At 69.2% G+C, this 108507-nt stretch carries 122 protein-coding genes and 3 tRNA genes (2 of these 125 cut by a window edge); 50 read left to right on the top strand and 75 right to left on the bottom strand.

The annotated features are described in order from the left end of the window. The 5 genes from B4V06_RS06930 to B4V06_RS06910 form a co-directional block, all read left to right on the top strand. Positions 1–524: the 3' portion of a class I SAM-dependent methyltransferase gene (locus tag B4V06_RS06930; RefSeq protein WP_498168589.1), read on the top strand. It extends 466 nt beyond the left edge of the window; only the last 524 of its 990 coding nucleotides appear in the window; the start codon falls outside the window, past its left edge; the stop codon is at positions 522–524. A 114-nt stretch (positions 525–638) separates the two neighbouring features. Then, positions 639–860: a hypothetical protein gene (locus B4V06_RS06925; protein ID WP_123114755.1), complete on the top strand. Its 222-nt coding sequence runs from the start codon at positions 639–641 to the stop codon at positions 858–860. Next, complete coding sequence (locus tag B4V06_RS06920) at positions 847–1236, top strand: peptide ABC transporter ATP-binding protein (RefSeq protein WP_123114754.1); 390 nt, start codon at positions 847–849, stop codon at positions 1234–1236. Before B4V06_RS06925 ends, B4V06_RS06920 begins: the two co-directional genes overlap by 14 nt. A gap of 614 nt (positions 1237–1850) precedes the next feature. Further along, positions 1851–1923 (top strand) — tRNA-Thr (locus B4V06_RS06915). Between the two features lie 432 nt (positions 1924–2355). Then, the gene (locus B4V06_RS06910) at positions 2356–3594 is read left to right on the top strand and encodes a hypothetical protein (protein WP_148041774.1); all 1239 of its coding nucleotides are present in this window, start codon (positions 2356–2358) and stop codon (positions 3592–3594) included. 281 nt (positions 3595–3875) lie between these two features. On the opposite strand, the gene B4V06_RS06905 is transcribed toward B4V06_RS06910, so the two are convergent. From B4V06_RS06905 to proS, 4 genes are all read right to left on the bottom strand, one after another. Continuing rightward, positions 3876–4079 carry a hypothetical protein gene (locus B4V06_RS06905; protein WP_123114753.1) on the bottom strand — a complete coding sequence of 68 codons (204 nt, stop codon included), beginning with the start codon at positions 4077–4079 and terminating at the stop codon, positions 3876–3878. 434 nt (positions 4080–4513) lie between these two features. Beyond that, positions 4514–5746, bottom strand: a complete 1233-nt coding sequence (locus B4V06_RS06900; protein WP_123114752.1) for a helix-turn-helix transcriptional regulator — start codon at positions 5744–5746, stop codon at positions 4514–4516. Positions 5747–5889: 143 nt separating this feature from the next. After that, complete coding sequence (locus B4V06_RS06895; RefSeq protein ID WP_498168585.1) at positions 5890–6993, bottom strand: DUF7096 domain-containing protein; 1104 nt, start codon at positions 6991–6993, stop codon at positions 5890–5892. Positions 6994–7118: 125 nt separating this feature from the next. Then, a complete protein-coding gene (gene proS / locus B4V06_RS06890; RefSeq protein WP_123114750.1) occupies positions 7119–8588 on the bottom strand; it encodes a proline--tRNA ligase in 1470 nt (489 codons plus the stop codon). Positions 8589–8788: 200 nt separating this feature from the next. Between proS and B4V06_RS06885 the strand changes: the two genes are divergently transcribed. Further along, positions 8789–9391, top strand: coding sequence for an NUDIX hydrolase (locus tag B4V06_RS06885; RefSeq protein WP_123114749.1), 603 nt, complete (start codon positions 8789–8791; stop codon positions 9389–9391). A gap of 53 nt (positions 9392–9444) precedes the next feature. Continuing rightward, positions 9445–9792 (top strand): DUF7522 family protein, encoded by a 348-nt coding sequence (locus tag B4V06_RS06880; RefSeq protein WP_123114748.1) that lies wholly within the window; start codon positions 9445–9447, stop codon positions 9790–9792. Positions 9793–9826: 34 nt separating this feature from the next. On the opposite strand, the gene B4V06_RS06875 is transcribed toward B4V06_RS06880, so the two are convergent. The 4 genes from B4V06_RS06875 to B4V06_RS06860 form a co-directional block, all read right to left on the bottom strand. Beyond that, complete coding sequence (locus B4V06_RS06875; protein WP_123114747.1) at positions 9827–10345, bottom strand: DUF371 domain-containing protein; 519 nt, start codon at positions 10343–10345, stop codon at positions 9827–9829. A 40-nt stretch (positions 10346–10385) separates the two neighbouring features. Continuing rightward, positions 10386–11216: an amidohydrolase family protein gene (locus B4V06_RS06870; RefSeq protein WP_123114746.1), complete on the bottom strand. Its 831-nt coding sequence runs from the start codon at positions 11214–11216 to the stop codon at positions 10386–10388. A gap of 94 nt (positions 11217–11310) precedes the next feature. Further along, complete coding sequence (locus tag B4V06_RS06865; RefSeq protein ID WP_498168580.1) at positions 11311–12498, bottom strand: redox-regulated ATPase YchF; 1188 nt, start codon at positions 12496–12498, stop codon at positions 11311–11313. A 92-nt stretch (positions 12499–12590) separates the two neighbouring features. Continuing rightward, on the bottom strand, positions 12591–13181 hold the full coding sequence (locus tag B4V06_RS06860) for a hypothetical protein (RefSeq protein ID WP_498168577.1): 591 nt from the start codon (positions 13179–13181) through the stop codon (positions 12591–12593). Positions 13182–13329: 148 nt separating this feature from the next. Between B4V06_RS06860 and B4V06_RS06855 the strand changes: the two genes are divergently transcribed. After that, positions 13330–13827, top strand: coding sequence for a halocyanin domain-containing protein (locus B4V06_RS06855; RefSeq protein ID WP_498168574.1), 498 nt, complete (start codon positions 13330–13332; stop codon positions 13825–13827). An 89-nt stretch (positions 13828–13916) separates the two neighbouring features. Here the strand turns inward: B4V06_RS06855 and B4V06_RS06850 are convergent, their stop codons facing one another. Then, positions 13917–14435: a hypothetical protein gene (locus B4V06_RS06850; protein WP_123114742.1), complete on the bottom strand. Its 519-nt coding sequence runs from the start codon at positions 14433–14435 to the stop codon at positions 13917–13919. Positions 14436–14598: 163 nt separating this feature from the next. Between B4V06_RS06850 and B4V06_RS06845 the strand changes: the two genes are divergently transcribed. Together B4V06_RS06845 and B4V06_RS06840 are read left to right on the top strand one after the other, a co-directional pair. Then, complete coding sequence (locus B4V06_RS06845; protein WP_123114741.1) at positions 14599–14874, top strand: cytochrome C oxidase subunit IV family protein; 276 nt, start codon at positions 14599–14601, stop codon at positions 14872–14874. Between the two features lie 104 nt (positions 14875–14978). Next, the gene (locus B4V06_RS06840; protein ID WP_123114740.1) at positions 14979–15728 is read left to right on the top strand and encodes a GNAT family N-acetyltransferase; all 750 of its coding nucleotides are present in this window, start codon (positions 14979–14981) and stop codon (positions 15726–15728) included. 26 nt (positions 15729–15754) lie between these two features. Here the strand turns inward: B4V06_RS06840 and B4V06_RS06835 are convergent, their stop codons facing one another. Then, positions 15755–16747, bottom strand: coding sequence for an NAD-dependent epimerase/dehydratase family protein (locus tag B4V06_RS06835; protein WP_498168569.1), 993 nt, complete (start codon positions 16745–16747; stop codon positions 15755–15757). Between the two features lie 85 nt (positions 16748–16832). Then, complete coding sequence (locus B4V06_RS06830; protein ID WP_176329310.1) at positions 16833–16973, bottom strand: hypothetical protein; 141 nt, start codon at positions 16971–16973, stop codon at positions 16833–16835. Between the two features lie 79 nt (positions 16974–17052). On the opposite strand from B4V06_RS06830, the gene B4V06_RS06825 reads away from it, so the two are divergent. Next, a complete protein-coding gene (locus tag B4V06_RS06825; protein WP_123114738.1) occupies positions 17053–17601 on the top strand; it encodes a zinc ribbon domain-containing protein in 549 nt (182 codons plus the stop codon). An 89-nt stretch (positions 17602–17690) separates the two neighbouring features. Here the strand turns inward: B4V06_RS06825 and B4V06_RS06820 are convergent, their stop codons facing one another. Both B4V06_RS06820 and coxB read right to left on the bottom strand, forming a co-directional pair. Beyond that, positions 17691–20189 (bottom strand): cbb3-type cytochrome c oxidase subunit I, encoded by a 2499-nt coding sequence (locus B4V06_RS06820; protein WP_123114737.1) that lies wholly within the window; start codon positions 20187–20189, stop codon positions 17691–17693. Then, on the bottom strand, positions 20186–20956 hold the full coding sequence (gene coxB / locus B4V06_RS06815) for a cytochrome c oxidase subunit II (protein ID WP_123114736.1): 771 nt from the start codon (positions 20954–20956) through the stop codon (positions 20186–20188). The genes B4V06_RS06820 and coxB overlap by 4 nt, the downstream gene beginning before the upstream one ends. Before the next feature lie 254 nt (positions 20957–21210). On the opposite strand from coxB, the gene B4V06_RS06810 reads away from it, so the two are divergent. Beyond that, entirely contained in the window at positions 21211–21666 is a 456-nt protein-coding gene (locus tag B4V06_RS06810; RefSeq protein ID WP_123114735.1) for a hypothetical protein, read from the top strand. A gap of 106 nt (positions 21667–21772) precedes the next feature. On the opposite strand, the gene B4V06_RS06805 is transcribed toward B4V06_RS06810, so the two are convergent. Further along, positions 21773–21973, bottom strand: coding sequence for a VNG_1110C family protein (locus B4V06_RS06805; RefSeq protein ID WP_123114734.1), 201 nt, complete (start codon positions 21971–21973; stop codon positions 21773–21775). Positions 21974–22133: 160 nt separating this feature from the next. Between B4V06_RS06805 and B4V06_RS06800 the strand changes: the two genes are divergently transcribed. After that, positions 22134–23243, top strand: coding sequence for an OBG GTPase family GTP-binding protein (locus B4V06_RS06800; RefSeq protein ID WP_123114733.1), 1110 nt, complete (start codon positions 22134–22136; stop codon positions 23241–23243). 29 nt (positions 23244–23272) lie between these two features. On the opposite strand, the gene B4V06_RS06795 is transcribed toward B4V06_RS06800, so the two are convergent. Continuing rightward, positions 23273–24421, bottom strand: a complete 1149-nt coding sequence (locus B4V06_RS06795) for an acyl-CoA dehydrogenase family protein (protein WP_123114732.1) — start codon at positions 24419–24421, stop codon at positions 23273–23275. Between the two features lie 145 nt (positions 24422–24566). On the opposite strand from B4V06_RS06795, the gene B4V06_RS06790 reads away from it, so the two are divergent. Next, positions 24567–25364 carry an RIO1 family regulatory kinase/ATPase domain-containing protein gene (locus B4V06_RS06790; protein ID WP_123114731.1) on the top strand — a complete coding sequence of 266 codons (798 nt, stop codon included), beginning with the start codon at positions 24567–24569 and terminating at the stop codon, positions 25362–25364. Positions 25365–25388: 24 nt separating this feature from the next. Here B4V06_RS06790 and B4V06_RS06785 read toward each other — a convergent pair whose 3' ends face one another. The 6 genes from B4V06_RS06785 to B4V06_RS06760 form a co-directional block, all read right to left on the bottom strand. Next, a complete protein-coding gene (locus B4V06_RS06785; RefSeq protein WP_498168561.1) occupies positions 25389–26330 on the bottom strand; it encodes a DMT family transporter in 942 nt (313 codons plus the stop codon). Between the two features lie 113 nt (positions 26331–26443). Next, complete coding sequence (locus B4V06_RS06780) at positions 26444–27226, bottom strand: ABC transporter ATP-binding protein (protein ID WP_498168558.1); 783 nt, start codon at positions 27224–27226, stop codon at positions 26444–26446. Beyond that, positions 27223–28011, bottom strand: coding sequence for an ABC transporter ATP-binding protein (locus B4V06_RS06775; RefSeq protein ID WP_498168556.1), 789 nt, complete (start codon positions 28009–28011; stop codon positions 27223–27225). The genes B4V06_RS06780 and B4V06_RS06775 overlap by 4 nt, the downstream gene beginning before the upstream one ends. Then, positions 28004–29185, bottom strand: a complete 1182-nt coding sequence (locus tag B4V06_RS06770; RefSeq protein WP_123114729.1) for a branched-chain amino acid ABC transporter permease — start codon at positions 29183–29185, stop codon at positions 28004–28006. Before B4V06_RS06770 ends, B4V06_RS06775 begins: the two co-directional genes overlap by 8 nt. Beyond that, positions 29182–30141, bottom strand: coding sequence for a branched-chain amino acid ABC transporter permease (locus B4V06_RS06765; RefSeq protein ID WP_123114728.1), 960 nt, complete (start codon positions 30139–30141; stop codon positions 29182–29184). Before B4V06_RS06765 ends, B4V06_RS06770 begins: the two co-directional genes overlap by 4 nt. 9 nt (positions 30142–30150) lie before the next feature. Further along, entirely contained in the window at positions 30151–31470 is a 1320-nt protein-coding gene (locus B4V06_RS06760) for an ABC transporter substrate-binding protein (protein WP_123114727.1), read from the bottom strand. 206 nt (positions 31471–31676) lie between these two features. Here B4V06_RS06760 and B4V06_RS06755 point away from each other — a divergent pair, with 206 nt between their 5' ends. After that, positions 31677–32543 carry a proline dehydrogenase family protein gene (locus B4V06_RS06755; protein WP_498168552.1) on the top strand — a complete coding sequence of 289 codons (867 nt, stop codon included), beginning with the start codon at positions 31677–31679 and terminating at the stop codon, positions 32541–32543. 13 nt (positions 32544–32556) lie between these two features. On the opposite strand, the gene B4V06_RS06750 is transcribed toward B4V06_RS06755, so the two are convergent. Next, positions 32557–33294 (bottom strand): helix-turn-helix domain-containing protein, encoded by a 738-nt coding sequence (locus B4V06_RS06750; RefSeq protein WP_498168550.1) that lies wholly within the window; start codon positions 33292–33294, stop codon positions 32557–32559. 89 nt (positions 33295–33383) lie between these two features. On the opposite strand from B4V06_RS06750, the gene B4V06_RS06745 reads away from it, so the two are divergent. Next, complete coding sequence (locus tag B4V06_RS06745; protein WP_123114724.1) at positions 33384–34904, top strand: aldehyde dehydrogenase family protein; 1521 nt, start codon at positions 33384–33386, stop codon at positions 34902–34904. Between the two features lie 40 nt (positions 34905–34944). Here the strand turns inward: B4V06_RS06745 and B4V06_RS06740 are convergent, their stop codons facing one another. The 12 genes from B4V06_RS06740 to B4V06_RS06685 form a co-directional block, all read right to left on the bottom strand. Further along, a complete protein-coding gene (locus B4V06_RS06740) occupies positions 34945–35856 on the bottom strand; it encodes a transcriptional regulator TbsP domain-containing protein (RefSeq protein ID WP_123114723.1) in 912 nt (303 codons plus the stop codon). 116 nt (positions 35857–35972) lie between these two features. After that, positions 35973–36290 (bottom strand): CGCGG family putative rSAM-modified RiPP protein, encoded by a 318-nt coding sequence (locus tag B4V06_RS06735; protein ID WP_123114722.1) that lies wholly within the window; start codon positions 36288–36290, stop codon positions 35973–35975. A 43-nt stretch (positions 36291–36333) separates the two neighbouring features. Then, positions 36334–37008 carry a helix-turn-helix domain-containing protein gene (locus tag B4V06_RS06730; protein ID WP_498168546.1) on the bottom strand — a complete coding sequence of 225 codons (675 nt, stop codon included), beginning with the start codon at positions 37006–37008 and terminating at the stop codon, positions 36334–36336. 86 nt (positions 37009–37094) lie between these two features. Further along, on the bottom strand, positions 37095–37580 hold the full coding sequence (locus B4V06_RS06725; RefSeq protein ID WP_123114720.1) for a halocyanin domain-containing protein: 486 nt from the start codon (positions 37578–37580) through the stop codon (positions 37095–37097). Between the two features lie 133 nt (positions 37581–37713). Continuing rightward, complete coding sequence (locus B4V06_RS06720; protein ID WP_123114719.1) at positions 37714–37986, bottom strand: DUF2249 domain-containing protein; 273 nt, start codon at positions 37984–37986, stop codon at positions 37714–37716. Between the two features lie 225 nt (positions 37987–38211). Beyond that, on the bottom strand, positions 38212–39180 hold the full coding sequence (locus tag B4V06_RS06715) for an ABC transporter permease (RefSeq protein WP_123114718.1): 969 nt from the start codon (positions 39178–39180) through the stop codon (positions 38212–38214). After that, positions 39177–39974, bottom strand: coding sequence for an ABC transporter ATP-binding protein (locus B4V06_RS06710; protein ID WP_498168541.1), 798 nt, complete (start codon positions 39972–39974; stop codon positions 39177–39179). The genes B4V06_RS06715 and B4V06_RS06710 overlap by 4 nt, the downstream gene beginning before the upstream one ends. Then, on the bottom strand, positions 39971–41485 hold the full coding sequence (nosD, locus tag B4V06_RS06705; protein ID WP_498168538.1) for a nitrous oxide reductase family maturation protein NosD: 1515 nt from the start codon (positions 41483–41485) through the stop codon (positions 39971–39973). Before nosD ends, B4V06_RS06710 begins: the two co-directional genes overlap by 4 nt. After that, the gene (locus B4V06_RS06700) at positions 41475–42248 is read right to left on the bottom strand and encodes a hypothetical protein (RefSeq protein ID WP_498168536.1); all 774 of its coding nucleotides are present in this window, start codon (positions 42246–42248) and stop codon (positions 41475–41477) included. Before B4V06_RS06700 ends, nosD begins: the two co-directional genes overlap by 11 nt. Before the next feature lie 4 nt (positions 42249–42252). Next, positions 42253–44166 carry a TAT-dependent nitrous-oxide reductase gene (gene nosZ / locus B4V06_RS06695; RefSeq protein WP_123114715.1) on the bottom strand — a complete coding sequence of 638 codons (1914 nt, stop codon included), beginning with the start codon at positions 44164–44166 and terminating at the stop codon, positions 42253–42255. Further along, on the bottom strand, positions 44163–44522 hold the full coding sequence (locus B4V06_RS06690; protein WP_123114714.1) for a BlaI/MecI/CopY family transcriptional regulator: 360 nt from the start codon (positions 44520–44522) through the stop codon (positions 44163–44165). The genes nosZ and B4V06_RS06690 overlap by 4 nt, the downstream gene beginning before the upstream one ends. A 91-nt stretch (positions 44523–44613) precedes the next feature. Further along, positions 44614–45432: a helix-turn-helix domain-containing protein gene (locus tag B4V06_RS06685; RefSeq protein WP_498168533.1), complete on the bottom strand. Its 819-nt coding sequence runs from the start codon at positions 45430–45432 to the stop codon at positions 44614–44616. Between the two features lie 168 nt (positions 45433–45600). Between B4V06_RS06685 and B4V06_RS06680 the strand changes: the two genes are divergently transcribed. Beyond that, positions 45601–46398 carry an aldo/keto reductase gene (locus tag B4V06_RS06680; protein WP_498168531.1) on the top strand — a complete coding sequence of 266 codons (798 nt, stop codon included), beginning with the start codon at positions 45601–45603 and terminating at the stop codon, positions 46396–46398. A gap of 54 nt (positions 46399–46452) precedes the next feature. Here the strand turns inward: B4V06_RS06680 and B4V06_RS06675 are convergent, their stop codons facing one another. Then, positions 46453–47469: a phosphotransferase family protein gene (locus B4V06_RS06675; RefSeq protein ID WP_498168529.1), complete on the bottom strand. Its 1017-nt coding sequence runs from the start codon at positions 47467–47469 to the stop codon at positions 46453–46455. A gap of 149 nt (positions 47470–47618) precedes the next feature. On the opposite strand from B4V06_RS06675, the gene B4V06_RS06670 reads away from it, so the two are divergent. After that, entirely contained in the window at positions 47619–49721 is a 2103-nt protein-coding gene (locus tag B4V06_RS06670; protein ID WP_498168661.1) for a hypothetical protein, read from the top strand. 71 nt (positions 49722–49792) lie between these two features. Beyond that, positions 49793–49942 carry a DUF7557 family protein gene (locus tag B4V06_RS06665; protein ID WP_176329312.1) on the top strand — a complete coding sequence of 50 codons (150 nt, stop codon included), beginning with the start codon at positions 49793–49795 and terminating at the stop codon, positions 49940–49942. A gap of 32 nt (positions 49943–49974) precedes the next feature. Here B4V06_RS06665 and B4V06_RS06660 read toward each other — a convergent pair whose 3' ends face one another. Continuing rightward, the gene (locus B4V06_RS06660; protein WP_123114709.1) at positions 49975–50430 is read right to left on the bottom strand and encodes a DUF5799 family protein; all 456 of its coding nucleotides are present in this window, start codon (positions 50428–50430) and stop codon (positions 49975–49977) included. A 146-nt stretch (positions 50431–50576) separates the two neighbouring features. Here B4V06_RS06660 and B4V06_RS06655 point away from each other — a divergent pair, with 146 nt between their 5' ends. Beyond that, the gene (locus B4V06_RS06655; RefSeq protein WP_498168526.1) at positions 50577–50987 is read left to right on the top strand and encodes a halocyanin domain-containing protein; all 411 of its coding nucleotides are present in this window, start codon (positions 50577–50579) and stop codon (positions 50985–50987) included. 29 nt (positions 50988–51016) lie between these two features. Here the strand turns inward: B4V06_RS06655 and B4V06_RS06650 are convergent, their stop codons facing one another. Further along, the gene (locus B4V06_RS06650) at positions 51017–52108 is read right to left on the bottom strand and encodes a mandelate racemase/muconate lactonizing enzyme family protein (protein WP_123114707.1); all 1092 of its coding nucleotides are present in this window, start codon (positions 52106–52108) and stop codon (positions 51017–51019) included. Positions 52109–52110: 2 nt separating this feature from the next. Continuing rightward, entirely contained in the window at positions 52111–53040 is a 930-nt protein-coding gene (locus tag B4V06_RS06645; RefSeq protein WP_123114706.1) for a 1,4-dihydroxy-2-naphthoate polyprenyltransferase, read from the bottom strand. 106 nt (positions 53041–53146) lie between these two features. Here B4V06_RS06645 and B4V06_RS06640 point away from each other — a divergent pair, with 106 nt between their 5' ends. Together B4V06_RS06640 and B4V06_RS06635 are read left to right on the top strand one after the other, a co-directional pair. Then, positions 53147–53689, top strand: a complete 543-nt coding sequence (locus tag B4V06_RS06640; RefSeq protein WP_123114705.1) for a carboxymuconolactone decarboxylase family protein — start codon at positions 53147–53149, stop codon at positions 53687–53689. Positions 53690–53764: 75 nt separating this feature from the next. Further along, positions 53765–54088, top strand: a complete 324-nt coding sequence (locus tag B4V06_RS06635) for a DUF7111 family protein (RefSeq protein WP_123114704.1) — start codon at positions 53765–53767, stop codon at positions 54086–54088. 347 nt (positions 54089–54435) lie between these two features. Here B4V06_RS06635 and B4V06_RS06630 read toward each other — a convergent pair whose 3' ends face one another. The 9 genes from B4V06_RS06630 to msrA all read right to left on the bottom strand — a co-directional run bounded on the left by B4V06_RS06630 (position 54436) and on the right by msrA (position 61564). Next, entirely contained in the window at positions 54436–54942 is a 507-nt protein-coding gene (locus B4V06_RS06630; RefSeq protein ID WP_498168520.1) for a DUF5797 family protein, read from the bottom strand. Between the two features lie 147 nt (positions 54943–55089). Beyond that, positions 55090–55827 carry a hypothetical protein gene (locus B4V06_RS06625; RefSeq protein WP_498168517.1) on the bottom strand — a complete coding sequence of 246 codons (738 nt, stop codon included), beginning with the start codon at positions 55825–55827 and terminating at the stop codon, positions 55090–55092. Between the two features lie 90 nt (positions 55828–55917). Next, positions 55918–57225 carry an Asp-tRNA(Asn)/Glu-tRNA(Gln) amidotransferase subunit GatA gene (gene gatA, locus B4V06_RS06620; RefSeq protein WP_498168514.1) on the bottom strand — a complete coding sequence of 436 codons (1308 nt, stop codon included), beginning with the start codon at positions 57223–57225 and terminating at the stop codon, positions 55918–55920. After that, a complete protein-coding gene (gatC, locus tag B4V06_RS06615; RefSeq protein ID WP_123114700.1) occupies positions 57226–57576 on the bottom strand; it encodes an Asp-tRNA(Asn)/Glu-tRNA(Gln) amidotransferase subunit GatC in 351 nt (116 codons plus the stop codon). A gap of 102 nt (positions 57577–57678) precedes the next feature. Continuing rightward, entirely contained in the window at positions 57679–58155 is a 477-nt protein-coding gene (locus B4V06_RS06610; protein ID WP_123114699.1) for a DUF5788 family protein, read from the bottom strand. A 93-nt stretch (positions 58156–58248) separates the two neighbouring features. Beyond that, positions 58249–58761, bottom strand: coding sequence for a universal stress protein (locus B4V06_RS06605; RefSeq protein WP_123114698.1), 513 nt, complete (start codon positions 58759–58761; stop codon positions 58249–58251). A gap of 157 nt (positions 58762–58918) precedes the next feature. Further along, positions 58919–60073: a pyridoxal phosphate-dependent aminotransferase gene (locus tag B4V06_RS06600; RefSeq protein WP_498168510.1), complete on the bottom strand. Its 1155-nt coding sequence runs from the start codon at positions 60071–60073 to the stop codon at positions 58919–58921. Positions 60074–60104: 31 nt separating this feature from the next. Next, complete coding sequence (gene ribH, locus B4V06_RS06595; RefSeq protein WP_498168508.1) at positions 60105–60509, bottom strand: 6,7-dimethyl-8-ribityllumazine synthase; 405 nt, start codon at positions 60507–60509, stop codon at positions 60105–60107. Between the two features lie 518 nt (positions 60510–61027). Beyond that, positions 61028–61564 (bottom strand): peptide-methionine (S)-S-oxide reductase MsrA, encoded by a 537-nt coding sequence (gene msrA, locus B4V06_RS06590; RefSeq protein WP_498168505.1) that lies wholly within the window; start codon positions 61562–61564, stop codon positions 61028–61030. A 448-nt stretch (positions 61565–62012) separates the two neighbouring features. Between msrA and B4V06_RS06585 the strand changes: the two genes are divergently transcribed. The 7 genes from B4V06_RS06585 to ftsY all read left to right on the top strand — a co-directional run bounded on the left by B4V06_RS06585 (position 62013) and on the right by ftsY (position 66337). Further along, positions 62013–63131, top strand: a complete 1119-nt coding sequence (locus B4V06_RS06585; RefSeq protein ID WP_498168503.1) for a M20 family metallopeptidase — start codon at positions 62013–62015, stop codon at positions 63129–63131. A gap of 93 nt (positions 63132–63224) precedes the next feature. Further along, the gene (locus tag B4V06_RS06580; protein ID WP_004050128.1) at positions 63225–63377 is read left to right on the top strand and encodes a 50S ribosomal protein L39e; all 153 of its coding nucleotides are present in this window, start codon (positions 63225–63227) and stop codon (positions 63375–63377) included. Beyond that, positions 63378–63656, top strand: coding sequence for a 50S ribosomal protein L31e (locus B4V06_RS06575; protein WP_123114693.1), 279 nt, complete (start codon positions 63378–63380; stop codon positions 63654–63656). Between the two features lies 1 nt (position 63657). Continuing rightward, the gene (locus B4V06_RS06570) at positions 63658–64323 is read left to right on the top strand and encodes a translation initiation factor IF-6 (RefSeq protein ID WP_123114692.1); all 666 of its coding nucleotides are present in this window, start codon (positions 63658–63660) and stop codon (positions 64321–64323) included. A 243-nt stretch (positions 64324–64566) separates the two neighbouring features. Then, positions 64567–64743: a 50S ribosomal protein L18Ae gene (gene rpl18a / locus B4V06_RS06565; RefSeq protein ID WP_094523821.1), complete on the top strand. Its 177-nt coding sequence runs from the start codon at positions 64567–64569 to the stop codon at positions 64741–64743. Next, positions 64743–65198: a prefoldin subunit alpha gene (gene pfdA / locus B4V06_RS06560; protein ID WP_498168659.1), complete on the top strand. Its 456-nt coding sequence runs from the start codon at positions 64743–64745 to the stop codon at positions 65196–65198. The genes rpl18a and pfdA overlap by 1 nt, the downstream gene beginning before the upstream one ends. An 8-nt stretch (positions 65199–65206) precedes the next feature. Continuing rightward, positions 65207–66337, top strand: coding sequence for a signal recognition particle-docking protein FtsY (gene ftsY, locus B4V06_RS06555; protein WP_123114690.1), 1131 nt, complete (start codon positions 65207–65209; stop codon positions 66335–66337). A gap of 36 nt (positions 66338–66373) precedes the next feature. Here the strand turns inward: ftsY and B4V06_RS06550 are convergent, their stop codons facing one another. Continuing rightward, positions 66374–67990, bottom strand: coding sequence for a long-chain-fatty-acid--CoA ligase (locus B4V06_RS06550; RefSeq protein ID WP_498168495.1), 1617 nt, complete (start codon positions 67988–67990; stop codon positions 66374–66376). A 130-nt stretch (positions 67991–68120) separates the two neighbouring features. Between B4V06_RS06550 and B4V06_RS06545 the strand changes: the two genes are divergently transcribed. From B4V06_RS06545 to B4V06_RS06530, 4 genes are all read left to right on the top strand, one after another. After that, on the top strand, positions 68121–68330 hold the full coding sequence (locus B4V06_RS06545) for a hypothetical protein (RefSeq protein WP_123114688.1): 210 nt from the start codon (positions 68121–68123) through the stop codon (positions 68328–68330). 131 nt (positions 68331–68461) lie between these two features. Beyond that, positions 68462–68536, top strand: a tRNA-Met gene (locus tag B4V06_RS06540). A gap of 118 nt (positions 68537–68654) precedes the next feature. Further along, entirely contained in the window at positions 68655–69266 is a 612-nt protein-coding gene (locus B4V06_RS06535; RefSeq protein WP_123114687.1) for a translation initiation factor IF-2 subunit beta, read from the top strand. Between the two features lie 81 nt (positions 69267–69347). Next, the gene (locus tag B4V06_RS06530) at positions 69348–70523 is read left to right on the top strand and encodes a M24 family metallopeptidase (protein WP_498168492.1); all 1176 of its coding nucleotides are present in this window, start codon (positions 69348–69350) and stop codon (positions 70521–70523) included. A 1-nt stretch (position 70524) separates the two neighbouring features. Here B4V06_RS06530 and B4V06_RS06525 read toward each other — a convergent pair whose 3' ends face one another. The 3 genes from B4V06_RS06525 to B4V06_RS06515 all read right to left on the bottom strand — a co-directional run bounded on the left by B4V06_RS06525 (position 70525) and on the right by B4V06_RS06515 (position 73907). Beyond that, positions 70525–70677 carry a hypothetical protein gene (locus B4V06_RS06525; protein ID WP_498168490.1) on the bottom strand — a complete coding sequence of 51 codons (153 nt, stop codon included), beginning with the start codon at positions 70675–70677 and terminating at the stop codon, positions 70525–70527. Positions 70678–70791: 114 nt separating this feature from the next. Next, the gene (locus B4V06_RS06520) at positions 70792–73161 is read right to left on the bottom strand and encodes an ATP-dependent DNA helicase (protein ID WP_498168487.1); all 2370 of its coding nucleotides are present in this window, start codon (positions 73159–73161) and stop codon (positions 70792–70794) included. An 89-nt stretch (positions 73162–73250) separates the two neighbouring features. Continuing rightward, positions 73251–73907 (bottom strand): HAD family hydrolase, encoded by a 657-nt coding sequence (locus B4V06_RS06515; protein WP_123114684.1) that lies wholly within the window; start codon positions 73905–73907, stop codon positions 73251–73253. A 94-nt stretch (positions 73908–74001) separates the two neighbouring features. On the opposite strand from B4V06_RS06515, the gene B4V06_RS06510 reads away from it, so the two are divergent. Next, positions 74002–74445, top strand: a complete 444-nt coding sequence (locus B4V06_RS06510; protein WP_123114683.1) for a TIGR00725 family protein — start codon at positions 74002–74004, stop codon at positions 74443–74445. Positions 74446–74473: 28 nt separating this feature from the next. On the opposite strand, the gene dph2 is transcribed toward B4V06_RS06510, so the two are convergent. Beyond that, complete coding sequence (gene dph2 / locus B4V06_RS06505) at positions 74474–75517, bottom strand: diphthamide biosynthesis enzyme Dph2 (RefSeq protein ID WP_123114682.1); 1044 nt, start codon at positions 75515–75517, stop codon at positions 74474–74476. A 165-nt stretch (positions 75518–75682) separates the two neighbouring features. On the opposite strand from dph2, the gene B4V06_RS06500 reads away from it, so the two are divergent. The 4 genes from B4V06_RS06500 to B4V06_RS06485 all read left to right on the top strand — a co-directional run bounded on the left by B4V06_RS06500 (position 75683) and on the right by B4V06_RS06485 (position 78268). Then, entirely contained in the window at positions 75683–76336 is a 654-nt protein-coding gene (locus tag B4V06_RS06500; protein WP_123114681.1) for an alpha/beta hydrolase, read from the top strand. 127 nt (positions 76337–76463) lie between these two features. Then, positions 76464–76838, top strand: coding sequence for a YlbF/YmcA family competence regulator (locus B4V06_RS06495; protein ID WP_123114680.1), 375 nt, complete (start codon positions 76464–76466; stop codon positions 76836–76838). A gap of 66 nt (positions 76839–76904) precedes the next feature. Beyond that, positions 76905–77573: a MinD/ParA family ATP-binding protein gene (locus tag B4V06_RS06490; RefSeq protein WP_498168482.1), complete on the top strand. Its 669-nt coding sequence runs from the start codon at positions 76905–76907 to the stop codon at positions 77571–77573. A gap of 74 nt (positions 77574–77647) precedes the next feature. Then, complete coding sequence (locus B4V06_RS06485) at positions 77648–78268, top strand: RAD55 family ATPase (protein ID WP_498168479.1); 621 nt, start codon at positions 77648–77650, stop codon at positions 78266–78268. Between the two features lie 24 nt (positions 78269–78292). On the opposite strand, the gene B4V06_RS06480 is transcribed toward B4V06_RS06485, so the two are convergent. Then, complete coding sequence (locus tag B4V06_RS06480) at positions 78293–78553, bottom strand: DUF8049 family protein (RefSeq protein WP_498168477.1); 261 nt, start codon at positions 78551–78553, stop codon at positions 78293–78295. Positions 78554–78672: 119 nt separating this feature from the next. Then, positions 78673–79608, bottom strand: coding sequence for an FKBP-type peptidyl-prolyl cis-trans isomerase (locus B4V06_RS06475; protein WP_123114677.1), 936 nt, complete (start codon positions 79606–79608; stop codon positions 78673–78675). Between the two features lie 115 nt (positions 79609–79723). Here B4V06_RS06475 and cyaB point away from each other — a divergent pair, with 115 nt between their 5' ends. Next, positions 79724–80335, top strand: coding sequence for a class IV adenylate cyclase (cyaB, locus tag B4V06_RS06470; protein WP_498168475.1), 612 nt, complete (start codon positions 79724–79726; stop codon positions 80333–80335). A 12-nt stretch (positions 80336–80347) separates the two neighbouring features. On the opposite strand, the gene B4V06_RS06465 is transcribed toward cyaB, so the two are convergent. Next, complete coding sequence (locus B4V06_RS06465) at positions 80348–80830, bottom strand: MaoC family dehydratase (protein WP_498168472.1); 483 nt, start codon at positions 80828–80830, stop codon at positions 80348–80350. A 123-nt stretch (positions 80831–80953) separates the two neighbouring features. Between B4V06_RS06465 and B4V06_RS06460 the strand changes: the two genes are divergently transcribed. Both B4V06_RS06460 and B4V06_RS06455 read left to right on the top strand, forming a co-directional pair. After that, positions 80954–81847, top strand: coding sequence for an HpcH/HpaI aldolase/citrate lyase family protein (locus B4V06_RS06460; protein ID WP_123114674.1), 894 nt, complete (start codon positions 80954–80956; stop codon positions 81845–81847). Positions 81848–81944: 97 nt separating this feature from the next. Continuing rightward, complete coding sequence (locus tag B4V06_RS06455) at positions 81945–83198, top strand: Glu/Leu/Phe/Val family dehydrogenase (protein ID WP_123114673.1); 1254 nt, start codon at positions 81945–81947, stop codon at positions 83196–83198. Positions 83199–83217: 19 nt separating this feature from the next. On the opposite strand, the gene B4V06_RS06450 is transcribed toward B4V06_RS06455, so the two are convergent. Continuing rightward, positions 83218–83934 carry a diphthine--ammonia ligase gene (locus B4V06_RS06450; protein WP_123114672.1) on the bottom strand — a complete coding sequence of 239 codons (717 nt, stop codon included), beginning with the start codon at positions 83932–83934 and terminating at the stop codon, positions 83218–83220. 181 nt (positions 83935–84115) lie between these two features. Between B4V06_RS06450 and B4V06_RS06445 the strand changes: the two genes are divergently transcribed. Beyond that, on the top strand, positions 84116–85357 hold the full coding sequence (locus tag B4V06_RS06445) for a trans-sulfuration enzyme family protein (RefSeq protein WP_123114671.1): 1242 nt from the start codon (positions 84116–84118) through the stop codon (positions 85355–85357). A gap of 26 nt (positions 85358–85383) precedes the next feature. Here the strand turns inward: B4V06_RS06445 and B4V06_RS06440 are convergent, their stop codons facing one another. The 4 genes from B4V06_RS06440 to B4V06_RS06425 form a co-directional block, all read right to left on the bottom strand. Next, positions 85384–85953 (bottom strand): DUF7110 family protein, encoded by a 570-nt coding sequence (locus tag B4V06_RS06440; RefSeq protein WP_123114670.1) that lies wholly within the window; start codon positions 85951–85953, stop codon positions 85384–85386. A 148-nt stretch (positions 85954–86101) separates the two neighbouring features. Continuing rightward, positions 86102–86446, bottom strand: coding sequence for a glutaredoxin family protein (locus tag B4V06_RS06435; protein ID WP_123114669.1), 345 nt, complete (start codon positions 86444–86446; stop codon positions 86102–86104). 111 nt (positions 86447–86557) lie between these two features. Further along, entirely contained in the window at positions 86558–87190 is a 633-nt protein-coding gene (gene gfcR / locus B4V06_RS06430) for a transcriptional regulator GfcR (RefSeq protein WP_123114668.1), read from the bottom strand. Further along, positions 87177–88247 (bottom strand): glucose 1-dehydrogenase, encoded by a 1071-nt coding sequence (locus tag B4V06_RS06425; RefSeq protein ID WP_498168465.1) that lies wholly within the window; start codon positions 88245–88247, stop codon positions 87177–87179. The genes gfcR and B4V06_RS06425 overlap by 14 nt, the downstream gene beginning before the upstream one ends. 106 nt (positions 88248–88353) lie before the next feature. Between B4V06_RS06425 and B4V06_RS06420 the strand changes: the two genes are divergently transcribed. Both B4V06_RS06420 and B4V06_RS06415 read left to right on the top strand, forming a co-directional pair. Further along, positions 88354–89172 carry an NRDE family protein gene (locus tag B4V06_RS06420; protein WP_498168462.1) on the top strand — a complete coding sequence of 273 codons (819 nt, stop codon included), beginning with the start codon at positions 88354–88356 and terminating at the stop codon, positions 89170–89172. Between the two features lie 73 nt (positions 89173–89245). Further along, positions 89246–89599: a helix-turn-helix transcriptional regulator gene (locus tag B4V06_RS06415; RefSeq protein ID WP_123114665.1), complete on the top strand. Its 354-nt coding sequence runs from the start codon at positions 89246–89248 to the stop codon at positions 89597–89599. Between the two features lie 56 nt (positions 89600–89655). On the opposite strand, the gene B4V06_RS06410 is transcribed toward B4V06_RS06415, so the two are convergent. From B4V06_RS06410 to coaBC, 11 genes are all read right to left on the bottom strand, one after another. After that, a complete protein-coding gene (locus B4V06_RS06410) occupies positions 89656–89898 on the bottom strand; it encodes a hypothetical protein (RefSeq protein WP_498168459.1) in 243 nt (80 codons plus the stop codon). A 128-nt stretch (positions 89899–90026) separates the two neighbouring features. After that, a complete protein-coding gene (locus B4V06_RS06405; RefSeq protein WP_498168456.1) occupies positions 90027–91817 on the bottom strand; it encodes a Na(+)/H(+) antiporter subunit D in 1791 nt (596 codons plus the stop codon). Beyond that, positions 91814–93982 carry a proton-conducting transporter transmembrane domain-containing protein gene (locus B4V06_RS06400; RefSeq protein ID WP_498168453.1) on the bottom strand — a complete coding sequence of 723 codons (2169 nt, stop codon included), beginning with the start codon at positions 93980–93982 and terminating at the stop codon, positions 91814–91816. The genes B4V06_RS06405 and B4V06_RS06400 overlap by 4 nt, the downstream gene beginning before the upstream one ends. After that, complete coding sequence (locus B4V06_RS06395; protein ID WP_498168450.1) at positions 93979–95631, bottom strand: proton-conducting transporter transmembrane domain-containing protein; 1653 nt, start codon at positions 95629–95631, stop codon at positions 93979–93981. Before B4V06_RS06395 ends, B4V06_RS06400 begins: the two co-directional genes overlap by 4 nt. Then, positions 95624–96124, bottom strand: a complete 501-nt coding sequence (locus tag B4V06_RS06390) for a cation:proton antiporter subunit C (protein ID WP_123114660.1) — start codon at positions 96122–96124, stop codon at positions 95624–95626. The genes B4V06_RS06395 and B4V06_RS06390 overlap by 8 nt, the downstream gene beginning before the upstream one ends. After that, positions 96121–96819: an MnhB domain-containing protein gene (locus B4V06_RS06385; RefSeq protein WP_123114659.1), complete on the bottom strand. Its 699-nt coding sequence runs from the start codon at positions 96817–96819 to the stop codon at positions 96121–96123. Before B4V06_RS06385 ends, B4V06_RS06390 begins: the two co-directional genes overlap by 4 nt. After that, on the bottom strand, positions 96816–97415 hold the full coding sequence (locus B4V06_RS06380) for a DUF4040 domain-containing protein (RefSeq protein ID WP_123114658.1): 600 nt from the start codon (positions 97413–97415) through the stop codon (positions 96816–96818). Before B4V06_RS06380 ends, B4V06_RS06385 begins: the two co-directional genes overlap by 4 nt. Further along, on the bottom strand, positions 97412–97747 hold the full coding sequence (gene mnhG, locus B4V06_RS06375) for a monovalent cation/H(+) antiporter subunit G (protein WP_217920705.1): 336 nt from the start codon (positions 97745–97747) through the stop codon (positions 97412–97414). Before mnhG ends, B4V06_RS06380 begins: the two co-directional genes overlap by 4 nt. Beyond that, positions 97747–98052 carry a cation:proton antiporter gene (locus B4V06_RS06370; RefSeq protein ID WP_123114657.1) on the bottom strand — a complete coding sequence of 102 codons (306 nt, stop codon included), beginning with the start codon at positions 98050–98052 and terminating at the stop codon, positions 97747–97749. The genes mnhG and B4V06_RS06370 overlap by 1 nt, the downstream gene beginning before the upstream one ends. Next, the gene (locus B4V06_RS06365; RefSeq protein ID WP_123114656.1) at positions 98049–99308 is read right to left on the bottom strand and encodes a monovalent cation/H+ antiporter subunit E; all 1260 of its coding nucleotides are present in this window, start codon (positions 99306–99308) and stop codon (positions 98049–98051) included. Before B4V06_RS06365 ends, B4V06_RS06370 begins: the two co-directional genes overlap by 4 nt. A gap of 149 nt (positions 99309–99457) precedes the next feature. Continuing rightward, a complete protein-coding gene (gene coaBC / locus B4V06_RS06360; protein WP_123114655.1) occupies positions 99458–100633 on the bottom strand; it encodes a bifunctional phosphopantothenoylcysteine decarboxylase/phosphopantothenate--cysteine ligase CoaBC in 1176 nt (391 codons plus the stop codon). A 535-nt stretch (positions 100634–101168) separates the two neighbouring features. Here coaBC and B4V06_RS06355 point away from each other — a divergent pair. Next, positions 101169–101840, top strand: a complete 672-nt coding sequence (locus tag B4V06_RS06355; RefSeq protein ID WP_123114654.1) for a metallophosphoesterase family protein — start codon at positions 101169–101171, stop codon at positions 101838–101840. 46 nt (positions 101841–101886) lie between these two features. On the opposite strand, the gene B4V06_RS06350 is transcribed toward B4V06_RS06355, so the two are convergent. After that, on the bottom strand, positions 101887–102204 hold the full coding sequence (locus B4V06_RS06350; protein WP_498168442.1) for a hypothetical protein: 318 nt from the start codon (positions 102202–102204) through the stop codon (positions 101887–101889). Between the two features lie 149 nt (positions 102205–102353). On the opposite strand from B4V06_RS06350, the gene B4V06_RS06345 reads away from it, so the two are divergent. Together B4V06_RS06345 and B4V06_RS06340 are read left to right on the top strand one after the other, a co-directional pair. After that, on the top strand, positions 102354–103433 hold the full coding sequence (locus B4V06_RS06345; RefSeq protein ID WP_123114652.1) for an NAD(P)/FAD-dependent oxidoreductase: 1080 nt from the start codon (positions 102354–102356) through the stop codon (positions 103431–103433). Between the two features lie 92 nt (positions 103434–103525). After that, positions 103526–104296 carry an SDR family NAD(P)-dependent oxidoreductase gene (locus tag B4V06_RS06340; RefSeq protein WP_498168439.1) on the top strand — a complete coding sequence of 257 codons (771 nt, stop codon included), beginning with the start codon at positions 103526–103528 and terminating at the stop codon, positions 104294–104296. A gap of 297 nt (positions 104297–104593) precedes the next feature. Here B4V06_RS06340 and B4V06_RS06335 read toward each other — a convergent pair. Next, positions 104594–104664: transfer RNA gene (locus B4V06_RS06335), tRNA-Gly, on the bottom strand. A 195-nt stretch (positions 104665–104859) separates the two neighbouring features. After that, positions 104860–105444: a hypothetical protein gene (locus B4V06_RS06330; RefSeq protein WP_123114650.1), complete on the bottom strand. Its 585-nt coding sequence runs from the start codon at positions 105442–105444 to the stop codon at positions 104860–104862. 102 nt (positions 105445–105546) lie between these two features. Between B4V06_RS06330 and B4V06_RS06325 the strand changes: the two genes are divergently transcribed. The 3 genes from B4V06_RS06325 (at position 105547) to B4V06_RS06315 (ending at position 107961) form a co-directional block, all read left to right on the top strand. Further along, on the top strand, positions 105547–106533 hold the full coding sequence (locus B4V06_RS06325) for a hypothetical protein (protein ID WP_255212538.1): 987 nt from the start codon (positions 105547–105549) through the stop codon (positions 106531–106533). 51 nt (positions 106534–106584) lie between these two features. Beyond that, positions 106585–107175: an SRPBCC family protein gene (locus B4V06_RS06320; RefSeq protein ID WP_123114648.1), complete on the top strand. Its 591-nt coding sequence runs from the start codon at positions 106585–106587 to the stop codon at positions 107173–107175. A 126-nt stretch (positions 107176–107301) separates the two neighbouring features. Beyond that, complete coding sequence (locus B4V06_RS06315; RefSeq protein ID WP_123114647.1) at positions 107302–107961, top strand: flavin reductase family protein; 660 nt, start codon at positions 107302–107304, stop codon at positions 107959–107961. A gap of 6 nt (positions 107962–107967) precedes the next feature. Here the strand turns inward: B4V06_RS06315 and B4V06_RS06310 are convergent, their stop codons facing one another. Continuing rightward, a protein-coding gene (locus B4V06_RS06310; RefSeq protein ID WP_123114646.1) for a hypothetical protein crosses the window boundary here: on the bottom strand, positions 107968–108507 show its 3' portion. The gene runs 27 nt beyond the window's last position; only the last 540 of its 567 coding nucleotides appear in the window; the start codon falls outside the window, past its right edge; it ends in the stop codon at positions 107968–107970.

The raw sequence follows: 108507 nt of genomic DNA, 5'->3' as shown, positions 1-108507 counted from the left end.
AGGTGTACTTCTCGCCGCGGCTCGCCACCGAGCGCCACCGCGTGGTTGAGCAGGCCGAGCCGGGCGAGGCCGCGATCGACATGTTCGCCGGCGTCGGCCCGTACGCGGTGCCGCTGGCGTCCCGCGGCGCCGACGTTGTCGCCTGCGACCTCAACGAGCGCGCCGTCGAGTACCTCCGCGAGAACGCGGCTCGGAACGGCGTCGCCGACCGCGTGACCGCTGTCGCGGGCGACGTGCGTGAGATCGCGGACGACTACGCCGACGCGGCGGACAGCCTCGTGATGAACCTCCCGCACTCCGCCGACGCGTTCCTCGACACCGCGGTCGCGCTGGCCGGCGACGACTGCCTGGTCCACTACTACGACATCCAGCACGAGGACGACCCGTTCGGCCCCGGAACGCGGGCGATCCGCGAGGCGGCAGGCGACGAGTACGAAGTCGCCGTCGAGACCGAGCGCGTCGTCAGGTCGTACGCGCCCCACGAGTACAACGTCTGTCTGGACGCGAGACTGACGCGGGAGTGAGACCGGGGCGCCCCGTCCGCGCGGCGCTCCGCGCGCCGCTCGATCCCCGATTTTCCTCGCCCGTCGTTTCAGTCAGGTAACGCGTTTATACCGATACGGCACGTGGTAACGCACATGAGTGACGCACCAGACCCGGAGGAGCGCATCGACGAGACGACGACGTGGCCCGACCTCGCTATCGGGCTGTACGATAGGCTGACCGGCCGCAACGCGGAGATCGTGTACGAGTTCGAGGAGATGAGCGTCGACGTCCCGAGCGGCACCGGCGACGACGTCGAGCACGCCAGCTGGCGGCTCGACGGAACCGTTCGGGTCACGACCCGTGAACAGGACTGACGCGAGGGCACCGCTCTCGGTCGCCACGGAGGACCTGACGCTCACGGTCGAGGGCGTCGACCTCGACGTCCGCTCGACGGGCGACCGCCTGTTCGTCGAGGCGGCGACCGTCCGCGACGCGGTCCGCGTCGCGCGGAACCTACCCGGGGACAACGACGCGCACGGGGCGGCCGCGCTGTTGACCGCCACCGACCTCACCGCCGAGGTACGCGTCCGCGGCCGGACGATCGCCGTCGTCGGCGCCGACGCTCGTCCGGGGTTCCTCTCTCGCGAGCTCGGCGTCGAGCCGGCGGAAGTGCGGCTCGCGGGCGTCCTCGGGGCCGGGGTGAGCGGGATCTCCGCGGCCGCGGAGGCACCGAGACGACTCTTCTCGTGAGAATCGGGCCCGCCGAGACATCGGCGGACGTCGCCACTTTACGGCGAGTCTCCCGTCGGCGACCGCCGACGGGATCGGGTACGTGGATCGACAGCGTGACCGCCGTCCCGCCCGGGACGAGCGGGTCGGGACGGCACGGCCCGTCACATGACAAGAGTTCACGGCCGGTGGACCGTCGGGACCAGAGGCGATTTCGCGCTTGGCACGTCGGAGACGTGGATCACACGACGGCCGTGGTGGAACGCTGTTAGTGGTGACCGCCACGTCGGGTCGCCGTGGGGGGTGCGACCGACGGGACTACCGACGCCCGGCACGGGCTTCGACCGGGCACGCACCGTCGAGGGAGTCGATCCCCGCCATCGCGGCGCACGATCGGTGCGACCACATCTCGATTAGAGCCTGAACAAGTATTTATGTTTTTTCCTTATACACCTGTGATTGTACCTGAGAAAACAGACGGATCGGAATGTATTGGGCATAATTCCGAAACGAACGCCAACGGCGCATCTACCGAGTGCGATCCGACGATCCGCGGATCGGTCGCGCCAGTTCGGCCCCCGCGCCGTCGCCGTTTCGGAACCCTTATTTTGCCGTTCGGGAATGGTAAGACGCGCGCCGGAGTAGCTCAGCTGGCAGAGCGATTCCTTCGTAAGGAATAGGTCGAGGGTTCAAATCCCTCCTCCGGCTCTTCTATCGAAACAAAGCGGAGTCGAACAGCCGAAGGAGAATTTGAATCACAGAGCGAAGCGGAACCACCGCGGTTCGCATCTCCCTTGTCTGGCTTTCTCCATCTTATTCAAGATTGCATTATTGAATCCAGTATAACGGTTCCGATGGTCCTATCAGGAAGTTGGAATCGGTGTTTCAGAGTGGTCAGCATGAACCGCTGTGACAAAATCCCTGAATACCCGTTTATGAGGCGCCAACAGGATCGTACTGGCGGCTGTGAAAGTTCGATGGGCCGTACCCTTCTATCAGTAATTCTGTACTTAGAATCAGCGACCCGTCGATGATGGGGTATCAATACGTTAGTTATGAATGTGTCTAATTAAATATTAGAAACTATGCTACTAATTATTAGTGCTTACTTTTATTATTCCCACGAACTATGATATTCAGATGTCCCAAGGTGTTGACAGGCGCGGATACGTTTTTGTAGTGGATAAGTTCTCATACCCCGTTCACAGGTCCCGTGGATTTTGTGGAGTTAAAGAGCCAAAATTAGAGTGGAATTTTAGTGGACAATCCGGTTTGTATGCTGACCTTCTCGGAACGCGACCGGGTGATTTGGTATTCTTGTACCAACGCAGAATCGATGAATCACCGGAGGATCGCGGATTTAGGGGAGTCTATGAAATAACGAGCCGGCCCTTTGTTGATACACAAACTATCTCTTGGAACGGCCATACTGTCAGAGGTGAATGTCCTGAATGTGGTTCAACGTATCCCGAAGACTGGGGTAGGGACCCGAACAAAGACCCATGGACTTGCGATAATTGTGACAGTGACGTTCCGCAGGGTGAGCATATTGTTCCTAACCGGGTTCTGATCCAACCTGATAATTATTATCCAAATAGTGTGACTGATAATACGGCGTATGTTGATCAAACCGATCCTGGTTTTATTTGGACAAAGATATTCCGAAAGATGTATGGCGTGGGTACGGAACGAAGCGCGGCACCGTTACTTCCGGAAGAAACAGAGAAACTCCTTAGATTGCTGGAACGGGAAAACGAAGGGACTTCAGAAGTCCCTGATTTTGAGCCATATCCCGCGCAGGAGAATAGAGATTACTTGAGTCCTAAATTGGGGGATGGTCCCGAAGTTCCATACGAACACTGGCTACACGCTTGGATTTTGAATAATATTGACGAAGAGATACCAGTATTATCCGACATCGTCGGACCTCTCTCAGAACTGGAATGGTTCGGAAATGAGATCGTGTACGGGATAGGTCGCTCAAAAGTTGATCTACTTCTACTACATGAGAGAGATGGCCACAGGTACAAAGCAACGGTAGGTGAATTAAAACAAGAAGAAATCACGGTGGATAATATCAATCAAATTGACAGATATTCGTATTGGATTTCACAGTTAGCAACAGCAAATGCCGAACCTCCCGTGGAGGATCTACAACTTCATCCAGTCATCATAGGATCTGGAATAGAACCAGATGCGCGTACAAAGCTTGGATCGATGGAAGAACGTCAGTTGGAAATCCCATACTCACGTGCTGATTCAAGAACCACTTCGCGAACAGACTGCACAGTTCAGATTCAAACGCCGACAGCTGTGGAGTATACTGTGTCGGACGGTAGTATCAGATTCGAGTACATTTCCGGACAATCGAGCCTGTAAAAACCACTCAGAGAACCATCTCAGTTGATCAAAAAAGATTGACGTTGTAATAGGTGTATATTATGCCAAGTATTCAATTTAGCGGGGATAGATAGATACTCATTTAATAGACAAGGTTATTCCTCTCAATTAATCAAATTAAGACGAGAATTCAAATAAGGAAGCGAAGTGGCACGGCCACAGTTCCTTTGCTTCTGTCGTTCTCTCGTCGACCCACAGCAGAGAACTAGGCGACGGGTCAACAGAGCGGCGGCGCCTAGCGGACGACGCGAGGCCGAGCGTTAGGTCCGCCGTTCGGTGATCCGCGCCACCACGACGCCGGCGGCGACGAGGAGGACGCCGATGAGGGCGTTCAACGCGACGCCGATCGACTCGCCGGCGGCCGCGTTCACGACACCGAGGTACAGGAAGAACACGGCGACCGCGGCGTGGAGGACGAAGACGCCGGTCGGCGCGTTCGCTCCGAAGCTGAAGCCGATCTCCATACTACCTGTACGTCGATTCCGGTGAAAAAGAGCCGGGTTCCGGTGATTCGGCCCCTGCATCGGTTCGTCGAGAGGCCCGAGAGCGTCCCCCGAGCAGGTCACCGTCGCCTCCGCACGCGTCGCGACGGATCCGATCGTCCGTCCACCCGATTACCGATCGGATACTTATTCTTTAAAGAATAATAGGGCTGAGGCTATGTTACCTGGCACCATATGGCGTGATATGCGACCAGAAACCGGAGTCGACGAACGAGAACTGTACGAGTGTTTCGAATGCGGGGCCCGAACGGAGTCGGGCGGGACGTGCGAGTGCGGCGGCGAACTCATGCATCTGGGTCGGTCGCGGGACCTGTGACGAGAGCCGAGTTCGGATAGTCGATCGGTCGCTCCCGCCTCACGCCCGAGCGTCGATCCGGGCGCGACCGCCGCGAGCGTCACTCGCCGTCGTCCCCGGTCTCCTCGCCGTCGGTGTCGTCGGCGTCGGCCGCGTCGGCCGCGGCGTCGTACTCGGGCAGCGAGAGCACGTTCTCGCGCCCGAGCCGGAACCCCTCCAGGTCGCCCTCGTCGCGGAGCCCCGTCACGACCTGGCTCGTCTTGGCGGCGGTCCAGTCGAGCTCCTCGGCGACCTGCTTCTGTTTCATCCGACCGCCGTTGGCCTCGACCAGCCGGAGCACCTGCTCTTCGTTGCTCAACAGGTCCTCGTCGACCGGTGGCGCCGCCCCGTCACCGTCTCCGTCCGCGCCGGGCTCCGCTCCGCCCTCGTCGGCGTCCGGCTCGCCGACGGCCGCGGCGCTCGCGCCGGCTCCAGCGGCGGTCGCCTCCGTGCCAGTCGCGCCGTCCCCGTCGACCGCGTCCCCGCTCTCGGCGGCCGCCTCGGCTCCCGTCGTGTCGGGCGCGTCCGCGGTCGCCGTCGGCGCCCCGTCCGAAGCCGACGCGCGCCACGGCCGACGGCGGTAGCCGACGACGGCGAGGACGGCGATGAGCAGTCCGAGCGCGACGAGGGGGAGCGGTCCGGCGGCGAGCCCCTCGGGCTCGACGGTCACGCGCGGCTGTCCCTCCGTGAAGTCCACCGGGCCCTCCCAGACGACGGCGTTCTCGCGGGTCTCCGTCGGCGACGGCGAGACCTCGCCGAGCCGATACCCGTCGTCCCACGAGACGATGAGGGACGACGTCTCGTCGAGGAACAGCGCGTCGACGGCGTCGCCGACGACGAGGCGGTCGCCGTCGACGGCCGCGAAGTTGCTCCATTCGAACCGGTACGTCAGGACGCCGTACGACTGCGGGAGCTCGCGCCGCTCGGCGGTCACCGTGACGTTCGAGACGTTCATCTCGCGGCCCGTCGCGTTCTCGGCGGTGTCGGCCGTCGCGCGCATCCGTTCGCCGAACCGGCCCGTGTACGCGTCCGGGTTCGACTCCACGTCCGCGCGGAGCTCCTCGAAGGCCTGCTCCTCGTCGTCGCTCGCGAGGCGAACTCGGTACTGCGTCTCCCAGACTGCATCGCCGTCGGGCTCGACGTTGACCTCGATCAGGACGTCGTCCGGAGTGACGTCCATCTGGTCGAAACCGCCCGGCGGGAGGCCCGCACCGCCCTGGGCGGCCCCGATCGACGCGAAGCCGGCGCTGGCGACGACCGCGACGGCGACGAGAAGAAGTACCGTTCGCTGCACAGCCCAACAGTTACGAGGCTCGGGTAAATCGCTTCCCATCTTCCAAGCAAGCGTGCGGGGCACGCGGGGCGCTCCTCTGGCGGCCGCGGTCACCGCGACGTCCGGTCGGGGTCGGCTCGGTGGTGTGCCGAGCCGGAGGCGACCTATCCATCGATGCCGACGACCCGACGAACGTACTCGGCACCGTCAGTCAACGGTCCGGAGAGTCCTGCCACGACGTCTTCGACGGCGTTCGCGGCGCCGGCACCGGATCCGGAACCGCCCCCGCCGCCGCGGTTATCGCCCGCGGCGGGCGGAGACCGCTCGTCGCCCGTCGGCGAGCTCCCCGCGTCGGAGCCGTCGCCTCGGTCGCCGCCTCCTTGCCCGGCGTTACCGCTCGCGGACCCACCAGTCGAATTTCCGGCGGTCGTCTGAGCGCTGGTCGCGTTCGTCGGGCGGTCGGTCGCGTTCGTCGGACGGTCGATCGCGTTCGTCGAGCGATCGGTCGCGTTCGTCGCGTTGCCGTCGCCCCCGGATTCGGTACCGCGGCCGGGTCGTCCGTCAGCGCCGGGCGAGCCGCCGCCGGCGCCCGGACCGGCGCCCGGGCCGGCTCCCGGGCCCATGTCCGCGGGCGGGCCGCGTCGCTCGGACGCCAGCGGGCCGCCCACATCGTTGCCGGCGACGCCGCGAGCGATCGCCGCGACCTCCGGGCCGCTCGCCTCGCTCGCCCGCTCGCGGAGCGCGCCGAGTCGTGCCTCGTTCAGGCCGCGGTCGGCCCTGACCGACTCGGGGAGCCCGCGAACCACGTCGGCGCTCCGGTTGGCCTCGCGCTTGACCGTCTCGGCTCGGGCGCCGATCTCCGCCATCCGGGCGGCGAACTCGCCCCGGCTCAGCTCACCGGCGTCGCGGCGCTCGCGGAGCTCCCGCTGGCGCCGCTCGATCTCCGTCAACCGGTCCTCGGTCCGGTTCAACCGCTCCGCGACGAGGGCGGCCCGCTCCTCGTCGGTCTCCGTCCGGTTGAGCGCCACCTCGAACGCCCGGGAGTCGACCTCGCCGGCTATTTCGGCCCGCTGGACCCCGATCACGCCGGAGAGGCGTTCGCCGGGGCTGATCTCCGTCCCGTTCGCCGTCTCGTTCCCCTCGCTCGTCTCGTTCGTCGCCACCGGGTCGTCCTGCGCGGCGACCGTCCCGATGGGGCCGGCCGCGGCGATCCCGGCGACGCCGACCAGCACGACCGCGACGATGAGGAGCGCGATACCTCGTTTCATCACCTGACCGTAGGCGACGTATCCGTATATAAACCGATCTCCGTTAAGTCGGATCAACGCGGATTAAACGCGGTACAGCGGCGGGGCGGCCGTTACCGATGCGCCCCGCCGTAATCGACCCCGACTCAGTACGACTTCGCGAAGTAAGCGGTCCGTTTCGCGTCCTCGCCGCAGATGGCGCAGGTCTCGTCGCCGTCGACGAGGGGGTCCTCGTCCTCGAACGGCACCATCACGATCTCGGCGGCCATCGGCTCTTTGATCGGCTCCTCGCACTCCTCGTCGCCGCACCACGGCGTCTTCACGTAGCCGCCGTGCTGGCCGAGCGTCCCGAGGATCTCGGCGCGGTCCTCGGCCTCGCGGACCTCGCCGTCGAGCGTCTCCTCCGCGGCCGCGTACAGCTTCGCGTAGATCTCGTCGAAGTGGTCGCGGACGGTGTCGGCGACGCCGTCCCGCTCCTCGACGACGCTCTCCCCGTCGGGGCGGTGGACGAGAGTGAGCTCGCCGTCCTCGACCTCGTGGGGGCCGATCTCGATCCGGAGCGGGACCCCGTTGAGCTCGTGTTCGTTGAACTTGAATCCGGGATTGCGCTCGTCGCGGTCGTCGAGCTCGACGCGGACGCCGGCGTCGTCGAGGTCGTCGGCGACGCCCTCGGCGTACTCCAGCACCTCGTCTTTGGTGTCCTCCTGCCAGATCGGGACGACGACGACCTGTTCGGGAGCGACGCCGGGCGGGAGCACGAGCCCCTGCTCGTCGGAATGGGTCATGATCAGCGCGCCGAGCGCGCGCCACGAGAGCCCCCACGAGGTGGTGTGCGCGAGCCGCTCCTCCTCGTCCTCGTCGGAGAAGGTGATGTCGAACGCCTCCGCGAACGACTGCCCGAGGTGGTGGGAGGTGCCGGCCTGCACCGACTTCCCGTCGGGCATCAGCGCCTCGACGGTCGTCGTCGTGTCGGCGCCGGGGAACTTGTCGTGGTCGGGCTTCTGTCCCTTCAGGACGGGCAGCGCCAGCAGGTCCTCGTAGACGGACTCGTACTGGTCGAGCCGCGTCATCGTCTCGTCCCACGCGTCCTCTGCGGTCTCGTGCGCGGTGTGGCCCTCCTGCCAGAGGAACTCCTTCGTTCGGAAGAACGGCTTCGTCTCCGTCGCCTCCCAGCGCACGACCGAACACCACTGGTTCACGCGCAGCGGGAGGTCGCGGTGGCTCCGGACCCACTGGCTGATGTACGGCGTGATGATCGACTCGGAGGTGGGCCGGACCGCGAGCCGCTCCTCGAGCTCCTTCGTGCCCGCCTCGGTCACCCACGCCACCTCGGGGTCGAACCCCTCGACGATGTCCTTCTCGCGTTCGAGGTACGACTCGGGGATGAAGAGGGGGAAGTAGGCGTTCTGGACGCCGGTGTCCTTGAACTTCGCGTCGAGGAACCCCTGCAGGCGCTCCCAGACGGCGTACGCCCGCGGTCGAGTGACGATGAATCCGCTCATCCCCTCGGGGCCGTAGTCGGCCAGCCCCGCCTTCTGTACGACCTCGGCGTACCACTCGCCGGTGTTGTGTGACTTGGACTCGGTGATCCCGAGCTCCTGGTCGTCGTCGCTCATTATCGTGTGAAGGGCGGGTCGCGGGCTTAAAACGTCCGAAGCCGTGCGAGTCGTTCAGCCTCGCTGCGCGAGCCGTTCGGGCGCGGTCGCGCGATCCCTCGACCGCCCGACGGCCGACGGGTCAGCGGTCGACGCCGCGCTCGTTTCAGATCGCCGGAACGCGGAGAAACGTTAACCCCTTCCGGGCGCCTACGCCCGATATGGACCTGTCGGGGCTGCGTCGGTACACGCCCGAAGAGGTGACTCGGGCGCGCCGCGAGGCCGCCGTGCTCGCGCCCGTCGTCGAGCGCGGCGGCGAGGCCCACCTGCTGTTCACCAAACGCGCGTCCCACCTCGGGAAACACCCCGGACAGATGAGCTTCCCCGGCGGCGGGCGCGAGCCCGAGGACCGAACCCTGACCGACACCGCGCTCCGCGAGGCGAACGAGGAGGTCGGGATGCGCCCGGACGAGGTCGACGTCTTGGGGCGCCTCGACGACACCCGGACTTCCTCCGCTTACCGGGTCCGGCCGTTCGTCGGCGTCGCGCCCGACCGCGAGTACGTCCCCGACGAGTCGGAGGTCGCGGAGGTGGCCGTCCTCCCCGTCAACGGGCTGACCGACCGCGCGAACTACGAGTCGGAGCGTCGTATCGGTCACCCGGAGTACGGCGACCACCGGGTCCACTTCTTCCACGTCGACGGCTACACCGTCTGGGGCGTGACGGGCCGGATGGTCGTCCAGCTGCTGGAGCGCACGACCGACTGGCGCGCGCCGGAGGAGGTTGACCGAGTGGTCGGCGCCGACGCCGAGCTCCCGATCTAACCGGTCCGGATTCGAACGAGCGATTTTAGTACGTACCAGCAAAATCCGCCGGCGTGTCCGAGCTCGTTGAGACGCTCCGCGGCGTCGACGGCGCCGAGGCGCGCGTGATAGCCAGCCTCGACTCCCTCGACTTCGATGTCGAGTACGTCCGGGAGGACCTCGAGTCGCGGTACTCCGACCAGGACCTCGAGTCCGCGTACCGGCTCGTCATGGCGAACCAGGTCACCGGCGACGAGTTCAAGGGCCTGATCGGCGAGGAGTTCGAGGCGCAGACGCTGTTCTTCGAGAACATCGTCGTGCTCGTGTTGCCCTCCGCGCGCTACGAGGCCGTCTTCGCGTCGTTCGACCGCGACGAGCCGTTCCCCGTCACGGACCTCGTCGACGCCGCCGTTCAGCGCTGATCGACCTGGAGACGGCCGTTCTGCGGCGCGTTCGTTACTCGGCGCGTTCGACCGCCAGCCGCAGCGCGATCGGGGCGCCGTCAGCGAGCGCGGCGACGAGATCGCGGTCGAGGTCGGCGGCCGCACCGTCGCCGTCGACGAGGATCGTGCGCTCGTCGTCGGTGTAGTCGCTCGTCCGCCCAACCATCGACCGGTCGTCGAGGAGCGTGAGATCGGGATCGCCGCGGCCGACGATCTCGTCGACGTACGCGGGGTCGTCGAGCTCGACCCCCTCGTCTCCGGGCTCCCCGACTCCGATCGTCGCCGTGATCGTCGCCTCCGCGTTTCGGCACGCCTCGCGGAATTCGGGGGAGAAGTCGCGGGGCGCGCGGTCGGCCTCGATACCGATGATACAGTCGCCCGCCGGCGTAAGCCAGTCGTCGGTTGTGAGCTCGACGGTGCTCGCGTGCTCGGCGGTGACGTGCTCGTGGCCGACGGCCCGAACGACCTCGACGAGGGGGTCGTCGCCGCCGTCACCGCCGTCGCTCTCGGCGTCGGTCTCAGCGTCGCTCATGTCCGTCGGCTCCGCAGCGGCGGGACAAGTGACCGTCGCTTCAGGCGTCGGCGCCCTCGGCGAGCGCGGGGATCAGCCGGGCGGGGTTCTTCGCCAGCACGCGGCGCATCAGGTCCTCCGAGACGTCGAGCGTGAGCACCTCCATCACGCCGACGTTCGGGTGGATGTCGGGCGCACCGGAGCCGAAGAGGACGCGGTCGGGGTGTTCTAAGACGCCGCGCTCGAGCACCTCGCGGTAGCGCACCGCGCTCGTGTCGACGTAGAGCCGGTCGTGCTCGTCGAGCAGGTCGAGCGTCTCGTTCATCAGATCGGCGTCGAGGGGGTAGCCGCCGAAGCTCGAGAGCACGAGCGGAAGGTCGTAGTCGAGGAGCTCGCGCTCGACCGCCTCGGGCGGGAACTCCCTGCCGGCGTGGACGAAGAGCGGGAGGTCGGCCGACTCCAGCCGACCGAGCACGTCCTCGTTCGGGAGGCCGTCGACGTGCGGGGCGAGCGTGAACCCGTGAAAGCGGTCGTCGTAGGAGTACTGCTCGACGTCGTCCGGCCGGGCGTGGTGGTCGTCGCGCTCGGCGCGGAGGTTCCGCACCGCGGCGACCGGGCCGTTCCCCGGGTCGCGCGGGCCGTTGAGTCGGGCGAACGCGACGAACGGGCGGTCGATGGAGAGCCGCGCGACCGCGTTGTTCGCGCGGAGGTAGCTCCGGCCGGGCGGGCGCCGGCCGGGGCTCGCGACCGCGCGCACGACGCCCGCTTGGAGCATCTCCCGTTCCAGCCGCTCGGGGGAGATGTCTCGGCCGTGCGTGGCGACCGAGGACTCGTCGGGGTCCAGCGTCGCGCGGGTGTCGACGATCCGGAAGTCGTGTTCGAGCCCGAGCATCTACCGGCCCGTCTCGGGGTATCCGGATGTGCCTGTCGGTCTCACGCTCGGGTCCCGTCGCTACCGGGTCCGACATCCTTGCCCCCGGACGCCCTCAGGGCCCCGCGGTCGAGACGATCTTCACCACGTCGCCCTCGCTCAGCTCGTGTCCCTCGCCGATCCGCCGCGAGGAGCGGGCGTCGACCGCGTGGAGGTACCCCTCGCCGATGTCGGTGTGGACCGCGTACGCGAGGTCCGGCGGCGTCGCCCCCGACGGGAGGAGGAACGCGTCCGGGAGGACGTTGCCCGTCCCATCGGTCCACTTCGAGGCGTCCTGTACCGGGTAGACGGTGATACGGTCGAGCAGGTCGTAGACGGCGGCGTTCAGCGCGGTCTGGACGCCCGTTCCGCCGTGTTCGGTCATCGCGTCGCGGATCGCGTCGAGCCCCCTGCGCTGCTCCTCGGAGACGTCGCCGAGGATCTCGAAGTCGCCGTCGCCCGGGTCGTAGTCGACGACGCCGGCCTCCGCGGCCCGGCGCAGACCGAGCTCGCCGTCGGCGGTCGCCGGGATCACCGGCTTGTCCGTCCCCTCGCGGATCCGGTCGAGCGCGCCCTCGGGCGCGGCGTCGACCTTGTTCGCGACGACGACGATCGGCTTGGTGCGGCGGCGTATCGCCCGCGCGAGCGCCTCGCGGTCGTCGCCGGTCCACGCCTTCGGATCGTCGGGGTACTCCAGCCCGCGGAGGACCGCCGTCACGTCGCGCTCGGTCGCGCCGAACCCGGTCAGCAGGTCCGTGATAGACGCCTCCAGGTCGAAGTCGGGCGACCGCGACTTCCGCTCGACGCTCTCCCAGTTGTCGTCGACGATGCCCGCGAGCCACAGGTCCATCTCCTCCTCGACGAAGTCCACGTCGTCGAGCGGGTCGTGCGAGCCGACCTCGACCGGTTCGCCCTCCGCGTTCGTCGCGCCCGAGGCGTCCACGACGTTCAAGACGACGTCCGCGTTCGTCAGCTCGTCGAGGAACTGGTTGCCGAGCCCCTTCCCCTCGTGGGCACCCGGCACGAGCCCAGCCACGTCGAGGAGCTCAACCGGGACGTACCGCTTCCCGCCGCGACAGTTCTCCGAACCGCACCGCTCCTCGCGGTCGAGACAGGGGCACTCCGTGCGGACGTGGGTGACCCCGCGGTTCGCGTCGATCGTCGTGAACGGGTAGTTCGCGACGTCGACGTCGGCCATCGTCGCGGCCGTGTAGAAGGTGGACTTCCCGGCGTTCGGCTTTCCCGCCAACGCGACCGTGATCATAGTCGAGGGTCGCGGCGGGACGAAAAGCGCCTTTCGGTCGCCCGCGCCCCGGTCATTATTTGCCGACCTCCCGGTCGACGCCCGCTGACCCCCTACGGAAACTCCACGAGGTCGTCGTCGACGCCGCGGAGACTCTCGGCGAGCTTGGAGTCAGGGGGTACCGCATTCAGGAACGCCTCGGAGCCGAACTGCGCGTCGCCGTTCACCGACACCATTCCGAGGTCCGCGGGGTCGCCGTCGAGCCCGGTGAGGAACGCGACGGTGCGGACGGCCGGAACGTCGTCGACGCGGGCCGCGACGTCGACGGAGCCGTACAGCGACCGGTGGGTCGCCACGTGGTGCACGCAGGTCGGCGTGGGCGCGAACAGCAGCAGGAATCGCGCGCCCGGCTCGGTGCGACCCAGCTTCGGCCGGAGCGCGTGACGTTCGTCGCCGTGAAAGTACCGCTCCATGCGCCGGTACTGGCGCAGGATCTCGTTCGCCCCGGTGGCTCGGCGCACGGCGGCGTCGGCCTTGAGCTCGATCACGTGATCGACGCGCTCGGGCGTCCGCAGCCGGACGTACGCGTCGACGACCCCGCGACGCCCGTCGGCGTCGTACGGCTCTTCCAGCCGGATCTCCGGGTCGTCGTGGGCGGCGGCGTAGTGGTCGACGACGCGCGTCGCCAGCTCGTCCTCCCGCATCGATTCGGACCACGGCGCCGACGGCGAATAAAGCCGCCGACGGCGGGGCGCCGATCGGCGCCCCCGACCCCCGCTCGGACCCTTCGACGGTTCCGGCGATCCGGATTTCGTCAAGGGGTTTGTAAGGCTCGAACCCCTACGTTCGACGATGTCTGATAGACTGAGTAGACGGCGGTACGTCGCTGGAACCGGGGCCGCGCTGGCCCTCGGAACGCTCGCCGGCTGTTCCGGCGGCGGAGGGGACGGCGGCGACGGCAACGACGTCCCCATGGAAGACGACGTCCCGAGCGCGATCGACGACCACCTCGCGGAAGCCCGGCTGTACGAGGGGACCATCGCCGACTACACCGGGCAGGACGAGGTCACCGTCTCGGTCGGCGCCGGAGAGGTCGGCTTCGCGTTCGACCCCCCGGCGATCCGGATCGACTCCAGCACGACCGTCGTCTGGGAGTGGACCGGCAAGGGCGGCGCCCACAACGTCGAATCCGTGGAGGGGTCCGAGTCCGACTTCAGCAGCGGTAACGCCGTCAGCGAAGAGGGCTCGACCTTCGAGCAGTCGTTCGACAACACCGGGATCCAGCTCTACCGGTGTACGCCGCACGAGGCCAACGGGATGCTCGGCGCCATCGAGGTCGTCGAGAGCTAAGTCCGGGTCGCTCCCGTCGCGGGGTTCGACTTTTACGGACGCGTCGGGACCTGTGCCACTAGCTTAGCCCTCGAGAGTCGAGACGCAACTCAGGGGAGGTACGACCAGCGCACGTCCACGATGCGGTCGTGCTCGCTCGTCACGGTCGGTCGCGCGAGGTGGTCGTTCGCGTTGACGCCCGCCTCGGCCAGCCCGATGAGGGCGTCTTCGAGCGATCGATCCGAGCGCTCGACCGACGGGTCGCGCTCGTAGGGGGCGTCGATCGGCTCCCCGGGGTCGTTCGCGACCGCGACCTCGTCGGCGAGGTCCCCGCCGATGGCGCGCGGCGGCTGGTGGAACCGCCAGTCGCCGACCGTGAGGAACAGCCAGACGTCGCCGTTGATGGCGTGGTACTCCCCTGTGACGGCCGAGTCCTCGTGGGCGACGATCCGCGACAGGACCGCCGTTTTCGTCCGGTAGAGGGCGTCTTTTCGCGCGGAACGGACGTTGCTCTCGGTGACGTCGCCGCGGTCGTAGGCGGCGGTCGCCTCGTCGGCGAACTGCTTCGCGACCTTGTTGACGACGTACAGCGATTCGAGCAGGTCGTCCGTCGGTTCGAGCGGATCCACGGTGGTGCCTCGTTGGTGTCGGAGTCACGTCCGCGCGTCGAAGACATAGGCGTTTCGGGGTCCCGCGGACCGCGAGCGGACGTCGCACGGGCCGCGAGCACGCGCCGGAACGGGGGCCGGATGGTTAATTCTTTAAGCACACGGACGAAGGTGAGGCCAAGAAATGTCGGACGACTCGCTCAAACTGTACACAGCGATATACGTCGCGCTCCTGGTCGCGGCGACGCTGAACTTCGTTCTCTTCGAGGCCGCGTTCCTCGACTTCACGTACGCCCAGGCGCTCGGCGGAACGCTGCTGATAGCGACGGTCAAGACGCTGCTCATCGTCGCCTACTTCCAGCACCTCCGGTGGGAGAACCGCTCGCTGACCTACGTGATGGCGCTCGCGCTCGCGCTGACCATGCTGCTGATGGCCGCGGCGACGTACTCCATCTCGTAGCGCCGTCGCCCGCTCCTCCCGGTCTCCGAGTTTCGCCCGAATCGAGTGCGGCAGTTCTGACACGTTCGGGCGTGTTTTTTGTAGTCGTGTGTGAAGGGTATCGTATGGAACTCCGCGACGCCACCGCAGCCGACGTCGACGCGATCCGCGAAGTCGCCCGCGAGTCGCTGCTCGCCTCGTACGACCACGCCGTCGAGGAGGCGCTGCTCGCCGAGGCGGTCGACAAGTGGTACGACTCCGACGACCTCGTCGCGGACATCGACGACGAGAGCACCGTCTGCCCCGTCGCCGTCGTGGACGACGACGTGGTCGGGTTCGCCGAGAGCTACGTGGTCGGGCGCCGGGAGCGGGTCGGCGAGATCGACTGGGTGCACGTCCACCCGGACCACCGCGAGTCCGGGATCGGCTCCGCGCTCCTCGAGCGCGTCGAGGCGGAGCTCAGCGACGCGGACGTCGACCGCATCGAGGCGCGGGTCCTCGTCGCCAACGAGGCCGGCACCGCCTTTTACGAGGCCGAGGGGTACGAGCTCGTCGGCGAGCGTGCCGTGGAGATCGGCGGGGAGACGTTCGACGAGCGGGAGTACCGCAAGCAGGTCAGCCGGCTGACCGGGATCTCCGAGGGCGTCGTCGAGACGGACGCCGGCGACACCGTCTACGTCGCCTTCGACGAGAACGAGCGGGGCTCTAAGGGCCCCTTCTACGTCGCCTACGCCGACCCCGACCGGGAGCAGCGGTACGGCTACTTCTGCGGGAACTGCGAGGGGACCGACATCGCCATCGACACGATGGACCGCATGGAGTGCACCGACTGCGGTAACCGGCGGAAGCCGTCGCGGTGGGACGCCGCCTACTGAGCCAGACGCTCAGTCGCCGAGCCGATTTATAGGGTGTCTTTCACGCCGAGCACCCGCTCCTCCGCCTCGCGGCCGGGGTCCCACTCGCTCCCGTCGCGCTCGGCCTCTCGGTGCTCGGCGACGGTCCGGGCCATCGCCTCCTCGATCGGGGTCGACTCCCAGCCGAGATCGGCGAGCGCGCACGTGTCGAGCAGGTGCGGGTACTCGCGGTAGAGCGCGAACTCGTCGGGTTCGAGCCCGCCGGCCGCGAGGGCGTCGGCGCTCGCGGGCACGACCTCGCAGTCGGTACCGGCGACCTCGGCGATCGTCGTCACCGTCTCCTCGAGGGTGAGCGCCCGGCGGTCGCCGACGTTGTAGGCGGCCCCGGACTCGCCGCGCTCGGCGACGATCCGGAGCGCGCTCGCGACGTCTTCGACGTACGCGCGGTGCCAGAGGTTCTGGCCGTCCCCGGGGACGACGACGCGGTCGTGCGAGAGCACGCGGTCGATCCAGTAGTCGAGCCGTTCCGTGTAGTCGTACGGGCCGTAGACGATACACGGGCGGACCGCAGTCGCGTTGACCCCGTTCTCGGCGGCGTCGAACACGACCCGGTCGCCCTCGGCCTTCCGGTTGCCGTACGTCTCCATGCTCTCGTCGGTCGCCTGTTCGGGCGTACACGGCTGGAGCGGCGTCTCCCACTCGCGCTTCGGGATCTCCTCTTCGGCGTAGCTCGACCCCGACGAGACGTACACGTAGCCGTCGACGTCGGCGAACACGTCGACCGCGGCCTCGACGTCGGCCGGATGGTAGGCGACGCAGTCGATCACGACATCTGGCTCCGCCGAGAGCTTCGCCGTTCGGAGGTCGCGCTCGTTCGTCCGGTCGCCCTCGACGTGCGTCACGCGGTCGTCGTCCGCGAAGGGGTTCTCGTGAGTCCCGCGGTTCAGCATCGTCACGTCGTAGCCGTTCGCGAGCAGATCGGAGACGGTGTGTCTCCCGATGAACCGCGTGCCGCCGATAACGAGCGCCGTGTCGGTCATACCGATCCTCGGGCCAGCGCCCTCAAAAGCGTGACCGAAGCGGACCGGGACAGGCGAGTCGGCGGGAGGATCGGATCTCCGCCCCTCAGTCGTCGGCGCGCGGTCCGTCGCCGCGCCACCGCTTGTAGAGGAGGTACGCGATCCCGAGGCCGAGGACCCACGTTCCGACCCCCACCACCGCGAATCCGATCCCGACGAGAAAGTCGCCGGCCGGGATACCGAGCATACCACGACTCAGCGTCTCGGCCTCATAAACGCTCCGAGCGAGGGGCAGTTACACGGTCCCGGGGTCCGTAGCTCGCGCCATGACAGACCGCAGTCGCCGTCGACCGTGGCTCGCCGTGCTGTTGGCGCTCGTCGTCTCCGGGCTCGGACACGCGTACCTCCGCCGCTGGGCGCGTGCGTTCGGCTGGTACGTCGCGGTCACCGCGACGCTCGTCCTCGTCGTTCCCGACGCGGCGGTGGATCGGCTCGTCGCCGGCGACCCGCCGCCGATCGCCGATATCGCCCCGGCCGTGCTCGTCGTCGCCGCCAGCGTGATCGACGCGTACGTCCTCGCGCGCCGCAACAACCGCGAGTACGAACGCGACAAGCGGACGAAGGCGGGAGCGACCTCGGAGCGAGTGACCTCCGGAACCGCGCCGGAGCGGGCGGACACGGGAGCGTCGACGGGACAGACGGACCCGGGAGCGTCGACAGGCCGGACGGACACCGAGACGCTGACCGATCGCTCCGACCGGTCGACGGTCGACGACGGGGGCGACGTCGAGGCGGTGTCGTGTCCGCACTGCGGCCGCGAGACCGACCCGGCGTTCGATTTCTGTCAGTGGTGCGCCGAGCCGGTCGACGAGTGAGGACACGGGAGAGCGGCGCGGGGGCTAACGGGACGCGGCCAAAATACAAAAGAACCCGACAAAAACCGAATGCGGCGGCGAACGCCGCCTCAGAAGAGGTAGAACAGCGGGAAGATGAACACCCAGACGATGTCGACGAAGTGCCAGTAGAGGCCGAAGTACTCCACCGGCCGCTCGTCCTCCAGGTAGTGCCCCTGGTACGCCCGGACGAACAGGTAGCAGGCGATCAGGAGCCCGATGACGACGTGGAGCCCGTGGAGCCCCGTGGTGACGTAGTAGATCGACGCCTGAACCGGATCTCCGTGGGCGTTCGAGCCGATCATCACGCCGCGGTCGAACACCTCGTGGTGCCACTCCCACATCTTGATGCTGAGGAACGTGAGCGAGAGCAGAATCGTCGCCCCAAGCGAGGCCAGCAGCCCCTGCCGGCTCTTCCGGTGGGCGGCGACGAGCGCCAAGATCACGGTGAACGAGGAGGTGATCAGCACGAACGTGTTGATGAGGCCGGGGAGCGACTCCGTCAGCGGCTCCCACGTCATCCACCCGGCGTTGTACCGGACGAAGATGGCCGCCGAGAGGAACGCGCCGAAGACAATCACGTCGGACGCCAGGAAGAACCACATCCCCAGCTTCACCTTCTCGACGCCGTTGAACGGCCACCGCTCGGCGAACTCACTGGGCGGTGCGTAGAAGTCCTCTAACCCCCACTTCACGCCGCTCGCGATCAGCCCGACGAGTCCGACGACGATGAACACCGGGTACATCACGTTCGAGATCTCGACGCTCGTCGACGCGAGCGACTCGCCCACGATGAACGTGACCGAGTCGGCGAACCCGGAGAGCCCGAACAGGAAGAACCCGGTCATCAACGAGAGGGCGAACGGCCAGATGCTCGCGTGGCTCGGGTGTTTGTCCCAGTACGGGTACTCCTTGATGTGGTCGGAGTGCGTGTCGCCGCCGTCGGTCGCGGCGTTCCCGTCGCCGTCGGTCTTCACCGCCGGACCGCCGTCGGGAACGTAGTCTTTCACGAACTCGAGCTTGCCGGACGCGTACGATGGGCGGTTCGGCCAGTTCTCGAGCGGCGGCGGCGAGGAGACGGCCCACTCGGCGGTCCGCGAGTAGTCCCACGGATTATCGCCCGCCTCCGGTCCGGAGACGTACGACTTCGCGAAGTTGTAGAACATGATGAAGAAGGAGAACCCGAGGATGAACGCCCCGATCGTCCCGATCTGGTGGAAGGTCTGGAACTCGGGGTTGTACTCGAAGACGCGACGCGGGGTCTCCCAGCCGAGGAACATGGAGAAGTACACCATGTTGAAGCTGACGAAGAAGATCACGAAGTGGAGCTTCCCCAGCAGCTCGTTGTACATCTTCCCGGTCACCTTCGGGAACCAGTAGTAGGCGCCGCCGAACAGCGCCGTCGCGCCCCCGAACATCACGTAGTGGAAGTGCGCGACCACCCAGTAGGTGCCGCGGAACTCGTAGTCGAGGACGATGGCGCCGAGGAACACCCCGGTGATGCCGCCGAGGATGAAGAGTAGCAGCGCGCCGAACGCGAAGAGGAACGGCGTCGTGAACTGGATCCGTCCCTTGATCAGCGTGTAGATCAGCGAGAAGACGACCAGGTCGAAGGGGAGCGAGATACCGATGGTCGTCGCCATCATCAGCGTCTTGATCTCCAGGTTGATCGTCGTGAGGAACATGTGGTGCATCCACACGAGGAACGACTGGACGGAGATGAGACAGATGGCGATGATGACCCACTTCCGGCCGACGAGCCGGCGCCCGGAGAACGTCTGGAACAGCTCCAGCATGACCCCCAACGCCGGGAAGAAGACGATGTACACCTCCGGGTGACCGAAGAACCAGAACAGGTGCCCCCACAGGAGGGAGCCGCCCTCGGTCGCGGAGAAGTACACCGAGCCGAGCACGCGGTCGGAGGCGAGGATGAGCCCGACGGCGAGCAGCGCCGCGAACGCGAACAGCATCATCCACACGGTTGCGAGGATTCCCCAGGTGAACATCGGCATGTCCATGATCCCCATCCCCTCGGCCCGGGAGTGGTGGATCGACGTGAGGAAGTTCACCGTCGACGCCGTGATACCGATCGTGAACATCGCCAAGGCGAGCACCGCCCCGGTCGACCCGATGCTCGGCGTGTACATCGGGACGTTGAGCGGGGCGTACATCGTCCACCCCGCGCTCAGCGTACCGCCCTGGAAGAAGCTGATCCCCAGCAGCACGCCGGAGAACAGGTACATCCAGTACGAGAGCGCGTTCAGCCGCGGGAACGCGAGGTCGTCGGCGCCGATCTGGAGCGGAACGAAGTAGTTCGCGAACCCGAAGCCGAACGGCGAGAGGAACCAGAACACCATTATCAGCCCGTGGGCCGTGACCGCCTCGTTGTACGCGAGCCCGGAGAGCACCTGGTTCGCGGGGTCCCAGAGCTGGACGCGGATCAGCAGCGCGAGCACGCCGCCGAACAGCAGGAAGAACAGCGCCGTGATCGTGTATAAGATTCCGATGTCCTTGTGGTTGGTCGTGACGAGCCAGCGCTTGACGGACGTCGTCGGCGGGAGCTCGCTCATGCGGGGACACCTCCGACGGCGGCGGCGTCGATGCTCGCGCTGGAGGAGTTGCCGGACTCACCCTCCGTGTTCTCGTACCACTCCTCCCACTCGTCCTGCGGGATGACCGTGATCTGGCCTTTCATCGCCGAGTGTCCGGAGCCGCACAGCTCGAAGCACTCGACCCTGAACGTCGCCTCGCCGCCCTGCGCCTCGACCTCTTCGGAACTCACGGAGAACCAGTTACTGTTGGACTCTCCGGGGATGGCGTCGGATTTTATCCGTAACTCCGACGAGCCGAAGTTGTGCCACACGTCGCGTGAGGTCACCTCGATGTCGATCCGCTGGTCGGCCGGCACGATCATCTCTCCCGTCGTGGTGTGGCCGTTCGGGTACTCGTACTCCCAGCCGAACTGGTACCCCTCGACGAGGATCTCGATGTCGCCCTCGTCGCCCGTGTCGGGACCCTCCTCGACGTAGAGGAGAATTCCGTACGCGTACACGACGAGACTAATGACGACGATCGCGCTCAGACCGAACGACAGGAAGAGCTTCTTTGCTTTCGGACCGCCCTGTCCCGTCGGGAGCTCGCCGACGGTCGGCGCGTCGAAGTCCTTTCTCGGTTCGCCCCCGTCGTCGCGGTACTTGTACACGTTCCACAGCGTGTACGCGACGACTATCGTACCAACGAGCGTACCGAGCGCGAGGAAGACGAAGAAGATCTCGTCGAAGACCTCCGCCTGCGCGCGCCAGTCGCTCCCCTGTTGCAGGATAATTGGATCTATCATGTTCGTCTCTCTGCTCTTGTTCCTCCCTTGGCGATGGTACACTTAGCTCTTGTGTAGCGAGACCAGAAGCGCCGGTCCGAGCCACCGCGTGAGACGCGTCTGCGACGCCGCGGGCGCGGGGTCGACCGTCCACCGAACCGCACCGGATCGGACGTGTCTTTGAACCGGATCGGACGCGAATCGGGAGCCGAACCGGACGAGTATACGAAGGCTATTTGTACACGCGAACGGACCGGCTAATAACGAAACTCACCATGGTCACACTCTCGCTCTTGAGCACGGCACTAATGGGGCTGCTCGCCGCGGCCACCTTCCTCGCCGTCGCGCAGGTCGGCGCGCAGCGAACGGCGCCCGGAACGGACGAATCGCCCGACAGATACGCCGCGGTCGTCGGTGCGCTCGCCGACATCGTTCGGAAACCGGTCGTCTGGGCCGTCGCGTTCATCGTCATCGCGGTCGGCATCGGCGGCGTCGCGTTGCTCGCGGTCGGCGACTTCGGACTGCCGGAGGGGCTCTCCGGTAGCCTCCTCGGCGTCGCCTACGCCGCTGTCGGACTGCTGGTGACCGGGTTCGTCTTCCTCGGTGCGTACTTCGGCGCCCGCGGGCGCGGGCTGGGCAACGCGCACGGCGTCGCGGCCGGCTCGTTCGCCGCGGGACTCGTCTTCCTCGTTCTCATCGCGGTCCAGCTCCTCGTCGGCGTCGTCGGCTGAGACCGGTTCCGCGTCTCTTTTCTGCAGACCGGCTCGCGCCGACCGCAGGCTCTCCGGCCGTCTCGCGCCGATCGCGGGGGAAGCTCAGCGATTAAAAAAAAATTCGCTACGCGACCGCGACGCCGTTCCGGGCGAGGAAGTCGCTTGCGGCCTTGATCTCGACGGGGCTGCCGATGATTCGGTAGTAGCCGTCGGCCTCGACGACGGTCACGGTGAACCGGTCCCGGAGCCGCTCTCCGATGCCCTCGAGGGCGTGACACGGGAGGACGATCTGGGTGCTGTCACGGAGGCTCGACGGATCGGGCATTCGACGTGCAGACGGATCGTGCGTCGCGGATATAACCGTGTCGAATCGTCAACACGATGGTGGAGATTCGCACGGTCCGCCGGGGCGTCGGAACCGCGGACGGACCGCCCGGCGGCCCGAAGGAACACCTTTAACGAGCCGAACGGCCGACTGTACGCTAATGGGACTGGAAGAGGAGATTGAGGACCTCCGCGAGGAGATCGCCAACACGCCCTACAACAAGGCCACGGAGGCCCACATCGGGCGCCTGAAGGCGAAGCTCGCGGAGAAAAAAGAGAAGCTGGAGAACCAGTCCTCCGCCGGCGGCGGTCACGGCTACGCGGTCGAGAAGCACGGCGACGCCACGGTCGCGCTGGTCGGGTTCCCGAGCGTGGGGAAGTCCACCCTCATCAACGCCCTCACCAACGCCGACAGCGAGGTCGGCTCCTACGAGTTCACGACGCTCGACGTCAACCCCGGCATGCTGAAGTATCGCGGCGCGAACATCCAGATCCTCGACGTGCCGGGCCTGATCGAGGGCGCCGCGGGCGGTCGCGGGGGCGGGAAGGAGGTCCTCTCGGTCGTCCGGACCGCGGACCTGGTCGTGTTCATGCTCTCCGTGTTCGAGATCGAGCAGTACGACCGCCTCCGCGAGGAGTTATACGAGACCAACATCCGGCTCGACACGGAGCCGCCGAACATCAACATCCGGAAGACCCACAAGGACGGGATCGGGGTGACGATGAGCGACGACGTGAGCCTCGACGAGGGGACGGTCAAGCAGGTGCTCCGCGAGTACGGCTACGTCAACGCCAAGGTGACGATCCCCCACGACCTCACGATCGACGAGCTCGTCGACGCGGTCATGGACAACCGGGAGTACCTCCCGTCGATGGTGACGGTGAACAAGGCCGACCTCATCGACAAGAGCTACCTCCCGACGGTCAAAGAGGAACTCCGCGAACGCGACCTCGACCCCGACGACGTCCTCTTCATCTCCGCGGAGAAGGAGCTCGGACTCGACGGGCTCAAAGACCGGCTCTGGGAGGAACTCGGCCTCATCCGCATTTATATGGACAAGCCCGGCCGCGGCGTCGACTACGAGGAGCCGCTGGTCTTATTCGAGGGCGACACGGTCGGCGACGCCTGCGAGAAGATCGGCGGCGAGTTCGACGAGCGGTTCAAGTTCGCGCGCGTGTCCGGTCAGAGCGCGAAACACGACGACCAGCAGGTCGGCAAGGGCCACGAGCTGGCGGACGAGGACGTGCTCCGGATCGTCGCGCGGAAGTGAGTCTGCGAGTTATCGCGTGAGTCCGTGAGTCAGAGCCCCAGCTCCCGGCCGAGCACGACGTGCTGTATCTCGCTGGTCCCCTCGCCGATCTCCATCAGCTTCGCGTCGCGGTAGAACCGCTGGGGAGCGAAGTCGGTCGTGTAGCCGTAGCCGCCGAGCGTCTGGACCGCCTCCTCGGCGACCTCGCGGGCGGCCTCGCTGGCGTCGAGCTTCGCCAGCGCCGACTCACGCGTCACCGACTCGCCGGCGTCGTACGTCGTCGCGGCCTTGTGCGTGAGCAGCCGCGCACGCTCGGTCTGCCGGTGCATGTGGACCACCTTGTCGCGGATCGCGTCGAACTTCGCGATCGGCTTGCCGAACTGCTCGCGCTCGCCGGCGTACTCCTTGGCGGCCTCGTAGGCGCCCTGCGCGAGCCCGACCGACAGCGCCGCGATGGAGATCCGCCCGCCGTCGAGCGTCTTCATCGTCTGCGTCCACCCGTCGCCCTCCTCGCCGAGCAGCCGGTCCTCGGGGATCCGGACGTCGTCCAACTGGATCTCGCAGGTCGGCGAGGAGTTGAGTCCCATCTTGTCCCAGACGGTCGTGACCTCGAACCCGTCGTCGTTCTCCGGGTCGACGATGAACGTCGAGATGCCGTCGTACCCCGCGCCGGGGTCGGTGACGGCCTTCACCAGCACGCTGTTGGCGACGTTGGCGTTCGTGATGAACTGCTTCGTCCCGTTCAGCACGTACTCGCCCGCGTCGGCGTCGAACTCGGCGGTCGTGTCCATGTCGGAGGCGTCGGAGCCGCTGCCGGGCTCGGTGAGCGCCCACGCGCCGATCCCGCCGCCCTCGGCGAGCGGGCGGAGCCACTCCTCCTTCTGTTCGGGCGTCCCGAACAGCTCGATAGGCTTCGCGCCCAGTGAGGTGTGGGCGGCGTACGAGAGCCCGATCCCGCCGGAGACGCGGCCCAGTTCCTCGGTGACGAGGGCGTACATGAGCTGATCGCCGCCGAGCCCGCCGTACTCCTCGCTCACCGGGACGCCCATCATATCGAGGGCGTTCAGCTCGGCGAACACCTCGTCGGGGAACCGGTGTTCGTCCTCGATCTCCTGGGCGATCGGCCGGATCTCCTCCTCGCAGAACTCCCGGACGGTGTCGCGTATCATCCGGTGTTCCGCGGGTAGCTCGAAGTCCATGGGCAAGAATTGCGACCGCTCGACATAAACGATGCGAACGTTCGTGAATGTTTGGCGGCCGTCTCGGCACGCGCACCGGCCGAACGGCGCTCTGGCCGTTCACCGAGGACGCCATTTAAGCGTCGGCGCCGCGTTCGGTTCCCACATGGAGCTCCGCCGGCTCGTGCGCGGTCGCGTGGACTGGCCCGACATCGAGCGGGTCGTCCGAGAGCTGGCGGACCGGTACGACCGCGACGAGATGCGGGTGCGCTTCCTCGACGCGGACAACTGGCTGTCGACGCCGATGGTCCTCGACGACGACCTGTTCGTGAAGGTGATCACGAGGCAGAACACGCTCGTCCACACGCTGTTCACCACCGGGCGCAACCTCGGCGCCGTCTCCGCCGGCACGGAGGGCTTCTTCGAGCGCTACGAGACCCCCTACGAGATGGCCCGTCACGAGCTGGAGGCGACGCGGAAGGTCCGCGAGCTCGGCGTCAACGCCCCGGAGCCGGTCGAGGCGCTGGAGGTCGGCGACCTCGGCGTCGTCGTGTTGGAGTACCTCCCCGAGTTTCGGACGCTCGACGAGCTCGACCGGGGGGCCGTCGGGGAGCTGGCGCCCGCGCTGTTCGAGACCCTCCGGACGATCCACGACGCCGGGCTCGCACACGGCGACCTCCGGGCGGAGAACGTCCTCGTGCGCGACGGCGACCTGTACGTCATCGACGCGACGAGCGTGAGCGAAGAGGGCCGCGAGTCGGCGCGGTCGTACGACCTCGCGAGCGCGCTCGCCGCGCTGGAACCCCTCATCGGCGCGCCGGACGCGATCGACGCCGCGCTGGAGAGCTACTCCGCCGCCGAGCTGCTCGCGGCCCGGCGGTTCCTCGACTTCGTCGCGATCCGCCCGGACCACGACTTCGAGGCCGCGGAGCTGAAAGGGGAACTGGAGAAGCGGACGACGTAGCGGGACCGCGGACCCGCCGGCCTCTCAGGCTTCTCCCGCGGCCGGCTCCGGCGAATCGTCGGGGGATGCGGCGCGCTCTCGGCTCACGATCCAGATGCCGACGGCCATCAGGGCGCCGCCCGCGAGGAAGCCCGACCCGAGCGCCTCCCCCAGCAGCGCGGCACCGAACGCTGCCCCGACGGCGGGCTGCGCGAAGAAGAAGACGGCGACGGTCCCCGCGGAGACGTACTCCAGGCCTTTGTACCAGAGGAACCACGCCGCCGCCGTCGACGCGAGCCCGAGGTACAACACGGCGCCGGCCGACTCGAGGGTCACCGGGAGGTCGGCCGGCGAGAGCCCGACGTACCACAGCTCGACGGCGGCGGCGACACCCAGCATCGGGACGCTCGCCAGCGACGAGTACGTCGCCGCGCGGAGCGCCCCGTGGCGCCTGACCGCGCGGAGCCCCCAGACGGTGTAGCCGGCCCACCCCGCGCTCCCGACGAGCAGGAGCGCTACGCCGACGAGGTTGCCGGCGGCGATAGACGCGATCTCGTACTGCCCCGCGATGACGACCGCGGTGCCGATCCCCGCGACGGCCATCCCGGCGGCCTTCGTCGCCGTGACCCGCTCGCCGAGCACGAGCGCGCCCAACGCGACGGTGAACACGGGCGTCAACACCGTCAGCAGCGATCCCTGACTGGCGTTCGTCAGCTCGGTGCCGACGAACTGGGTGGCGACCGTCAGCGTCACCCAGCCGCCGAGCGCCGCGAACGTCCGCCACTCCTCGCGCGCCGGTCCGGGACCGCCGCGGCCGGCGACGACGAGCCAGAGCGCTCCGGCTCCGAGCGCGACCCGGAGGAAGCCGAGCGTCACCGGCGGGACCAGCGTGAACCCCCACTTGCTGACGACGTACATCCCGCCCCACAGCGCCGCGGCTGCGAGGGGAGCGAGGGCGAACGCGTACCGTCCGAGCGTGGCTGGCATGGAGTGGAAGACGGGCCGAATCGCGGTCCGTTCGCGGGAGGGCGGCGGCACGTGTTGAATACGGCGATACGGGTCGAAGTCGGTGACGCGAGTCGAAACCGGGACGGGGAGACTCAGCCGCCCAGGTACAGCTGCGAGACCTCCTCGTCGTTCAGCAGCTCCTCGGGCGTTCCCTCGAACCGGACGGTCCCTTGGTCGAGGACGTAGCCGCGGTCGGAGATGCCGAGCCCCTTCGTCACGTTCTGCTCGACCATGAGGATCGCCGTGTCCATGTCGTTGACCTCCCGGACGTCCTCGAACACGTCGTCGGCGGTGTTGGGCGCGAGCCCCGCCGACGGCTCGTCGATGAGGAGCACGTCGGGCTCCATCACCAGGGCCCGTGCGAACGCGAGCACCTGCCGCTGACCGCCGGAGAGCGTCCGCGCCTTCGCGGTGCGCTTCTCCTCGATGATCGGGAACCGGTCGTACAGCGTCCCGATCACCTCGTCGAGGCCGCCGTCGCGGGCGACGCCGCCCATCCGGAGGTTCTCGTCGATCGTCAGCGAGCCGAACACGTTGTCGGTCTGGGGGACGTAGCCGATCCCCTCGCGGACGATCGCCTCTGGCGCCATCCCGCCGATGTCGCGGCCGTGGTACTCGACGGTCCCCGTCCACGGGGTCAACATCCCGAACGCCGTCTTGAGGACCGTCGACTTCCCGGCTCCGTTGGGGCCGACGAGACAGACGATCTCGCCCGGGTCGAGTCGGACCGAGCAGTCGTCGAGCACCTGTACCTCGCCGTACCCGCTGTCGACGCCCGATAGCGAGAGCACGGAGTCGGTTCCGCCGCGAGCCCCGTCCGCGGGCCCGGTTCCGTCGTGAGCCCCGTCCGCGGGCCCGGTTGTGTCGTCGCTCATGTCCCGCCTCCGAGGTACGCGTCGATGACGCGGTCGTCGTTACGGACCCCCTCCGGTGTCCCCTCGGTCAGGACGTGTCCCTGATCGAGGACGACGATCGGGTCCGCCAGGTCCATCACGAACTCCATGTCGTGCTCGATGAGCAGGAACGTCGTCCCCTGCTCGTTGAGCCGCCGGATCTGGTCCTTGAGCTTCTTCGCCAGCGTCGGGTTCACCCCCGCCACCGGCTCGTCGAGCAGCAGCACCTCCGGCTCGGCGAGCATCGCCCGCGCGAGCTCGACGAGCTTCATCTGCCCGCCGGAGATGTCGGTCGCGGGCTGGGCGGCGAGGTGGTCGATCTCGAAGTCCGCCAGTATCCGCTCCGCCTCGGCGAGGTTCTTCGACTCGCTCTCGTCGACCGACCCCGGCGAGGTGAACAGCGTGAGGAACGACTCGCCGGGCTGTTTCCGGGGGCCGACGAGCATCGCCTCGCGGACCGTCATCCCCTCGAGCTTGCGCGGGGTCTGGAACGTCCGAATGAGCCCGTGGTCGGCGACCTCGTACGGTTCCATCCCGGTCACGTCGGTCCCGTTCACCTCGACGGTCCCGCCGTCCGGTTCGTAGAAGCCGGAGATGAGGTTAAAGAGGGTCGACTTTCCGGCGCCGTTCGGGCCGATGAGTCCGGTGATCGTGCCGCGCTCGACCGCGAACGTCGCGTGGTCGGTCGCCGCGAGCCCGCCGAACGACTTCTGGAGGTCGTCGACGCGCAGGACGGCGTCCTTCTTGGGGAGGGCGCCCTCACTCATCGCCGCCACCTCCCTTCTGTTCTCGGACGCCGCTGTCGGGCGTCTCAGGCGTTCCGCCGCCCTCGACCGCGCTCGGCCAGATCAGCTCCCGCTGCGGCGGAAGGACGCCCTGCGGCCGGTAGCGCATCACGGCGACGATCACGACTCCGATCAGCAGCAGCCGCAGCGGTGCGGGGTCGATCGGCAGCGCCACATCGTTTAAGAATCGGGTCCCCTCGCGGATCGTGACGATCACGATGCCGCCGAACAGCGCTCCGCGGTTGGAGCCGCTACCGCCTAAGATTACGGCGACCCACGCGTAGAACGTCGTGATCGGGTCCAGATCGCCCGGCCCGACGTAGAGGTTCAGGTGTGCGTAGAACACGCCCGCCAGCGCCATGATCAGGCTGCCGAGGATGAACGACTGCATCTTGAACGAGTAGGTGTTCTTCCCGAGCGCCCGAGCGAGGTCCTCGTCGGAGCGGATCGTGCGCAGCACGCGCCCCCACGGCGACTGATGTGCGCGCCGAAGGACGAAGTACGCGGCCCCCGCGAACGCCAGCACCAACAGGACGTTCAGCGACGCCTGCCAGAACGCCGTCTCTAAGATTACCGGCGACCCGGGGATCACCTCCAGCCGGAGCCCCGGCATCGCCTCCGGGAACGTCGAGAGCACCGGCCACCCGACGAAGAAGCTCGGGATGCCGCGCAGCCCCGCGCTGCCGTTCGTCAGCCAGCGCTCGTTTAAGACGATCAGCCGCACGACCTCGGCGAGCCCGAGCGACGCGATGGCGAGGTAATCGGCGCGGAGCCGGAGCGTCGGGATACCGATGATCAGCGCCAGCGCGAGCGCGACGACGAGCGCGACGGCGAGCCCGACGAGGGGACTGAAGCCGCCGGCGATCGGCGAGCCGCTCGCGGTCATCAGCGCGGTGCCGTACGCGCCGATGCCGAAGAACGCGGCGACGCTGAAGTTGATCAGTCCCGTGAACCCCCACTGGGCGTTCAGCCCGAACGACAACAGCGAGTACATCCCCGCCAGTCCGACGAGGAACAGGAAGTACGTCGGACCGAGCGCGCCGGTGAGCATCGCGACGAAGAGGAACAGCACGAACGCGACGCTGACGCCGAGCACCCACTCCTCCGGGCGGCTCAGGTCGGCGACCGCCGCCCTCGGGTCGTCGAGGAGGCTCACGTCGCAGCCTCCCCGGCGATCCCGTTGGGCCGGACCAACAGCACGACGACCATGATCACGAACGCGATCGCGTTCGCGTACTCGATGGTGATCATGTTCTCGATCACGGTCGCGAGCCAGTTCGGACGGATCGGTAGCGCCTCGACCACGTTGGAGAAGAACGGCGTTAGCTGGTTTATCATGCCGATGAGGAATCCGCCCGCCATCGCGCCGTACACGGAGCCTATCCCGCCGAGGATCACCGCCGCGAAGATCACCAGCAGGAGGTTAAACCCCATCCGGGGCGCAAGCTGGTTGAAGAGTCCGAGGAACACGCCGCCCGCGCCGGCGAGCCCGGCGCCGATGACCCACGTCCACAGCTTGACCCGCTTCGTTCGGATACCGCTGACCCGCGCGAGGTCGGGGTTGTCCGCCATCGCGCGCATCTTCCGACCGAGGTCGGTGTACTGGAGCAAGACGTGGAGCCCGACCACGAGCACCACCGCCGATCCGAATATCGCGACGTCGTGGAGCGTTATCCGGACGCCGTACGGGACCAACGCCTCGATCGGCCGCAGCGGTTGGAGGTCGAACCGGGTGAAGTCGGAACCGAACCGGATCTGGATCACCGCGCGGTAGATGAACGCGATCCCGATCGACGTGATCAGCAGGCCGATCGAGTCGACGTCGAGCGGCTCGTAGATGAGCTTCTCGGTGGCGACCGCCACCACCGCCGCGGCGGCGATGCCGACGACCAAGGCCACGAAGAAGCCGTACGGGAGTCCCAGCACCGCGCCGCCGAGCCCGCCGACCGCGCCGAAGGTCACGAGCGCCGAGTACGCGCCGATCGTCATCGTGTCGCCGTGTGCGAAGTTCGCGAAGTCCGCGATGCTGTACACCAGCGACAGCCCGATGCTCCCGAGGACGATGATGCTGCTGAACACCAACCCGTTAGCCAGGTATCCGAGGACGGTCATCGGTCGGGATTACCCTTCGATGAAGTCGATGCCTTCGTACGCGTGGTCTTGGACCTCCAAGACCTGAAGGAAGCCGACCGGGTCCCCGTTCTCGTCGAAGTCGATGGGGCCGCTGACCCCCTGGTAATCGACGTCGTCGGGGCCGCCGCCGTCCGCGAGGATCTCGCTGGCGGCCTCGAACGAGGTCACCGTCTCGCCCTCGGGGCCCGAGACGCGCCGAACGGTGTCCTGGAGCGCCTCGCCGGTGAACTCGTCGGCGGCCTGAATCGCGAGCGCGGCGTTGATCACGCAGTCGTACGCGTACGCCGCCCACGAGGTCGGCTGCTGGCCGTACTCGGACTCGAAGGCGTCCGCGAACGACTGGTAGTTCTCCTCCTCGACGGGCGCGGACGGAACGACGATCTTCATCTCCTCGATGCTCCCCTCGGGGGTGTTCTCGAGGACGTTGTCGCCGGAGACGGAGTCGGCGCCGTAGAACTGCGCCTCGTACCCCGAGGAGTACACCTCGTTGACCATCGTCGCGAACTCGGCCTGATAGGTGATGAACAGCCACGCGTCGGCGCCGGAGCTGTTCATCTCCGAGATGACGCTGGAGTACGACTGCTGGTCCTGGTCGTGGGGCGTGTTGTAGACGATCTCGCCGTCGTACGCGTTGACGAACGCGTCGGTGAGGCTCTGGCCGTAGTCGTTGTTGACGTAGGTGATCGCCACCTCGTCGTAGCCGTCGTCGCTGATCAGGTTCGAGAGCGCGAGCGACTGGCTCCGTCCCGACGGCGACATCCGGAGCAGTCCCGGGAACTCGGTGAGGTTGAGGCCGGTGGAGTTCTGGCTCAGCTGGACGACGTCGGACCCCTCGACGACGCTCTCGTAGATGGCCAGCGAGACGCCGGAGCCGACCGCGCCGATCAGGAACGGGACGCCGTCCTGGTTGACGAGCTTCTGGGCGGCAGCGATCCCGCCCTGGTTTTCGCTTTCGGAGTCCTCGACGACGATATCGAGGTCTCGCCCGTTAATGCCGACCTCGTTGACGCGCGAGAGAGCGAGGTTGACGCCGCGCTGGTTCCGCTCGCCGAACGCCGACAGCGACCCGGTCTGCGAGTCGACCATCCCGACCTCGTAGGCCTCCGTGGAGTCGTCGCTGTCGCTTCCGTCGTCGGATCCGTCGCTCCCGTCGTCGCCGTCGCTTCCGTCGTCGCCGTCCGACCCGTCGCTCCCGTCTCCGCCGTCGTCGGTCGTGCTCAGACAGCCCGACAGGGCGACGAGCCCCGCACCGCCGGTCAGTTTCAGCAGCGTTCGCCGGTCCGCCAGATCCGTGGTATCTCGTGACATATGTGACCTGGTATCTCCGTGGACATCGGGGTATCTTAACCCCGGCCCGTCCATGGTCGGGCCGCCCGTACATGTTCCTCTCCGCCGCCGCGATAGGCGGTCGTGGCACGGGCGGGGGATTGGAGTGGAATATTTATTTGGGCTTTTAATACTCGTAATAATTGGTCGGGTGCCCATATATACCGATACGGATCCGCGGTGTGGATATGATACCGCCAATCGCGAGTAACTTCGTCGCAGGGGAGACTCCGGAGGCGGCGCTCGACCACGTCGAGGGGCTCAACGACCGCGGCGTGGCCGGCATCCTGAACCTGCTCGGCGAGCACTACGAGGAGCGACCGCCGGCCGACGCCGACGCCGACGCGTACGTCGACCTCGTCGGGGCGATCGCGGAGCGCGGCGTCGACGCCTGCGTCTCCGTGAAGTCGAGCCAGATCGGCCTCGACGTCGGCGACGACGTCTTCGAGGAGAACCTCGCGCGCATCGTCGAGGCGGCCAACGCCCCGGCGGCGACCGGTCCGGACGGGACGGGCACGTTCGTCTGGATCGACATGGAGGACCACGAGACCACCGACGTGACGCTCGACGCGTTCGAGCGGCACGCCCTCGACACCGACGGCAACGTCGGCGTCTGCGTGCAGGCGAACCTGAAGCGAACGCGGGACGACCTCGAGCGGCTCGCCGACTTCCCGGGGAAGGTCCGGCTCGTCAAGGGCGCGTACGACGAGCCAGCCGAACTCTCGTACAAGGAGAAGGCCCGCGTCGACGAGTCGTACCGCGACTGCCTCGCGTACATGTTCGAGGCGTTCGACGACGGGATCGCCGTCGGGAGCCACGACCCCGCGATGATCGAGCACGCGAAGGAACTGCACGCCGAGCACGGCACCCCCTACGAGGTGCAGATGCTGACCGGCGTCCGGGAGTCGGCGCAGTTCGAGCTCGCGGCCGAAGACGACGTGGCGGTCTACCAGTACATCCCGTACGGGACCAAGTGGTTCTCCTACTTCTACCGGCGGATCCGAGAGCGCAAGTCGAACGCGCTGTTCGCGCTGCGAGCGGTCGTGGGGAACTGATCCGAGGCGGCGGTCACGGATCGAGCAGCTTCGCCTCCGCCTTCCGGAGGTGTTCGAGCAGGGTCGTCTTCGAGACGTCCATGTCGTCGGCGAGCTCGCGGGTCGACGTCTCGCGCGGCCACTCGTAGTACCCCGCCTCGCGGGCGTGTTCGTACACGTCCCGCTGGGTTGGCGTCAGCGTGTCGAGCCGCTGCTCGCGGAGAGTCCGCCCCGCGTGCCCCGACGACGACATCGACTCCACGGTCACCTCGGCGCCGGAGTCCGCCTGGACCGCGTCGAGCGACTCCCGGATCTCGGTCCGCTCGCCGACGAAACACACCTGCCACTCCTCGCGGCCGTCCTCGATCCGGACCGGCGCGCTGTGGACGAACCCGTGTTCGAGCAGCGTCGGACACACCATGTCGGCCGGGTCGTACTCCAGGAAGAACTCGCGGACGACGTTGCCCGGGGCGTCCCTCGCGCGCCCGAATCGCTCCTGGAGCTCGAGCAGGTTCCCCGCCCGGTCGGACTCGCGGATCGCGTCGAGCAGCGCCTCGACCTCCTCGTTCGTGTCGGCGAACGCCGTGAACAGGCCGTTCACCGAGTTCGGCGCGTCGCGGTCGGTCCGCGGCGAGTTGTATATCGCGTGGGCGAGGACGCCGCCCGCGGTTCTGTTCGTCGCCTCGATCGCCCAGCAGTTCGGATGCCACAGGTCGAGCGTGAGCCGAGTCCCCGACCACTCGTCCGCCCCGGTCGCGTCTGTCGTCGCCATTACTACCTCTTCCGTGGTACCGCATCACAAAGACTCTGCCGCCCATGGTCGGGTGGGATATTTGGGCGCGGCGACGGTAAGCACCGTCCATGTCGGAGCCGTACCAACACTACATCGACGGCGAGTGGGTCTCGGGCGCGGGCTCGGAGACCTTCGAGAGCGAGAACCCGGCGACCGGGGAGTCACTCGGCGAGTTCCGGCAGGGGACCCCCGAGGACGTCGACCGCGCGGTCGACGCGGCCGACGAGGCGTTCGCGGAGTGGCGCGAGCTCTCCCGAATCGAGCGCGCCGAGTACCTCTGGGACGTGTACCACGAGCTGCGCGAGCGCACCGACGAGCTCGGACGGGTCGTCACCAAGGAGTGCGGGAAGGAGATCAGCGAGGGGAAGGCGGACGTCGTCGAGGCCGCCCACATGGTCGAGTGGGCCGCGGGCGACGCGCGTCACCCGAAGGGCGACATCGTCCCCTCCGAGATCCCGGCGAAGGACGCGTACATGCGCCGGAAGCCCCGCGGCGTCACGGGCTGTATCACCCCGTGGAACTTCCCCGTCGCGATCCCCTACTGGCACATGGCAATTGCCCTGGTGGAGGGGAACACCGTCGTCTTCAAGCCGGCCGAGCAGACCCCGTGGTGCGCGCAGATCATCGCGGAGATGTTCGACGACGCCGGGATCCCGGACGGCGTGTTCAACATGGTCCAGGGGTTCGGCGACGCCGGCAACGCGATCGTCGAGCACGACGACGTGGAGACGGTCATCTTCACCGGCTCGGCGGAGGTCGGCCACCTGATCCAGGACAAGCTCGGCGGGGTCCCCGGCAAGCGCGTCGCCTGCGAGATGGGCGGCAAGAACGCGATCGTCGTCACCGAGGCGGCCGACCTCGACGTCGCGGTCCACTCCGCGGTGATGTCCTCGTTTAAGACGACCGGGCAGCGCTGCGTCTCCTCCGAGCGCCTGATCGTCCACACCGACGTGTACGACGAGTTCAAGGAGCGGTTCGTCGAGATCGCCGAGGACGTCGCCGTCGGCGACCCGCTCGACGAAGACACGTTCATGGGGCCGCTCATCGAGGCCGAGCACTACGAGAAGGTCGCGGAGTACAACGAGCTCGCCCGCAGCGAGGGCGTGAACGTCCTCGTCGACCGCACCGACCTCGACGCCGACGAGGTCCCCGACGGCCACGAGGACGGCCACTGGATCGGCCCGTTCGTCTACGAGGCCGACCCCAGCGAGGACCTCCGGTGTACCCACGAGGAGGTGTTCGGGCCGCACGTCGCGCTGCTCGAGTACGACGGCGACATCGAGCGCGCGGTCGCGATCCAGAACGACACCGAGTACGGGCTCGCCGGCGCGATCGTCTCCGAGGACTACCGACAGATCAACTACTACCGCGACCGCGCCGAGCTCGGGCTCGCGTACGGGAACCTCCCCTGTATCGGCGCCGAGGTCCAGCTCCCGTTCGGCGGCGTCAAGAAGTCCGGCAACGGCTACCCCTCCGCCCGGGAGGCCATCGAGGCGGTCACCGACCGCACCGCGTGGACCCTGAACAACTCGACGGAGATCGAGATGGCGCAGGGGCTCTCGGCCGACATCAAGACGAAAGACGACTGAGGGCGGCCGCCCTCGCGGAGCCGTTTTTAAGTATCCCGCATCAGACCGCGTCCAGCGCCGCCGCGACCGCCTCTATCGGCCCGTCGGCGTCGGCGAGCCCGCCGCGGGCGACGAGCCGCTCTCGAGGGCGACCGACCCGCTGCGGGACCGACTCCGTCCCGAGCAGTCCCGCGTCGCGGAGCTCCCGCTTGATCCGCGTGAACGTCGCCGAGCTCCCGAGCCCGGCGTCCTCGCAGGCGCGACGCAGGTCGCGGTCGAGCGCGCCGCGCTGGACACCGACCACGTACGCGCGGCGGCGCGCGCCGGCCAGATCGAGGGCGTCGCCGTCGACGACTCCGGCGTCGAGCGCGCGGATCGCGTCGCCCGCGACGTCGAGGCCGCAGCGCTCCCGCAGCGCCTCGTACGCGCGACGGCGACTCGGCGTCCGCACGCCGCGCACCTCGGCCGCTTCGACGAGCGGGGCGTAGCGCTCCCGGAGCGTCGGGTCGTCGCCGACTCGACACCACGTCTCGGGACCGTCACCGGCGTCGGTGTTCTCGTGCTTCGAGCCCTCGGCCGGGACGAGCGCGAATCCCGTCGTTCGACCGACGAGAGCCGCGTTCGGCTGTGGCTCCGGCAGCGTCAGGAGGTCCCAGACCTCCGCCTCCACGAGCGCCGCGAGCCGGCTCGCGGGATGGAAGCGGTCGACGACGGCGTCGGCCGCGCGGTCGCTCGCGAGGACGGTGAGCGTCGGAAGCTCCGAGGGGAGCGTCTCCGATAACGCTGGCGAGTCCCCCTCCGCTTCGGCCCGAAGCGTCGACGGGTCTGGGTCGACGAGCCCCGGCGCCGCCTCGCGGTACGCCTCGACCGCCGCCGTCAACAGCGACGGCGACGGGTCCACGAGCACCGGATCGGCGTGGGTCCCGATCGCTCCCGGCCCGTCCGCGAACGGCAGGGTCGGATCGGGGGACACGGCCTCTTCTACGGGACGGACGGAATATAAATGGCAACGGGCGCAGCCGCTTGGCTGTCGGGGGAAGTACGGCGGTCGGTTGGGGGAAGGCCGCTCGTCCGTCCCGCGTTGGCCTTTTAAGAAACGTCCACGCGGGTGACGTGACCGCCGCAGCCGCACCGCTCGACGTACTCCGGGTCGAGGCCATCGCGTTCCTCGCGGAGCGCGTCGTAGAGGAACGCCTCTGGATGGCCGAGGTCGCCGTGGGTGACCAAGTTGACGTGGTTCCCCGGGGTCGTGTGGTCGACGGCCGCGAGCGCGTCGCGGACCGCCAGTTCCGGGTCGTTGGCGTACTTCGGCTCCTCCAAGTTCGCCGACCAGGAGTTGTCGTGGACTCGGTCGGTGATCGGTTCGGCGGTCTCGTCGTGGTCGTGGTCGTCGGTGGGTTCGGTCATGGGGGTCTCGTCGTGATCGAGTCGCGCTATCCGTCGGTCGCCGTTACGAGTCGACGGCCGCGATCTCCGGCTCGTCCTCGAGGGGGCGACTGGGCAGGTCGTCCACGAACTCCCGGATCACCGTTCGCTGGACGCGCTGGAGCGTCTCGCTGCAGGTCGATTTCGCGATCCCGACGTGGTCGGCGACCTCCGTCAGGGTGGCGCGACGCGGCACGTCGTAGTAGCCGAGGTCGACGGCCGCGAGCAGAAGTTCCCGCTGTCGGTCCGTCAGCAGGCGGGCGGGGTTGACGCGCTGACGCACGCGCTCGACCTCGAATTCGAGGCCGACCTCGCGCAGCCGTCGGCCCATCTCGGCGACGCGCTCGTGTTCGCCCGTGACTTCGACCTCCGCCACGCCGTCCTCGATGTCTAAGGGCATCTCGATCGGGAGTCCCGAGCGCTTCGCCGCCAGCAACAGCAGCGGCGCGTCCGTCTCCACCCGGGCCGTGACGACGCCGTCCTCCCGCGCCATCACCGACACGGCGGTCAGCGCGTCGTGGCCTTCCATCGCCGACAGTACCGCGTCGGCGTCGCGTGCGGTGACCCTGACCAGGGCGAAGCCGGCGCTCTCGCCGGGGACCGCGGCGAGCACGCGGAACCCCGCGTCGGGGAACTCGCGCGAGACGTCGGCTATCCACGGTCCGTCGGGCAGGTCGACGAGGAGGCGTGCTTGGGGCATCTGTGTGGGTCGGTGGTGATGTCAGTCGTCAGTCCGCTGCGGTCGGTGGTCGGGGCGGGTCGGGATCCAAATCGATCGTCGCGGCGTCACTCGACGTAGACGGCGCCCTTCATCCCGACCGCTTCGTGGGGGGTGCACACGTAGGTGTGGATCCCGGACTCCTCGAAGGTGTGCTCGAAGGTGTGCCCCTCCTCGCCGATGGTCTCGCTCTCGAAGTCGCCGTCGGACCCGGACACGTTGTGCTGGCCGCCCTCGCCGGTCCACTCCCACGTGACCGTCGTCCCGGACGACACCGCGACCGCCGCCGGACCGAACGCCAGCCCCTCGCCGGCGCCGACGTCGACGGTCACGGAGTCGGAGCCGGTCATGTCGACCGTCTGCTCGTAGTTGTTGGCGTCGTCGAACCAGCCGTCGTAGTCCGGCTCCTCCGAGAGGAACTGCTGGCCACCGCCGTCTCCGCTCCCGCCGTCGCCGCCGTCTCCGCTCCCGCCACAGCCGGCGAGCGCGGTGGCCGCGCCGAGCGCCGCGGTCGTTCGAACGAAGGTTCTCCGGTCGAGTGTGCGTCGGGTCATGCGCTTCGGCGTAGGGGAGTAGGGGGAATACCTTCGGCGCATATTCCCGGACTGCGGAGGAGTGGACCGAACTGTTCGGCTCGGTGTATATAAACGACGGCAGCGGGCCCGCGCTCGGCGCCGAGGACGCGAATCAGTCGTCCGCCGCGGCCCAGATTGCCGTGACGACGCCGTCGTCGGTCTCGACCGTGTCGTGCGCGTAGCCGCGGTCCGCGAGCTTCGGGAACAGGAACTGCGGAGCCCGGTCGTTGTGTTGCACGAGGACGGTTTCGTCCGGCAGGTCCGCGAGCAGTTCGAGCGTCTGCCGGAGCGGCTCCGGCGGGCCGAGATCGGCCACGTCGAGCGTCTCGACTTGGCGGTCGGTCGGCGCGTCCGTCTCTTCGAGGACCGACGTCTCCGGTGTCATGTCCGGGTATCCGCGCCCGACGGGCCCGTCAGTTATCCCGAACGTGTTCGGTTCCGCCGTCGCGCGCCTCCCGTCGCTCGCGATACCCGCCGAGCCGACGCGCGTCGCTGGCGATTCGCTCGGTGTCGGTTCGGATTGGAGTACAGGGGACGGTGGAGAACGGGAGAGCGGTGGAGTGCGGGAGAGCGGTGGAGAACTGGCGGGCGGTGGAGTGTGGGCCGGAGGTCAGAGCCGACGCCGGCGGACGAGTCGCGCCGCGACGGCGATCGGGGCGACACACCACGCGGCCAACGCGGCAGCGAGGGACGCCGTCGAGAGGCCGCTGCCGGCGAGGACGGCGGTGAACCCGCCGCCAGCGGTGGTCCCGAGCCCGCTCAACACGAGCACGCGGAACGCGCTCACCGGGTTCGAGAAGACGAGCGCGGAGAGGACGGCGTCGGGGAGCTCGAACGCGGCGACGACGCCGAGCGCGATCAGGTCGTGGACCAGGACGAACCAGACCCACACGAGCAGGGCCGCGCCGAGCGCGTGCGTCTTCTCGCGGGCGACGGTCGACAACAGCACCGCGATCGCCAGGAACGCGGCGCCGGCGCCGACGGCGCCGACGAGGAACCCGAGGAAGGACGGCCACTCGCCGAGCCCGAACTCGCGGACGATCAGCACGCCGCTGAACCCGAACCCGAGCACCGTCGCGCCCGCGAGCACCGTCAGCCGACCGAGGTACGTCCCGGCGACGACCTCGCTGCGCCGGACGGGCAGCGAGAACATCACCGCGAGCCATCCCTCGTCCTCGCGGCCGACGACGGCGTCGTACCCGAGCGCGAGCGCCGCGAGCGGGATCAGGTACGCGGCGAGGCTCGTCAGGGACGCCACGACGCGCTCGGCGCCCTCCGGCCCGACCGCCGAGCCGCTGAACGTCAGCATCATCCCGCCGAAGACGACGAACAGGCCGGTCAGCGCGAGCGCCCAGCGGCTCCGGACGGCGAGCCGGTACTCGGTCACGGCGACGACGAAGACGTGACGGAGCGCGCCCCGAACGCCCTCGACGGTCGGGTTTTCGGTCACCCCGGAGGTCGCCGACGGAGACGGGGGCGTCTCGCCGTCGTCGGTCGGCTCCTCGTCCCCCGCGCTGAACACCGCCGCGTCCGGGTGGAGAGCGTCCGAACGCGTCTCCGCGGAGTCCGTCTCGGTCATGACGTCACCTCCCCGCGGTCGGCCCGCGAATCCCCCGCCTGCTCGTCGGCGACCGCCGCTCGGAAGACCGCTCGGAGCCCGCGCTGACCGCGGCGCTCGCCCGTCGGCTCGTCGCCCGATTCTCCGATGTCGGCCGCGAGCTCCTCGATGGAGCCGGACGCGCGCACTCGACCGTCGTGGAGCACTGCCGCGCGGTCACAGAGCCGCTCGACCTCGGGGAGAACGTGCGAGCAGAAGACCACCGTCGCGTCCGTCTCGGCGGTGATCTCCTCGACGATGACGTGGAACTCGTCGACGCCGCGGGGGTCGAGCCCCGCGGTCGGCTCGTCCAGTATCAGAACGTCGGGGTCCGGAAGCAGCACCGTCGCCAGACCGAGTCGACGTTGCATCCCGTTCGAGTAGCCCGAGACGCGGCGGTCGGCCTCGTCCGGGGTCAGCCCGACGCGCTCGACGGCGCGAGCGACCCGTCCGTCCCCCGGGAGCCCGCGGATCGCCGAGTGGACGGCGAGCACCTCCCGCCCGGTGAGCCCGTCGGGGAATCCGACGTGTTCGGGGAGGTAGCCGACGCGCTCGCGGATCCGTCGCCCGTCCTCGGTCACGTCGGACCCGCCGACGGAGACCGTCCCCGCGTCCGGGCGGTCGTGACCCACGAGCAGTCGGAACAGGGTCGATTTCCCGGCCCCGTTGGTGCCCAGGATCCCGAACGTCGACCCGCTCGGGATCGAGAGCGAGAGCCCGTCGAGGGCGGTCACGTCTCCGTACGCCTTCCGAACGTCGCTCGCGTCGATTCTCATGATGTGGCCTCCGTGTCGGTCTCTCGGTCCGCGTCCGTCTCCCCCGTCTCGGTCGGTTCGTAGGCGCGCCAGTCGTGGTTCGGCTCGGTGAGCGGGCGGCGGTCGACGACGCCGGGCGCCTCGATGACGGGGAACGAGCTCTCGGCGAGCCGCACCGCCTCGAACGCCGGGCTGTTCGCGAACACCGCCGCCTGCGGCCGCTCGGCGACGATGTTCTCGACGAGTCCGACGGGGCGGTGGCGGATCTCGCTTATCCCGTCGCCGTCGCGGTCGGCGACGCGGGCGCCCGACCAGTAGTTGCCGCGGTCGGTGTCGTTCCACTCCACGAGCGTGGTTCGCGGCGTCTGGACCGCACGGTCGTTGCGGACGAGGCTGTTGCCCGCGACGACCTCGTTCTCGCTGCCGGCGGAGCTGTGGATCCCGATCGCGTTGCGGTACAACAGGTTGTCGAGGATCCGGTTGTCCTGTGCGTTGTAGATGTACAGCCCGTCGCGGTTGGCGACGAGGTGATTCCCGGCTATCGTCGACTCCTCGATGTCCTTCGCGAGGATGCCGTGGCCGCTGGTGCCCTCGCTCCGCAGGGCGGTGTTGTTCCGGACCGTCAGCCCCTCGCTCACCATGAGGGCGTAGCCGACGCCGTTGTCGGCGGCGACGTTGTCGACGAGGCGGTTGTCGTCCGAGTACATGTAGTGGACGCCGTACCGGGTGTGTCGAATCGTGTTGTTCTCGGCGAGGACGTCCGTCGCCCACGAGAAGTAGATCCCGTCCCGAGTGGCCGTGATCTCGCTGTCGCGGACGACGGTCCCGCTCGTCTCGAACAGGTGGATCCCGTTCCCGCGGTCGGTCACCGGGTAGACGTCCTCGCGGCCGTCGATACGCACGTCTTCGATCACGGCGTCGTCGACCCCGTCAACCCAGATCCCGTAGGCCGTGTCGGTGATCCGGACCGTCTCGATCCGGGCGTCCGCGCCGGCGACGAACACCCCGGCGTCCTCGGTGTCGAGGTCGCTGCCCGAGCCGCGGATCCAGACGCCGGAGACGGTGACGTTGTCGCCGCTCAGCGTGAGCACGCGCCCCTCGCCGCCGCCGTCGATCACGGCGCCGTCCTCGCTCGCGACGATCTCGAGGTCGTCGACGCTCGCGTTCACGCGCTCCTCGAACCGGCCGTCGAGGACGACGGTGTCGCCCGGATCAGCGGCGTCGACCGCCGCCTGCGCCGACGCGAACGACTCGCCGCCGACGGCGGCGGTCCCGTCGCGCTCGGGCGCGGTCACCTCGGTCGCCGCGACGTCTGTCGCGACGTCGAGACCGGAGGCGCTGGAGTCGTTCGCCGGGATTCCGGCTCCGACGGCGTTCGTGTATCCGTCGGCGGCGGCGGCCGCGCTGCCGGGCGCCCCGGTCGCACCCGCGGCGAGCGGGAGCGCGAGCGCGATCACGGCGACGACGCAGGCGGCCACGAGGAAGCCGGTTTCGAGCCGGCCGACCGACAGGCCGAACCGGTCACCTGACATGGTCGCCACCACCGATCTCCGGGTTCCGGTCGGCGTCTCGGTCCCGCTCGGACTCATCGCTCGGTTCCTCGTCGCGGTCGCGGATCGCTCCGGGGAACGCGCGGGCCAGTTCCGGGAGCTCGTCGACCGTCGCGTCGAGGTCCCGCGCGAGGTACGCGACGGCGAGCAGCGCGACCGCGATGAGGGTCATGTAGCCGCCCGGTCCGAACCACGCGAAGCCGCTGATGTTGGCCACCGCGTAGGGGCCCAGAAGCGGCGGCGTGAACGATTCGATGCCGCGGAGCGGCGCGTTCGGGTCCAGCGAGTGACCGGCCTGGTAGAGCCGGTACTGGATGAACGCGAACATGCCGACGAAGACGGCGATCGTCCCGACGAGCTGCGCGGTGAGTCCGGCTTTGAGCTTGCGGACCGTCGGCGCGAACGCGACGAAGGCGCCGGTGAAGGCGAGCCCCGCGAACACGACCGGACCGAGCAGCCACTCGGGGACGTCTATCGCCGCCTCGCTGACGTCGTAGTTCGGCTCGATGTACACCGGGTCGGGGTAGTGGAACCCGGCGTACTTGTTGAGCCCCTGTACCTCGGCGAAGTCGCCGCCCAGACGCGGATACGCGTACAGCTCGATGAGCAGCTCCTGGCCGGGATACTGCGGCGCCGTGAGCGTGATCCGCCACATCGGGACCAGCAGCGCGCCGACGAGCAGCACCGCGGCAGCTAACGGCAGCGCGCGTCGGATCTCGGTCAACCGCGTGAGCGACGATGACATGGCGTTATTCCTCCGGCTCGACGATGAGCCGCGAGCGCATCTCCAGGTGCAGCGCGCTGCAGAAGTGCGCGCAGTAGACCCAGTAGACGCCCGGCTCGTCGGCGGTGAACGTCACCTTCCGCGTCTCCTGCGGGGCGACGCGCATGTGGACGTCGTGGTCGGGGATCGCCACCGAGTGGAGCATGTCGCTCGTCGTCTCGATGTTCGTCACCTGCATCTCGACGGTGTCGCCCTCCGTGACGGTCATCTCCTGGAACCCGTAGTGGTTCCGCGTCGAGTACATCTCGATCTCGACGCGGTCGTCGGCGACCCGCTCCATCGACTCCTCGCCCTCGTCGGTGTACTCGAGTTCGAGGTCGTCGGGGTCGTACGTCTTCGCGGGGTCGAGCTTCGAGCGGTGACAGATCGACGCGTCGTGCGGCTCCGCGTGTGCGGGCGAGTCCTTCACGTGTTCCATCCCGGCCTCGTCGTCGCCGATGTAGATCAGCTGGTCGTTCTCGGGGTGCTGCGGGCCGACCGGCAGGAACCGGTCTTTCGACAGCTTGTTGAGCGAGATGAGCCAGTCGCCGGCCGGGTCCTCCGTGTACGACTCCGAGGCGATCAGGTGACCGGGGTTGTAGTGGACGTCGATCTTCTCGATGACGGGGCTCTCGGACCGTGCATCGGCCTCGACGGCCTTCTCGATGTCCCACTTGACAACCTGCGAATCGATGAACAGCGACGTGTACGCGTGCCCGCGGCCGTCGTAGGCGGTGTGGAGCGGACCGAGCCCGAGCTTCGGCTGGCCGACGATGGCGTCGGTCGGATCGTCGACCTCGTCGATCTTGTCGATCTGGATGACCGACGCGGTCGGGTCGAGCTTCCCGCTCGCGATCGCGTACTTGTTATCCGGCGTGACGCTGATCCCGTGCGGGCTCTTCGGCGTCGGGATGTAGTGGACGACCGGGTCGTCGCCCTGGTTGAGCGGGCTGTCCTTTCGGCCGTCCACGACGGGGACCTCGTTTATCATCTCGTAGTCGCCCGCCTCGACGGCCGCCTCGATCCGCGGGATGTCGAACGCTTTGACGTTGTCGCGGTCCGACCGGGTCATCCCCTTCTCGGTGACGGCGCCCTCGCTGTTGTAGCCCGTGGTGAAGAAGTACCGCCCCTCCTTGCTCCCGTCCCCGTTGTCCATGTTGCCGTCGACGAGGACCTCCCACTCGACGTTCATCGACTCGGGTTCGATCGCGGCGAGGACGGCGCCGTACTCGTCGGGGTCGTGTAAGTCGCCCGTCCCGTCGTTGGGGATCGGCGTGCGGAACTCGCCGACGCCGAAGATGAGGTCCGTGTCGGGCAGCTGCGCGCAGGACCCGTGCGTCCCCTGCTGGTTCGGGATGTCGACGATGGCGTCGGTCTCGAAATACGTCAGGTCGATCCGGGCCATCCGGCCGTTCGCCTTGTCGTTGACGTACGCGAACCGGCCGTCGTAGTCGCCGTCGGTCTGGCTGATCCGCGGGTGGTGCGTGTCGCCCCAGGTGTAGCCGCCGGCCTCCTCGAGCATCTCGCGGCTCTCGTCGTCGTGCCCGTAGCCGCGCCCGCTGTCCCGCTGGAACACCGGGATACGGATGAGCTCGCGCATGGACGGGAGCCCGACGACGCGGACGTCGCCGGACTGACCGCCGCCGAGGAACGCGTAGTACTCGTCCATCTCGCCCGGCGGGACCGAGTGACCGGGGGCGGCCGAGACAGTCCCGTCGCCCTCGTCGCTGAGCAGGCTGGTACAGCCGGCGAGCCCGCTGAGGCCGCCGACCGCGGCCCCGGCCTTCATGAAGTCCCGTCGGCGGAGTCCGGGGAGCAGCGAATCGAACCCGTCCGGCGATTCGTTCTGCTGTTCGTCTGGTTCCTCCTCGTTCGCCGGCTGCTGAGTGTGTCGTGTCATGAGCGTTCGTCGATGTCGTCGTCACGCGCTGTTCGGACCGCGATCCGCTCGATCGCTCGATCGCCGAGAACGGCGCGGAGTTCGGCGACGAACTCCGGGATCAGTCGTCGTCGGGCGGCCTCGGCGTCGAACCGGTAGCGGTGCCGGGTCGCCCCGCGGTGGGACTCGGTCTCCCGTTCGACGAGCCCCTTTTCGACGAGGCGGTCGACGGTCCGCTTCACCGTCGTGTACGCGACGTCGTCGCCGCGGCGCGTGACCGCGTCGTGTAGGTCGCGGGCCGCGAGGGTGTCGTCGGCGCGCCGCAGGACGGCGAGAAGCTCGCGTTCCCGCGGTCCGAGCTGTGTCCACTGGGTCATGGGCGGTCGGAGCCGAAGCGATCGGTTCGACCCCGCTACTGATCAGTACGGTCGAACCGCCCGGGTACCTGCCGGCGAACTGTTCGGGGGTTTAAATACGGTCTCCGTTCCCGAACAGCTGCGAAAAGAGCGAAGTCGTCACCGCGCGGAGATGTTCGGAGACGGTCGACTTCGCGAGGTCGAACTCGGCCGCGACGTCGGCGGCCGAGGCGCCGCCGGCCTCGAAGTATCCCTTCTCGGCGGCGACCCTCGCGATCTCGACCTGGCGGTCCGTCATGCCGGCGAGGTCGACGGGGACCACATCGGGACAGCAGTCGTCCTCGTCGCTGCTGCCGCGGTCGACGCAGAGCCGACGGAGCTCCACGTCGAGCCCGGACGCCTCGCACTCGTCGACGATCGCCCGCAGCTCCTCGTGGCCGCTCAGGACGAACGAGACCTGGATCTCGCCGTCGACCATCTCGGTCCGCCGCGGCGAGACCGGGAAGTTCGCGAACGCCGCCGGGAGCCCGCCGCACGTACACCCCGCGCACACACCCTCGCCCTCGGTCGCTGGCGAGGGACCGGGGCCGTCGGTCTCCGACTCGGCGTCCGGCGCCGCTTCGACGACCGCGTCGCCGCCCGGCGGCCAAACGGCCACGCCGCCGTCGGTGGCCGCGTCGGTTATCCCGCGGATCTCGTCGGCGTCGGGGCGTTCGCAGGCGATCTCGTAGCGCCCGTGCGCCCGGCCGCCGAACTCGACGAGATCGAGGCCCGTCGGCGGGTCGGCGGGCGGGTCGGCGGCGACGAACTCGACGCGGTCCTCTCCCGAGTCGACTCGCATCTCCTCCACCGGGGTGCTCGACGAGAGCGCGGCCACGGGACAGCCGTCGCAGGCCGACATCGCTAATTCGACGTGGATCCCGTTGGTCATGAGGGAACGTATGTCAGCCACCGGTGATATAACGCCGAGCGGTTTCCAAGCCGATGAAAAACACCGGACACGCGCCCGTTGCCGGGGCTTCCCGCAGTATGCGGGCGGAACCCCGCGATCCGTTCCGGTGAGCGCGCCCTTTTAAATTCGGGGGCGGAATCGGGCGGCATGCCGCCACTGGAACTGCCGCTCGGACTCGGCACCTCCGGCCTCGACGACCCCGCGGAGTGCGCCGCCACGGTGACCGCCGCCTTGGAGGCCGGCTACCGCCACGTCGACACCGCGCAGATGTACGACAACGAGGCGGCGGTCGGCGAGGGGATCGCCGCCGCCGACGTCGACCGCGACGACGTCGTCGTCGCCACGAAGGTCCACCCGGAGAACCTCGCGCCCGAGGACGTCCGCGAGACGGCCCGCGAGAGCCTCGACCGGCTCGGACTCGACCGCGTCGACCTGCTGTACGTCCACTGGCCGATCCGGGCGTACGACGCCGCCGCGACGCTCCCGGTCTTCGACGAGCTTCGCGACGCGGGGCTCACCGACCACGTCGGCGTCTCGAACTTCACGCCCGAGCTGCTCCGCGAGGCCCGCGAGACGCTCGACGCGCCGATCGCCGCTCACCAGGTGGAGTGCCACCCGCGCTTTCAACAGAGCGAGCTCCGCGAGCTCGCCGAGGAGTTCGACCACCGGCTCGTCGGCTACTCGCCGCTGGCGCGCGGGGACCTGTTCGACGACGACGAGTTCAAAGGCGTCGCCGAGCGCAACGATCTCTCGCCGGCGGTCCTCGCGCTCGGGTGGGCGCTCGCCCGCGGCGTGACGCCGATCCCGAAGGCGACGGGCGACCACGTCGCCGAGAACCTCCGGGCCGCCGACGCCGATATCGACCCCTCCGTCCTCGAGGAGGTCGACGCGCTGGAGCCGGGCGACAGGCGGATCGACCCCGACGACGCGGCGTGGAACCGCTGACGGGCGTCCCCCGGAAACCGACCGCGCCTCTCAGACCGCCTCCGACCGCGCCTCTCAGACCGCCTCCAACCGCGCCGCCATCTCCGCCTCCGCCCTGTCGACGAGGTCGGCCAGCGGCTCGTCGAGGTAGGTCGTCCACTGGTCGATGAACCCCGAGCGGCCGAGCATCCGGACGACCTCGTATATCGGACGGCGGGCCGCGAACCCCTCCGGGAGCCCGCCGGCGCGCTCGCGGTACCCCGCGTACAGCGCCGCCGCGTACCGCTCCGGGCCGCGCTCGTCGAACCCGTTGAGGAGCTGGTCCTCCGCCCGGACGAGGTCGCGGGCGGGGTCGCCGACGTGGGCGAGCTCCCAGTCGATCGGGGCCACACCCTCCGGTCCGTCTCCCTCGCGGACGAACAGGTTCGGCATCGCGACGTCGCCGTGGAGGAGCGCGGCGGGAGCGTCGCGGAGGCGGTCGCGGTTCGCCTCCACGCAGTCGACGACGGCGTCGTAGTGGTCGGCGAGCCGCCCGGAGGTGCCGATCTCGCGGGTGCGCTCGACGGTTTTCAAGAGCACGTCGGGCCACGGCGCGCGGTCGAGGTCGAGCTCACCTGGCGCGTCGCTCCCGACGATGTCGCCGTGCGTCTCGAACCGCTCGGCGTGGAGGGTCGCGAGCGTCGCGCCGACGCGGCGGAGGAGCGCCTCCCGTCGGGCGTCCCCGTCTCCGCCCGGCTCACCGCCGAGCTCCTCCCACACGCCGAGGAGCTCGCGGCCGGGAGCGGGTCCCGTGACGAGATACGGCGGGTCGCCGTCGGGGTCGGCGGCGAGCACCGCCGGGACGGCGACGGGTCGCTCGGCCGCCACGTACCGCAGCACCGCCAGCTCGCGGGCGATCCGGGTGCCGTCGGCGTCGACCGCCACCTTACAGAACGCCCGGCCGCCGTCGGCGAAGACGACGCCGACGGTCTCGTTGGCGCCGTTCCACGACGGTCCCACGTCGGCGAGCCGGCCGACGCTCCGCCCCGGGAACGCCTCGGCGAGGGCGGACGCCACGGTCTCGTCACGTCCGGACGCCGCGGCCTCGTCCATACCGTCGTGTCGCGTCCGGAAGCTGTTAAGACTGTGCCGTCACAGCTGTTACCACGAGACGGTGAAAAATCCGGTTGTAACGGGAGAGAGACTCCGAAAGGCGAGATTTTCCGACACCCTCATAACTGTTGGAGATGCATCAAACGACAGTGAGAGACGAGTCGTTCGGCGGGCGAGTGGGCTTCGAGGTCGACGGCGAGACCCTCCGCGTCCGCGACGCGCTGGAGGGCGAAGAACTCCGGCTCGTGCTGGACCGCGAACCCGAACCGCGGCCCGCGCTTCCGGAGCTGTTCCCCTTTCCGGTCGACGAGGCGGTCAGCTTCGAGGCGGAGTCGATCTCGGTCCCCGACTACTCTGTGGTGAGTGTCCGCAGAATCGACGGCGAGTTCGTCGCGCAGCTCAGCGAGCCGACGGAGCTCCCCCGGGGGTCGTACTGTTTCGACGTCACCGGCGTGACCAAGGCGCTGGTTCGCGCGCCCGACGTGGCGGTCTCGACGACCGGCATGAACGACGGCGGGGCGGTCGACATCGAGTTCGACCGGCCGGCGACCGTCACGGTCGGCGCACGGTCGCTCCACACCAGACCGGAGGCGACGATCACGGTCCCCGACGACCCGGCCGCGCTGGCCGAGGCGGTCTCTGTGCTCGGCTCGTCGATCAAGGAGTTCTCCCCCGAGCGCTCGTGGCCGACGCTCCGCGGCTACCCGCCGCTGATCGAGCGCGGCGACGAGCTCGACGTCCCGAGCCCGCTGACTCGGCCCGACACCGGCGTCGAGGTGGTCGTCCGACCCGAGTACGCGGACGTCTATCGGCTCTCGACGCTCTCGTACTACCTCGGCGCGGGGATGACCGTCGGCGACGCGCCCGCGATACGGCTCGACAACGGCTACGTCGAGTCGCTGCCGACCGAGGGGGCCGCGCTCGAGGCGCGCGCCGAGGAGCTGCTCCGGACGTGGTTCTTCCTCGACACGCTCGCCCGGACCGAGGGGTACGTCCCCTCGGACCGGTACGAGTACGAGCGGGTCGGCCCGGAGCTCCCCTTCTACCCCCCGAAGCTCGCAGACCGCTCGATGAGCGAGCGGCTGATGGAGTACCTCGAAGTCGACCCGGCGACGGTCGCTCCCTACGCCCCCGACTGGCCGACCGAGGCGGTGCTCCGACCGGATCCCGCCGGCGCCGAGCTGCTTCCCCACCTCGCGCACGTGCTGGCGCCGGTGCGGGTGCGCGGCGCGGCGGAGCCAGCGGACCCGGCGGCGCCGGCTGCGCTCGCGACGTCGCCGTGGTTCGCTCCGTCGGACGGGTCCCCCGACCCCGACGACGACCCGCTCCCCGCGGGCACGTCGGTGTTGACGCCCGCGGGCTACGAGAACCGACTCTCGCGAGAGACCACCGCTCGCGGCGAGATCCGCGTCGTCGCGATGGTCGACTCGGCGGCGCGCGCCGACGCGGTTCGGCGCGCCCTCGCAGAGCCGGCGGTCCCCGAAGGCGTCGGCGAGTGGGAGGTCCTCGATCGACCGGACGCGGACACCGTCGCGACGGCGCTCTCCGACCCCGTCGTCGACGTGGCGTACTGCGGGCTTCCGGTCGGAGACGGGGGCGTCGTCGCGACCGACGGGACGGTGGCGCTCGACGACCTCGAGGACGCGCCGGCGCTGGCGATCTTCGAGGGGACCGACGACGTGCGGGAAGGCCTCAGAGTCGTCGAAAACGGCGGCGTGGGGTCGATCGTTGCCGGGGAATCGTTGTCGTCCACGAGGCTCAGGTCGGCCGTGGCCCTGCTGGCGATGGGGGCGTCGACGAGCGCGAGCGTTTGGCTCTCCGATCTCGCCGACGAGAATCGGATTCGCCTCGTCGGGGACCCCGGCGTCTCGCTGGCTTCGAACGCCGCGTTGGCGACGCAGATGAACCTGGTGCGATCAGAGTCACCGATCTCACATCACGTCGAACGCGGGTCCGTCCTCTCGCTGTCGGTTCGGCTCGGACAGGAGCAGAAACAGCTGTTCGAGGAGTTTGATCCCCTGAGCGAACTGGTCGGAACAACGCGGACGGACGGTCCCGTTCTCGACTGCTCAAGGCTCGTCACGATCCTCGATCAGGCCGACTCGATTGTCCGCCTCAACGGTCGCCTGCTGCTTCCGAGCGACGGCCTCACCGAAGCGGACATAGAACGGATGGCCCGGCGCCACCTCGCGGACGACGCGAACGAAATCGCGGGGCCGGACGGTCAACCGAGGCGACATCGCCAGGAGTGAGTCGGGGGTTGGATCTTCCGTCGGCGAAATCCACCGAGGCTTTTTATAACATAGCCGACGAATCTGCGCGTATGCCTCAGATCCACCTCGACGAGGAGACGGTCGAGCGGCTCGACTCGCTCCGCGTCGAAGACGAGGAGTACGACGAGATCGTCAGCGAGCTGATAAGCATCTACGAGGCCGAGGAGCTGACGCTCTTCCACGGCGGCGACATGGATTAGCGACCGGGGGACCGTCGACCGCGTCCGACCGTTTATTCCCGATACGCGAGCCTGACCTGTTCCCAGCGACCGTTGTCCTCGAGGTGCGCCTGCAGTTCGTCCGCGTACTCCTGAACGAGGCGCTCGGCGGCTTCGAGCTCCTCGTCGTCGACGCCGCCGTCGTCGCCGCCGCCGAGTCCGAGCGCGCCCTTGATCGAGTCGACGAGCCCGCCGCCGGAGCTACCGCCGTCGCCCTGCCCTCCCGCGCCGCCCATCGCGGCGACCTGTGACCGGACGTTCTCGAGCTCCGGCATGATCGCCGGGAGGCTGGAGGTGTCGGCGACGAGGCGGGCCTCGTCGGGGTCGGCGGGGTTCTCGATCTCGAACTCCGTCGCCGTCATGATCAGGCCCCACTCCTGGCTGGAGAACCGCGAGGCCGATACTCGGTCCGTGAACTGGTTGTCGACGGTCATGCGCTCGCCGACGATCGCGTCTGTCCACTCGCTCATACCGCTCAGTTCGGTCGCGGCCGTACAAGCCCCTTTCCCTCGTCGACTCGCTCGTCGCGCTCGGTCGTCGCCCTCGTCCGTCACGCTCGCTCGCCCACCTCCGCCGCCCTCGGATCGTTTTATACCGTCCGGACCGTCGTTCCGGCATGAACGCGCGAACGCGACGTCAGCTGCTCTCGGTCGCCGGTGCCGCCTCGCTCGCCGGGATCGCGGGCTGTGCCGGTGTGCTCATCCCGGGCGACGACGGCGGCGAGACGGAGACGGTCGACCGAACCGGCGAGGAGACCGTCGCGGTCGCGGTCGGCGCGGACGGCGGCTTCTCCTTCGCGCCCGCGGCTATCCGGGTGGACGTCGGGACCACGGTCGCCTGGGAGTGGACCGGCGTGGGCGGCAGCCACAACGTCGTCGACAGGGGCGGCGCCTTCGAGTCCGGCCTCGCCGCCGCGGAGGGGCACGCCTTCGAGCACGAGTTCGAGACGGCGGGGACCTACGAGTACGTCTGCACGCCCCACCAGACGCGGGACATGGAGGGAACGGTCGAGGTCGTCCAGCGGTAGTCGATCCGACGGCGAATCGGCCCCGTTGCTTACAAGAGCCCGTCGAACGCGTCGCCGGCGAGTCCGGGACCGTCCGGCACCGATATCGCCCCGTCCGCGACCGGACACGGGTCCGGGGCGAGGTCGTCGTCGAGCAGCGCGGCCGTGGCGAGTCCGCAGGGGGCGACGTCGGGGATCGCGGCCGCGACGTGGACCGCGGCGGTCCGCGCGACGACGGCGTCGATCGTGGTGGTGATCACGGGCTCGACGCCCGCCGCTCGCGCTGCCGAGGCGGCCGCCAGCGCGCGGTCCGGTCCCCCGAGCGCCATCGGCTTCAGGACGACGACGTCGGCCGCGTCGGCGTCGAGGAGGGCGTCGAGACCGTAGCGCGACAGCGACTCGTCGAGCGCGATCGGGAGTGTGGGATCCCCACTGGCGTCGGTCGGGTCGTTTCGCCGGTCCCGGAGGGCCGCCGCGCCGTCGAGGTCGTCCGCGGGGAGCGGCTGCTCGACGTAGGCGAGGTCCAGCGGCGCGAGCCGGTCGAGCGCCTCGCGCGCGGTCGACGGGTTCCATGCCCCGTTCGCGTCGGCTCGGAGCGCGACCTCGCTGCCGACCGCGTCGCGGACCGCGCGGAGTCGTTCGACGTCGGCGTCGAGCGAGCGGGCGCCGACTTTTATTTTTAAACAGTCGAATCCGGCGTCGACGGCCCGCGCCGCCGCGGCGGCGGTCGTTTCGGGGTCTGCGTCGCCGACCGTCGCGTTGACCGGGGCCGACTCCGCCGGCGTCGGGAGGTCGCGCTCGGCCGCGAGACGCTCGGCGAGCGAGAGTCCTTCCCCGCGCGCCGCGGCGTCAGCGAGCGCGAGCGCGAGTCCGTGGCGCGCGGCGGGCGTCTCGCGGTCGAGGCGGTCGAGCGCGCCGTCGACGAGGCACCCGTCCTCGTCCCGAACCCCGCGCAGGGCCGACTCGCACGCTGACCGCGATTCGGTCCAGCCGGGGAGCGGGGTGGCCTCGCCGACCCCGGTGGCTGAGGCTCCGTCGTCGTCCGGGCCGACCTCCACGAGGATCCCCTCTCGCTCAGTGATCTCGCCGCGGGCGGTCGCGAGCGGCGCCGTCAGACCGACGGAGAAGGGGCGGAGCCGCATCCTCACAGCGCGAGGCCGACGGCGAACGCGACCGCGTACGCCGCGAGGAGCTTGCCGGTCGATTCCAGCGCGGGGTTGAGCGCGTCGCCCGACGTCTCGGTCAGCACGGTGCGCGCGACGGCGACCGCGAGCGGGAGCGTGACGAGCGGGGAAAGCACCGCGAGGCCGTCTCCGCGGGCGAGGAACCAGAAGGGGGCGAGGTAGGCGAGCGCGAGTAGACCGACGTACTGCGCGCGGGAGAACCCGTAGCCGAACCGGACCGCGAGGGTGCGCTTCCCGGTCGCCGCGTCCTCTTCGAGGTCGCGGACGTTGTTGACGACGAGGATGTTCGTCGAGAGCGCGGCGATCGGGAGGCTGGCGACGACGGCCGCGAGGGTGACGGTCCCCGCGGGGAGCCACAGCGGGAACGCCTCGCCGACCAGGGCGGCCGCCTGCACGTAGTAGGTCCCGGTGACGGCGATCACGCCGAAGAAGACGAAGACGAACAGGTCGCCGAGCCCGTGGTAGCCGAGGGGGTACGGCCCGCCGGTGTAGGCGATTCCCGCGGCGACGGACGCGAGCCCGATAAGGAGGATCGGGACGCCGCCGACGTAGACGAGGTAGGTGCCCACGAGGATCGCGGCCGCGAACGTCAGCCACATCGCCCGCTTCACCTCGGCCGGCTCGATGAGGCCGCTGGCGACGACGCGGGTGAACCCCTCGCGGTCGTCCGTGTCGGCCCCTTGGATCGCGTCGTAGTAGTCGTTCGCGAAGTTGGTGCCGACCTGGATCAGCGCCGCCCCGACGAACGCGGCGAGCGCCGGCAGCGGGGCGAACGCGCCCGTCCGGAGCGCGAGGCCGACGCCGACGATCACCGGCGCGGCCGCCGCGGGCAGCGTCTGCGGCCGCGCGGCGATAAGCCACGCCCGTCGTCGGGACACCTCGGTACTCATTACACGCGATAGGCGCGTCGCGTCCCTTAACCTTACCATCCCGGAACGATCCGGCGGGGCCGTCCGCGACACCCACAGCTATGGCAACCGGCGACGAGCCCCACGCATGGCCCGCGTTCCATACGTCGACGCGTCGGACGTGCCCGAGGAGTACGAGGAGCTGCTGGAGTCGTCGCTGCAGGGGAAGCCCCTCCACGTCTACCGGTCCCTCGGCAACAACCCCGAGGTGCTCGCCGGGCTGCGCTCGTTCCTCGGCTCGCTGTGGACCGACAGCGGCCTCTCCGACCGCGACCGCGAGCTCGTGATCCTCGCCGCCGCGAGCGAGACGCGGAACCGCTACGAGTGGCACCAGCACGTCAACATCGCCCGCGGCGTCGGGATCGACGACGCGGTCATCGCGGGGATCGGCACCGGGGACCTGTCCGCCCTCGACGACGACGAGACGACGCTGGTCGAGTACGCGACCGCGATCGTCCGTCGTGAGGTCGACGCCGTCGTCCACGACGAGATCGCCGCCCGCTACGACGACGAGACGGTCGTCGGGATCGCCGCGCTCGCGCAGGGGTACGCCGGCCTCGGCGGGATGATCGAGGCCTTCGACCTCGAGCTGGAGGCCGGCAGCGAGTTCCACGGCTGGGACCCGCGGTAGATCGCGGCCCCGCTCCCCCGGGACGCCGACCTCACCGACCGACAGATACGACAGGGGCCGGCCCGTATCCGATGTATGAGCGACACGACGGCCGACGGGGAGGGCGACTCGGAAGGGACCGAGGCCGAGTCCACCGGAGCGGAAGCGAACGGGATCGCCGCGCGCTACGAGGAGGCGGGCGGCGAACGGTTGCTCACGTTCTCCGCCGACGGCGCCGAGGCCACGGTCGCCCAGAACGTCGACGGCTACGCGATGCTGAAGGTCCGACCGGGGCCGACCGGCGACGAGCTGGAGCGGTACTACGGGTTCGACATGGCGCTGGACCACGCCGCGGAGCTGCTCGGCGTCGCCGTCCGCGACCTCCCGGTCCCCGACGCCGCCGCCGACATGGGGATGTGACAGCGGCTGGCTACGACTATTTATAAATGGAATACGGTGGCGTGCGCCTGCGAGCGCCCGATAGGGCGCGAGCAGACCGCACGAGGGAGCCCGCGGCCGCCGGCGGCGGCCGCGGCGAGGCTGGGGAGGCGTGAGGTGCGGTGCTGTGCGGGGCGGGACTCAAAGGGGCAGTCGCCGGCGGCTCCGCCGCCGGCTGCCAGAGGCGCGAAGCGCCTCGCGGCTGGGGCTTTGGAGGTGTTCTCCGTCGGTCCAGAATCAATTATTTATAAACGAGCGGCTGGGGCTTTGGAGACGTGTATGACTCGTCCACCGTCGACTGTTTATAAATGTAAACCGCAGACAAACGGTTATTCGCTCACTTCGACCGTGATCTCGTCGCGTTCGACGGCGAGCTTGAACGTCGGGACGGTCCGGTAGACGACCTCGACGACGTTCTTGCGTTCGAGGGTCCGGAGCGCGCGCCGCACCTCGTCGACCTCGGGGTCGACGTCGAACGCCTCGCGGACGGCGTTGAGCACGCTGACGACCGACTGCGACCGCTCGTCCGGCCCGGCCACCACCTCGAACACCTGCGCCACCAGCTCCGAGACGCGGATCGTGTCGGGCGCGCCGCCCTTCGCGACCGCGTCGGCCTCGATCCCGGGCTCGACGTCGACGAGGTCGTTCGCCTCGGCCGTCGACCGGATCAGGCTGTCGTCGTCGCGGTAGTAGTACTCCTTGAGGTGGTTCTGCAGGTACTGGTGCACCTCGCTGCCGCTGTCGAGCTCCCACGCGTCCTGCAGCTCGCCGTTCTTCGTCGGCTGGAGGCGAACGATGTCGGCGAGCCGGTTCCGCTCCTCGTCGGTCAGCGCCATACGTCTCCGTTCACCGGGGCGGGTATGGACGTTCCGGATCGCGACCCGGGAGGGAGCCGGCGGTCTTACCGACCGGTTCGCCCGGAATAGAGCGGTTCTGGGCAGTTTGGCCGTTCGGCCCGATTCGAGGGGCCACCCCAGTCCGCCTCAGGAGCTCGACGACTCGTCGTCCGAGCCGCTATCGGCCGTCTCCCCGAACTCGTCGTCGACGCCCCATCGCTCCTCGATCGAGTGGCCCTGGGAGTCGGCGGCATCGATCCCGGGGGCTGACTCGCCGGACTCGCTGGACCCACCGGACTCGCCGTCGGTCGCGGGCGTCTCGGACTCGGCCGCGTCGGCGTCGGTGCCCGAGTCTCCCGTCGATTCGGCGCCCGTCACGCGATCGGCGACGAGCTCCGAGAGCGGGTCGACGGTCACGGTCAGCCGCGCCACGACGAAGACGAGCGGGACGAACGCCGCGATCAGGAACGCGGCGTCGTACGCCCACGCGAAGCCGCCGATCAGGGGGACGACCGCGCCGGCGAGCCCGCGGTGGGCGACCAGCACGGCCGCGAGCACGACGAGCCAGTAGGCCATCGCGCCGGCGTTCTCGACGACGCGCTCCACGTGCGCCGCGGCGTCGGTCCGGTGGAGGGCGGCGCGCGTCAGCGAGGCGACCTTCGGCGCGGCGAACAGGAGGAGGGCCACGACCGCGGCCGTCACCACCGCGCTGGCGACCGCGGCGAAGGTGACCGGCGTCAGCGGGACCAGGCGATCGACGCCCGGTAGGAGCGTGAACAGGTACAACACACCCACCAGCGCGAGCGCCGCGATGGCGACCCGACTGGCGGAGCGAACGGCGTCGCGATCGAACGCGTCCGTCGCCGTCGATTCGGTTTCGGTCATGGTGCGCTCGGGACGAGGGGTGCGAGGCACATAACCGGCCGAGACGCTCAAGGCGGTTTTACGCGGATTAAAAACGAGCGGAAACGGCCCTCAGCTGGCGTCTTCGACGGCGCTCGCTGCGCGGATCACCCTCTCCTCGCCGAACTTCGGCCCGACGAGCTGGAGCCCGACCGGGAGCCCCTCGGCCTCGCCGGCGGGCACCGAGATCGCCGGGAGGTTCGCGAGGTTGACCGGGGTCGTGTTCGCGTCCGCGAGGTACATCCGGAGCGGGTCGTCGAGGCTCTCGCCGAGCTCGAAGGGGAGCACCGGCATCGTCGGCGACGCGATCACGTCGACGTCCGCGAACGCCGCCTCGAAGTCCTGCCGGACCCACGCGCGGGCGTCCTGCGCCTTCTCGTAGTACTTGTCGTGGTAGCCAGCCGAGAGCGCGTACGTCCCGAGCAGGATCCGGCGTTTGACCTCCGCGCCGAACCCCTCCTCGCGCGTCTCCGCGAACGACTCGTTCCAGTTGCCGTCCGACTCGGCGCGGTTCCCGTACCGGACGCCGTCGAACCGCGCGAGGTTCGAGGAGGCCTCCGCCATGGCGATCACGTAGTACGCCTGCACCGCGTGCTCGACCGACGGCAGCGAGATCTCCGTCGTCTCCGCCCCCTGATCCTCCAGGTCCGCGATCGCGGCCTCGACCGTCTCGACGACGCGCTCGTCGGCGCCGTCGAACAGCTCCGTCGGGATCCCGACGGTGAGCCCGTCGACGTCGCCGTCGGCGGCCGCGGCGTAGCTCGCGTCGGGGTCGGCGCCCTCGACCTCGCTCAGGTCGCGGGTGGTCCCGTCGTGCGGGTCCGGGCCCGCGATGGCGTCGAGCGCGGCGGCCGCCTCCTCGACGGTTTCCGCGATCGGCCCGATCTGCTCTAAGGAGTTCGCGTACGCGACGAGGCCGTACCGCGAGACGAGCCCGTACGTCGGCTTGATGCCGACGACGCCGCAGAACGCCGCCGGACAGCGCACCGACCCGCCCGTGTCCGAGCCGAGCGCGAGGTCGGCCTCGCCCGCGGCGACCGCGGCCGCCGAGCCGCCGGAGGAACCGCCCGGGACGCGCTCGGGGTCGACCGGGTTCCGAGTCGGCCCGAACGCCGAGGTCTCCGTCGTCGTCCCCATCCCGAACTCGTCCATGTTCGCTTTCCCGACGACCGTCGCGCCCGCCTCCGTGAGCCGATCGACGACCGTCGCGGAGTAGGGCGGGACGTAGTCGGCGAGCATCTCGGAGCCGCAGGTCGTCCGGATCCCCTCGGTGGAGATGTTGTCCTTGACCGCGACCGTCGCCCCCGCGAGGGGGCCCTCGGCGTCGGCGTCGCCCTCGATCGTCGCCTCCGTGATGAAGGCGTTGTGGTCGGCCGCCATCTACGACACCTTCGGCCCGACGAAGTAGCCGTCCTCCGTCTCCTCGGCGTTCGACAGCGCCTCCGCCTGGGTGAGTCCCGACTCGACCTCGTCGGGGCGCATCACGTTGACGAGCTCCTCCTCGCGCTCGGTCTCGGGAACCTCGTCGAGGGCCTCGAAGTAGTCGAGGATGTCGCCGAACTGGTCGGCGAACTCATCGACCTCGTCGTCGGCGAGGCGCACCCGGGCCAAGTCGGCGACGTGACGGACTTCCTCGGCGTCGACGGTGGCGGCGTCGGATCCGGCGGACGCGTCGGCGTCGCCCGCCTCGTCCGCACCCGCGTCACCCGTCGACTCGGACGTATCGCTCATACGTCGAGGTGTCTCGGACCGGGAGTAAGGGTTTCGGAACGTCGCATCGGGCCCGTACCGAGCGCCCCTCGATCCTCACCACACCGCGGACCGTGCCGCGGCTCACTGCACCTCATCGACGAACGCCAGCCAGCGCTCGTGCCCGTCGAGCGTGGCGGATCGGTGCTCGTCGGCGAAGTCGGGGTGCCGGATGGTTTCCAAGGCGTTCAGCGCGCGGTCGATGCCGATGATCTCGTCGGCGAGTCGCTCGGCGGCCTCGCGGTCGAGGGCGTCGGGGACCGCCGCGCGGTTCGCGTCGCCCGTTTGGCTCGCGCCGCCGTTGCCTGCCTCGCCCGCGTCCACAGCCCCCTCAAGCCTGTCCAGTCGCCGCCGGCGCTCCTCGCGGAGGGTCGCTTTCACCGACGCCAGCTTCCGGTCCACCGCGGGCGGGACCGTCTCGATGGCGCGCGTCTCGACGATGAACTCGGAGAGGTCGAGCTCGGCGCCGTCGATGGTGACCGTGTCGGGGACTGACGCCCCGATCGTCGCAGTGCGGCTGTTGACGCGTTCGAGCAGCTCCTCGCGCAGGGACTCGTCCATGCCCGTCGGTTGGACCGCGTCGCGAAAATGAGCTGCGGTCGGCGCCCCCTCCGCGGTTTCGAGGGGAGCGCCGGGCTCCGTCGGCTTGCAGCGTCACTCGCCCTCGTCGACGCGGACCGTCACCACCGGCGGGTCCGCGAGCCGCACCACCTTCTCAGTGACGCTGCCGAGCAGGTAACGCTCGACGCCGGTCCGACCGTGGGTCCCCATCACCACGAGGTCGATGTCGTTCTCGTCGGCGTATCGGAGGATCTCCGAGTGCGGCGTCCCCATCTCGACGGCGGTCGTCAGGTCGATCCCGTCGAGCGATCCGGCCGAGGCCTCGACGAGCTCCTCCGCCTGCGCGGTGAGCTCGTCCTCGATCTCGTCCGGGTCGGGGCCCTCCTCGTGCCTCCCGATGTACCCCTCGTCGGGCGACCGCCCGCTCATCGCTTGGCCCTCCTCCTCGAGGAAGGCCCCACTCAGGCCGAGCCCGCCCCCGCGGATGTCGATGACGTGCAGGACGTGGACGGTCGCGTCGAACGCCGACGCGAGTGCCGCCACGTGCGCTGCCGCCGCTTCCGACCCGGTGCTCCCGTCCGTCGGGTACAGTATCTGATCATACATCGTACCACCCAGTTGAAACTTCGCGGAACAGCGATAAAAACGCACCGCAGATTCCCGCTATCGGCGGATCCGCGCTCACGACTGGAGCGGGACCGTCGATCGGTCGAGAGATGGGCTGCCAACTCGGCCGAAAGACCGGCCGCGAAACCGCCCGCGTTTATAAGAGGTCGTTCGAGACGAGCCGGTCGACGGCCTCGCGCAGGCGCTCCTCGCTCGCGGCGTAGGAGATCCGAGCGTGGCCGGGGGCGTTGAACGCGCTGCCCGGGACGCACGCGACGGACGCCTCCTCGATGGCGGCCTCGCACCACGCCTGGTCGTCGTCGTCGACGGGGAGCATCATGTAGAAGGCGCCGTCGCCGACGTCGACGTCGACCCCGTGCTCGTCGAACAGGTCGACGAGGAGGTCGCGGCGGTCGGCGAACGCCCGCCGCATCTCCTCGACGGACTCGTCGGTGTTCTCCAGCGCCTCGACGCCCGCGTGCTGGACGAAGTTGACCGCGCAGGAGACGGAGTGCGAGTGGAGCTTCCCGGCCTGCCCGACGAACTCCTCGGTCGCGTGGAGGTAGCCGAGCCGCCAGCCGGTCATCGAGAACGCCTTCGAGAAGCCGTTGATCGTGACCGTGCGGTCGGCCATCCCGTCGAGGCTCGCGAGCGAGACGTGCTCGGCGTCGTAGACGATGCGCTCGTAGATCTCGTCGGAGATGACGGCGATGTCGTGCTCGACCGCGAGGTCGCGGACCCCCTCCAGCGCGGTCTCGGAGAACACCGCGCCCGTCGGGTTCGAGGGGGAGTTGACGACGAGCAGCTCGGTGTCGTCCGAGACCGTCTCGGCGAGGTCGTCGAGGGCGGGCTCCAGCTGGAACCCGTGGGGCGACAGGTCGACGCGGGAGAGGTCCGCGCCGGCGAGCTTCGCCATCGCCTCGTAGGAGACCCACGCCGGATCGAGGAGGACGACCTCGTCGCCCTCGCCGATCAGCGTTTGGAACGTCTCGTACAGCGCCTGCTTGCCGCCGGGGGTGACGATCACCTCGTCGGCGTCGGCGTCGACGCCGGTGCCGCGGAGCTTCGCCGCGATGGCCTCCTTCAGCTCGGGGATCCCGTTCGAGGAGGTGTACCCGGTGTGGCCCGCGTCGAGGGCGTCCTTGCCGGCCTCGACGATGTTCTCGGGCGTGTCGAAGTCGGGCTCGCCGACCGAGAGGTCGACGATGTCGGCGCCCTCGGCCTCCTTCTCCGCCGCCAGGTTCGATATCGCCAGCGTCGCGCTGGGCTCTACGCGTCCGATCCGCTCTGAGAAGTCGTATGCGTCACTCATTGTCGTGTGGTCCGTGTGTCGGGTGCGGGGCTCATTCGAGCTCCTCCGCGAGGTCGATCGCGGCCTCGGCCGCCTCCCCGCCCTTGTCGATCCGCTCGCGCGCCTCCGCGCCGGACATCCCGGGGCCGCTCACGCCGAACGTGACGGGGGTGTCGCGGTCGAGGCTCACGCGCGTGAGCTGTTCGGCGGTCGCGCTCGCGATGACGTGGTCGTGGTCGGTGTCGCCGGTGACGATGGCGCCGACGACCGCCACGGCGTCGACGTCGTCGCGACGCGCGAGCCGGTCGGCGGCCAGCGGGCTGTCGTACGCCCCCGGCACGCTCACTTCGTCGACGATGACGGCGTCGCGGTCGGCGGCCGCCTCGCGGGCGGCCTCGGCCATCGGCTCCGTGACGGAGTCGTTGAACCGCGCCACCACCAGTCCCAGCGAGACCATACGCTCGCTCACACCGGCGGCGGCAAAGGTCTACCGTTCCGGCGGAGGGTTGCCGGGCGAACGTCTTCGGGAACGGCGGCGGAGCGGGCGATTATTGCTTATAAACAAACGGGGCGGTCGGCGCGTGCCTGCGAGGCCGCCTTGCGGCCGAGTAGCGCCGCGCGAGGGAGTCGGTGGTCCGGAGCGAAGCGAAGGACCACCGACGAGGCTGGGGAGGCGTGAGGTGCGGGGCGGTGCTGTGCAGGGGGGTGCTGTGCGGGGTGGGACTCAAAGGGGCAGCCGCGAGGGGCGCGGAGGCGACGCCAAGCACCGCAAGGAGGGAGCGAAGCGACCGACTGAGGAGCGCAGCGAGCGTGCGCGCCCCTCGCGGCTGGGGCTTTGGAGGTGTTCGCCGGCGATCCGTCAGTTAGCGATTATAAGCGAGCGGCTGGGGCTTTGGAGGTGGTCACCGTATCGCTGGCAGCACCTGATTATTAGCGAGTTCGAGGCCTAACAGGTCCTGAAAAATCGTTAACGCCCTACTTCGCGACCTTCGCCTCGAACTTCTCGCGCACCTTCTCCATCTTCGGCTTGGCGTGGAAGGTGCAGTAGGCGTCGTCCGGGTTCTTCGCGAAGTAGTCCTGGTGGTGTTCCTCGGCGCGGTAGAACGTCTCCAGTCGCTCCAGCTCCGTCACCACGTCGTCGTCGTACTCCTCGTCGAGCGCCTCGATGTAGGCCGCGGCGGCCTCGCGCTGGGCCTCGCCGTGGTAGAGGACGATCGACCGGTACTGGCTCCCCACGTCGGGCCCCTGGCGGTTGAGCTGGGTGGGGTCGTGGATCTCAAAGAACGCCTCCAGCACCTCGTCGTAGGCGATGACATCCGGGTCGAACTCGACCTGCACGACCTCGGCGTGGCCGGTGTTGCCGGAGCAGACCTGTTTGTACGTGGGATCGTCGACGTGGCCGCCCGCGTAGCCGGAGGTGACCGACTCGACGCCGGCGAGCTGTTCGAGGGCCGCCTCGGTACACCAGAAGCACCCGCCGCCGAGCGTCGCGGTTTCGAGCTGATCGGACATATACTCGTCACAAGGGCTCGGAGACGTATTAATGACGCGCGCTCGGACGTGTGTGGTGGTGGCGAACTAGACGCTTATTTATAAGACTCCGACGCCGGATGGACGGTAAACACCTCCAAAGCCCCAGTCGCGACGGCTCGCGCGGCTTGCTGCGTTCCTCGCTCGTTCGCTTCGCTCACTCGCTGCGGTACTTGCTGCGCCGTGCTTCGCCCTCGCGACTGCCCCTTTGAGTCCCTCCCCGTCCCGCACCTCACGCCTCCCCAACCTCGCCGCTCGCTTAGGGCTCCCTTCGGTCGCCCTTATCGCTCGCGGCGTCCCTCGCACGCGCTGCTCGGCCGCGAGGCGGCCTCGCAGGCGCGCGCCGACCGCCCCCACGATGACCCGTGATGAGAACCCGTACCGTCTGCTCACCACCGCGATTTAATTCGGTGACCGCCCAGACACGCACATGGACGAACTCGCGGATCTGACCGAAGAGCTGGTCGCCATCCCCTCCCACGAGGACGAGACCGACGCCGGCGACGCGATCGAGGAGTGGCTCCGCGCGGAGACCGACGCGCGGGTCGAGCGCGACGCGGTCGGTAACGTGATCGCTTATAAAGGTTCAACCGACGATCCCGACGCCGACACCCTCGCCTTCGTCGGCCACCACGACGTGGTCCCGCCGGCCGAGCGCCAGACGGCCGGGGAGGGGAACGCGGGCGAGTACGTCGTCGAGCGCCGCGACGGCCGAATTTACGGCCGCGGCGCGGCCGACATGAAGGGTGCGGTGGCGGCCTGCATGCTCGCGTTCCGGGACGCCGAGCCACCGGTCGGCCGCGAGCTGGCGGTCGCCTCGTTCGTCGGCGAGGAGGTCGGCGGGACCGGCGCGCGCCACGCGATCGAGGCGGGGTTCGCCCCCGACCGCGCGGTCGTCGCCGAGGGGTCGACGGACTACTCGAAGCCGGGCGTCACCGACGTGGTCGTCGCGCATAAGGGCCGGCGGGCGTCGACGCTCGTCGCGCACGGGACCGCGGCGCACGCCTCCGAGCCCGAGCGCGGCGAGAACGCGATCTACCGCGCTAGCGACGCGATCGACGTCGTCCGCGACCTCGACGCCCCGGCGGCGACCGTCTTCGGCGAGTCCGTGGCCGGGTCGCTCGCGGTCACGATCGTCGAGGGCGGCGAGACGTGGAACGTGATCCCGGAGCGCTGCGAGGTGACGATCGACGAGCGAACGGTGCCGGGCGACCGCGCCGACCTCGCCCGCGCCGCCGAGGCGGTCCCGGGCGTCGAGTGGGAGATCGAGCAGGACCTCCCGCCGATGGCCTGCGGCGACGACGCGTTCGCGGAGGCGACGCTCGCGGTCGCCCGGGACGTCCACGACGACCTGGGGCTTGACGCGCCGGAACACGTCGTCAAGCCGCACGCGACCGACGCGGGCTGGCTCGCCGAGGCGGGCACCGACCCCCTCGTCTGCGGGGCTTCCGAGCCGGGCGAGGCGCACACCGATACCGAGAGCGTCGGGATCGACGTCCTCGACCGCTGTTACCGCATCTATACGGGCGTCGCCGAGCGGTCGTTCTGAGCGGGCGCGACCGGGCCGCGTCCGATCCGTCTACGCCGCGAGCGGCACGGTATGGAAGGGGTTTTATGCGCCCCGCGGAAACTGTGGGCTACTATGGGAGACAAATCGAAGGCTCAAAAGAAGCGTCTGGCGAAGGCGGAGCGCCAGAACACCCGCGTCCCCGCGTGGGTCATGATGAAGACGGACATGAACGTGACGCGAAACCCCAAGCGGCGCAACTGGCGCCGGAACGACCTGGACGAATAAATGAGCACCAGCGACTTCGAGGAGCGCGTCGTCACCGTCCCGCTCCGCGACGCCAACGACAAGCCGGTACAGGAGCGCGCCGACTTCGCGATGCGGATCGTCCGCGAGCACCTCGCGCAGCACTTCTCCGTCGACGAGGACGACGTCGTCATCGACACCTCGGTCAACGAGGCCGTCTGGGCGAACGGGCGCGAGAACCCGCCGAGCAAGATCCGCGTCCGCGCGGCTCGGTTCGTCGAGGACGGCGAGCCCGTCGTCGAAGCCGAGTACGCCGAGTAACGTGTTACGGGCGACCTTCACCGGCTCGTCGTACGTGGGCGTGTTCGCCCGCGCGATCGACGACCTCCTGTTGGTCCGGCCGGACGTCGACGAGGAGCTCGCCGAGTCGCTCGGCGAGGAGCTGGGAGCGGAGCCCCTCCTCACGACGGTCGGCGGCGCCAACACCGTCGGCTCCCTCGCGACGGGCAACGAGAACGGCATTCTCGTTTCCGCGCGGGCGACCGAACGGGAGAAAACGCGGATCGCCGAGGCCGCCGACCGCGAGGTGGGCGAGCTCCCCGGCGAGATCAATGCGGCCGGCAACGTCGTCCTCGCGAACGACTACGGCGCCTACGTCCACCCGGATCTCCCGCGCGAGTCGATCGTGACGATCAGGGATACTCTCGGCGTCCCCGTGGAACGCGGCGATCTCGGCGACGTCCGCACGGTCGGGACGGCGGCGGTCGCCAACGACACGGGCGTGCTCTGTCACCCCAAGTCGACCGAGTCGGAACTGCAGGCGGTCGAGGAGGCGCTCGACGTGCGCGCCGACCTCGGCACGGTCAACTACGGCGCGCCGCTCGTCGGCTCCGGGCTCGTGGCCACCGACGAGGGGTACGTCGTCGGCGAGGACACCACCGGTCCCGAGCTGGGCCGGATCGAGGAGACGCTCGGTTTCATCGACTGACTCCCGGCGTCGCCGACCCTTCGGCTCTCGGTTCTCCCGCTCTCTCACGGACCGACCGCGAGACGAGCGCGGCCTGTCTGCCTGTCTGTCCGTCAGCGAACACGCCAGCCCTCCTCCGGTCCTGACGCTGCCCTCCTTCCCCCCGAATTCGGGCCCTCCGGCCCGAGCGAATCGGATCCGAACTCGGAGTCGGTTCCTCGCCTTTTAGGAAGATACTTCCCTGTCCCTGCCGGATCGGTGAACATGAGTACCTACACGGTGAGTGGACGGTTCCAGAGTCGAGGCGACTTCCAGCCGTTCACGAAGGAGGTCGAGGCCGAGAACGAGGATCTCGCCCGCGAGCGCATCTACACCACGGTCGGGAGCCAGCACAACCGGAAGCGCACCCAGATCGAGATCGAGGAGGTGTCCGCGGCATGATGGGCGGCGGACAACAGCAGCTCCAGCAGCTCTCCCAGGAACTGCAGGCGCTCGACGAGGAGATCGAGGCCCTCGAAGAAGAGATCGCCGACTACCGCGAGGAGCAGTCCGACATCGACGACGCGGTCGAAGCCATCGAGACCCTCGACACGGGCTCGACAGTGCAGGTCCCGCTCGGCGGCGGCGCCTACGTCCGCGCCGAGGTCCAGGACATCGACGAGATCATCGTCTCGCTCGGCGGCAACTACTCCGCCGAGCAGAGCGAGGGCGACGCCATCGACGTGCTCCGGCGCAAGCAGGAGGCGCTCGACGACCGCATCGAGGAGACGGAAGAAGAGGTCGACGAGCTCGAGTCCGAGAGCGAGGAGCTCGAACAGCAGGCCCAGCAGATGCAACAGCAGATGCAGCAACAGCAGATGCAGCAGATGCAGCAGGGCGAAGGCGGCGAGGAGTAAGGTAGACCGTGTTCGACGGACTGAAAGACAAGCTCTCGGGGTTCCGGAAGGACGTCGAGGAGAGCACCGACGTCGAGGAGCCCGCCGAGGGCGACGAGCCGGACGCCGACGAGACGCCCGCGAGCGACGGCGCCGTCACGGAAGCCGCCGACGTCGGGGAGAGCGCCGGGGAAGGCGCCGCGGTGTCCGCCGCCGCGACTGACGCGGGAGACGGCGACGCGGACGACGACGCTGACGGGTCCGACGACGAACCCAGCACCTTCCAGCGCGCGAAGGCGTTCGCGACCGGCCGGATCATCATCGAGGAGGAGGACTTAGAGGAGCCGCTGTGGAACCTCGAAATGGCCCTCCTCGAGAGCGACGTGGAGATGAGCGTCGCCGAGCAGATCCTCGACACCGTCCGCGAGAAGATGCTCGGGGAGTCGCGCAAGCAGGTCGAGACGACCGGCGAGCTCGTCGAGTCGGCGCTCCACGACGCCCTCCTCGACGTGATCGCCGTCGGGCAGTTCGACTTCGAGGAGCGGATCGCCGAGGCCGACAAGCCCGTCACCATCGTCTTCACCGGCGTCAACGGCGTCGGGAAGACGACGAGCATCGCGAAGCTCTCCGAGTGGCTCGCCGACCGCGGCTACTCCTCCGTCCTCGCGAACGGTGACACCTACCGGGCCGGCGCGAACGAGCAGATCGCGGAGCATGCCGACCGGCTCGACCGGGAGCTCATCTCCCACGACCAGGGCGGCGACCCCGCGGCCGTCATCTACGACGGCGTGGAGTACGCCGCCGCCAACGACGTCGACGTCGTGCTCGGCGACACGGCCGGCCGGCTCCACACGAGCGACGACCTGATGGCGCAACTGGAGAAGATCGACCGCGTCGTCGACCCGGACATGACGCTGTTCGTCGACGAGGCGGTCGCGGGCCAGGACGCCGTGAACCGCGCGAAGGAGTTCAACGACGCCGCCGAGATCGACGGCGCCATCCTGACGAAGGCCGACGCCGATTCCTCGGGCGGCGCCGCCATCTCGGTGGCGTACGTCACCGGGAAGCCGATCCTCTTTTTAGGTACCGGACAGGGATACGACGACCTCACCCTGTTCGACCCCGAGGAGCTCGTCGAGAGCCTGCTCGACGAGGAGTGAGGGCGGTCGGACCGCCTCTTTCCGCTTCGTTCGGCGCTACCCCTCGCCGACCATCCGCTCTTCCTCGTCCCACTCCCGCTCGCGCAGCTCGTACTTCTGGATCTTCCCCGTCGCCGTCGTCGGGAGCTCGGCGACGAACTCCACCTCGCCAGGCGTCTTGTAGTCGGCGACGCGCTCACGCACGAACGTCTTGAGCTCTTCGGACGTCGCGCCAGCGTCGTCGGGGTCGCCGCTCTCCGGGACGACGAACGCCTTGGGGGTCTCGCCCCACCGCTCGTCGGGTGCGGGGATGACGGCCACGTCGGAGACGACGTCGTGCTCGAAGAGGGTGTCCTCCAACTCGATCGAGGAGATGTTCTCGCCGCCGGAGATGATGATGTCCTTCTTGCGGTCCTGGATCGAGACGAAGCCGTCCTCGTCGACGACGGCCAGGTCGCCCATGTGGTAGTATCCCTCCAAGCGCTCGGTGAACGCCTGCTCGGTGGCCTCGGGCTTGTTCCAGTAGCGGTCCATCACCTGGTTGCCGCGGACGACGATCTCGCCGATCGTCTCGCCGTCCGGGGGCACGTCCTCGCCGTCCTCGTCGACGACGCGCACGTCGGTCCCGAGGTAGCCGATCCCCTGCGTCTTCTTCACCGCGAACCGGTCTGGCGAGTCCGCGTCGAAGTGTCGCTTCGCGTCAGAGGTGGTGATCAGGGGCCCGGTCTCGGTCGCGCCGTACACGTGTTTGAGGTCCCAGCCGAACTCCTCCTCGACGGTGCGGATCGTCGCCTCCGGCGGGGCCGCGCCGGCGGTCGCGACCCGCACGTCGTTGTCGCCGGCCGTCGCGCCCCCGTGTTCGGCGTGGTGATCGCCGAGCATGTTGAGCACGGTCGGCGCCGCACAGAAGTAGGAGACGTCCTCCTCGCGGATCCGCTCGAACGCCTCGGCGACGTCGACCCCGCGAGTGCAGATGTGCCGGGCGCCCATGCCCGTGATCGCGTAGATGTGTCCCCAGCCGTTGACGTGGAACATCGGGAGCGTCCAGAGGTAGACGTCGTCATCGGCGATTTCCTGGTGGATCGAGATCAGGTACGCGTGGAGCGTCTCGGCGCGGTGCGTCCGGCAAACCCCCTTCGGGTCGCCGGTCGTCCCCGAGGTGTAGTTGATCGTGATCACCTCGTCCTCGTCCATCTCCGGGCGCTCGTAGGCGTCGGGGTCCGCGGCCGCGAGCGCCTCGTCGAACGACTCCCACTCGCCCGCGACCGCGTCGGCGTCGTTCGTGAGGAAGGTCTCCGTCGGCACCTCGTCGCGGACGGTCTCGATCCGGTCGGCGTACTCGGCGTCGGCGTAGATCGCGTCGACGCCGGCGTCGGAGAGCATGTACGCGAAGTCGTCCGGCGTGAGCCGGTAGTTCAGCGGGGTGTGGACCGCGCCCACCTGCATCGCGCCGTAGGCGGCCTCCAAGTGGTAGTGCGTGTTCGGGTCCAACACCGCGACGCGGTCGCCCTTCTCGATCCCGCGGGATTGGAGGGCGGCGGAGAACCGGTCCGCGCGCTCGCCGAGCTCAGCGTAGGTGTACCGGGTGCCGTCGGTCGCGAGGACGGCCTCCTCGTCGGCGTAGTGCCGTCGCGCCCGGTCCAAGAAGTCCGTCGTCAGTAGCGGTTTTCGCATCAATTTATCACTATTTATGATTGATAAAAGCGTTTGCGGCCGGCGCAAGACGACACGGCCACCACCGCCGCTCCGATCCCCGCCGTCGCGGCGCCGCGGGGTTTTAGCCGCGCGCCCTCGACGGTGGGGTATGAGCGACGGATCCGGTCAATCGGCGGTCACCGGCGGATACGTGGGGCCCATCTCCGGGCTGTTGGCGCTGTGTTTCGCCCTCATGGCGGGACTGACCGCCGGTCGTGCGCTCTCCGGGGACCCCGCCGACGCGGCCCTCCCGGTCGCGTTCGCGCTCGGTGCGGTCCTCGCGATACGATTCCGACAGCGACACGCCGGGACGGAGTGAGTCGACCCGGCGACGGGACCCGGGTTCGGCGGCGTCTTCCGCCGCGATGAGTATATAAATCGTGCGTGGTCGAATCGCACACGGGCGACGGGATCAGAACCCTTAACAGTCGCAACGGGTTTTGATACGATAGCGGGATGGGATAGCCAGGAGATTCCGCCGGGCTCATAACCCGGAGATCGGTAGTTCAAATCTACCTCCCGCTATTTTCTGGCCGAACGCCACGCTCGTAGTGGCGGCTCCGTCTCCCGCCTCGACCCCCTACCTCGCCGCGGCGCTCTCGAACCCGGAAGCGATTTCCGTCGCCCCGGCGTTCCGTCACGTATGGATTACGAATCGAGCCTCGACCGCGCGATGGAGGAGGTACCGGACCTCGGCGGCTCCGACGAGCGGCTGTCGGTGCCCGACCCGGAGACGCAGAAGGACGGCGCGTTCACCCGACTGACGAACCTCTCGGAGATCGCCGACGCCCTGAGCCGCGACCCCGAGCACGTCCACTCGAAGATCCAGCAGGAGCTCGGGACCGCCGGCCAGTACGAGTCGGGCCGCGCCCGCTACAGCGGCAACTTCCGCGAGCGCGACTTCCAGGCCGCGATCGACTCGTACATCGAGTCGTACGTCACCTGCTCGGAGTGCGGCCTCCCCGACACCCGGCTGGAGACCGAGAACCGCACGCCGATGCTCCGGTGTGAGGCGTGCGGGGCCTTCCGACCGGTCGCGAAGCAGAACACCTCGAACACCCAGCGGCAGGAGGAGGCCATCGAGTCGGGCAAGACGTACGAGCTCGAGATCGTCGGCACCGGCCGCAAGGGCGACGGCGTCGCCGAGGTCGGCGAGTACACCGTCTTCGTCCCCGGCGCGCAGGAGGGCGAGACCGTCAAGGCGTACATCAAGAACGTCTCCGGCAACCTCGCGTTCGCCCGCCGCGAGAACTGACCGGCCCGACGCGCCCGTCTTTTCGACTGAGGCCCGTTCCGCTACCCGACCGCTTATTCGCCCGTTCACGGATCGTGAGCCATGGCGACACGACTCCCCGACGCCGCGTTCGAGGACCGGCTCGCGGCGGTCCGCGACCGGCTCGCCGCGACCGACGCCGACGCAGCGACGTGGTTCGGCGCGACCGCGATCGAGTACCTCACCGGCTTCCACCACATCCAGACCGAGCGCCCCGTCGTCCTCGCGGTGACGGCCGACCGGGTCGAGATCACGGTGCCCCGGCTGGAGGTCGAGCGCGTCGAGCCGAACTCCCGGATCGACGCGGTCCATCGCTACTTCGACTACCCCGGCGGCGACCCGATCCGCGTCGCCGTCGATATGCTGGACGGGCTCGACGTCGACCGGGTCGCGACCGACGCCGACGGCGCCCCCGGTGTGATGGGGTACGACGGCCCCGCACTCTCCGAGTTCGTCGACGTCGAGACGCAGTCGTGGGTCGACCGCATGCGCTGGGAGAAGTCCGACGCCGAGGTCGACCTGATCCGCGAATCGGCCAAGTGGGCGAACCTCGGGCACCGCTACCTCGCCGACTTCACCGAGCCCGGCGCGCACCCGGTGACCGTCTCCCAGCGCGCGTCGACGGAGGCCTCGCGGGCGATGCTGGACACGTTGGGCGACACGTACAGCGTCCGGACGCGGGGCGACGGCCCCGTCCACGCCGGCTACATCTCCGGGCGGGAGACCGCGCTGCCGCACGGGCACACCCCGAACGAGCGGCTCGCCGAGGGCGACGTCCTCGTGACGGGCGCGACCGCGAACGTCGACGGCTACCGCTCCGAGCTGGAGCGGACGATGTTCGTCGGCGACTACACCGACGAGCAGGCGCACTACTTCGAACTCATGCTGGAGGCGCAGACGCTCGCGATCGACGCGCTTGGCCCGGGCGTCCCGGTGGCCGAAGTCGACGAGGTCGTCTGGGAGTACTTCGAGGAGCAGGGCGTGGCCGACCTCGCGCAACACCACGTCGGTCACAACATCGGGCTCGGCGCCCACGAGCCGCCGTACATCGACCGCGGCTGGGGAGAGCGCTACGACGGCGACGACGCCGTGATGGCGCCCGGGCAGGTGTATACGATAGAGCCCGGGCTCTACGCCGACGAGTACGGGTACCGCCACTCGGACACCGTCGCGATCACCGAGTCGGGCACCGAGACGCTGACGCACTTCCCGCGCGACATCGACGCGAACGTGGTGTGAGCTACCAAACCCGGCCGACGACGATCCGGTGATCGGTCTCCTCGGCGTGTTCTCGCTCTAGGGCCGTCGCCTCGGCGTCGGACTCGAACAGTCGCTCGACGGAGCAGTTCCGGCAGACGACGTGGTACTTCGCTTCGCGCGTTGCTGGTTCCATGACCGGAGCTACGGCTTAGTCCGTCCTAGTTATTCGCCCCATACCGCGTCAAAGGTGCCGTTATCCGGCGTCATCGAGGAGCCTACCGTCGGGATCGGTCGGAACCGTTCGGAGTCAATCGCCGCCGGCGCTCCGCTCGAACCGATCGAGCGCGAGGTCGAGCATGTCCGGGCTCACCGGCTGGTACTCCTCGCGCTCGTGCTCCGGAAGATACTCGCGGACGCTGTTCCACGACTCGCGGGCGTACCGTGCGTCGAGCAAAACGCGCACCCCGCGCTCGTCCGGCCCCCGGATGACGCGGCCGACCGCCTGCCGGGCCTTCCGCACCGCCGGCACCGTGAGCGCCGTCTCGAATCCGGACTCGAACCGGCGGTCGTAGGCGGTGATGACCGCTCGCGTTCGGGGCCGCGCCGTGTTGATGATCGGGACGCCGCAGACGACGGCGGCCGCCAGTCGGTCGCCGCGGTAGTCGACGCCCTCGGTGAGCGTGCCGCGGAGGCTCGTCACGAGCACCTTCCCCTCGCCGGCGAAGAAGTCGTCTTTCAGCGACTCGGTGGCGCGGTCGCCCGACGACTCGTCGAGCAGCACGGGCTTGTCGAGCCGCTCCGAGAGCGACTCGGCCATCCACGTCGCCTCCGCGTAGCTCGGCGTGCCCACGAGGACGTTCCCCTCGCGGGCCGCCACCGCCGCGGTCGAGTCCAAGTGCGCCATCCGGGTGTCGTTCGCCTCGCCCTGCGTGCCGCGGTTCTGGTGGGTGAACTTCGGCGCGTCGACCGCGAAGCTCGCGCGGTTCTCTTCGGGGAAGGAGAGGCCGTACGTCCGTTCGACGACCGGGCGACCCCGCTCCTCGAGGTGGTCGAGCCCGGTCACCTCGCGGAACACGTCCATCGGCTCCAGCGTCGCGCTCATGAGGACGCCGCCGCCGAACTCGGCGAGCCGGTCGCCGATGGGCTCGCTCGGCAGGCAGTTGTACAGCGCGAGGCTCGCGTTGTACGCGCGCCGCCACGAGTCCGGCGGCGCCGTCTCGTCCCACGTCCGTTCGAGGTCGATCGCCCGGAAGAACTCCTCGTGGTCCTCGCGGTACCAGGCGTTGAGGGTGCGCCCGACCCCGGGCGCCGCCCGTTTCTTGTCCTCCTCCTCCAGCGAGTCGAGCACTCGCTTGACCACCGCGCCGACCTGCTGCGCGCGGGCCCAGACGCGATCGCCGTACCCCTCTCGTTTCGCCCACGCCGTGATCTCGTCTTCGGCCGGCTCCTCCGGGTCGCGGAGCGCGACCTCGTCGTCGTCGAGCTCCCGCATCGACGCCCGCCAGTCGGGGCGCTCGCGGTCGAGCCGTTCGGTCACCCAGCGGTCGAGCTCGCCGCGGAGGTCGGCGTAGAACTCGCGGACGGACTCGATCTCGTCGACGGTCACGTCCGCGTCGGCCAGCTCGCCGCGCACGAGCTCCGCGTCGTCCGACTCCGCCCCCGCAGTCTCGAAGGAGAGCGGCTGGACGACGCGGGTGAGCTCGTTCTCGGCGTCGCGGAGGCTGGCGTCGGCGACCGCGTCGCTCACGAGGTCCCGGACGCGGGGCTCCAGCATGTGCGCCTCGTCGCAGACGACGAACGTCGCGTCGTCCAGCAGCGCGCCCGTGAACGTGCCGGTCGTCACCGGATCGAACGCGTGGTAGTAGTTGCCGATCACGACCTCCACTTCGGGGACGAGCGCGCCCATGATCGAGTGAGGGCAGGAGCCGTGGCCGGCGGCGAGCCGGACGAGATCCGTCGGGTCGACGTGGCCGAGTTCGGTCACGTCGAACGGGACCGCCTCCGCGGGGTCGCCGTCCTCCGGGAGGTCGTCGAGGAAGCCGGCGTAGAAGGGGCAGAACTCGGTCCCCTCGTACTCCTCGGTGTCCGGGCGGTAGGGAGTGGGCTCGCCGTCGACGGAGAGGTAGTCGGCGGCCTCGGCGCCGTCATCGGCGGTCCCGCCGCCGGCGCTCCCTCCCGAGTCCATCAGCCCGACCTGCTGGCTCCGCGCCTCGCTCACGAGGTTCGACGTCGTCGTCGCGCCGCCGTCGCCGACGAGGTTCCGGGTGCGCTCGCGGAGCCCCTCGCAGCGCTCGTACACGTTCTCGCGGTCGATCCCGCCCCGGTTCTCGCGGGCGTACGGGCAGACGTCCGCCTTTCCGACGAGCGTGAGCCCCGAGACCGGGTCGTACCCGTCGGGGAGGTCCGCGTTGATCGCGTTCAGGTCCGTCTCGAACTGGCGCAGCTGCTGTTTGACGCTCGTGAGGACGAGGACGCGCTCGAAGTCGGAGTCGGGGTCGCGGACGCGGTCGAGCCCGGCGGTGAGCGCGAGCATCGTCTTGCCGGTCCCGCACGCGCCCTCCAAGGCCAGGAAGCCGCCGTCCTCGGCGGCGTCGACCGCGGCGTCGATCCCGTCGGCCTGCTCCGGGTACGGCTCCTCGTGGCCGAAGATGTCGGCCCACGGCGGGGGGTTCGTCACTGTGGCGGCGTAGCTCCCGATCGGAGTTAAACCTTGAGAGAGCGGCGGCGGGCGGGGGCGTTAACCGGTGTCCCCCTCCCGCGACGCGCCTACCCGACGATGTCGTGCAGGTCGGAGAGCCGGTCGATCTCCCAGGTCGGCCAGACGTTCAGCTCCCAGTCGCGGCGGTGGGGGCGGCGGATGAACGCCGAGTCGATGCCCGCGTTCTCGGCCGCGCGGACGTCGGACTCGTTGTCGCCGACGAACAGGGCGTTGCCGGCGTCGAGGTCGCCGAGCGCCTGCTCGATGTAGTGGGGGTTCGGCTTGCGGAGCTGGAGCGAGTGGATCGTGGGCTCGCGGCCGTACGCGGCGCCGAACCGCTCGAAGCCGTCGAAGTGGTTCACGAGGAAGTCCACGGTCGCCTGCTGGTTCGAGGAGACGATCCCCATCTCCACCTCGAGGCTCTGGAGCTCGTCGAGGTCGTCGTAGGGGGTCTTCCGCCCCTCGCGGGCCTCCTGCTGTTGGGCCTTCGAGACCACGTCGTCGCGGGTCCGCCAGAACGACCCCGGATCGAGGTCGTACGTCTGGCAGACGGTCCCCACGCTGCCGGGGGTCGCACCGATGGTCATGCGCTCTACGTCGTCCGGATCGGGCTCCTCGACGCCGCACTCCTCGAACGCGTTCCGGGTCGCATCCCGGAGCACGTCGAAGCGCGTGCGGCCCACGAGGACACCGTCGTTGTCGAACACGACGGTATCGTACGTCATACAGTCCGGAGTCGCTCAGCACTTAAAAGGGTTTCACCAACGCCGCGACACGACCGCCGGCTCATTTATATACGTCCGTCCCGCGTCCCGCGGTATGCGCGTCAGCGTCATCGGCGGCAGTTCGGTTCCGCCCGAGACGGCGGCGGTCGCCGAGGAATTGGGCGAACGGCTCGCGAACCGTGGCCACACGGTCGTCTGTGGCGGTCTCGGCGGCGTGATGGAAGCGGTCTGTCGGGGCGCGCGGGAGGCCGGCGGCGAGACCATCGGCATCTTGCCGACCGATCGGCGGTCGGACGCGAACCCGCACGTCACGGTGCCGATCGCGACCGGAATGGGCCACGCCCGCAACGCCGTGGTGGTGATGAACGGCGACGCCGCGATCGCGGTCGACGGCTCGCACGGCACGCTCTCGGAGATCGGAATGGCGCTCGCCCACGGACGGGCGGTGGCGGGGATCGACACGCATGACGTGCCGGGCCTGGAAGCGGTGGGATCGCCCGGCGAAGCGGTCGACTACGTAGAGGAGGCGGTCAGATAGAAACGGACACGCGACGACTCCGACCGCGCTACCAGGTGTCGTGGAAGGTGTCGAACTCGATCGAGTCGAGCGGCTTCTCGCCGATCGCGGCCTCGTACTCGCCGGGCGTCAGCATCGGCTTGTGGAACCGCGGGCCGTCGTCGGTCGTGATCCGGGGACAGCCGGTGTTGACGAACGCGTCCATGTCGAAGTTGCGCAGGCGGTCCGGCGTCACCTCGTCCATCGTGATCAGGTAGGCGTTCTCGTTGTTGTCGACGATCTCCTGGGCCGTCTCCCACCGGCCCTGGCCGATCTTCGTGCAGAAGATGACGCCCCACTTCTCGGCGCCCATCGCCTTGTGGACCGAGGCGTACCGCTGCTTGAGGAACTGGTCGTGTTCGGCGACCGAGACGGCGTTGTTGACGGGGTCGGCGATGACCACGCGCTTCTCCGGGTGCTCCATCGCGAGTCCGACCGGGTGGAACTTCCCGCCGCCGACGTACAGCACCTGGTCGGCGTCGATGTCCGCGGAGGCGTAGTTGCAGCCGAGCACCTGCCCCTCTTTGGTGAGCCGGTCGTCGCCGCGACGGGTGTGAACCTCGTAGCCGCGCTCCTCTAACCAGTCGGTCATCTCCTCGAACCGGTTCATGTGCTGGGCCGTGGTGACGAGCCCGACGTCGGGGTTCTCCTCGGGGTCGTCGAGCTCCTCGTCCAGCGCGTCCTCCATGATCGGGAACGGGTCGACGTTCGAGAAGAGGGGGACGTAGACGATGCTGTCGGACTCCTTCATCGGCGTGTGGCCGAAGTGGACGAACACGTCCGTCCGACGCATCAGGTACGTGTCGAGGTCGCAGGCGCCGTAGCAGGGCTGCCCGGACAGCATGAAGGTGACGTCGTCGGGGGCCACCTCGCGGAGGTCGTCGGCGACCTTCGGGCCGCGGCGCTTGAGTCCCTCGGGGAACTGGAGACCGACCTTGGAGGCGTCGCGCTCCTCGATGGCCTCGACGATCCGGTCGAGCTCGTAGTCCCACTCGCGGTCGTGTTTCAGGGCCATCCCCGTCTTGGTGAGGTCGCCCTCCGTGGAGCCGCTCATGCACCTGCGTAACGCGGGGGGACGGTTAAACGGCGCGCTCGACGGGTATTCTCGTGATCGTTCGGGATCGAGCGGACTCGAGCGCGGCCGCCGACCGCTCCGACCGCCACCCCGGCGCTGCCGCGGCCGACGGATACAACTCCGGAGCCGACGAACCGGGGAGACATGCCCCAGATTCCGCTCGACCACGTCCACGTCGCCCCCGACGACGACCCCGAGAACGCGCCCGCGGTCTTCGTCCTCCACGGCCGCGGCGCCGACGAGGAGGACCTGCTGCCCGTGGCGCGGCACCTGCCCGACGACCTCCACGTGATCAGCCTCCGCGCGCCGGACCCGCTGCAGGGCGGGTACACCTGGTACGAACTCGACCTGTCCGCGGGCGGGTTAGAGGAGAGCCAGCCCGACGCCGCCGACTTCCGGCGCAGCCTCGATCTGGTCGCCGAGAGCGTCGATGCCGCGGTCGAGTCGTACGCGCTGGACCCCGACCGGATCGGACTGCTCGGCTTCAGTCAGGGCGCGATCACGGGCCTCTCGCTCGTCTTGGAGGAGCCTGACCGCTACGCGTGGGTCGTCGCCCTCCACGGGTACCTCGCGGACGCGCACGCCGACGTCGACCCGGACGGGATCGAGGGGAAGCCGGTCCTCGTCGGTGCCGGAGCGGGCGACCGCGTGATCCCCGAGTCGCGCTCGGCCGCGGCCGCCGATCGCTTCGAGGAGATCGGCGCCGACGTCACCCGCGGCAGCTACCCGGGCGGGCACGGAATCGGACAGGACGAACTCGCCGACGTCGTCGCGTTCGTCGAAGCGCAGGTGGCGTGAGAGCGCTCCCCGCGGAGGCCCGAGAGGGCACTTCCCGCGCGGCTACTGCCGGCGCTCCCCGCGACCGCTCGCGGCACGGGACCCCCGGCTCCGGCAGGTTCAAACCGCTCCGCGCCAACGGTGGAACATGAGCGTCGAACAGACCTCCATCGAGGACCTCGGTCGCGAGCTCGGCGAGCGGATCGCCCGAACCCCCGAGTACGAGCGCTTCGAGGAGGCGCGCGAGGCGGTGCAGCGCGACGAGGAGGTCCAGGCGAAGATCGACGAGTTCGAACAGCTCCGCGCGGAGTTCATGCAGGCCCGCGAGACCGGGCAGGCGACGAACTCCGGGCTCCAAGAGGTGCAGGCGAAACAGGACGAGCTCCACTCGATGCCCGTCATGCGGGAGTTCCTCGACGCGCAAGACGAGCTGACCGACACCCTCGAAACGGTGAACGAGGCGATCTCGGAGCCCCTCGCGGTCGACTTCGGCGGCGAGGCCGGCGGCTGCTGTCAAGACTGACCGGCCGCGTTCCGACCGCCGGTTCCCGTCCCGTTATTTTTCACCCATAGCGACGCAGCTCGCCGCGTGATCGCAGTCGCCGGCGGCAAGGGCGGGAGCGGCAAGACGACCACGGCCCTCGGGCTCGCGCGGGCGCTGTCGCGTCGGGGCGCGCCCGCGGTCGCGGCCGACGCCGACTGGGACCTCCCGAACCTCGCTCGGCTGGCGTCGGAGACGGCCGACTCGGACCGGGCCTCGACGACAACGGTGGTCGAGGCGGTTCGCGGTCGCGGCTCGGTCGATCCCGACCGCTCCGCGCCCACCGTGCTCGCCGCACCGGACGAACCGGATTCCGTCGCCCCCGAGGCGACGTTCGGTGCCCTCGGAGACGCGGTCCCGGACGAGGCCCCGACGTTCCTCGACTGCCCGGCCGGCGCGTCGCCGGACGCGGCGGCGCCGCTCCGCGCGGCCGACCGGTCGCTCCTCGTGACGCCGCTCCGGCGAACGGCCCTGCGCGACGCCGCGAAGACGGCCGCGATCGCGCGGCGGCTTGACTGTCCACCCCTCGGTGTCGTGGCCGTTCGGGCGTCGTCGGTCCCTGAGCCGGTCGCCGACCTGCTCGGCTGCCCCGTACTCGGTCGGGTCCCGACCGCGGCGCCGGCGCCGCTCTCGGACCCGGCCGTTCGATCGGCGTACGATGTCCTCGCGCGGCGACTCGCCGGCGAGTACGGCGCCGGGCGATGGCGGATCGCGTGACCGTCGACCCCGCCGCCCGCTCGCCGTTCGGTGGGCACCGACAGAGCCAAACCTCCGGAGCCGGCAGCGATCGTATGGCGCCGCTCCCGACCGGAATCTCGGTGCTGGACAGGGAGTTCGGAGGGGGGATCCCGAGCGGCAGCGTCGTCGTGCTGAAGGCGGACCCCGCCAGCCAGTCCGAGCTCATCCTCGACCGGTTCGCTCGGGTCCGCGAGTGTCGGTACCTGACGACGGTGCGCTCCGTCGACGCGGTGGAGGACAGCCTCACGCCCGACGGGGAGGAAGACGAGACGGTCGTCCGGGACGCGGGGGGCGACGACCCGGTCGCGACGGTGTTGGACGCGGCCGCGGAGCTGCCCGACGGCGGAACGGTCGTCGTCGACTCCGTCGAGCCGCTGGAAAGCGAAGACCGATCGAACTACGGCGAGTTCCTCGGCGAGCTCCGTCGCCACGTCCACGAGGCCGACGGGCTGGCGGTGCTCCACGCGCTCAAGGGGGACGTTCCGGACCGGAACCGCGTCGTCACCGAGCAGGTCGCGGACGTCGTCTTCGACCTCCGGACCACGGTGACCGGTACCGAGATCGCCAATCGGCTCATCGTGCCCAAGTTCCGCGGCGGCGCGGCGTTAGAGGAGCCGCTCAAGCTGAAGCTCACCGACTCGGTCTCGGTCGACACGAGCCGGGACATCGCCTGAGGCTGTCCGGCGTCGAGGTCCCTCTCACAGCGCCGCGCTCGCGACGACGACGACCGCGCCGGCGAGCGCCGCGGCGGCCGCCCAGTTCCGCGGCTCGTCGAGCGACCCGTACGGGCCGCCCTTGCGGGAGAAGAGGTAGGCGGCGTACACCGCGAGCGGAACGAGCGTCGGCAGCGTCCCCACCTCGACGACGCCGGCGACGCCGGACAGCACCGCGATCGCGATCGTCGTCGCGCCGGCGCTCGCAGCGACGACGAGGTCGTCGCGCGCACGTTCGAGCTCCATCGCTCAGTCGCCCTCCGCGTCGCTCTCCGTCGTCCGATCGGCGCTCATGTCTCTGAGTGGGTCGACCGTCGTTCAAAAGGGATCGGTTCGTCGTCCGTCCGAGACGCCGGCGCGGAGAGCTACTCCTCGTCGAGTTCGTCGACGATCTCGTCGGCGTCGACGTCGACGTCCTCGAGCGCGTCCTCGATGTCGCCGGCGCCGCCGCCGCCCATGCCGCCCATCATGCCGCCGAGACCGCCCATGCCGCCGCCCTCGATGACCTCCTCGACCACGACGCGGTCGAGGTCGAGCCGGCCCATGAGGTCCTGCGCGATCTGCTGTTTCTGGAACATCCACTGCTGGTTCATCTGCATCGCCTGCGTGGCCGTCACGTAGAGGACGTCCTTCTCGACCTCCTCGGTCTCGACGGTCTCCTCGCCGTCGTCGTCCTCGGTGACCGTCTCCTCCTCCTCGGTGACGGTCTCGATGCGGACCTCGGGCGCCTCCTGGAGGTACATCCCGAGCATGCCGGCGGCCTGCTGCTCGCGGTCGTCGATGAGCTCGAGAATCTCGTACTCGTACTCGAGGTCCTCGCCGGCCAGCGGGTGGTTGAAGTCGACGCGGGCGCGGCCGCCGATGATCGTCTCGAGGTAGCCCTGCTGGTTGTCGATCTGGACCTGGGCGCCGGGGTAGCGGCTGTCCTCGGGGATCTTGTCGGCCTTGACCGTCTCGACCTCGTCGGGGTCGTAGGCGCCGAAGGCGTCGTCGGCCGGCACGTCGACGACGCCCTCGTCGCCGACCTCGGCGCCGACGAACGCCTCGTCGACGGCGGGGAACACGTGGCCGGCGCCGAGCGCGATGACGCGCGGTTCGAACTCGTGTTCCTCGGTGTCGATCTCGGCCTCTTCGGCGACCTCTTCGTCGGTGGTGTCGATGACCCGGCCGTCGTCGGCCGTTCGGATCGTGTACGCGACCCGCACGAAGTCGCCGTCCGCCAGTCCGGCGCTCTCGGTCTCGGCTTCGGTCTCGGCCTCGTCTGCGTCCTCGGCCGCGTCCGCTTGCTCCTGATCGCTCATACCCTGAACGTCACCTGTTACACCCTTAAGGCGCACGGTTCGACGCGGCGACGGCCGCGTCGTTCGGGAGCCAGCGTCCCGCGGCGCTTAAGAACGCGCCCGGCGGAATCCGGGTATGTTCGAGGTCGAGATCAAGGTGCCGGCCGACGTCGACGCGGTTCGCGCTCGCCTCCGAGAGGCCGGCGCCGAGCGCGTCGACGCGCGTCGCCAGCGCGACGTCTACTACGACGCGCCCCACCGCGACTTCGCCGAGACGGACGAGGCGCTCCGGCTGCGACGGGAGACGCCGCTTCCGGACGGGATCGGATCGGGCGCTCCGGGCGACGGGGCATCCGGGGAGGCAGACCCCGAGACGACCAAGATCACGTATAAAGGACCCCTGCTCGACGAGGGGTCGAAGACCCGCGCGGAACACGAGACCGAGGTGGCCGACCCGGAGGCCGCGACCGGCATCTTCAGCGGCCTCGGCTTCGAGCCGGCGGCGACCGTCGAGAAGCGGCGCGAGTTCTGGGCGTACGACGGCTTCACCGTGACCCTCGACACGGTCGCCGGGCTCGGCGAGTTCGTCGAGATCGAGCGGGCGGTCGACGACGAGGCCGCGATCGAGGCGGTCAGGGACGACGCCCTCGACGCCCTCGACCGGCTCGGCCTCGACGGCGCCGAGCAGGTCCGCACGTCGTACCTCGGGCTGTTGCTGGCGGAAGGCGACGCGATCGACGGCGGGTAGCCGTCGCGGCGGTCAGTTCGCGCCGCTCTCGGCCCCGTCCGGTCGCTTCTTCGAGAGCGCGGTCCGGTCGAACTCGCAGACGAGGACGTCGTCGCCGTCCTCGACCAGCTTGAACGCCTCCACGTGCATCGTGACGATCCCCCGCTCCCCGTCGCTCGTCTCCCGCTTGTCGGTGACGGTCGACCGCGCGCGGATCGTGTCGCCGTGGAACACCGGGTTCGGGTGCTCGACGTTGTCGTACGAGAGGTTCGCGACGATGGTGCCGTCCGTCGTCTCCGGGATCGACACGCCGACCGCGAGCGACATGGTGTACAGCCCGTTGACGAGCCGCTCGCCGAACTGCGTCCCCTCGGCGAAGTCGGCGTCGAGATGGAGCGGCTGCTGGTTCATCGTCATGTCGCAGAAGCGCTGGTTGTCGGCCTCGCTCACCGTCCGCCGCTTCGCGTGCTCGATCGTCTCGCCGACCGCGAACCCCTCGTAGTAGCGTCCCGTCATGGGCCGACCGTCGACCCGGCGCGGCAAATCGGTACCGCTCCGGACGCCGGGCGCGTCCCCGATCGGGTCGCCCCCGACGCGGGCGCCCCGGTTATTTATAACCGGTCGCGAGGAGTCCCCGACATGGCCCGACGAAGCCTCCTGTTCTCCCCCGGCGACCGCCCGGAGCTCATGCGGAAGGCGCCGACGACGGGCGCCGACGTCCTCTGCTTCGACCTCGAGGACGCGGTCGCGCCCGGCCGGAAAGACGAGGCGCGCACCGCCGTTCACGACGTGCTCGCCGATCCCGACTTCGACCCCGACGCCGAGGTGTGCGTCCGGCTCACGGCGACGGATCCCGCCGCCGACCTCGACGCCTTGATCGGGGGTGGGACGGCCGAAGCGACCGACGGCTCCGACGACGACGAGCGCTCGCCTCGGCTCGACGCGGTCATGCTCCCGAAGGTCGAGGGCGCCGACCGCGTCGAGCGCGCGGCCGGGCTGTGCGCCGACCGCGGCCTCGACCCCGCGGTGTTCGCCTTGGTCGAGACGGCGGGCGGCGTGCTCGCCGCCGAGGCGATCGCCGACGCGGACCCGACCGATGCGTTGGTCTTCGGCGCCGAGGACCTCGCGGCCGACCTCGGCGCGACGCGCACCGACGAGGGGACCGAGGTGCTGTACGCCCGCGAGCACGTCGTCCTCGCCGCGAGCGCCGCCGGCGTCGACGCGCTCGATACGGTGTACACTGACTTCTCCGACGCCGAGGGACTCCGCGAGGAGACGGCGTTCGCGCTCACGCTCGGCTACGACGGGAAGCTCGCGATCCATCCGTCGCAGGTCGACCCCATCAACGAGGCGTTCACGCCCGACCCGGACGAGATCGCGTGGGCGGACAGGGTGCTCGACGCCCGCGACGAGGCCGACCGGGAGGGCCGCGGGGTGTTCAGCGTCGACGGCGAGATGATCGACGCCCCCCTCGTCGCGCAGGCGGAGCGGATCGTCGAGCGGGCCGCGGCGGCCGGGGTCGATCCGCGGTAGCGACCCGCTCGGACTTCCCGCCGCGTGACGCTTCGCTCTCACCCCGCGGCGAGCGGGGTTCGTCACAATTAACAGCCGGCCCTCGGGAGAGTCGGGTATGGGAGATCAGACCAATCCGTTCGAGAGTCTCCGCGAGCAGATCGACGACGCCGCGGCGCATCTCGACGCAGACGAGGGGGTCCTCACTCGGTTGAAGAACCCCGAGCGAGTGCTCGAGACCAACCTGACGTTCGAGCTCGACGACGGCTCGCTGGAGACGGTCCGCGCGTACCGGTCGCAGTTCAACGGCGACCGCGGCCCGTACAAGGGCGGGATCCGCTATCACCCGGGCGTCACCCGCGACGAGGTGAAGGCGCTGTCGGGCTGGATGGCGTACAAGTGCGCGGTCGTCGACATCCCCTACGGCGGCGGCAAAGGCGGCATCGCGATCGACCCGAGCGACTACTCGGAGAGCGAGCTGGAGCGGCTGACGCGCTCGTTCGCGGCGGAGCTCCGGCCGCTCATCGGCGAGGACCGCGACATCCCGGCGCCGGACGTCAACACCGGCCAGCGGGAGATGAACTGGATCAAAGACACCTACGAGACGCTGGAGAACACGACCGCGCCGGGCGTCATCACCGGCAAGGCGCTCGACTCTGGCGGCAGCGAGGGCCGCGTCGAGGCCACCGGCCGGTCGGTCGCGCTGTCCGCCCGCGAGGCGTTCGACTGGCTCGACCGCGACATCGCCGGCGCGACGGTCGCGGTGCAGGGGTACGGTAACGCCGGGTCGGTCGCGGCCGCACTCATCGACGACCTCGGCGGGGACGTGGTGGCCGTCTCCGACTCCTCGGGCGGCGTCCACAACCCCGACGGGTTCGACCCCCGCGCCGTCAAGGCGCACAAGAACGAGACCGGGTCCGTAGTGGGGTACGACGGCGCCGCGTCGGTCACGAACGACGAGCTGCTGACGCTCGACGTCGACCTCCTCGTCCCGGCGGCGCTGGAGAACGCGGTCGACGAGACCCTCGCTCGCGACGTCTCCGCGGACGTGATCGTCGAGGCCGCGAACGGTCCGCTCACCCCCGACGCGGATGACGTGCTCGCCGAGCGCGATGTGACGGTCGTCCCGGACATCCTCGCGAACGCCGGCGGCGTCACCGTCTCCTACTTCGAGTGGGTCCAGAACCGCCAGCGGTTCGGCTGGACCGAGGAGCGCGTCAACGAGGAGCTCGAACGCGTGATCGTCGACGCCTTCGACCGGCTGGTCGAGAGCCACGAGGCGAACGACGTCAAGAACCTCCGAACGGCGGCCTACGTGGTCGCGATCTCACGAATCGTGAACGCGTACGATCAGGCCGGAAACTGGCCCTGACTGGCCGTACGACGGGTCCTCACTCCAGCCGCGCGTTCCGGACCTCGACGTGACCGCGGTCGCCCTCCCACACCGGGTCGCACTCGAACTCGATCCGGCAGTCCATGTGCGGGCCGTCGACGACGTACGTCTCGAACTCGCCGCCCTCGCCCAGCGGGTGGACGCCGTACTCCTCGCGCAGATCGAGCAGCTCCGCCAGCGCGTCGGCGTCGTAGCGCCGTCCGAGCCACGACTCGTCGAGCCCGTAGGCGGCGACCTGCACGATTCGGATCTCGAAGCCGGCGTCGAACATCGCCTCCGCGAGCGCGACCGGGTCCTCGCCCCACAGCGGCGCGAACAGGTCGATCCCGAGCCGGTCGCACATCCCTCGGATCCGGCTGGTCTGGTACTCGCTCTCCACCGCGCCCGCGGTGACGCCCGCGAGGTCGACGCCATCCGCGGCGGCGATCTCCCGGAGCGCGGCCTCCATCGGCTCCAGTTCGGCGTCGCCCTGCGCGCCCGCGTCGTCGACGTCGTCCGCGCCGAAGTCGTCCGGCGAGACCTCGACGAGGTCGATCCCGACGCTCTCCGCCGCGAGACCGGCGAGCTCCGTCGCCGGCGTGTGGTACATGTACGAGTCCCCCGCGGGGTGGACGGTCAGGAGCCGCGAGACGTCGAGTCCCTCCTCGAGGGCGCGGTACAGCGCCCACGAGGAGTCCTTCCCGCCCGAAAAGAGGCTCACCCAGTCGTCGGTCATTAGCGGGGAGACGCCCGGAGCGCTTAAATTGTCGACGGTCCGGGTTGACGACCGTCGACTGACGGGCACCGGACGCGTCGATTCGTCGATCGAGAGCCGATATCCCCGAGAGTTATCCGGCGAATGGGTATTATTAATGAAAAATGATAAGATATTAGCGACGGTGGGTTGGAGTCCGCGTATGGAAGACCGATCGGAGCCGACGTTTGACACGCTCACCGTTTCCGAAGGCGAGGAGCCGTTCGGCAACGGCAGCGAGGCGGGCGACGTCGTCTCGCCGATTCACCTGGCGTCGACGTTCGCCCTGCCGGGCCTCGATACCGAGATGCGACTGGAGGACGTGGACCCGGCCGCCGGCGAGTTCGTCTACGGCCGGCTGTCGAACCCGACCCGGCACGCGCTGGAGACGCGACTGGCCGCGCTCGAAGGCGGCGCTCACGGCGCCGCCTTCGCCTCGGGCACCGCGGCGATTTTCACCACGCTGCTCGCCGGTGTGACTCCCGGCGATCACGTCGTCGCCTTCGAGGACCTGTACGCCGGTACCCGCCGGATGCTCAACGACGTCTTTCAGACGCGTCTCAACGTCGACGTCACGTACGTCGACGCGACGGACACGGAGAACGTGGCCGCCGCGCTCCGCGAAGAGACCGCCGCCGTCTGGATGGAGTCGCCGACGAACCCCAAACTCGCGCTGTGTGACATCGCCGGCATCGCCGAACTGGTCGCGGACCGAGACGTGATGTTCGGCGTGGACAACACGTTCGCGAGCCCGTACTTTCAGCGGCCGCTCGAACTGGGTGCCGACGTCGTCGCGCACAGCACGACGAAGTACCTCAACGGGCATTCCGACGCCATCGCCGGCGCGGTTGTCACCGACGACGACGCGCTGGCCGAGGAGATTCGGTTCCTACAGCAAGTCGGCGTGGGCGCTGTCAGCGGCCCGTTCGACAGTTACCTCGTGTTACGCGGCATGAAGACGCTCGCCGCTCGCATGGAGAGACACGAGGCGAACGCGATGGCCGTCGCCGAGTTCCTCGACGAACGGCCGGAGGTGACCGACGTGTACTACCCCGGCTTGCCGAACCACCCGGACCACGAGCTCGCCCGTGAACAGATGTCCGGCTTCGGCGGGATCCTCTCGTTCGAACTCGACGGATCCATCGACGACGCGAAGCGGTTCGTCGAGGCGTTGACGGAGTTCACCCTCGCGGTCTCGGTCGGTGGCGTCGAGAGTCTGATCGAGCTCCCGGCGGCGATGACTCACGAACCGCTCTCACCGGCGGAACGAGAAGCGCTCGGGATTTCGGACACGCTCCTCCGCGTTTCGGTCGGTATCGAAGGGATCGACGACCTGATCGCGGACTTAAAACGAGGATTCGACGCGACGGGCCGTCGTGCGACCCCGCCGTCGACTGACCACTGACGCCGAGCGAGGTCGTGGCGTCGGGCTCAGTCCGAGATGAACTCGTTGTCGCGCCAGTTGACGCCGCCGTCGCCGTCGCCGGCCCCCTGCGGGCTCTCGACGACCTCGATGCTCGCGGGACGCGGCTCACCCTCGACGATCCGCGTCGCTTCGAGCTCGTCGTCCTCCTCGGTGATGGCGGTCAGCGTCCCCTTCTCGGAGAGCTGCGCCAGCTCGCGGAGCACGAGGAACATGGGGTACTGGAGCGCGGAGTTCTGGAGGACGGTCTCGCGGTCGCCCTTGAAGCAGGCGAACTCGACGAGCTCGGAGGGGATCTCCTCCTCCTCGTCGTCCATCCACTGCGGGCCGCCGGCGCGGGGCGGCTCCTCCTCCCAGACGCGCGTCTCCGTGACTGACGCCTTCAGCTGGGCGGTCGGCGTGTACTTGCTGATCGATTCGTCGTCGGACAGGGCCTTGATGATGAGGGTGTTGTTTCGACGCGTGATATCGATGTCGTCGATCTCCGGCGGGAGGTCGGGGTCTTCTTCGAAGTACGTCTCCACGTCTTCGAGTGGCAGTTCGAGCGTCGAATGAAGTCTGAACACGCGGCCTGTCATTGTTGATTGGGTGAGATGGGTCGAGACGGTCGGCACGGCGGCAGCGGCAACGGCTGCACGTGAGTTATCTAGGCACCGTAGGTTTATATGGCCTGCCCTTCGACTCATCAAGTTCGGGCGTCGCTCCGGTCGATGAGGCGACGACGGCCTACTCGGCGCCGAGCTCGGCCGCCAGCTCGCCGCGCTCGTCCAGCTCCGCGAGCACGTCGCTGCCGCCGACGAACTCGCCGTCGACGAACGTCTGTGGGATGGTCTCCCACCCGCTCTCGGCCTCCAGCGCCTCGCGGTAGTGGTCCAGCGCGGGCAGCACGTCGACGGTCTCGAACTCCTCGACGTGCTTGCCGATCAGCTCGACGGCGCGCTGCGAGTAGCCGCACTGGGGCATCAGCCGGTTCCCCTTCATGAACAGGACCACGTCGTTGTCGGCGATCGTCTGCTGAACGCGGTTCTCGATCTCGTCCGGCTCCGCCTCGGATTCGGGCTGGAACGTCATGGGCGTCGGTACGCGCCGCCGCGGCAAATGGGTTCCGCACGGGACGGCGTCGCTTCGGCGGCGCGACATCCCGGCGTCGGCGTCGTCAGTGGGACCCACGGGCCGGTCGCCCTACTCGTCGCGGTCGACGCGGACGACGTCCACGAGCGAGTACACCGGCACGTCGTCGATCTCGTCGTACCCCATCTTGTCGACGAGCACGACGCAGGCGACGGGCTCGCCGCCCTGTTCGCGGATCGCGTTGATCGACTCCCGCATCGTCGTCCCCGAGGTGATGATGTCGTCGACGACGTAGCAGTCGCGGTCGCGGATCGCCGCGAAGTTGCGCGAGAAGCCGCCGCCGTGCTCGTCGATGTCGCCCTCCTCCCACTGGTGTTTCGCGGGGGCGTACGTGCCGAGGTCGGTGTCGAGCTTGTTCGCGACCGCGGTGGCGAGCGGCGCGCCGGCCTTCTCGATGCCGACGGTGAGGTCCACGTCCTCGCCCTGCTTGGCGAGCAGGTCGGCCATCGCGCTCGCGGCGTATTGGAGCCGCGTCGAGTCGCGTCCCAGCGCCGACCAGTCGACGTGGATGTCGGCGGTCGACCCGGTCGCGGTCGCGGTCGCGGCGTCGTTGCCGCCGCCGCGCTCGACGAGCCAGCTCGCGGTCTCCCGGGAGACGTTCAGCTCGTCGGCGATCTCGCCCTTCGAGAGCCCCCGCTCCGCCAGCTCCGCCGCGCTGTCTATCAGGTCGTCAACGTTCTTCATACGAGTCGAATTCGACCGCCGTTTTAATAGTCGTGTCGTCATCCGCGAAGGCGGCCTCGAACTCGTCGAGCCCGTACACGCCGGTGACGAGGTCGTCGATGAACCCGTCGGAGAACCGCGACAGCGAGTCGACCGCGGCCTCGAAGTGCTCGTAGCCGGAGTTGACGCTGCCGACGAGCGCCTTGTTGTGCAGGACGAACTCCCGGTGGAGGCGGCCGCCGTCAATCTCGAACTCCCAGTCGCCCGGCACGCCGAGCAGGGCACCGACCCCGTTGGGAGCGAGCGCCTCGATGGTCTCGAAGGCGTGGGGCGCGTAGCCGGTCGCCTCGAAGACGAAGTCCATCGGCTCGTACGCCTCCGGCACCGACGGGACCGGCGTCTCGTTGGAGTTGACGTACGTAGCGCCCAGCGACTCGATGATATCGATCGTCGGGTCGGGTCGCTCGCGGCGGCCGAGACAGTAGATCCGGTCGAACTCCTCGTCGAGCGTCGCGACCGTCAGCAGGCCGAGCGAACCGTTGCCGAGCACCAGCGCGGACTCGGGCTCCCAGTGGAACGCCGACCGGCTGGCGAACGCGTGCTCGATCGCCTTCTCCGCGATGGAGATCGGCTCGACGAGGAACCCCCACTCGGCGAGGGCGGGCGGGATCTCCACGAGGAACTCAGCCGGGCTGGTGAAGTACTCGGCCATGAAGCCGTGCGCGCCGACGATGCCGCGCTCGTGGTACTCGCCGTCCGGCGCCATGTCGGGTTCGCCGCGCGCGAAGTACTCGTTCGCGCCGTTGGGCGGGCGCCGGACCGTCGGCACGACCACGTCGCCGACCTCGAACGGCGTGTCGTTCGGATCCTCGACGACGCCGACCGCCTCGTGACCCAGCACGAGGTGGTCCTCTCCCTCGGGTGCGCCCCCGTGCCCGCCGTCGATGACCTCGTGATCCGTTCCGTCGACCCCGACCCGGAGCGTCCGGACGAGCGCCTCCCCGGGCGCCGGCTCCGGTCGCGGCTTCTCCGTCACGACCGGTTCGTCGGTCCCCTCGTACACGGCGATCGCGTTCATACACGGACCGACGTGGTCAGCCACCAAAAGATTTCTTTTATTCTGAGTAAACACTGGAGCCCGCCTGACCGCGGGTTTTTCCTCCTCGTCGCTCGGATGAGCGCCCGTGTGCACGCTCACCCTGGCCTGGCGCGCGTTCGGCGACGCGCCGGTCGCGCTCGCCGCCAACCGCGACGAGGCGCTCGACAGGCGGGCCGACCCGCCGGCCGTCCGCGAGCCCGCCGCCGGCGACGGCGGCCGGTACGTCGCCCCGCGCGACGCGGAGGCCGGCGGGACGTGGATCGGCCTCTCTGAGGCCGGCGTCGCCGTCGCGGTCACGAACCGCTGGCTGGACGCCGACCGCGAGGGGGACCGCTCCAGGGGGCTCCTCGTGCGGGACTGCCTCGAATCGAACTCCGCCGAGGCCGCGGTGCGGAACGTCGAGCGCGACCTCGAGACCCGGTCGTACGACGGATTCAACCTCGTGCTCGCGGACGACGCCGCCGCGTTCTGCCTCTCGTACGACGGCGCCCTCGCGGTCACGCGGCTCGATCCCGGCGTCCACGTGATCGGCAACGTCGGCGGCGTGGTGAACGGCGGCGAGCGGTTCGCGGTCCCGGACCGCCGGCGGGAGTTCGGCGCGGAGCGCGCCGACAGCGCTCGCCGAATCGCCGCCGAACTGGTGCCCGAACCCGGGGAGACGAGCGAGGCGTGGCTCGACCGCGCGAGCGGTGTTCTCGCCGACCACGAGTACGGCGCCTGCCTCCACGGCGACGGGTTCGGGACGCGGTCGTTCACCCGGATCCGGACGACCGCCGACCCGGAGACCGCTCCCGAGTTCGCGTACGCCGACGGCCCACCGTGCGAGACGCCCGCGGAGCCGGTGTCGCTGCCGCCGGAGTTCGGCGGCGGAGCGACAGACGCCGAGGACGGGACGAACGAGTGAGCCCGTCGCGCCCGGAGGGGCCGCGACGGGACGGAAAGCCAGTTTTAAGCGAGTCGCGGGCTGGTGTTCGACCATGAGCGTGTCCGAACTCGAGGCCGAGCTGTCGGAGGACGAGCGCGCCGGCCTCGACCTCATCCGCGAGACCGGTGGCATCCACCAGAGCGACTTCTGGAAGGAACTCGACGTCTCCTCGCGCAAGGGGAGCCGCATCGCGGAAGCGTTGGAGGACTCGGGGCTCATCCAGCGGTCCGACACCGTCTACGACGGGCACAACACGTACTACTTGGAGCCCGCGCCCCGCGACCTCGACTTCTCGCTGCTGATGGCCGGCGACATGCTGTCGCCGTTCATCGGCGAGGAGGAGGTCGACGCGCAGGCCGACGCCTTCTCGCAGTGGATGATGAACCTCGCGTACGAGGAGTACTGAGCCCCGCAGCGTCGAGACGGTCGCACCGCATCGAGGTCGTCACGCGTCTCGTGCGGTCACGCCGGCTCGCCGACCTCGTCTCGGACCGTGACGTAAATGAGTAGCCCGAGCAGCCCGGGGACGAGCCCGAACAGGAACAGCAGCCCGATACCGACTCCCCACTGCCAGGCCCAGTCGCTCCCGCGGGACTTCGCGTCTCGGTACACCCATCGACCGACGAGGCCGAAGGCGAGCAGCAGGATGACGAGGAGAATGAGCAGCTCGGGGCCACCGGGCACCTGTAGCGGTTGGAGGGACACACCCGAACCGGGGGGCGGTCCGGACATAAATTTTCTCACCCGAAGTAGCTCGGTCTCAGTGACGACCGGTCACCGTCAGATCGCGTCCGAAAAACGGGGGTAGATCGAGCGGGAGTTATAAATCCCGCTCAGCCGAGCAGGAACGCGAACAGCGCGACGCCGGCCGCGAGCGTTAAGATGAGGACGCTCCGGCCGATTCCCGTCCTGATCTCGACGTCGACGCCGAGCGACGCGACGGCCGTTCGCGGGTGCATCGCGGTCCGCTTGACGCCGGCGACCAGCCGCATCACGGCGCGGTCGACGGCGGCCCACAGCTCCGTGACGCCCCAGATCGTCCCCCGACCGAGGTAGAACGCGGCCGGGTACGTCACCGCGTCGACGTCGCGCATGTGGTGGGCGAGCCAGCCGAGCGGTCGCTTCAGCGCGAAGAAGCCGACGAAGCCGGTCACGAGCAGCGCCGCGCTCTCGGTCAGATGGCTCTCGCTGTACGGCTTGAAGTAGACGTCCTCGCTGAGGATGATCTCCGTGAACGGCATCAGCTCGATCAGCTGGGTGTAGAACACCCCGAAGAAGATACAAGCGCCGCCCGCGAGCACCATGCCGGCGGTCTGGAACGCGGTGGCGTCCTTCGGCGACAGCGTCGCCGACCCGTGGAAGAACATGTAGTAGCCGAGCTTGATGAACGACATGAACGTCCCGACGCCGCCGAGGATCAGCAGCCACCAGAGGAGCCCGCTGTCCAACAGGAGCACGTAGTTGTGGACCTCGTGGGCGGAGTCGATCACCATCCCCTTCGAGATGAACCCGTTGAACCCCGGGACGGCGGTAATCGAGGCCGCGCCGACGACGTAGAGGAGGAAGGCAACGGGCATCTCCCGCCAGAGCCCGCCCATGTCCCGGATGTCCTCGACGCCGGTGCGGTAGATCACCACGCCGACGGTCATGAACAGGAGGCTCTTGTACAGCACGTTGTTGAACAGGTGCGCGAAGCCGCCGGTGACGGCGAACTCGCCGACGTACGTCGCGAGCCCGAACCCGGCCAGCATGTAGCCGAGCTGCGCCTGGATGTGGTACGAGAGGAGCCGGCGCGGGTCGTACTGCAGCAGCGCGAAGAACGCGCCGTAGACGGCCATGAACCCGCCGAGGTACGCGAGCCACATGCCGCCCTCGGGGAACGTCCGGTACATCACGTACGCCGCCGTCTTCGTGGTGAACACGGAGAGGAACACCGACGCCGCCACGTGCGGGCGCGGGTAGGTGTCCGGCAGCCACGTGTGCAGGAAGATGAACCCGCAGTTGACGCCGACGCCGATCGCCGCGAGCAGCGTCGCGCTGGCGTGGATCCCGGTCGTCGACGAGAACAGGAAGATCTCGGCGGTCGGCACGGCGCCGATCATCGACGCGCCGTGGACGACGACCGCGCCGAGGAAGAACGTCCCCCCGATCCCGTGGAACAGCGCGTAGCGGTAGCCGGCCCGCACCGCCGCGCCGCCGTACTGCCACACCAGCAGGGTGCTGGTGACGGCCATCAGCTCCCAGAAGAAGATCAGGGTGAGCCAGTCGCCGGCGTAGATCGTCCCGAGCGTCGAGGAGACGTACACCAGCGCGAACGCGGTCACCCACTTCGGGGCCTCCGTGCCGTACGCGTACAGCACCGCCGCCGTCGCGAGGAACCCGACGACGACGCCCATCAGCAGGGAGAACTGGTCGACGTTGAACAGGACCACGTCGAAGCCGAACAGCTGCGTCGCGAGGTGGGTTCCCGTGCCGCCGTCGCCGAGCAGCACCGCCTGCGCGAAGGCGAACGCCGTCGCCAGCGCGGCCGCCGCGTGGCCGGCCCGACGCGGGAGCCCGAGCACGAGGAACGCCGCCGCCGCGAGCACGACGTACGGCGGGAGCGAGGTGAGGACTGCGTTCATGGGCGCATCGCCTCCTCGGGGAGCCGCGTGTCGACGATGAGCTCGATCAGCTCCAGGAAGCCCATCTCGTAGGGGATCACGCCGAGCAGCACCGCGAGGCTCATCGCGGTGAGGATCGGCCCGAGCGTGAACCACGACGACTCGCGCCCGCGGAGGGCGTCGAGTCCGTCGATGTGTCGCCAGCCGCCCGCGGGCGGGCCGCCGGCGTGGCCGTGGTCATCGTGTGCGCCCTCGTGTCCGTTGTGTGCGCCTTCGTGTCCATCGCCGTGACCCTCCTCGTCGCTGTGGCCGGTTCCAGCGTCAGCGCCGTCGTCGGTCGTGCGGTCCTCCGCGTCGTCGTCGCCGCGTCCGACCCCGAAGGGCACGGCCGCGTCGGAGGGTCGCGAGTCGACCGCGTAATCCCCGGTGTCGACGCGCTCGGCCGGCTCGGAGAAGTCGCGGTCGCTCGTGTTGAAGTCCGGCCGGACGACGCCCTCCTCGTCGGTCGGGAGGTCGTCGAGCTCCGCGTCGGGGATGTCGGAGTCGTCGGGAACGTCGGCGTCGCCGGCGGGGCCCGCCGGGTCCGCGTCAGCCGGCGAGTCGCCCTCGGCGCTCTCGACGACGTCGTCGATGGCGGCCTCGTCGGCGTTGGTGTCCGTTTCCGCATCGGCGTCGCCGGTGTCCTCGTCCTCGGGTCGGCCCCCGTCGGTGGCCGCGTCGTCACCTGCGCGGCCCCCGTCGGTCGCCGGCAGCGTCGACCGCGACTCCCCGCCCATCCGGAAGTCGACGAGCGGCTTCGCGTCGTTGGCGTCCTCCGCCTCGAAGAAGGCGGTGTAGATCACCGGCCAGAAGTAGGCGATGTTGAGCACGCCCGAGAGCAGCAGCGCGCCGGCGAGGTAGTAGGCGATCGGGGTCAGCCGGGCGCCCATCCGGATCCCGCCGATCAGCATGTAGTACTTGCTGACGAACCCGGCGAGCAGCGGGATGCCGGCCATCCCGAGCGAGGCCACCGTGAACGCCCCCATCGTCAGTGGCATCCGCTTGCCGATCCCCGCCATTTCCGAGATGTAGTCGGTGTGCGTCGAGACGTGGAGGTTCCCCGCGCAGAAGAACAGGGTGAGCTTCATGAACGCGTGCGCCGGGATGTGCAGCAGCGCGCCGACGAGCCCGTACCAGCCGAACAGCCCGAGCCCGAGGATGATGTAGCTCAGCTGACTCACCGTCGAGTAGGCGAGCCGCTGTTTCAGGTGGTCCTTCCGCAGAGCGATGATCGAGGCCGCGGTCAGCGTGATCGCCCCGATGGTTGAGAGGACGAGTCCGGCCGAGAAGCCGAAGGGGAGCGAGAGGTTGAAGACGAGCTCCGGGCCGAACACGTCGAGGACGACCCGCGAGACGCCGAACGCCCCGGACTTGACGACCGCGACCGCGTGGAGGAGCCCGGAGACCGGCGTCGGCGCGACCATCGCCTCGGGGAGCCACTGGTGGAGCGGCATGATCCCGGCCTTCACGCCGAACCCGATCGCGAGGAGGAAGAACGCGAGCATCGCGAGGCCGGGGTCGGCGTTCGCCAGCTCCTGAATCCCGCCGGCCGTGAACGAGACGTTGCCGGCGATCAGGTAGACGAGGGCGGTCCCGGCGAGCACGAGCACGCCGCCGCCGAACATCGTGTACGCGAGGTACTTCCGGCCGGCCGAGCGCGCCTCCGCCGTCTCGTCGTGGGCGACGAGCGGGTACGTCGCGATCGAGAGGATCTCGTAGAAGACGAAGATCGTCACGAGGTTGCCCGCGAACGCGATCCCCATCGTCGCCGACAGCGACACCGCGAACGCGGCGAAGTACCGGGTCTGGTTCGTCTCGTCGTTACCGCGCATGTACCCGATGCTGTAGAACGACGTGACGATCCACAGGCCGCTGGCGAGGAACGCGAACAGCATGCCGAGCGCGTCGGCGCGGAGCGCGAACTCGATTCCGGGGAGGAACGCCCCGAGCGACCACTCGAAGACGGCGCCGTCGAGGACGGCCGGGAGCATCGAGGCGACGATCGCGAACTTCGCGACGGCCGCGACGAGCGTCCACCCCTCGCGGACGTTCGGCGAGCGGTGCGACGCGACGATGAAGAACGCCGCGACGAACGAGACGAGGACGGCCAGTAGGGGTCGTGGGTCAGAGACGAGAGCGTCAGTCATGCGAACACCTCCGTGAGGAACGGACCGAACCACTCGGCCAGCGCGAAGCCGGCGAAGCCGAGCGAAACCGTGACGAGCGTCGTGACGAGGAGCACCGCCAGCGACGCGGGCGGTACCCGGTCGGGGACCAGCGAGGGCCGCGGCGCGCCCTCCACGGGCGCGACCGGCGCGGCCGCACCCGTATCGTTGGCCGCCGGGTCGTCATCGCGACCGCCGTCGGCGGCCACTCCGGCCGGGTCGTCGCCCGCGCCGCCCGCGGAGTCATCGCCGTGGCCGGCCGCCGCGTCGTCGCCGTGGCCGCCCGAGAGCCCGACGCCGGCGAAGTAGAACCGCTCGATCAGGCGCGCGACGTACGACAGCGTGAACAGGGTGCTGACGAAGATCACGGCGGCGACCGCGATCCCGGCCGGCCCGGCGCCGGCCATGCTGGACTCGACCGCGCCGACGCCGATGTACCACTTGCCGAGGAAGCCGACCGACGGCGGGATGCCGACGAGTCCTAAGCCGAGCAGGGCGATCGCGCCGGCCGTGAACGGCGCCTCGCGCGCGGCGCTCGCGGCGTCCTCGATCCGGCGGACGCCGTAGCCGAGCGCGAGGGTGCCGACCCCGAGGAAGAGCCCGAACTTCAGCAGGCCGTGGCCGATGAGGTGGACGATCCCCCCGAGCAGCGCGGTCTCGTTCGCGAGCGCGATCGCGGCCCCGATCATCCCGAACTGCGCGACCGAGGAGTAGGCGAACATCCGCTTGAGGTCGGACTGCATCGCCGCGAGCACCGAGCCGGCGAGGATCGACGTCCCGGAGACGACGAGCATCGCCGTCGTGATCGCGTCGTTCGCGGCGAGGAAATCGACGGTGAAGACGGTGTACGTCACCCGGATCAGCGCGTACGCGCTCGTCGTCGACACGAGCGCGGCCACGACCGCCGTGACGGCGTCCGGCGCGCGCTGGTAGGCGTCCGGCTGCCAGGTGTGGACCGGGAATAAGGCGATCTTCAGCGCGAGCCCGGCGACGATCAGCGCGTAGCTCGCCTGGATCAGGGGGTCGCCGTACCCCGCCTGCGCGAGGATCTGCTCGCGCATGTCGACCATGTTCAGCGTCCCCGTCGCGAGGAACGCGTAGCCGACGCCGACGAGGTACAGCGAGGCGCCCACCGTCCCGACCACGAGGTACTTCAGCGAGGCGTAGGCGCTCGCGCCCGAGCGGTCGGCCGCGATGAGCGCGTACGTCGTGATCCCGACGATCTCGAGGAAGACGAACATGTTGAACAGGTCGCCGGTGAGCGCCATCCCCGAGAGCCCGCCGACCAGCAGCAGGTAGGCGCTGTAGAAGGGGTTCCCGCGCGGGCCGGCCACGCGCGAGAACGCGAGCGTCCCCAGCGAGACGACCGCGATCAGCACGAGCATCGCGGCCGACAGCTGATCGGCCACCAGCTCGATCCCGATCGGCGGCTGGTACGTGCCGACCGCGTGGTCGAACTGGCCGCCGAGCGCGACTTCGGCGGCGATCGCGGCCGCGATACCGACCACCGCGGTCGTCGCGACCGCCGCGATCGGCCACCCCACGTCGTCGAACCACAGGCCGAGCGCGATCGGCAGGGTGGCCGCCACGATCGGGACGGCGATCGCCAGCGGGAGGAGCACGTCAGTCATCGCTCACACCCCCGTCGGTCGCGGGGTCGTCGCCCTCGGCCGTCGGGCCGGCGGGGAGCGACCCCTCGTCCCGCATCAGTTCGCGGAGCGTGTCGGTGCGGAGCGTCCCGTACTCGTCGTAGATGCGGATGCAGAGCGCGAGCCCCACCGCGGTGAGGCTCACACCGACGACGATGGCGGTGAGCACGATCACGTGCGGGAGCGGGCTGACGAACGTCCCGGTCTCCGCCTCGCCGGAGCCGAGGATCGGGATCGCGCCGCCTTCGACGTACGCCGAGGCGATGAACAGCAAGAATATCGCCGTCTGGAACAGGTTGAGTCCGATGATCTTCTTCACGAGGTGTGGGTTGGCTATCATCATGTAGAGGCCGACGCAGAGCAGCAGCGCGAACGTGAGGTAGGCGTGTCTCGTCGCGAATATCTCGAACGCACCCGCGGACGCGACGATGGCGTCGGTTCCGGCGGACGCGACGACGGACGCGACGCTCGTCATCGCTCACCCCCGTCGGCGACCGCAGTGCGGTCCGATTCCGGCGCGTCGGGGTCGTCCGCGGCCTCGTCGGCGTCGTCCTCGGCGGACCCGGTGTCGCCGAAGCCGCTCCCGTCGGAGTCGAACCCGCTCGCGAGCAGGAAGAACAGCCCCATGAGCACGCCGCTCACGATGGCCGCGATGCCGAAGATCTCGACGCTCTCTAACCCGTACTTCACCGGGATCGGCAGCAGGTCGTACTGGAGGAACGCGCCGCCGCGCGCGACCGGGATCAGTCCGATGCCGGCGAACGCCAGCGCGCCGCCGACCGCGAGCGCGACGACGACGGTGTTCGCGAGCCACTCGCGAGTCGCCTCGATCCCGAACGCGAACGCGATCATGAACACGACGGCGGCCATGATCGCGCCGCCTTGGAACCCACCGCCGGGCGATCCGGCGCCGTGGAAGGTGATGAACAGGCCGTACGTGAACGCGAACGGCGCCACGATCTTCACCGTCGGCATGATCACCTGGCTCTCCGTGTACGGGATCTCCCGACGCCGCTCGGAGTCGGGTCGCCCGGACCGGGAGTCCGCCCGGCGGGGCGGGGCGTCGTCCGTGTCGACTGCATCGCCCGGGTCGCCGTCGACGGGAGGCTCTTCCGTACCGGGATCGTCGGCGCCGCCGACGGGGTCGTCCCCGGGACGAGTGTCGCTCATGCGAACACCTCCCGGTGGAGCACGATGAGCGCCGCGATCCCGCCGGCGAAGACGACGACCGCCTCGCCGAAGGTGTCGAACCCCCGGAACGCCGCCAGCACGGCCATCACCGAGTTCTCGACGCCGGTCTGCGCGTACGACTCGCGGAGGTACCACTGGCTCACCTCCGGGTTCGACCACACCGCCGCGTCGGGCGAGCCCACCGCCGGGATGTCCCCCATCGTGAGCAGCAGCCCGCCGAACAGCAGCCCGACCGCGCCGACCGCCGGGAGGTTCACCGACTCCAAGGCGACGTCGTGGTCGATCCGGGTCGTCTTCGCGAGGGTTAGGAGGAGCAGGACGGTGGTCACGCCGGCGGAGATCGCCGCCTCCGTCAGCGCCACGTCCGGCGCGCGGTAGAAGGTGTACAGCGCGGCCATCCCGAGGCTGTACGCGCCGAACACGATGACCGCCGCGAGCACGTCCCGCGCGAGGGCGGTCGCGAGCGCGGTCAACACGACGAACGCGAGCAGGCCTCCCTCGACGGCGGTAACCTGTGCGACGGCGGGGGCCGCCCCTGCGGTGGCCGACGAGCCGACGGACGTCGCGCCGATCATCGGCGGTCGTCCCCCTCGGTCCACGGCACGATCCCCTCCTCGAAGGCCGCCCGGCTGATGGCGTGGGCGGCCGTCGGGTTCGTCACGAAGATGAAGAACAACAGGAGCACCGTCTTGACGCCGGCGCCCTCCAGACCGATGGCCAGCGCCACGGCGGCGAGCCCGAAGCCGGCGCCGAGCGTGTCCGCCTGCGAGGCGGTGTGCGCCCGCGAGTAGACGTCGGGGAGCCGGAGCACGCCGGTCATCGAGACGAAGGTGAAGAACAGCCCGAGCAGCGTGAACGCGACGATCAGCCCGACGCGGATCGCCCCGAGCGGTCCGAGCGTCTCGATCACAGCACACCACCCCGCTCGACCGTGAACTTCGAGATGGCGATCGCCATCAGGAAGTTCAACAGCGCGTACACTAAGGCGATGTCGAGGAACGTCGGCTCCGAGAGCGCCGCGGCCAGGATCGCGAGGATGACGACGGTGTTCGTCCCGAGGACGTTCACCGCGAGCACCCGGTCCTGCATGGTCGGGCCCTTCACCGCCCGGTACAGCATGCCGATCGCGAGCACGGCGAGTCCGGCGGCCGCGAACAGCAGGAAGTCACCGACCGTGTAGCCGGCGGCGACCGTGGCGTCGACGAGCGTCATTCGCCGCTCACCTCCGCGTCGTTCGCGTCCTCGCCGATGTCGCTCTCCGGCGACGCTTCAGCGGCGGGCTCGCCGCCGTCGGCGGCGGCGATGGGCAGCTCCTCGGTCGCGTCGGGGCCCTGCAGAATGGCGTGATCGCCGCGCTCGCGCGGCGTCGGCAGCCGGGCCGCCGAACGGCCGTAGTAGACGAAGCGCGTCCACCGCTCCAGCGAGCCGTCGAACAGGCCCTCGCGGGCCCACGGGACCAACGAGTGGACGTACAGGTCGCTGTCGCGGGCGCGGACCGTCAGCGTTCCCGGGGTCAGCGTGATCGAGTTCGCGAGCGTCATCACCGGGAGCCCGCTGCCGACGATCACGCTGACGCGGTTCAGCGTCGGCTCGATCGGGAGCCGCGGGTCGAGTATCACGCGAGCGACCACCAGGTTCGCCACGATGATCTCGTACAGCAGGACGGGGATGTATATCGCGCCACGGACCAGGCGTTGGGGCGTCCGCGGGATCGACGGGTCGGCGTCGAAGCTGATCCGCGAGAGGGTGATCGAGACGATCGCCGCGGTCGCGACGCCCGTCACCCAGTCGAACCAGTAGAGGGGGTCGCCGAGCACGAAGTAGAAGGCGAGCGAGAGCCCGAACATCGCCGCGAACCGCACGCCCGTCGCCTCGCTCCGGAGCCGCTCCGGTCGGGTCGGTCGCCCCACCGGCGCCGTCTGGACGGTCAGCGGGGTGTTCGAGAGCGCGAACTCCAGCGGCTGGAGCAGCGTCGTGTTGCCGACCGGGGTGTACTCCGGATCGAGCAGGACCGTGTCGGCGCCGTGCTCCTCGGCGTACTCGGCGAGCGCCTCGACGTAGTCGTCCGGACCGAACAGGTACTCGTCGCCGCCGATCAGCGCCGACGCGATCGTCACGCCGACGCCGGCGTCTCCGGTGTCGCCGTCGGCGTCGTCGAGGTCCGCCTCGGCCCACGCGACCACCCGTTCGAGGACGCGCCGGGCCTCGGCGGTGCGGTCGTCGGAGCCGGGGTCGCCGTCGCGCCACGAGGCGATCTCCACGAAGTGGATCGCGGAGAACTCGCCGCCGACCGCGGCCTCCACGACGTGCGCGACCGTCGCGCGGAGCGTCGGTGACGGTTCGACGGGGACGACGACCGTCGACCGGGGCTCCGCGCCGGTGTCGCCGTCGGCATCGTCGACACCGTCGGCCGCGACGCTCCCGTCAGCGTCGTCGCTGTCGTCGCCGGCGTCGTCGGCGTCAGTCACCCACCACACCTCCGACGGGTTCGGGTTCGACCGTCTCTGTGCACATGGGTATCTCTACCCGGATCCTTTCCCTACCGCCTCAAAACAGTTTGTATCCCAGCCGATATCGAACGGACCGACCGCGCCGCCGTCGCAGCGAGTGAGGGCCGCTACGCCGTCGGCTCCCGCCCGAGCGCGGCCGCGAGCCGGTCGGCGATCCGCCCGGCGACGACGTCTTTCGAGCCGACCGCCTCCTCCGGCTCGGTCCCCTCGGCGCCCACGAGGAGCACGCGCGTCTCGTCGTCGCCCATCACGCTCGCGTCGTTGGCGACGACGAACGCGAGGTCGACACGGTCGCGGATCCGCTCGGCCTCCGCGACCATCGCGTCGTCATCGCCCGACGTCTCGGCCTTGAACCCGACGATCGGCAGGTCCGGGTACGCCTCCCGCACCGAGTCGATGAGCTTCGGCGTGGGCCGGAGGTCCACGGAGAGCGGCGACCCCGACCGGATCTTCTGGTCGACGGCGTCGGCGGTGAAGTCGGAGATGGCCGCCGCCGAGACCAGCGCGTCCGCCGTGGCCGCCGTCTGCCGGCACGCCCGCATCATCTCGTCGGCGGTCTCGACCGCGACGACGTCGGCGTAGGGGACGTCCGGGCCGTCCTGTACGAGCGTCACCTTCGCGCCCCGGACGTACAGCGCGCGGGCGACCGCACGGCCGGTCTTCCCGGACGCCCGGTTCGTGAGGATGCGGATCGGGTCGATGCGCTCCTTCGTCGCGCCCGCGGTGACGACGACGTGCGCGCCAGAGAGCGAGTTCGGGGTCGTCGCGCGGGCGACCTCGGTGACGATCTCGGGCTCGGCGGCGATCTTCGCCTTCCCCTCCTCGATCCGGGGGTCCGCGAACGTCACGCCCCACGCCTCCAGCCGGTCGAGCGCCTCCAGCACGCCCGGGTGGTCGTACATCGGTTCGTGCATCGCCGGCGCCATCACCACGGGCATTCCCGCCCCGAGCGCGGTCGTCGCGCAGGTCGTCACGGGCGTGTCGTCCACGGCGGCCGCGATCTTCCCCGCGGTGTTCGCGGTCGCGGGCGCGAGCAGCAGCACGTCGGCCCACCCCTCGCGGCCGCAGAGCTCCACGTGCTCGACATCGCCGGTGATCTCGGTGACGACGGGCTCGTCGGTCGCGAAGTCGACCGCCCACGGATGGACGATGTTCGTCGCCGCCGGGGACATGACGGCGCGGACGCTGGCGCCGTGCCGGCGCAGCTCGTGAGCGAGTTCGACGACCTTCACCGCCGCGATGCTCCCCGAGACGCCGAGCGCGACGTTGACCCCCTCTAGCATTACCGAGACCGTTCCGCCCCCGGCGGCTTATAAGATGCCGTTGCGGAAGGGGTGCGGGGACACCCCCTCGATGCGTCTCTGCGAGGGTGATTTATAAATCGATCTGCGGTGGCGCGTGCCTGCGAGGCCGCATTAGCGGCCGAGCAGCGCGCGCGAGGGAGTCGCGAACGGAGTGAGCGACGAGGCTGGGGAGGCGTGAGGAGCGGTGCTGTGCGGGTGGGTGGGACTCAAAGCCCCAGCCGAGAGGCGGGCGCAGGCGACGTAAGCACCGCAACGAGGGAGCGAACGAAGTGAGCGACCGAGTGAGGAGCACAGCGAGCGTGCGCCCGCCTCTCGGCTGGGGCTTTGGAGGTGTTCTCCGTCGATCCGTTATTAACGGTTTATAAGTAAACGGTTGGAGCTCCAGAGGCGTCCACCGCCGATCCGTCGTCGACAACGAATAACGAACGACGTCCTCGACGCTCTCGCGCTCAAACCCCGCGTCCACCTCGTATCGACCGAACCTATTCGGGCGTCGCTCCCGAACACCGACTCGATGAAGGTGGGGCTCATCTCGGACGTCCACGCGAACCTCCCGGCGCTCGAAGCGGTCCTCGACGACATGCCCGCGGTCGACCGGATCGTCTGCGCCGGCGACGTGATCGGGTACAACCCGTGGCCGGCCGAGTGCGTCGAGCGCGTGCGCGACGTCGCGGTGAAGACGGTCAGGGGGAACCACGATCGCACGGTCGAGTCGCCGGAGCGCTACCGCGCCAACCGCATGGCCGAAGCGGGGCTCGAACACGCGAAGACGACCCTCTCCGAGGACCAACTCGCGTGGCTCGACGGGCTCCCGCGCGCCGAGACGTTCGCGGGCGGACGGTACCTGCTCGTCCACTCGCACCCCGCGGCCGAGCGCGAGGACGCCTACGTCTACCCCGAGGAGTTCCCGAATCTGGACCGCCACATGGGCGAGTACGACGGGATCGTCCTCGGGCACACGCACGTGCAGGGGAAGCGGTCCGTCGCCGGCGGGGTGGTCGTCAATCCCGGCAGCGTCGGGCAGCCGCGGGACGGCGACCCGGACGCGGGGTACGCCGTGCTGGACACGGCGACGGACGAGGTCGCGCTCGAACGCGTCGCGTACGACGTCGACCGCGTGAGCGAGGCGGTCGCCGAGGCCGGGCTCCCGGAGCGAACCGCCGCGCGGCTTTATAAGGGCGAGTGAGCGCGGGGACCGGACGGGCGTCGCGCCGGAGCTCCCTCGCCCCGGATCACGGCCAGAGTCCGAGGAGGAGCAGGACGTTCCGCGCGGCGGTCGCCAGCGAGAGGAGGCCGACGCCGGCGCACATCAGCGTCGCGACGAGCCGCCGGGTCCCCCCCGCGACGGCGACGGGGATCCCGATGACGACCATCCCGGCGGCCTTGGTGAGGAGCATCCCGGGGACGAGTCCGAAGGCCGCGATGAACGCGCCGCCGACGGGAGAGCCCTCGACGTACTGGCCGCCGCCGACCGCGACGTACGTGGAGGCCACGTCGGCGGCGACCCCGACGGCGAGGAGGGCGAGCGCGGCGGCGAGTCGCGATGGCACTGCCACACCGGAGGCGGTGAACCGTAATAAGCTTCCGGGGGACCCGCGGAACCGGGGGACGCGACCCCGGTACGCGCCGCCTCTCGGGGTGGCCGCGGACCGCGCACAGCACGATTCCATTTAAACCGATGCGTCGCGTACGATCGGTAATGAGTTCGTCCGACGACGAGTACGAGATCGCTGTGGTCGGCGGCGGGCCGGCCGGGTTGACGACCGCGCTGTACGGGGCCCGACTGGGCCACGAGACCGTGCTGATCGACCGCGGCGGCGGTCGCGCGGCGATGATGGCCGACACGCACAACGTGATCGGCGTCACCGAGGACGTCTCCGGCAACGAGTTCCTCGCGACCGGCCGCGAGCAGGTCCAGTCGTACGGCGGGACCTACGAGCGCGGCTTCGTCACCGACGCCGTCGAGACCGAGGACGGCCGCTTCCGGCTGACGACGAACGACGCCGAGTTCGTCGCGGACCGCGTCGTATTCGCGACCGGCTTCTCCGACGAGCGCCCGGACCCGCCGCTCCCGCGGACGGGGAAGGGGCTCCACTACTGCCTCCACTGCGACGCCTACATGTTCGTCGACGAGCCGGTGTACGTGATGGGCCACGGCGAGGCGGCCGCCCACGTCGCGATGATCATGCTCAACGTGACCGACGACGTGGACCTGTTGACCCGCGGCGTTGAGCCGACGTGGAGCGAGGAGACGGCGGCCCAGCTTGAGGCGCACCCGGTGGACATCGTCCACGAGGACGTGGCGGGCGTCGAGAACGACCCCGACTCCGGCTGGCTGGCGGCGCTGGAGTTCGAGGACGGCACCCGCCGCGAGTACCGCGGCGGCTTCCCGATGTACGGCTCCGACTACAACACCGCCTTGGCCGAGGGGCTCGGCTGCGACCTCACCGAGAGCGGCGAGGTCGACGTCGACAACCACGGGCGCACCAGCGTCGACGGCGTGTACGCGGTCGGCGACCTCACACCGGGCCACAACCAGGTACCCGTCGCGATGGGCCAGGGCGCGAAGGCCGGGCTCGCGATCCACAAGGAGATCCGCGAGTTCCCGCGCCCGACCGAGGAGATCGCCCGCGACGGCGCCGTCGACGCCGACGAGGTGCCCGCCATCTCCCCCGAGCTCATGGCGACGGCGGTCGCCCACGAGGGCCACGCCGGCGGCCCGCGAGAGGAGGCGAACCGCCGGGGCGAGCCCGAGGCGCCCGCGGCCGACGACGACTGAGCCGAGACGGATCGAGGTCCGGGACGGGTCGACACCCGCTCCGAGGACCGCGATACCGGCCGTTTTTTGATCCGCTGTGTTCGACTGTCGGTATGGGAACGATCGACGCGGACTTCACCGGGGAGACGGTCGTGGTCACGGGCGGGTCGAGCGGGATCGGCCGCGCGGTCGCGACGGGATTCGGCGACGCCGGCGCGACCGTGATCAACGCCGACGTCCGGGCGGCGCCGAAGGACGTCGACGCCGAGACGCCCACGCACGAGGCGATCGAGGAGCGCGGCGGGACCGCCGCGTTCGTCGAGACCGACGTCTCCGAGCCGACGCAGATCGAGTCGGTCATCGAGGCGGCCCGCGAGTTCGGCGGGGTCGACGTGATGGTGAACAACGCGGGCGTCCACCGCAGCCTCGCGTTCCTCGACGTCGCCCCGGGGGACTTCGATTTTGTCCACGGCGTCAACCTCAGGGGCGCGTTCTTCGGCACGCAGCTGGCCGCCAAGGACATGATCGACCGCGGCGTCGAGGGGGCGATCGTGAACACGTCGTCGACGACGGCCGAACGCGCGGAACCGAACCACTCCCACTACGCGGCGACGAAGGGGGGCATCCAGATGCTCACGCGAAGCGCGGCGCTCGAACTCGACGAGCACGGGATCCGGGTGAACGCGGTCGCTCCGGGACCGATCGCCACCGAGATTCGAGAAGGATGGGCCGAGGAGGCGCGCGACATCGACGCCGGCGGCGGGCTCCCGTCTCGCGCCGGCAGGCCCGCCGACCTCCCCGGCGCGTACCTCTACCTCGCCTCCGAGGACGCGAGCTACGTGACCGGTGAGACGGTGTGGGTCGACGGCGGGGCGAGTCTGTAGGGGGCGACTGTAGTATTTAAACCCCTCTCGGCGATTCCTCTCACTTCGTTCGAGAAATGCGCCGGTCGGGACTCTCGCGAGCGAACGGCGTGAGCGAGCGAGTGTACGGGCGGCGCACGACCACAGGGAGTGCGCCGCCCGGGATTTGAACCGGAATCAGACGTGATCGCTCGCTGCGCGCGACTGATAGGGTTCAAATCCCGCTCTGTATTTTCCGAGCGAAGCGAGGAAAACCTCCGGCCGGGACTCCCGCGAGCGCAGCGAGCGGGAGGTCGGCCGGCGCACGACCGTAGGGAGTGCGCCGGCCGGGATTTGAACCCGGGCCATGAGCTTGGAAGGCTCAGGTCCTACCACTAGACCACCGGCGCGCATGGGTGCGTCCGTCGCTGACGCATCTACACGTAGGCCGAACGGTTCTGATAAACGTTCCGTGTCTCGACGACGAGGAGACGATCGCCGCCGAACGCGGCGCCTGTCGGCGCGAGAGGGTATCTCGTTGGGTGTTCGGGGAGAAGTCGAGACCGGTGCCAAGAGAAGGTAAGAGCGGTGCCGAGAGCGGCGGCCTAGACGATAGTGAACTGGTTGGTGACCGTGGTCTCGAGGTCGATCTCCTCGCCGCCCTCGATGTGGACCTCGTACTCGTAGTCGCCCGGGTCGGTGTCCTCGTCGGTCACGATCTTCGAGCCCCACGTCGCGCGGTCCCAGGCCTCGTGGGCGCCCTCCCAGTTGAGTTCGAGCGGGCCGTAGTCCGCGTCGGGGAATTCGACGACGACCGAGTCGATCGCGTCGGCGCCCAGCGGGTCGCCCGTCTCGGGGTCGAAGATGCCGACGTGGAGACCGACCTCCATCCCGGCCGAGAACCGCCCGATGCTGGCGCAGTCCTCGCCCTCGCCGTCACCGCCCGATTCGTTGCCCGACGTCCCGTTGGTCGTGTTGCCGGTCGTCGTCGTCTCGTTGGTGACGGTCGGCTCGCCGTCGTCGGGCTCGACGCCGGGGTCGGTGATGTACGTGCAACCCGCGAGACTGACCGAGGCCCAAGTGGCCGCACCCGCCGCGACCAGACGGCGACGTGACACCGGTGAGTCGGCCGCCTCCGACGACTCGGTGGAGGTCTTGTCGGTCGGCTCCGAAGACTGGTCTCGATTCATACTGGCACATTATCACCGGACACTATATAAATGCAAACACCGGTTACTAGCTTCGCGAGAACCGGGGGGATATTTATATATTGCCGTTAAGACAATCCGAGTATGGTATCCGACAGACGGCAGGCTAGCAAGGCCGACTCACAGCAGACGAGTGCCAGCGATTCAGGGACGGCGTCGACGACGCGTCGGCGGCTGTTAGCCACCGGCGCGGCGACGTGGGCGACGGTCGGGCTGGCCGGTTGTATGGGCGGCGACGACGGCGGTGACGGGTCCGACGGCGAGGACGGCTCCGCCGACGCACAGAACTTCGTCGTAACTGCCGAGACCGGCGCGGGATCCGAAGGCGTACCCGAAACCGCGGGCTTCATTTCGGCGTGTTCGGCGAGTCGGCGCTTCGTGCCGGGGATGCAGGTCGTCTTCTACGTGGGCATCTTCGACCCCGAGACGGGCGAGCAGCTCACCGACGAGGACCTCGGCAGCGTGGTCGTCAACGTCGAAGGGGTCCAGGAAGTCGAACTGGGTTGGGCCGGCGACGACGAGGAGAACCCGGCCGACGAGTGGGGCGGCTCGTTCGTCCTGCCGGGGGACATCGAGACCGGTTCGTACTCGTACACGGTCGAGGTCAGCAACGGCGACGACAACTACCAGACGGTGGGTATCCTCGAGGACTCCTTCGAGGTCATCGAGCAGTCGAACCCGACCAACTACGTCGTCACGACCGAGACGTGGTGGAACAACCAGTCGCCCGAGGGGACGAACTTCGTCGGGAGCTGCGCCCCCGAGCGCCAGTTCACCCAAGACATGGACGTCACGTTCGTCATCGGCGTCTACGACGGCTCGAGCGGCGAGATCGTCGGCAGCGACACCCTCGACTCCGTGACGATCGAATCGACCGATGGCGCGTTCGACCCGATCGAGCTGTCGTGGAACGAGGGCGGCGAGGACTCCGAACCGCAGTGGTCCGGCACGCTTGATACCGCGGATCTGTCGCCTGCGGCCTACGGCTACGAGGTCGTCGTCACCAACGGCGACGCCAACTACTACAACGTCGGTATCGCGTCGAACCAGTTCACGATCATCGAACTGTAAGGCCGCCGCCGACGCGGTTCCGGAACCGGTTTTTATACCGAACACACAGTCATGAACCACAACAACACGCAGTCATCCGGCGGGAACGCTACCGAATCGGCAGACGCGGCGTCAGCCGACGCGGAGCCAGTCGACGCGGACGAACACGGCGAGGGCGGCGCGGAGATCGACGCCGAGGCGGCCGACGGGACGCTGCGGTTTTCGGACTCGGTCGCCGTCGAGACGACTCCCGAGCAGCTCTGGTCCACGATCTCGGACCCGGCGACGCTGACCGAGTGCGTGCCGGGCGCGGAGTCGATCGAGCGCGTCTCCGAGCGGAAGTACACCGTCGAGATCACGCGGGGGGTGAGCCACCTCACCGTCTCGCTGTCGGGGGAGGCCGAGTTCGTCGAGATGAACCCGCCCGACACCGTGGTGACGAGCGCCACGGCCTTCGACTCGAAGACGGGGAGCGACTTCGACATCCTCGCAGGGATGGAGATCCAGCCGACCGACGACGGGGGGGCCGAGCTTGCCTACACCGCCGAGGTGTCGATCAGCGGCGGGGTCGGGACGATGAGCCCGCGGATCCTCCGGCCGATCGTCAACCGCGACATCGAGACCTACTTCGGGAACGTCAAATCGGCCGTCGAAGGCGAGTAGCGGCCGCTCGTCGCGGTTTCGGCGGCCCGTCGCGAGCGGTCGACCGTCACTCGCGGTCCCGACCGCCGCCGTCCGTGTCGGACCGTTTGGCAGACGTATTTGTATCCGCAAATGAATGGACACCTAATGGCAACCGATCCGACCGACGCGTTCGACGAGATCTCCGAGTACGATTCGACCGCCCTCTTCAAGCCGAAGGTAGTGGCGTTGGTCGTCTCCGAGGGCGAGGAGCGGGGCCCGAACCTCATGACCGCTTCGTGGTGGATGTTGGCCGGTTACAACCCGTTTCGCTATCTCCTCGCCGTGAGCCACAAGACGCTGACCCACGAGCTCATCGAGGAGAGCCAAGAGTTCGTGTTGGCCTCGCCCTCGACGGAGATGATCGACGCGCTGACGCTGTCGGGCATGGTCAGCGGTCGAGACATCGACAAGATCGAACACCTAGACATGGAGACGGTGCCGGGGCAGTCGGTCGACGTGCCGCTGTTGGCCGACGCCGCCGGTAATATCGAGTGTTCGGTGATGGAGTCGTTCGAGTTCATGGACTGCACCTACTACTTCGGCGAGGTCGAACACGCCTACGTCACCCCCGGTGGAATGGACGGCCGGCTCCTGTCGCCGGACGCCGACGTGCTGGCCTACATGGGCAGCGACTGGGGCGAAGAGGAGACCAAGACCAAGTACCGCTACTACGCCGACATCACCGCCGACTCGATCAAGCGGTTCCCCGGCGACGAGGTCGTCGACTCCCTGCCGCCCGAGCTCCAAGCGCAGTTCGACGATTGAGGCGGCTCACCACAGCGCCGTCGACCGCTGGATGACGAAGTGCGGCTCGTCGGCGTCCTCGTCGCCGAAGAGGAACGAGAGGAACGACAGCGAGTACCGGTGGCCCGCGATGTCGATGGCGTGTCCGTCGGCGGCGTCGAACCGGTCGGCGTAGCGCGCGATGGTGTCGCGATGGACTTGGAGGCCGTACTGCCGCCGAAGTGTTCGCTCGCAGGCGGTCGGCGACTCGTCGGCGGCGTGGAACAGACAGAGGTCGACGACCGGCTTGGCGTAGGCACAGCCCTCGTAGAACAGCGCCGAGAGGTCGCCCTGAAACGACCGCCCGCAGTCGAGACACTCGTACTGCTGGACGTCGACGCCGACATCTTCGATCCCCTCGGCGGTGACCAACCGCGCAATCGTCTTCGGCTCGTTCTGATAGCCGTTCTTCCGCCGGTCGTCCGACCCGCAGTTCGGACAGGGCCGCGGCTCGCCCCGGCGCTCGTCGGCGACCTGCCGGAGCTCCTCGTGGATCGCGTTGACGAACAGCGGGGAGACGACCGGATC

The organism is Halorubrum sp. B53 (genome assembly GCF_059752395.1).
The sequence above is the reverse complement of the archived record's forward strand: the minus strand, read 5'-3'. Positions and strand labels throughout refer to the sequence as shown.

Bases quoted from the DNA above. Each gene is read 5' to 3' on its own strand.
- B4V06_RS06925 (WP_123114755.1), top strand. From the start codon at position 639: ATGAGTGACGCACCAGACCCGGAGGAGCGCATCGACGAGACGACGACG.
- B4V06_RS06910 (WP_148041774.1), top strand. From the start codon at position 2,356: ATGTCCCAAGGTGTTGACAGGCGCGGATACGTTTTTGTAGTGGATAAG.
- B4V06_RS06905 (WP_123114753.1), bottom strand. From the start codon at position 4,079: ATGGAGATCGGCTTCAGCTTCGGAGCGAACGCGCCGACCGGCGTCTTC.
- B4V06_RS06895 (WP_498168585.1), bottom strand. From the start codon at position 6,993: ATGAAACGAGGTATCGCGCTCCTCATCGTCGCGGTCGTGCTGGTCGGC.
- proS (WP_123114750.1), bottom strand. From the start codon at position 8,588: ATGAGCGACGACGACCAGGAGCTCGGGATCACCGAGTCCAAGTCACAC.
- B4V06_RS06885 (WP_123114749.1), top strand. From the start codon at position 8,789: ATGGACCTGTCGGGGCTGCGTCGGTACACGCCCGAAGAGGTGACTCGG.
- B4V06_RS06875 (WP_123114747.1), bottom strand. From the start codon at position 10,345: ATGAGCGACGCTGAGACCGACGCCGAGAGCGACGGCGGTGACGGCGGC.
- B4V06_RS06870 (WP_123114746.1), bottom strand. From the start codon at position 11,216: ATGCTCGGGCTCGAACACGACTTCCGGATCGTCGACACCCGCGCGACG.
- B4V06_RS06865 (WP_498168580.1), bottom strand. From the start codon at position 12,498: ATGATCACGGTCGCGTTGGCGGGAAAGCCGAACGCCGGGAAGTCCACC.
- B4V06_RS06860 (WP_498168577.1), bottom strand. From the start codon at position 13,181: ATGCGGGAGGACGAGCTGGCGACGCGCGTCGTCGACCACTACGCCGCC.
- B4V06_RS06855 (WP_498168574.1), top strand. From the start codon at position 13,330: ATGTCTGATAGACTGAGTAGACGGCGGTACGTCGCTGGAACCGGGGCC.
- B4V06_RS06845 (WP_123114741.1), top strand. From the start codon at position 14,599: ATGTCGGACGACTCGCTCAAACTGTACACAGCGATATACGTCGCGCTC.
- B4V06_RS06840 (WP_123114740.1), top strand. From the start codon at position 14,979: ATGGAACTCCGCGACGCCACCGCAGCCGACGTCGACGCGATCCGCGAA.
- B4V06_RS06835 (WP_498168569.1), bottom strand. From the start codon at position 16,747: ATGACCGACACGGCGCTCGTTATCGGCGGCACGCGGTTCATCGGGAGA.
- B4V06_RS06830 (WP_176329310.1), bottom strand. From the start codon at position 16,973: ATGCTCGGTATCCCGGCCGGCGACTTTCTCGTCGGGATCGGATTCGCG.
- B4V06_RS06825 (WP_123114738.1), top strand. From the start codon at position 17,053: ATGACAGACCGCAGTCGCCGTCGACCGTGGCTCGCCGTGCTGTTGGCG.
- B4V06_RS06820 (WP_123114737.1), bottom strand. From the start codon at position 20,189: ATGAGCGAGCTCCCGCCGACGACGTCCGTCAAGCGCTGGCTCGTCACG.
- coxB (WP_123114736.1), bottom strand. From the start codon at position 20,956: ATGATAGATCCAATTATCCTGCAACAGGGGAGCGACTGGCGCGCGCAG.
- B4V06_RS06810 (WP_123114735.1), top strand. From the start codon at position 21,211: ATGGTCACACTCTCGCTCTTGAGCACGGCACTAATGGGGCTGCTCGCC.
- B4V06_RS06805 (WP_123114734.1), bottom strand. From the start codon at position 21,973: ATGCCCGATCCGTCGAGCCTCCGTGACAGCACCCAGATCGTCCTCCCG.
- B4V06_RS06800 (WP_123114733.1), top strand. From the start codon at position 22,134: ATGGGACTGGAAGAGGAGATTGAGGACCTCCGCGAGGAGATCGCCAAC.
- B4V06_RS06795 (WP_123114732.1), bottom strand. From the start codon at position 24,421: ATGGACTTCGAGCTACCCGCGGAACACCGGATGATACGCGACACCGTC.
- B4V06_RS06790 (WP_123114731.1), top strand. From the start codon at position 24,567: ATGGAGCTCCGCCGGCTCGTGCGCGGTCGCGTGGACTGGCCCGACATC.
- B4V06_RS06785 (WP_498168561.1), bottom strand. From the start codon at position 26,330: ATGCCAGCCACGCTCGGACGGTACGCGTTCGCCCTCGCTCCCCTCGCA.
- B4V06_RS06780 (WP_498168558.1), bottom strand. From the start codon at position 27,226: ATGAGCGACGACACAACCGGGCCCGCGGACGGGGCTCACGACGGAACC.
- B4V06_RS06775 (WP_498168556.1), bottom strand. From the start codon at position 28,011: ATGAGTGAGGGCGCCCTCCCCAAGAAGGACGCCGTCCTGCGCGTCGAC.
- B4V06_RS06765 (WP_123114728.1), bottom strand. From the start codon at position 30,141: ATGACCGTCCTCGGATACCTGGCTAACGGGTTGGTGTTCAGCAGCATC.
- B4V06_RS06760 (WP_123114727.1), bottom strand. From the start codon at position 31,470: ATGTCACGAGATACCACGGATCTGGCGGACCGGCGAACGCTGCTGAAA.
- B4V06_RS06755 (WP_498168552.1), top strand. From the start codon at position 31,677: ATGATACCGCCAATCGCGAGTAACTTCGTCGCAGGGGAGACTCCGGAG.
- B4V06_RS06750 (WP_498168550.1), bottom strand. From the start codon at position 33,294: ATGGCGACGACAGACGCGACCGGGGCGGACGAGTGGTCGGGGACTCGG.
- B4V06_RS06745 (WP_123114724.1), top strand. From the start codon at position 33,384: ATGTCGGAGCCGTACCAACACTACATCGACGGCGAGTGGGTCTCGGGC.
- B4V06_RS06735 (WP_123114722.1), bottom strand. From the start codon at position 36,290: ATGACCGAACCCACCGACGACCACGACCACGACGAGACCGCCGAACCG.
- B4V06_RS06730 (WP_498168546.1), bottom strand. From the start codon at position 37,008: ATGCCCCAAGCACGCCTCCTCGTCGACCTGCCCGACGGACCGTGGATA.
- B4V06_RS06725 (WP_123114720.1), bottom strand. From the start codon at position 37,580: ATGACCCGACGCACACTCGACCGGAGAACCTTCGTTCGAACGACCGCG.
- B4V06_RS06720 (WP_123114719.1), bottom strand. From the start codon at position 37,986: ATGACACCGGAGACGTCGGTCCTCGAAGAGACGGACGCGCCGACCGAC.
- B4V06_RS06715 (WP_123114718.1), bottom strand. From the start codon at position 39,180: ATGACCGAGACGGACTCCGCGGAGACGCGTTCGGACGCTCTCCACCCG.
- B4V06_RS06710 (WP_498168541.1), bottom strand. From the start codon at position 39,974: ATGAGAATCGACGCGAGCGACGTTCGGAAGGCGTACGGAGACGTGACC.
- nosD (WP_498168538.1), bottom strand. From the start codon at position 41,485: ATGTCAGGTGACCGGTTCGGCCTGTCGGTCGGCCGGCTCGAAACCGGC.
- B4V06_RS06700 (WP_498168536.1), bottom strand. From the start codon at position 42,248: ATGTCATCGTCGCTCACGCGGTTGACCGAGATCCGACGCGCGCTGCCG.
- nosZ (WP_123114715.1), bottom strand. From the start codon at position 44,166: ATGACACGACACACTCAGCAGCCGGCGAACGAGGAGGAACCAGACGAA.
- B4V06_RS06690 (WP_123114714.1), bottom strand. From the start codon at position 44,522: ATGACCCAGTGGACACAGCTCGGACCGCGGGAACGCGAGCTTCTCGCC.
- B4V06_RS06685 (WP_498168533.1), bottom strand. From the start codon at position 45,432: ATGACCAACGGGATCCACGTCGAATTAGCGATGTCGGCCTGCGACGGC.
- B4V06_RS06680 (WP_498168531.1), top strand. From the start codon at position 45,601: ATGCCGCCACTGGAACTGCCGCTCGGACTCGGCACCTCCGGCCTCGAC.
- B4V06_RS06675 (WP_498168529.1), bottom strand. From the start codon at position 47,469: ATGGACGAGGCCGCGGCGTCCGGACGTGACGAGACCGTGGCGTCCGCC.
- B4V06_RS06665 (WP_176329312.1), top strand. From the start codon at position 49,793: ATGCCTCAGATCCACCTCGACGAGGAGACGGTCGAGCGGCTCGACTCG.
- B4V06_RS06660 (WP_123114709.1), bottom strand. From the start codon at position 50,430: ATGAGCGAGTGGACAGACGCGATCGTCGGCGAGCGCATGACCGTCGAC.
- B4V06_RS06655 (WP_498168526.1), top strand. From the start codon at position 50,577: ATGAACGCGCGAACGCGACGTCAGCTGCTCTCGGTCGCCGGTGCCGCC.
- B4V06_RS06650 (WP_123114707.1), bottom strand. From the start codon at position 52,108: ATGCGGCTCCGCCCCTTCTCCGTCGGTCTGACGGCGCCGCTCGCGACC.
- B4V06_RS06645 (WP_123114706.1), bottom strand. From the start codon at position 53,040: ATGAGTACCGAGGTGTCCCGACGACGGGCGTGGCTTATCGCCGCGCGG.
- B4V06_RS06640 (WP_123114705.1), top strand. From the start codon at position 53,147: ATGGCCCGCGTTCCATACGTCGACGCGTCGGACGTGCCCGAGGAGTAC.
- B4V06_RS06635 (WP_123114704.1), top strand. From the start codon at position 53,765: ATGAGCGACACGACGGCCGACGGGGAGGGCGACTCGGAAGGGACCGAG.
- B4V06_RS06630 (WP_498168520.1), bottom strand. From the start codon at position 54,942: ATGGCGCTGACCGACGAGGAGCGGAACCGGCTCGCCGACATCGTTCGC.
- B4V06_RS06625 (WP_498168517.1), bottom strand. From the start codon at position 55,827: ATGACCGAAACCGAATCGACGGCGACGGACGCGTTCGATCGCGACGCC.
- gatA (WP_498168514.1), bottom strand. From the start codon at position 57,225: ATGGCGGCCGACCACAACGCCTTCATCACGGAGGCGACGATCGAGGGC.
- gatC (WP_123114700.1), bottom strand. From the start codon at position 57,576: ATGAGCGATACGTCCGAGTCGACGGGTGACGCGGGTGCGGACGAGGCG.
- B4V06_RS06610 (WP_123114699.1), bottom strand. From the start codon at position 58,155: ATGGACGAGTCCCTGCGCGAGGAGCTGCTCGAACGCGTCAACAGCCGC.
- B4V06_RS06605 (WP_123114698.1), bottom strand. From the start codon at position 58,761: ATGTATGATCAGATACTGTACCCGACGGACGGGAGCACCGGGTCGGAA.
- B4V06_RS06600 (WP_498168510.1), bottom strand. From the start codon at position 60,073: ATGAGTGACGCATACGACTTCTCAGAGCGGATCGGACGCGTAGAGCCC.
- ribH (WP_498168508.1), bottom strand. From the start codon at position 60,509: ATGGTCTCGCTGGGACTGGTGGTGGCGCGGTTCAACGACTCCGTCACG.
- msrA (WP_498168505.1), bottom strand. From the start codon at position 61,564: ATGTCCGATCAGCTCGAAACCGCGACGCTCGGCGGCGGGTGCTTCTGG.
- B4V06_RS06585 (WP_498168503.1), top strand. From the start codon at position 62,013: ATGGACGAACTCGCGGATCTGACCGAAGAGCTGGTCGCCATCCCCTCC.
- B4V06_RS06580 (WP_004050128.1), top strand. From the start codon at position 63,225: ATGGGAGACAAATCGAAGGCTCAAAAGAAGCGTCTGGCGAAGGCGGAG.
- B4V06_RS06575 (WP_123114693.1), top strand. From the start codon at position 63,378: ATGAGCACCAGCGACTTCGAGGAGCGCGTCGTCACCGTCCCGCTCCGC.
- rpl18a (WP_094523821.1), top strand. From the start codon at position 64,567: ATGAGTACCTACACGGTGAGTGGACGGTTCCAGAGTCGAGGCGACTTC.
- pfdA (WP_498168659.1), top strand. From the start codon at position 64,743: ATGGGCGGCGGACAACAGCAGCTCCAGCAGCTCTCCCAGGAACTGCAG.
- B4V06_RS06550 (WP_498168495.1), bottom strand. From the start codon at position 67,990: ATGCGAAAACCGCTACTGACGACGGACTTCTTGGACCGGGCGCGACGG.
- B4V06_RS06545 (WP_123114688.1), top strand. From the start codon at position 68,121: ATGAGCGACGGATCCGGTCAATCGGCGGTCACCGGCGGATACGTGGGG.
- B4V06_RS06535 (WP_123114687.1), top strand. From the start codon at position 68,655: ATGGATTACGAATCGAGCCTCGACCGCGCGATGGAGGAGGTACCGGAC.
- B4V06_RS06530 (WP_498168492.1), top strand. From the start codon at position 69,348: ATGGCGACACGACTCCCCGACGCCGCGTTCGAGGACCGGCTCGCGGCG.
- B4V06_RS06525 (WP_498168490.1), bottom strand. From the start codon at position 70,677: ATGGAACCAGCAACGCGCGAAGCGAAGTACCACGTCGTCTGCCGGAAC.
- B4V06_RS06515 (WP_123114684.1), bottom strand. From the start codon at position 73,907: ATGACGTACGATACCGTCGTGTTCGACAACGACGGTGTCCTCGTGGGC.
- B4V06_RS06510 (WP_123114683.1), top strand. From the start codon at position 74,002: ATGCGCGTCAGCGTCATCGGCGGCAGTTCGGTTCCGCCCGAGACGGCG.
- dph2 (WP_123114682.1), bottom strand. From the start codon at position 75,517: ATGAGCGGCTCCACGGAGGGCGACCTCACCAAGACGGGGATGGCCCTG.
- B4V06_RS06500 (WP_123114681.1), top strand. From the start codon at position 75,683: ATGCCCCAGATTCCGCTCGACCACGTCCACGTCGCCCCCGACGACGAC.
- B4V06_RS06495 (WP_123114680.1), top strand. From the start codon at position 76,464: ATGAGCGTCGAACAGACCTCCATCGAGGACCTCGGTCGCGAGCTCGGC.
- B4V06_RS06485 (WP_498168479.1), top strand. From the start codon at position 77,648: ATGGCGCCGCTCCCGACCGGAATCTCGGTGCTGGACAGGGAGTTCGGA.
- B4V06_RS06480 (WP_498168477.1), bottom strand. From the start codon at position 78,553: ATGGAGCTCGAACGTGCGCGCGACGACCTCGTCGTCGCTGCGAGCGCC.
- B4V06_RS06475 (WP_123114677.1), bottom strand. From the start codon at position 79,608: ATGAGCGATCAGGAGCAAGCGGACGCGGCCGAGGACGCAGACGAGGCC.
- cyaB (WP_498168475.1), top strand. From the start codon at position 79,724: ATGTTCGAGGTCGAGATCAAGGTGCCGGCCGACGTCGACGCGGTTCGC.
- B4V06_RS06465 (WP_498168472.1), bottom strand. From the start codon at position 80,830: ATGACGGGACGCTACTACGAGGGGTTCGCGGTCGGCGAGACGATCGAG.
- B4V06_RS06460 (WP_123114674.1), top strand. From the start codon at position 80,954: ATGGCCCGACGAAGCCTCCTGTTCTCCCCCGGCGACCGCCCGGAGCTC.
- B4V06_RS06455 (WP_123114673.1), top strand. From the start codon at position 81,945: ATGGGAGATCAGACCAATCCGTTCGAGAGTCTCCGCGAGCAGATCGAC.
- B4V06_RS06450 (WP_123114672.1), bottom strand. From the start codon at position 83,934: ATGACCGACGACTGGGTGAGCCTCTTTTCGGGCGGGAAGGACTCCTCG.
- B4V06_RS06445 (WP_123114671.1), top strand. From the start codon at position 84,116: ATGGAAGACCGATCGGAGCCGACGTTTGACACGCTCACCGTTTCCGAA.
- B4V06_RS06440 (WP_123114670.1), bottom strand. From the start codon at position 85,953: ATGACAGGCCGCGTGTTCAGACTTCATTCGACGCTCGAACTGCCACTC.
- B4V06_RS06435 (WP_123114669.1), bottom strand. From the start codon at position 86,446: ATGACGTTCCAGCCCGAATCCGAGGCGGAGCCGGACGAGATCGAGAAC.
- gfcR (WP_123114668.1), bottom strand. From the start codon at position 87,190: ATGAAGAACGTTGACGACCTGATAGACAGCGCGGCGGAGCTGGCGGAG.
- B4V06_RS06425 (WP_498168465.1), bottom strand. From the start codon at position 88,247: ATGAACGCGATCGCCGTGTACGAGGGGACCGACGAACCGGTCGTGACG.
- B4V06_RS06415 (WP_123114665.1), top strand. From the start codon at position 89,246: ATGAGCGTGTCCGAACTCGAGGCCGAGCTGTCGGAGGACGAGCGCGCC.
- B4V06_RS06405 (WP_498168456.1), bottom strand. From the start codon at position 91,817: ATGAACGCAGTCCTCACCTCGCTCCCGCCGTACGTCGTGCTCGCGGCG.
- B4V06_RS06400 (WP_498168453.1), bottom strand. From the start codon at position 93,982: ATGACTGACGCTCTCGTCTCTGACCCACGACCCCTACTGGCCGTCCTC.
- B4V06_RS06395 (WP_498168450.1), bottom strand. From the start codon at position 95,631: ATGACTGACGTGCTCCTCCCGCTGGCGATCGCCGTCCCGATCGTGGCG.
- B4V06_RS06390 (WP_123114660.1), bottom strand. From the start codon at position 96,124: ATGACGAGCGTCGCGTCCGTCGTCGCGTCCGCCGGAACCGACGCCATC.
- B4V06_RS06385 (WP_123114659.1), bottom strand. From the start codon at position 96,819: ATGAGCGACACTCGTCCCGGGGACGACCCCGTCGGCGGCGCCGACGAT.
- B4V06_RS06380 (WP_123114658.1), bottom strand. From the start codon at position 97,415: ATGATCGGCGCGACGTCCGTCGGCTCGTCGGCCACCGCAGGGGCGGCC.
- B4V06_RS06370 (WP_123114657.1), bottom strand. From the start codon at position 98,052: ATGACGCTCGTCGACGCCACGGTCGCCGCCGGCTACACGGTCGGTGAC.
- coaBC (WP_123114655.1), bottom strand. From the start codon at position 100,633: ATGCTAGAGGGGGTCAACGTCGCGCTCGGCGTCTCGGGGAGCATCGCG.
- B4V06_RS06355 (WP_123114654.1), top strand. From the start codon at position 101,169: ATGAAGGTGGGGCTCATCTCGGACGTCCACGCGAACCTCCCGGCGCTC.
- B4V06_RS06345 (WP_123114652.1), top strand. From the start codon at position 102,354: ATGAGTTCGTCCGACGACGAGTACGAGATCGCTGTGGTCGGCGGCGGG.
- B4V06_RS06340 (WP_498168439.1), top strand. From the start codon at position 103,526: ATGGGAACGATCGACGCGGACTTCACCGGGGAGACGGTCGTGGTCACG.
- B4V06_RS06330 (WP_123114650.1), bottom strand. From the start codon at position 105,444: ATGAATCGAGACCAGTCTTCGGAGCCGACCGACAAGACCTCCACCGAG.
- B4V06_RS06325 (WP_255212538.1), top strand. From the start codon at position 105,547: ATGGTATCCGACAGACGGCAGGCTAGCAAGGCCGACTCACAGCAGACG.
- B4V06_RS06320 (WP_123114648.1), top strand. From the start codon at position 106,585: ATGAACCACAACAACACGCAGTCATCCGGCGGGAACGCTACCGAATCG.
- B4V06_RS06315 (WP_123114647.1), top strand. From the start codon at position 107,302: ATGGCAACCGATCCGACCGACGCGTTCGACGAGATCTCCGAGTACGAT.